The sequence below is a fragment of the Rhizobium hidalgonense genome (assembly GCF_005862185.2).
Taxonomy (GTDB): domain Bacteria; phylum Pseudomonadota; class Alphaproteobacteria; order Rhizobiales; family Rhizobiaceae; genus Rhizobium; species Rhizobium hidalgonense.
Genome location: NZ_CP054027.1, coordinates 3,034,622 through 3,143,880, shown reverse-complemented (window position 1 = coordinate 3,143,880; position 109,259 = coordinate 3,034,622). Strand labels below are relative to the sequence as shown.

Here is a 109,259-nt window from a genome sequence, read left to right as displayed (position 1 = left end):
AACGATGCCTCGCTCTGTCTCGATGCGGCGATCGCCGGCCAGGGCGTCATGCTTGCTTGGCAGACCCTTGCCGCCTTCGCGCTCGCCGAAGGCCGGCTAGCGGCGCCCTTCGGCATTCGCGCGCGCACCGGCTTCGGTCACTACTTCGTTACTGCCGAAGGCACGCGCGAACCGAAGAAGGTCAAGGATTTCAAGGCTTGGATCCGCGAGGAAATGGCCGGCACATTGACCCTTTTCCGGTAACTCACACCTCGATCGGTTCCCTGGCTCGGCTTGCCTGCATTGCCTTATAGCCGGCGCGTGACTGGCAGTGTTCGATCCAGCCCTTGACGTTCGGATGCGCATCGAACAGCGCCGCCTCGCTCTGGGCGTAGCGCAGCACCTCGGCAATGTTAAGATCGGCGACGGTGAAGCGATCGCCGACGATCCACTGCCGGCCGGCAAGGTGGCTTTCGAGAGCCGCAAACGGCCGGCGCAATGCGCGGCAGGCGACGGCAATCACCTGCTTGCCCTCATCGCTGTTTTCGAGGCCGTTATCATAGGTCAGGACGATTTTGACCGTCTCCGGTTCGACCTGCGCGGCGGCCCAGACGGTCCACATGGTCAGCAATCCGTCTTCTTCGACGGTTTGACCGGAAAGCGGCCCGCCTTGTTTGCGGGCGAGGTAGCGATTGATCGCCAGCGATTCGTGCATGGCGAACTCGCCGTCCTTGATGCTGGGGATCTGCGCCATCGGGTTGACGGCAGCGAAATCGGAGGATTGCGTATTGAGTGGCGCTTCTGCTGCCAGCGGGTCTGCGAGCCGCCTTGCCTGCAGCACCGGCACCGAGCGGAATTCGAGCCCGAGCTCCTCCGCCATCCAGTAGACGCGCGATGCCCGCGATCGATAGACCCCGTAGATTGTCAGCATTTCTTATCCCCTCGATGCAACTGCCGGGCAGGGTAGAGGCCGCAGCGGCTGCGGAAAAGTCCTTGCCGCTGATGGGACGATAAAAGCTTTTGATACCCGTCAGGAGATGCGGTTTCGCTCGACGGTCAGCTGTTTGTAAGGCGCGCCGCCGCCCGCCATCTCGTCCGACACTTTCTTTTCCCATTGGAAGCCGAGAACGGCGCCTTCGGCAGTTTCCTGGAAGACGTTGTCGGTAATGACGGCGGTGCCTGCGCCATCGGCGACCGAAACGGCGCATCCCACAGGCGCCTGGCGCACCACATTGCCGCTGACGACGACATTCCGGAGATAGGGACCCCAGCCGATCTGCATGCCCCAGCGCGGTGCGCCTTCGATCACATTGCCCGAGATCAGCGTATCGGCCTCTGCCGCAATACCGATGCCGAAGCCGACCTCGTGCTTGTAGGGGCCTTTCAGTGTCAGGTTTCGCACGACGTTGCCGATGACGGTCGCCAGCCTGCCGCCCTCGTCGAAATTGGCGATCGAGATGCCGTTCGCCGCCCCGTCGATCATGTTGGCGGAAACGACGGCGCCCTCGAAGGCGAATTCGACATAGATCGCCGTCTCGCCGGAGCGCCGGCACTGGTTGTTGCTGATCTGGATGTCCGAGGCCGAATTGGCGCGGATCGCCGTAAAGGCGCAGTCGGAAATGTGGTTGTTCACCACCATCACGCCGTCGGCGCGGAAAATGTTGATGCCATTGCCGTTCTGGCCGGTGCCGCCGTCATTGGCGCGGATGTTGGAGATGCGGTTGCCGGAAACCACCGTGCCGTCCTCTGCCTTGTTCCAGCGATGCACCAGGATGCCGCCATTGCCGCAATCGGTGATCGTATTTCCTGTGACCGACAGATTGGCGGAATCGACCGCATAAAGCCCGGCCTGGGCCGCACCCGAAATGCGGCTGCGTTCGATCCGCCCGCCGCAGCGCTCCAACTGCAATCCGTGTTTGCGGCTGCCGCCGATCTCGCAATTGTCGATCAGCACCTCGTCGACGCCGGTAAATTGGACGAGCCCGCCGGCATAATCGCCGAGCCAGCGGTTGCCGCCGTCGATGACGAGGTTGGAAAGCTCGATGCGGCGCAGGTTCTCCGCAGAGAAGAGGTGACCTTCGCCGGTGTAGACGATGCGCGAGGCGCCGGGCACGCCAGTGATGCGGGTATTGTCGGGCAGGGTGAGATTGGAAACCTTGTAGGTGCCAGGCGGCAGGTAGACCGGCACGTTTTCGCGCGCCGCCTGTTCGATCATCTGCTGCAGGTTGCGGGTCTTGCGGTCGCCACTTTCGGGAATGGCGCGATATTCCACCGCGCCGATTGCGCCGCGCAGATCCGGTTGCCCGGCAGCCGCCAGCGGCGCAGCAATCGCGCGCGGCGCTGAACCTCCCGCAACCGCCGCGGCTGCGAGAAAGAAAAGCATGTCGCGGCGTGACGGCATTCCGAATTCTCTGCTCATAGCGCCTCGGTAGCACAAAACGTGCCAGACGCGCCTGTCTCTTTCTGGCGCAGGCGGCCGGAATTGCGGTTGTAGCCCCCGCCAAGGGCAGGATATCGCCGCCGATCTTGTCGCCTTGTTCACCCTTTCATTTAAGCAAGCCGAAGGGAATGGGGACTACTTTGAAGGGAATATTATGCGGTGATTGTGCGGGGTGTGGGCCTTCGGCCCACCGGGGAGAATGGCAGCATGTACGAACCGAGTGCCAGGCGATGGGAATCGACCGATGCCCTGTCGGCCGAAACGCGGCGGATCGTCGCCGCGACGGAGGCGATGATGGCCTCGACCGCCCATCACCTCTCCGACGGCATCGAGAACCTGCGCCTCAAGGCAATCGTCCACGAACTTCCGGATTTCCTCTATGTCAAGGATCGTGACAGCCGCTTCGTCTTCGCCAACGCCGTCACCGCCAGCAGCCTCGGCCTGGAGAGCGCTGCGCTGATCACCGGAAAACGTGATTTCGATCTGTTCGATTTCGAGACGGCGCGCCACCATTTCGATATCGAGCAACAGATCATGGCGACGGGGCAAGCCTGCATCGATATGGAGGAAAGCTATGTCCTTCCCGGAGGAAAAAGGCCGATATGCCGGCTGACCTCGAAGATACCGCTGCGCAACGATCGCGGCGAGGTCGTCGGCCTGATCGGCGTTTCCCGTGATATCACCGAACGCAAGCGCCAGGAGGATCTCCATCGCGAGCAGGCGAACCTGCTCGAAATGATCGCCCGCAACGAGCCGCTGCCGATGATCCTCGAGGCGCTGGTGCTGATGATCGAGGCGCAACTGACAGGCATCGACGGATCGGTGCTGCTGCTGAACGGCGAGGGCACCAGGCTTTATCACGGCGCTGCCCCCAACCTGCCTGGCGGCTACAGCCGGCTGATCGACGGCGTTACCATCGGTCCCAAGGTCGGCTCCTGCGGCACCGCCGCCTGGCGTGGCCAGACGGTGATCGTCGAGGACGTGATGAGCGATCCGCTGTGGGAGGATTTTCGCGCGCTGGTCGCGCCCTTCGGCTTCCGTTCCTGCTGGTCGACCCCGATCGCCACCTCTGAGAATAATGTGCTCGGCACTTTCGCCCTCTATTCCAGGGAAGTCCGCCGCCCGACGGAGCATGAGATGAAGCTGGTGGCGCTCGCCACCCACATTGCCGGCATCGCCATCGAGCGCAAACGTGTCGACGATCGCATCCATTTCATGGCCCATCACGACGATCTTACCGGCCTGCCGAACCGCGCCTTCCTGAAGGAGCGGCTGGCCAATATCCTCGACCAGGCCCGGCGCCACACCCGCAAGGTCACCGTCGCCTATATCGACCTCGACAATTTCAAGGACATCAACGACGGCCGCGGCCATGCCGCCGGCGACGAGGTGCTGAAAGAGATCGCCGCCCGCATGGCCAACAGCGTCCGGGCCTCCGATATGGTGGTGCGTCTCGGCGGCGACGAATTCCTCGTGGTGCTCGTTCACCAGTCGAGCCACGATGCCGGCATCACGCGCCGCCTGCGCGAGCTGCAGAAGGCGATCAACCGGCCGATCCCCAGCGATGGCGGCGAAATCGCCGTTACCTCGAGCATCGGCGTTGCCGCCTTCCCCTTCGACGGCGCGACCTCGGAAGAGCTTCTCGCCAATGCCGACCGCGCCATGTATCGCGCCAAGGAGCTCGGCCGCAACACCTTGCAGCATTACGATGGCGGTGGCACGCCGGTGGGAATGCCGCTCGGCGAACAGGAAGAACTGCACCAGGCGATCACCGGCGACCAGCTGTTCCTGCAATATCAGCCGCAGGTCGATGTCGCCAGCGGCCGCATCACCGGCATCGAGGCTCTGGTGCGCTGGAACCATCCGGCCAAGGGCAGGGTGCCACCTATCAATTTCATCCCGCTCGCCGAAGAGACCGGCCTCATCGTTCCCCTCGGCCTCTGGGTGCTGAACGAGGCCTGCCGCCAGGCCCGCCACTGGCAGGATATGGGCCTGCCGCCGCTGACCGTCGCCGTCAATGTTTCGGCCAAGCAGTTCGCCGATCTGGATTTTGCGAGCCACGTCGCCGAGGCGCTGGAGCGCCATCGCCTGCAGTCGCGCTGGCTGGAGCTGGAGGTCACCGAAAGCGTGGTGATGCAGGATGCCGAACGGGCCCTTGCCATGATGGAACAGCTGCGGGCGCTCGGCGTTCGGCTGTCGATCGACGATTTCGGCTCCGGCTATTCGAGCCTCGCGGCGCTGAAGACCTTCCCCTTCGACCGGCTGAAGATGGACCGTTCGCTGGTCGAGGCGCTGCCGGGCGACAAAACCGCCGTCGCCATCGCCTCGGCGGTGATTTCGCTGGCGCAGACGCTGAAGCTTTCGGTTCTCGCCGAGGGTGTGGAAACCGACGCCCAGATGGATTTCCTGCGTCACGCGCGTTGCGAAGAGGCGCAAGGTTTCCGCTTCTCCAAGCCCGTCTCTCCGGAGGAGATCCCGGCATTGCTGCGGGCGCGCGGCCTACTGCCGCGATAGGGGCCGAGCACGAAGACCTCGGTTCCGGCATTCTGCATCCGGTTGAGAAAACGGTCTGGCCAGCCCCAGAGCCATGGCGCAATGTTGATCGGCACCAGCATCATCGCGTGTTTGCAGGCATCCGGCAGCACGCCGGTCCAGCCATAGCCGATATAGCCGGTGAGGCAGCCTTTCAGGCTCTTGCGCGAGGCGGTCTTGATCTCGGGCACCAGCCGACGGATGACATCGATCGGCTCGTCGCCGCCATAGACGATGATGTCGGCCCGCCGTGTGGCCGGAAGCCCGTTGAGCACGGCGGCGAGTTTTTCGCCCTCGGAAGGATCGCGGCTCTTGACGTTGATGAGGAAGCGCCGATCCGGAAAGGTCGAAAGCGCCTCGGCCAGCGTCGGCATCATGCCGACACCGCGGCCGCGAAAGGGAAAGGTCTTGCCGCCATCGGCGGTATAACCGTAGCCGATGTCGAGCTTGCGCATGTCAGCCATCGAATGCTCGCGGGTGACCCCGTGCCCGTCGGTGCGGCAGTCGAGCGTCCAGTCGTGAAAGACGGCGAATGCGCCGTCTGTCGTCGGATGCACGTCGATCTCGACAATATCGGCGCCGGCTGCAAAGCCTGCCTGCATCGAGCGGATGGTATTCTCGAGATAATCATGTTTCGGCGTCAGCATGCGGGCGGCCGTGCAGGTGTCGTTCTTCAGATCGGTCTCGTCGAACCGCTGGGCAATGCCGCGATGGGCAAGCAGCACAGGCTTTCCTGGACGATGCTCGGCGAGCAGGCTGGTGTTGTTGAGATAGATGCCGGCCGCGGCGAGCGCGATTGCCCCGGCGCAATAAAAAAGCTTCCTGCCCAATGTCGCCCCTCCTGGTTGCATAGATGGGCGCAACAGCTAGAAAGCGATTCTGGTTGTTCTTGGGCTGTTTTCAGGCTTTTCTACGCCGGAGTCTATTCCAAGGAGAAGATGCCGCTATGGAACCGCACGACGACGAGCTCATCCGTTTCGAAGAACACGGCGCGGCCGCCTTGCCGCCGGCTTCTGTTGAAGGCCATGTCGGACGCGACGGCGCCCGCATCTGGTATGCGAGCTACGGGGCCGGCCCTGCCGTCATCCTGCTGCATGGCGGCCTCGGCCATAGCGGCAATTGGGGCTACCAGCTCCAGGCGCTTATCGACAGCGGCCGCCGCGTCGTGCTGATCGACAGCCGCGGCCATGGCCGCAGCACCCGCGATATCAGTCCCTATAGCTATGAGCTGATGGCCGCCGACGTCCTTGCGGTTATGGACGAATTGCATCTGGAAAAGGCAGCCTTCATCGGCTGGAGCGACGGCGCCTGCATCGCGCTGATCCTCTCCGCGACGGCGCCGTCACGTGTCGAGGGCGTCTTCTTCTTCGCCTGCAACATGGATCCGAGCGGCACGCTGGAATTCGTTCCGACGCCGGTCATCGACCGCTGTTTCAGCCGCCACGCCAAGGACTATGCGGCACTGTCGGCCACGCCGGACGATTTCAATTCCTTCGTCGAGGCGGTCAGCCTGATGATGCGCACGGAGCCGAACTATCAGGCCGCCGACCTCGGCCGCATCCACGTGCCGGTGGCAATCGTGCTCGGCGAGCACGACGAATTCATCAAGCCGGAGCATGCCGAATATCTTGCCCGCAGCATTCCGGACGCCGAGATGATATATCTCAGAGGCGTCAGCCATTTCGCGCCGCTGCAGCGGCCGGCCGAATTCAACGCCGCCGCGCTGTCCTTCCTCGACAGGCTCCCTTGATGATCGCGCCCACTGGCCTCGCGTCCATTCCCCGCTATCTCTAGCCTTATGAGACCTGATGCGCTGCTCTATCCCGCCCCCGAAGGGCTCTATTGTCCCGAGGGCGGCTTTTATGTCGATCCGGTGCGGCCTGTCGAACGGGCGCTCGTCACCCACGGCCATTCCGATCACGCCCGGCCGGGCCATGTGAACGTGCTGGCCACCCGCCAGACGCTCGAGATCATGCGCCTTCGTTACGGCGAGGGCTTCTGCGTCAGCGAGCAGGCTGCCGCCTTCGGCGAGGAACTGCTGATCAACGGCGTCAAGGTGAGCTTTCATCCGGCCGGCCACGTGCTCGGCTCGGCGCAGATCGCCATCGAGAAGAACGGTACCCGCATCGTCGTCTCCGGCGACTACAAGCGCCGCCCCGACCCGACCTGCGCCGCCTATGTGCCGGTCGCCTGCGATGTCTTCATCACCGAGGCGACCTTCGGCCTACCGGTCTTCCATCATCCCGACCCGATGGACGAGATCGGCAAGCTGCTGGCCTCGCTCCGGCAATTTCCCGAGCGCACCCATCTCGTCGGCGCCTATGCGCTCGGCAAGGCCCAGCGCGTCATCAGGCTCTTGCGCGATGCCGGTTATGCCGAACCGATCTATATCCACGGCGCCATGGAAAGGCTCTGCGACTATTATGTCGGCGAGGGCATTGATCTCGGCGAGCTGCTGCCGGCAACGATCGAAAGCCGTGACAAATCCGCCTTCAGGGGCGCGGTCGTCATCGGCCCGTCCTCGGCCTTCGCCGACCGCTGGGCCCGCCGCTTCAACGAGCCGTTACCGGCCTTCGCCTCCGGCTGGATGATGGTGCGCCAGCGCGCCAAACAGCTGGGCGTCGAACTGCCGCTCGTCATCTCAGATCATTGCGACTGGCCTGAACTGACCGAAACCATCCGCGAGCTGCACCCGGCCGAGGTCTGGGTGACTCATGGCCGCGAGGAGGCCTTGGTGCGCTGGTGCCAGCTGCAGGGCATAAAGGCGAAACCGTTGCATCTGGTGGGGTATGAGGATGAGGCGGATTGAGATGAGCTGCTTGCTGCGTGAAAACCCCTCTCTAGCCGACCTTGCCGCCACTTTGGAGATGGCAGCGACGCCCACCTCTCGGTCCCTCATTCCTGTCCTCGGACTTGATCCGAGGGATGTCACAGGAATCCAGCCACCGCGCGTCGGCGCGGTGAATGACTCATGCAACGTCAAAGAGTTTCCCGCGCCCAAGGACTTGGGCGCACTGGATTCCTGTGACGAGCGCCGGAATGAGGGAGCACGCATTGGGCCTCCCCAAGCCTGGTGGCCAACATGAAAGCCTTCGCCGACCTCCTCGACCGCCTGGTGCTGACCCCCAGCCGCAACGGCAAGCTGAAGCTGCTGACCGATTATTTCCGCGATACGCCCGACCCCGACCGCGGCTACGGCCTTGCCGCCATCGCTGGCACGCTGGAGGTGCGCAACGTCAAGCCCGCCATGCTGCGCGAACTGGTGCTGGAGCGCATGGACGAGGTGTTGTTCCGCTATTCCTACGATTATGTCGGCGATCTCGCCGAAACCATCTCGCTCGTCTGGGACAATGAGCGGGATATCGACCGCTCGGCCCTTTCCCAGCCGCGTCTCGGCGAGGTCGTCGCCGGCATGAATGCGCTCGGCCGCACCGAGGTGCGCAGCTACGTCCGCGACCTGCTCGACCGGCTGGATGCATCGGGCCGGTTCGCTTTCATCAAGCTGGCGACCGGCGCCATGCGCATCGGCGTTTCCGCCCGTCTTGCCAAACAGGCGCTGGCCGATCTCGGCGACAAGGACGTCACCGAGATCGAAACGCTCTGGCACGGCCTGCAGCCGCCCTACGAGACATTGTTCGAATGGCTGGCGGGCGGCGGCGAAAAGCCGGTGCTGGCCACACCGGCGATCTTCCATTCGGTCATGCTCGCCAATGCGGTGGAGGAGGGGGACCTTAACGCTCTCAATCCCGCCAATTATGCCGCCGAATGGAAATGGGACGGCATCCGCGTCCAGCTGTCCCGCTCCGGTGACAGGCGCAAGATCTATTCCCGCTCCGGCGACGATATTTCGGGCGCCTTTCCGGATGTCCTCGACGCGATCAATTTTTCCGGTGTCGTCGACGGCGAGCTGCTGGTCGGCGGCACTGCCCGCTCCAACAGCCCGACCCGCACCTTCTCCGACCTGCAGCAGCGCCTGAACCGCAAGACGGTGACGGCAAAGATGCTGGCCGACTACCCCGCCTTCATCCGCACCTATGACCTGCTCTTCGATGATGAGGAGGATGTTCGCGGCCGCAGCTATGTCGATCGCCGCGACCGGCTGGCCGAGATTATCGACCGCGCGCCCCACGACCGATTCGACCTCTCGCCGCTCGTGCCTTTTTCATCCTGGGACGAACTCGACCGTCTCCGCGCCGCGCCGCCCGCTCCGGTCATCGAAGGCGTGATGATCAAGCGGCGCGACAGCATCTATCAGGCCGGCCGGATGAAAGGCCCGTGGTTCAAATGGAAGCGCAATCCCTATAATGTCGATGCGGTGCTGATGTATGCCCAGCGCGGCCACGGCAAGCGCTCGAGCTACTATTCCGATTTCACCTTTGGCGTCTGGGCCGATGACGAGGACGGCGAACAGCTGGTGCCTGTGGGCAAGGCCTATTTCGGTTTCACCGATGCCGAGCTCGAGGTGCTCGACAAGTTCGTGCGCAACAATACCACCGAGCGTTTCGGGCCGGTGAGGGCGGTGCGCGCCGACAAGGATTTCGGCTTCGTCGTCGAAGTGGCCTTTGAAGGCATCAACCGCTCGAGTCGGCACAAATCCGGGGTCGCCATGCGCTTTCCCCGCATCGCCCGCCTTCGCCCCGACAAACCCACCTACGAGGCCGATCGGTTGCGCACGCTGATCGCCATGATCGACGCCAAGCCGGAGTAATCTCCGATCCCCCTGCGCAACAATGACGCAGTGCCAAAATTTCAATAGGATGTGTATTGGCGATGACGATCTTCCGGTGCAAATCTTGTGTGCCGGGAAAATGATTTGGGTGATGCGTTATGAGCTCGCATGAACAAAATTCCTTTTTCCGCCAACGCCGTGCCGTGCTGGCGGGTCTTGCCGGCGCACTGGTCCTGCCGCGGATGGCCGCCGCCTTCGATGTTCCGGATGAGCCGCGCCTTGCCAAGCACGACTACGCCAAGGCCCGCAGCCATTTCCGCACGAAGCTGTTGCAGAAGGGCCCGGCGCCCGACAAATACGAGCCGCTGACGGCACCTGCCGACGCCGACAAGATCTTCTATCGCTCCGGCTACGGCGAGCTCGAACTGGCCGCTTGGGTCTCGAAATACAAGCGCGAGCGCGCGGCCAAGCCGGCCGTGCTCTTTCTGCACGGCGGCAACGCCATAGGCACCGGCCATTGGCAATTGATGAAGCCCTATATGGATGCCGGTTACGTCGTGATGATGCCGTCGCTGCGCGGCGAAAACGGCCAGATGGGCAATTTCTCCGGCTTCTACGATGAGGTCGACGACGTACTTGCCGCCACCGAGCGCTTGGCACATCTGCCGGGCGTCGATCCCGGGCGCCTGTTCATCGCCGGTCATAGCATCGGCGGCACGCTGACCATGCTGACGGCGATGAGCACCCATAAATTCCGCGCCGCCGCGCCGATTTCCGGCAATCCCAACGCTTTCCGTTTCTTCAGCCGCTATCCCCAGGATATCCGCTTCGACGACAGCAACGCGCATGAATTCGAGGTGCGGTCAGCGCTGTGTTACGCCCACAGCTTCAAATGCCCGGTCCGTGTCGTCCACGGTACGGAAGAGGCGCATTTCAACGACCGCGCCGATCTGCTCGCCCGCCGCGCCCGCGCCGCCGGCATTCACATCGAGACCGACACCGTCGCCGGCAATCACACCTCGGCGCTGCCTGCCGAGATCGAACAGAGCATCCGCTTCTTCCACGGGGTGGCGGCCTGAGTTCCGCGTCCTCTAAACATCATTGTCGGATTGATGAATTTAGCGGAAGTTGTAGTTTCTGATCATGATTGGCAAAATACTTATCGTTGCCGCCGGCGTGACCTTTGCAGTTATGTTTTGGCTGATGCTTCAGCTCATTGCGGGCCGGCCCGACTTGCTGAAGATGACTCCGGCCGAGCATGGCTGGTATGCAAAGCGGATTTTACCGCTGATGCTCCTGTCTGCCGCGTTCACCACCGCAGGAGCTTTGGCTAAGCGGTGGGGATGGCCCTGAGGTGTGGCCGCTTTGGCTTCGGGCAACTTGATTAGCTCCCGGCTTTTCCTCCCCAACGCCAGCCTCGCGCCAGCCGCGCATGCCATCGTCGCGGCAGATATCGCTGTCTCGCCGATCGTTGATAAGGGTGGTTCCATGAATTTTCTGCGCCGGGTCTTCCCGATTGCCGGGCTCGTCATTGCAGCGGCGTCGCTGAGCGGCTGCAACATCCTCATTCCCGATGTCGCCGCCGATTCGCCCGCCCGTTTCGTCCAGGAAACCTCGCCGGTCTTCTATCAGCCGCCCGGCGTCGATCCGCGCCGGGTGCGGCCGATCCCCGATCAGCCGGTGCCGCAGACGCGTGAACTCTACAAGACCCAGTTCCATCAAACCTACGGCCTGCCGGTCAGCAATCCCGTGCACATGGCGATGTATGGCGCGGTGCGGGACGAGGATTTCACCCTGCCGGCGATCCCGGTCAGCCGAGTGCAGCCGCAGTTCCTGCGCCAGGAAGTCGATTACCAGACGACCGAGCGCCCCGGCACGGTGATCGTCGATACCAAGGCGCATTTCCTCTATTTCGTCGAAGGTAACGGCAAGGCGATGCGTTACGGCGTCGGCCTCGGCCGCGATGGTTACGCCTGGTCGGGCCGCGGCGTCATTCAGTGGAAGCAGAAATGGCCGCGCTGGACGCCGCCGATCGAGATGGTCTCGCGCCAGCCCGAGGTTCGTGCCTTTTCGGCTGAAAACGGCGGCATGAACCCGGGGCTGCAGAACCCGCTCGGCGCCCGCGCCATGTATATATTCCACGACGGCCAGGATACGCTCTATCGCATCCACGGCACGCCCGACTGGCAGTCGATCGGCAAGGCCACCTCGTCAGGTTGCGTGCGCATGCTGAACCAGGATGTCGTCGATCTCTATGACCGTCTTCCTGCCAAGGCGGAGATCGTTGTGATGTAGCGCTGCAACAGCGCTGCTGATATCGTTCGCTCAAGGCCGGACACGTCTGCGTGAAGCTATGGTTTATTTGGCGCAAGCCGATAGATCTTCTGATGTTGTTCTCGGCATCGGACGAATCGCCGCTCACGCGCGGTCTCGTCCGGCTCCCGCATCAGAGGAAATCAGTCCCGCGTCATGAGCTTCGATAGACATCTTTCCCGCCGCAGCTTTCTTTCCTTTTCGGCATTGACCGCAGCCTCCGCGCTCACCGGCTGCGCCTCGTCGGCCAATACGGTCACATCGGGCGATACCACGATCATCTACCGTTCGCCGATGCGCCTGTTCCAGTCGCCGGGGGCGTCGAGCGTGCCGAGTGGCGCAGAGCTTGCCGTCATGTACGGCCCTGTCGAGGATGGCGGCTTTCTCATCCCCGCCGTTCCCTATGAGCAGATCGATCCGCGCTATTATCGCCAGCGCGTCCTCGATCCCACCGGTCAGCCGCCCGGCACCATTATCGTCGATACACCGTCGCGCTTCCTCTATCTCGTCCAGGGTGACGGCATGGCGATGCGCTACGGCGTCGGCATCGGCCGCGAGGGTTTCGCCTGGCAGGGATCGGGTGTCATCCAGTGGCGTCAGAAATGGCCGCGCTGGAAGCCGCCGAACGAGATGGTCGCCCGCCAGCCGGAACTGGTCAAATATTCGATCGACAACGGCGGCATGGAGCCGGGCCTGAAGAACCCGCTCGGCGCCCGCGCTCTCTATATCTTCTCGAATGGCGAGGATACGCTCTACCGCCTGCACGGCAATCCCGACTGGCGCTCGATCGGTAAGGCCGTTTCATCGGGCTGCGTCAGGCTGATGAACCAGGACATCATCGATCTCTACGACCGCGTTCCGACAAAGGCGCCGATCGTCGTCTGGCAGTAAATGTCACCGAGGCAGCCGTCACCCGGCTGCCTCGGATCGATCCCTTTTCCCCCGGATAGCGGCCCATTTTGCGCTCGCGAGGGATTTATTTTTCAGAAAACCATTGCTTAATTCGCTAAATATCCTACATGGTGCGTATCGAATTGCTTGCGACCTTTGTCCACGCGCTGAAGCGCTCCGTCAGATATCCTCTCAACATCGATACGGCTTGTCGGACATTCTTCCGCAGGCGAACATAAACGGTTGAAAAGGAGATCGTTATGAATTCAGGCGTCGTCAAGTGGTTCAATGGCACCAAGGGTTTTGGCTTCATTCAGCCCGATGATGGTTCTACGGACGTTTTTGTCCACATCTCAGCGGTCGAACGCGCCGGCATGCGCGAGCTCGTTGAAGGTCAGAAGATCCGCTATGATCTCGTCCGCGACAAGAAGTCGGGCAAGAATTCGGCCGACAATCTTCAGGCCGCATGATTTGTCATTCGCCTGTGCTGACCAGATGCTGGCGGCGCGCTGACCACGGATGTACTGGCAGCGAGCTGACCTACTGGCAGAGAAATGGCTGAGTGACTGGAAGAGGTCGGGTGCCAACCCGGCCTTTTTGCTTTGATCGCCGGCCGTTGTGAAGGACCGGTTGAGCAGCCGAAGAAGTGAAGGAACGCTGAAATGGGCAGACCAAACTACCAGATCGGCGACATGATCGTGCTGAAATCGGGGCTCACCCGCACGGCGAAAGCCGATAAGCGGTGCCGGATTGCCAGCATCTTGCCCAATGACCACGGGCATGTGCAATATCGCGTCCAGTTCGATGCGGAGAATTTCGAGCGCCGCATCACCGAGGCCGACATAGATACCGGGGAATCGCCCTCCAGGGCGTCTCCCGAGGCGGTGGCCAAGTCCGGCGGCGCCGAGCCTTGGCTGAAGTTTTCGAGCATCCGGAAGGGCAAGTAGTCCCGCCGTTTTACTATCACAGCGCGGCTTCGCCGCCGAGAGGAAGGATATCGTTTTGCAGGTTCTCGTCAGGGATAACAACGTCGATCAAGCGCTCCGCGTGCTCAAGAAGAAGATGCAGCGCGAAGGCCTGTTCCGGGAAATGAAGGCACGCAGCGCCTTTGAAAAGCCGTCCGAGAAGCGCGCTCGCGAAAAGGCCGAGGCCATTCGCCGCCAGCGCAAGCTCGCCCGCAAGAAGCTGCAGCGCGAAGGCCTGCTGCCGGCGCCGAAGAAGGTTCTTCGCGCCCGCTGATATTGCAGCGCCGCGCGTCTTTTGAGACGCGCAAAGGCGTGGGCAGCCGCTCGCGCCACCATCACCTGAGAAAGGGGCACATGACCGCCACCAAGGGAGAATTCTTCAATCCCGCAAAGCTTTCCTCTCGCGACAAGGCTGAGGCGACCGATCACACGGCGCGCGCCATCATCGCGGCCGAGGCGTCGGCCCGTGACAAAAAGACGGAAAAGCTGAAGGCGTTGCGTCTGCAGCAGGAGGCCGAGGCAGCACCTGAAGCGGCGCCTGTAAAGAAACGCCGGTCACCGGCCAAGGCGGCTGTGAAACGGCCCTAAGCCTCGGGCGTACACCCTTTTAGGCGAACCAGGCCGATGCGGTCAGTCGCCGCCCGTGCCGGCCCGACCGAGATTGCCCCGCAGCCGATGCAGCATGTCGCGCATCGAAGCCATTTCCTCGAGCGTACAGCCTGCGGCTTGGCCGATCGCCGTCATGATCGTATCGATTTCTCCTTTCATCACGTCACCTCTCGGGGTCAGCGACACGATTACCTGGCGTTCGTCGCGCAAGTCGCGCAGGCGCTTGATCAGCCCGCTCTGCTCCAGCCGTTTCAACAGCGGCGACAGCGTGCCGGAATCGAGATCGAGCTGCTCGCCGATCGTTTTCACCGGCAGTTCGCCGCGCTCCCACAGCACCAGCATCACCAGATATTGCGGATATGTCAGGCCGACCTTGTCGAGGATCGGCTTGTAGGCGCGGGTGAAAGCATGCGCTGTCGCATAGACCGCGAAGCATAACTGCTTTTCCAGCCGCTTCTCCTCCTGCGGTATCTCCATCGTCTTTGTCTGCGCTTTCATATTCATCATCCCTGCGGCTGCGATTGTCTTCTTTTCGAATTCGAAATGCAATTTGCAAAATTCACTTGCGTACAAATTAATTGTGCAATATTAAAAGTCCAACCCGATCGAAGGGCCAACAAAGGAGATCGTCATGCCTATTCTCTATACGACCAAGGCCTCTGCCACCGGCGGCCGCGCCGGCCGCGCCGTTTCCGAAAACGGCGTTCTGGACGTAACGCTGACCGTTCCGAAGGAACTTGGCGGCGACGGCGCAACCGGCACCAATCCCGAGCAGCTTTTCGCTGCCGGCTACTCCGCCTGCTTCCTCGGTGCTTTGAAATTTGTCGCGGGCCAGCAGAAGGTCAAGATTCCGGAAGAAACGACGGTCTCCGCAAAAGTCGGCATCGGCCCGCGTGAAGATGGCACCGGCTTCGGCATCGAAGTCGCCTTGACGGTCAACATCCCCGGTCTCGACCGCGAAACCGCCGAAAAGCTCGCAGCTGCAGCCCATATCGTCTGCCCCTACAGCCACGCCATGCGCACCTCGACCGAAGTTCCGGTCACGGTCGCCTGATCACAGCAAATACGGGCGAAGCTGTCGTCGGTCAGCCCCTCATCCGGTTGCCGCCACCTTCTCCCCGCAGGCGGGGAGAAGGGGATATGCCGCAACCTGTCCGTTCCTCGCTGGCCTTTCGCAGGGCACGTCCCCTCTCCCCGTTTTACGGGGAGAGGGTTAGGGTGAGGGCCGCCATCGGCGCCAACCGGAAGCCGTGGCTTGCAGGACCATCCAGGCACACACTGCCGTGTATGGCGGAAACGGCGGCAGATTTCTCGAATATCCCAGAGCGACGTTCAACTCGCCCTATTCGCCCATTTCCCGTGCACCCTGACGCGGCCGGCTTGACGTCCCAGCAGATTTCGGCGGTTCACTCCCTGACAACGCCTGCAGATCCTGCCGCAGCCGCGCCGCACCGCCATCGGGTAGCCTGTCGTCGAGGGCCGCGTGTGTCTCTATCCAGATCGGCAGCGCCCGCGCCAGCACAGCCTTGCCTTCGGCGGTAAGGCTGAGCAGCCGGCCGCGCCTGTCCCTCGGGTTCTCCATCACCATCACCCAGCCCTTGCGCTGCAGCGGCTTCAGCGCCGCCGTCAGCGTCGTCTGGTCCATGGCGAGCAGGGCGGCAACCGGTCCCATCGGTGGCGGCTCCGGCCGGTTCAGCGACATCATCAGCGAAAACTGCCCGTTGGTCAGCCCGGCCGGCCGCAGCGCATCGTCGAACAGCCGGGCGAGCGCCCGCGCCGCCCGCTGCACATGCAGGCACAGGCAGGTGTCGCGCACCAGAAGCGTCGTGGAAAAGGGAATCTCGATCGAATTTGACATGCTCTATTTCTATTGATATCAATGTATTTAGTCAAGGAGAAGGAGATGAGCCGGCTTCACCGGCAGGCGCCGGAGGAGGGCGCATCCATGCAGAATGAAGTTGTTTCCCGTGAGCAATGGCTGGAAGCCCGCCGCGCCCTGCTGCTGAAGGAAAAAGAGGCAACGCGGCTGCGCGACAGTGTCAATGCCCAGCGCCTGGCGTTGCCCTGGGTCAAGGTCGACAAGGATTATGTTTTCGAAACGCCCGCGGGCAGCAAATCGCTTGCCGATCTCTTTGACGGCCGCAGCCAGCTGCTGATCTATCATTTCATGCTTGGCCCGCATTGGGATGCCGGCTGCCCCGGCTGCTCCTTCCTGTGTGATCACGTCGATGGCGCCCTGACGCATCTCAACCATCATGACGTCACCTGGGTCGCCGTCTCGCGCGCGCCGCTCGACAAGATCGCCGCCTACAAAAGCCGCATGGGCTGGCAATTTCCCTGGGTCTCTTCCTTCAGCAGCGATTTCAATTTCGATTATCACGTCTCTTTCAGCCCCGAGGATCTTGCCAAAGACAAGGTCTTTTACAATTTCACTCCCATGCCGCCTGATGACGCCAATGACGAGCTACCGGGCATCAGCGCTTTCTACCGCAACGACAAGGGCGAGGTCTTCCATACCTATTCGAGTTATGCCCGCGGCCCGGAGGAGCTGATCGGCACCCTGATGATCCTCGATCGCGCGCCGAAAGGCCGCAACGAGGACGGCACGATGAATTTCGTGCGCCGCCATGACGAATATGAGGAGGCTCCGAAGGCGCCATCCTGCTGTCATTGACATAGGCCACCGTCACTCACGGGAGAAGAGGATGATGAAGACTGCAGAAGTGCTGAAGGAGCATTCCTTCCTGGAAAGACTGGTCGGCGACTGGACCGTCACCGCACCCGAGATGTCCGGCGAGCCCTGGACGGAGACCGTCCGCTCGCTGCACGGCATCTGGTTCGTCGCCGAAGGCACCGGCCGCATGCCGGATGGCAAGCAGGCTACCAGCATCCTGACGCTCGGCTACAACGCCGCAAAGGCCAAGTACGTCGGCAGCTGGATCGGCAGCATGATGGACTTTATGTGGGTCTACGAGGGTGAGCTCGACGCTTCGGGCAATGTGCTGGACCTCTATACGACAGGGCCCGACTTCAACGGCGAAGGTCTTGCCGATTACCGCGAGCAGATCGCCTTTTCCGACGCCGATCACCGCACCTTCATCTCCAGCGCCAGGCAGCCGGATGGCACCTGGAAGCAATTCATGGAAGCGCACTACACCCGCAGGACCTGACAATCACGGCCCCGACCTGGAAAAAGGGCGCCGATAAGGGAGAGTACGATGTCTGAGACGCATGGAAAGTTCATCTGGTGCGAGTTGATGACCCCCGACACGTCGGCTGCCGCGAAATTCTACAGCTCGGTTGTCGGCTGGACCACCTCCGAGATGAAAGTGGAGGGCATGCCGACCTATACGATCTTCGAGGCGAACGGCATCGGCGTCGGCGGCCTGATGGAATTTCCGGCCGAACTCGAGGGAACCGGCATTCCGCCGAACTGGACGGCTTATGTCTGTGTCGACGACGTCGACCAGTCGGCGAGGGACTACGTCGCCAATGGCGGTTCGGTCCGCCGCCCGCCGGAAGACATCCCGACCATCGGCCGGTTCGCCGTCGTCGCCGATCCGCAGGGTGCCGTGCTCTGCATCATGACGCCGGCGCCGATGGACAAAACCTGGCCGGAACTGGCCCCCGATGCCCCCGGCAATATCGGCTGGCACGAACTCTATGCCGGCAACGGCAAAGACGCCGTCTCCTTCTATTCCAAGCTGTTCGGCTGGACGAAGGACAGCGAAATGGACATGGGTCCGATGGGCGTCTACTACCTCTTCGCCCATAATGGCAAGCAGATCGGCGGCATGATGACCAAGCCGGAAAATATGCCAATGCCGTTCTGGTGCTATTATTTCATCGTGCCGACCCTCGATGCCGCGATCGAACGCGTCACCTCAGGCGGCGGCAAGGTCGTCAACGGCCCGATGGAAGTCCCCGGCGGCAGCTGGATCATCCAGGCCACGGACCCCCAGGGCGCCTTCTTCTGTCTTGTGGCGCCGAAGCGGTAGGTTTTATCGCGTCGAGTGGGCCAGCCCCTCATCCGCCTGCCGGCATCTTCTCCCCGCACGCGGGGCGAAGGGGGATAGCCGCGACCTCTTCCTCCATCTCGACGTTGCGTTTGGCACGTCCCCTCTCCCCGTCAATACGGGGAGAGGGTTAGGGTGAGGGGCAGCCCCCTTGGTCCGAACCTCACCCCCATCACCCCGCAACCGAAGCGAAGAATCCCTCCGGGCTCTCCACCTCCACCAGCCTCTTCTTCTCGATCAGCCAGAACCGGTTTCCCACCGCCCGCACGAAACTGCGGTCGTGCGAAACCAGCAGGCAGCTCGCCTCCTGCGCCATCAGTTCACCCTCCAGCGCTTCCTGTCCCTCGATGTCGAGATGGTTGGTCGGCTCGTCGAGCAGGTAAAAGTTCGGCTCGGTCAGCCTGAGCACCAGCATGCCGAGCCGCGCCTTCTGGCCGCCGGAAAGCTGGCGGATCGGTTTTGCCTGCATGTCGATGGTCATGCCGGCACCCGCCAGCAAAGCGCGTGCCCGCTGATCGCCGACGTCGAAGCGGCGGACGATCGTGCCGATCGGCGTGTCCTGGTCGGCAAGATCGGCAAGCGCCTGGTCGCCATAGCCGAGAACGACCGACGGCGTCGCCTTGATGCCGCCCTGTCCCGCCTCTGGTCTTTCGATCGCCTGTTTCAGCATCGACACCAGTCGTGACTTGCCGGCGCCGTTGGGGCCGATGAGCACGATGCGGTCGCCCTGGCAGAGGAACTGCCGGCCGGTCTTGAACAGCAACGTTCCGTCCGGCGTCGTCACCGCCGCGTCTTCCAAGGTCACCAGCACCTTGGCATGCGTGCCGCGATTGGTGAGCCGGATGGCGCCGGCCGAGCGTTCGAGATGCGCCGGCTTTGCCGCATCCTCCAGTTTATCCGCCCGCTGCTTCTGCTTGGTTTTGACGACGAGCAGATCGCTGCCGGAATTGATGCCGATATTGTTGAGCTTTGCCGCCTGTTTGCGCAGTTGCTCCGCCGTCTTCATGTCGCGCTCGTAGCGCCTGGCTTCGGAGGCGTCGACCTCGTCGAGGGCGGCGCGCGCCCCTGTGTAGGGCAGGGCAAAGATCGGCGATTGCTCCGGCCGCAGGAACAGCGTGCGGTTGGTCGTCGCATCGAGGAAGGCGCGGTCATGGCTGGAGAGGATGACCGGCACGTCGCGCGGCAGGCCATTCAGCCAGCCCTCCAGCTGCGCGATCTTTTCGAGGTCGAGATGGTTGGTCGGCTCGTCGAGCAGCAGCACATCAGGCTCGGTGACCCAGGTGCGGGCAAGCATGGCGAGCCGCTGCCATCCGCCGCTCAAATGCTTGAGCGGCCGCCTGCGCATGACCTCCGGCACTTCAAGCGATTCCAGCGCCACGTCGACGCGCCAGCTCTCGCTCTCGGCCTGATCGGCCGGTAGCGCCTGCAGCACCGCATCGTAGAACGGCGTGTCGAACAGGGCGACCGGCACATTCTGGGCGACATGGCCGATGGTCAGCCCGCGCGCCTTGGTGATCTCGCCCGCGCTCGGCTCCAACGCGCCGGCGATACAGGCAAAGAGCGTCGATTTCCCCCGGCCGTTGGCGGCAACAAGGCCGATGCGGTCGCCTGAATTGACGACGAGGTTCAGCTTCGAAAACAGCGGATTGCCCAGCGTCACGCCGAGATTACGGATATTGATGAGGGTCATGATCGTTCTCTGGTCTTGACCGGGGGACGCGATCCCAAGCGTTCAGCGATCACGGGATTGCGCCTATCGAGCCCGGGAAGTTACAGGAATGGGCGCGAACCTTGGGAAACGGCGCCGCATTGGCCACGAAGGGCAGACCAGGAAGAGATGTCGAAAACGGTCTCTGGTCAGCCCTGCAAACGCGTTTGCAGGGCGTTGACGGGACCACGCTGGCGATTAAACCGGAAATAATGCTGCATGGCGTGATCCTCCTTTCTCGAAAGGGTTGCGGGATTCAATTACCATTGCCGGTGGTAAGAGGCAAGGGAGCCCCAGTAAGCTCAACAGAGCCTCTCCTGAGGTGCCCGCAGCGGCCTCGAAAGGACGCGGTGGGTGCGGCTGATGGCTGATGGACGCAAGAGGCAGTGTCGAGCGCGTCGCTGCGACCCATCCCGAAATTATCCCGCCGGATCACCACCCGACAATTCTAGCCGCCGCCCTATCCCGATGCTCTCGAGAAACGTCTCGTCGTGGCTGACGACCAGCAGCGCCCCGTCATAAGCACGCAGCCCGGCTTCGACCGCTGCGATCGAGTCGATGTCGAGATGATTGGTCGGCTCGTCGAGGATCAGCAGCGGCGGCGGTGCCGAGCCGAGAACGCAGGCAAGGCCGGCGCGCAGCAATTGTCCGCCGCTGAGCGTCGAGACAGCCTGCAGCGCCGCGTCGGCCCTGAACATGAAGCGGGCAAGGGCAGCCCGGCAGGTGTTTTCATCGGCCTGACGGTTGATCCGGCGAAAATTATCGCGGATCGAGGCCGACGGATCGAGAAGGCTGACCTTCTGATCGAGCATGGCGAAACCGGTCATGACGCCGATCATGCCGGCCCATGGCTCGAGTTCGCCGGTAATAAGCGAAAGCAGCGTCGTCTTGCCCGAGCCGTTGCCGCCGGTGACGGCAATGCGCTCCGGTCCCGTCACGTCGAAGGAGAGATCGCGGATGACGGGTTCACCCGGCCGATAACCCGCTGTCACGCCATCCAATTTCAGCACGATTTTGCTCGCGGGTAGCCCGGTCGGCGGCAAAGTGACCGACAAGGGCTGCAGGATCTCGATTTTCTCGCGCGCTGCCTTTGCCTCGTCCAGAGCCTGGGCCCGCCGGCGTTCGGCGAGACGGGCATTGTCGCCGCCGGTCGTTTCGCTCCGCTCCTTCATGCCGCCGAGCATGATGCGCGGGATACCGCCCTTGGCGGCCATCTTCCGCCCAGTGCTATCCCTGTGCGCCTGACGCTCCACCGTCGCCTGCGCCTTGCTCGCGACCTCGGCCATGCGTTTTTCGGCATCGGCGAGATCGTGCTCTGCCGCCGCAAGCTCCAGCGCCTTGCGCTGGCGATAATGGCTCCAGCTGCCGCCATAACGGGTGGCGCCGAGCGACGTCAGTTCGACGATCGCATCCATGCTTTCGAGCAGTTCCCGGTCATGGCTGACGATGATCGCGCCGGCCCGCCAGCCCGATATCAGCGCGATCACCGCCTCGCGGCCGTCGCGGTCGAGGTTGTTTGTCGGTTCGTCGAGCAGCAGAAAATCCGGCTCGGTGAAAACAAGCGCGGCAAGCCCGGCTCGGGTGCGCTGCCCGCCGGATAGCGCGGCAAGCGGCGTCTGCGGCTCTGCGTCGAGCCCGGTGCGATGAAGCGCTGCGGCCATGCGCGCCTCCAGCGTCCAGTCGGCCGATGAAAGCTCGTCGGCCGTCGCCTCGCCGTCTTCGGCCCGACGAAGGACAGCAAGCGCATCGGCCACGCCGAAGAGATCGGCGACGGTCTCATCCGGTGCGACCTGAACGCTCTGACGGAGAATGCCGAGGCTGCCGTTGACGGAGATCGCCCCCGATTGCGGCTTGATGTCACCGCAGACGAGCTTCAACAGCGTCGTCTTGCCGACGCCGTTGCGGCCGACGAGACCGCTGCGGTCCGTCCCGAAGCTCAGATCGAGATCGGAAAAAAGCGGCCGCCCGTCAGGCGTGGCCCATGAAATTTTCGAGAGAGTGATGGATGCAGGCATGGATACGGATTTCCCCATTGGCAAGGCGAACTGGCATTGCGATCGGGTTGAAATCCATTGCGGCACACATCCTGTTGAAATGGTCGATGGCAGGGAATTTAGGGAATGAATGCGTGCAGTTCAAGGCGGGGAACGATTACGCAGATGGATCGCTGCCCCTCACCCTAACCCTCTCCCCGTAAACGGGGCGAGGGGACGTGCCATGCGAGAGGTTGCCGAGGGACGAGAGGCTGCGGCATATCCCCTTCGCCCCGTTTACGGGGAGACGGTGCCGGCAGGCGGATGAGGGGCTTCCGACGCGCCGCCGGCGAAATAGCTACCGCTTCAAGCTCCCCAATATCCCGCGCACCAGCGCCCGGCCGACCTGGGTCGCCACTGTGCGCGCCACGCTCTTCATCGCCGCTTCCACCACCGTTTCGCGCTGGTAGCCGGAAGACCTGCCGCGCGATTGGCCGCGGCCCTGCTGATTGTTGTCGTTGCTGCCGCCGAAGCCCGGCAGGTTCCAGCCGGAGGTCGTGCTTTCGGGCTGATGTTGTGCCGCTTCTTCCTGCGCCCGCTTGGCGGCCTCGGCATCGGCCGCCTTCTTGGCGCGCGCCGCCAACAACTCGAAGGCGGATTCGCGGTCGACATCCTCGTCATAGACGCCGAGAACCGGGCTCCTGTCCATGATCTGCTGGCGCTCGCCATCCGTCAGCGGGCCGACGCGGCCGGAGGGCGGGCGGATCAGCGTGCGCTCGACGATCGACGGCGCGCCTTTGGCCTCCAGCGTCGAAACCAGCGCCTCGCCGGTGCCGAGATTGGTGATGACGGTGGCGCAGTCGAAGGCTGGGTTCGGGCGGAAGGTATCGGCCGCAGTCCTCACGGCCTTCTGCTCGCGCGGCGAATAGGCGCGCAGCGCATGCTGGGCGCGGTTGCCGAGCTGGGCGAGAACGGTCTCCGGCACGTCGAGCGGGTTTTGCGTGACGAAATAGACGCCGACGCCCTTGGAGCGGATCAGCCGCACCACCTGCTCGACCCGTTCGGTCAGCACTTTCGGCGCATCGTTGAAGAGCAGATGCGCTTCGTCGAAGAAGAAGACCAGCTTCGGCTTGTCGGGATCGCCCACCTCCGGCAGTTCCTCGAACAGTTCCGACAGCAGCCAGAGCAGGAAAGTGGCGTAAAGCCGCGGGTTCATCATCAGCTTGTCGGCGGCAAGCACCGAGATCTGGCCGTAACCATTATTGCTGGTGCGCATGATGTCGGAAATCTTCAGCGCCGGCTCGCCGAAAAAGTGTTCCGCACCCTGCTGCTCGAGAACCAGCAGCGCCCGCTGGATCGAACCCACCGAGGCCTTCGAGATCAGTCCGTACTGGTTGGAAAGCTCGGTGGCGTTATCACCCATATAATTGAGCAGCGAGGTGAAATCCTTGAGGTCGAGCAACGGCAGCCCGGCCTGGTCGGCGAGCTTGAAGGCGATGTTGATGACGCCTTCCTGCGGTTCGGAGGCATCCATCAGCCGGGCAAGCAGCAGTGGCCCCATCTCGGCGACGGTGGTGCGCACCCGGTGACCCTTCTCACCGAACAGATCCCAGAAAATCACCGGGAACTGGTCGAATTCATAATCGGTAAATCCGATCTGCTCGGCCCGTTTGGTGAGGAAATCCTTGGCTTCGCCCCTGGCGGCGATACCGGAAAGGTCGCCCTTGATATCGGCGGCAAAAACCGGGACGCCGGCCCGCGAGAAGCCTTCGGCCAGCACCTGCAGCGTCACTGTCTTGCCGGTGCCGGTGGCGCCGGTGACCAGGCCGTGGCGGTTGCCGAATTTCAGGTCGAGATATTCCGGCTTGTTGATGCTGTCGTCGGGGTTGCGGCTCGCGCCGATGAAAATCTTGCCATCCTCGATCATCCGCAATTCTCCCTACGGCTCTGCCGTTCTTCAGTCCGAAGACGGGCTATCGCCGCCTTCATCGAACCATCGTTTCTCTGTTATAAGCAGGCAGGCGGATGCCGACAACTGTTTGCATCGAAAGCAAAACCGGACATTGAGTTGCGCTCGAATCTCGATTAACGCTGACGTTAACGTCAAAAAAAATAGGAGGCTGACGATGAATGAAATTGTGACCCAGATCGCCGATCGTGTGGGCATTGCGCCTGATGTGGCTGAAAAGGCGCTCGGCATGATGCTCGGCTTCCTGCAGCGCGAGGCGGCCGACGGTCCTGTTGCCCGGATGATCGAGGCGATCCCCGGCGGCGCCGATCTCGTTGCCCAGTTCAACGGCGCAGGTGCCGGCGGCGGCGGCTTGCTCGGCGGGCTGATGAACTCGCTCGGCGGCGGCGGCATCATGGGCCTCGGCCAGCAGCTGATGGGCGAGGGCCTCGGCATGGGCGAGATCACCTCGCTCGCCAAGGAGACCATCGCGATCGCCAAGCAGTATGCCGGCGAAGAGGTCGTCGACGAAGTCGTCGCTTCGGTGCCGGGGCTCAGCCAGTTCGTCTGAAAAACGACGGCAGCACCGCAAGAGCCTCGCAGCGTCGCTGCGGGGCTCTTGCGCTCGCTAAACTTTGATCGCCCTTATTCCCCCATGGGGAACAAGGGCGTAGAATTGCTGTTTCTATCAGCATCGCTGAAATCAGAAGGAACAGCATCATGCGCAGGTATATTGCAGCAGCCTCGATTGCTCTCCTCAGCCTCTCCACCCCGGTCCTTGCCCAGTCCAACATGGGCATGGATGCCAGCGGCCGGTTCGACGGCACGCCGCCGCTCGGCACCGCGCCGGGCGCCGAGACGCAAAGCGGGCTGGTTATCCCGCTCGATTCGATCGAAACCGGCAGCGTCGACAATGGCGCCCCGATCGGCCCTGTCGATTGGGCAAAATGCCCACCGCGCAAGGCCCGTGGAGCGCTTGCCACCGAAGGCGGCAATAGCGGCGCCTCCACAAACCCCGCATGCCGTGACAACGCAAACCAATAGCGTCAGGCAAAGGCGCTGTTTCTAGAGCATGTCGCGCAAAAGTGTGCCGCGGTTTTGCGAGAACGACATGCGTAAGAACAAAGATCTAAAGCGCGAAGAGCGAATCTGAAAGATCGCGACGCGCTTTAGTCCTTCTTGTCGTGGTGCAGGATGACGCCGAGTTCATGCCACCTCCGCCCGTCGCGCTCGATGAGTGCGTCGGCTGAGGCCGGCCCCATGCTGCCGGGCGCGTAAGCGTCGGGCACGCTCTGATCCTTGCCCCAGATATCGAGGAAGGGCTGCACTGCCGCCCAGCCGGCCTCGATGCCGTCGGCACGCTGGAACAGCGTCTGGTCGCCGATGAAGAGATCGTAAAGCAGCGATTCATAGCCTGTTGTTTTGCCGATATCGAATTTGTCGGCATAGCGGAAGTCGAGCGAAACCGGCGTGGTATCGACCGAAAGCCCGGGCGACTTGATCGAGATCTCCATGCTCATGCCCTCGTCCGGCTGCACCTGGATCACCAGCCGGTTCGGCGGCAGGCGGCGGTTGACCTCGGTCTCGCGGAACTGCGCGAAGGGCACCGGCTGAAAGGTGATGACGATCTCGGTGTCGCGCGCCGTCATGGCCTTGCCGGTTCTCAGATAGAAGGGCACGCCGGCCCAGCGCCAGGTGTCGGCATAAAGTTTCAGCGCCACATAAGTTTCGGTCCGGCTGTCGGGCGAGACGTCCTTGCTGTCGCGATAGGCGGGAAGTTCTGCACCGTTCAGCGGGCCGGCCGCATAGGCGCCGCGCACCCCATGCGTCTTCGCCTCCTCGGGCGTATAGATGCGCAGGGCCTTCAGCACCTTGCTCTTCTCGTTGCGGATCGCCTCGGCATCGAAGCTGTTCGGCGGTTCCATGGCGATCATCGCCAGCAGCTGGAAGAGATGGTTCGGCACCATGTCGCGCAGTGCGCCTGTCGCATCGTAGAACTTGCCGCGGCTGCCGACATCGACGATCTCGGCGGCAGTGATCTGTACGTGATCGATATAGCGGCTGTTCCACAAGGACTCGATGATCATGTTGGCGAAACGTGCCGTCATCAGGTTCTGTACCGTCTCCTTGCCGAGGAAATGGTCGAGCCGGTAGACTTGGCTTTCGTCGATTTGGGCAAGAATCTGCGCATTGAGCGCCCGCGCTGAGGCGAGATCGGTGCCGAAAGGCTTCTCGATGGCGACGCGGCGGAAGGTGCCGTCCTTTTCATCGGTCAGGCCATGGGCGGCCAGCTTCTCGACGATCGAGCCGAAGAAGGATGGCGGCACCGCGAGATAGAAGGCGGCATTGGCATTTGGCCCCAGCCGCTTGCCGATCTCGAGGAAAATATTGTCCTTGGTAAAATCTCCCGAGGTATAGGAAATCCGCCGGCGCAGGCTTTCCCAGGCTTCGTCCTTCACCGGCTGCTCTTCGCCGCTCAGATGGCTGAGGAATTCGTCGAGCCGCCCGCGCAGGAACTCGTCGTCACCCGGCTCGATGCCGATGCCGAGAATATGGAGATCCTCGCCGACGAGGCGCTCGCGTGTCAGGTTGATAATCGCCGGCACCAGCAGCCGGCGCGTCAGATCGCCGGTGGCGCCGAAGATGACGAGTGTGACCGGCGGGGTAGGGGCAGCGTCCATATGTGTCATCTCCTGAGATTTTCCGGCCGACTATAATCTGCGCCGGATTTGTCGCAACATATGCGAGTGGGGGTAACAGGCATTTGACAGCATGCGGGGCTTGCCCCTCATCCGCCTGCCGGCACCGACCGGGGTCGAGCCACGGGTCTCGACCCGTCCTTCGGACCCCCGCCTGCGGGGCGAAGGGGATATGCCGCGACCTCTCCCGTCCCTCGCAAACCTCTCGCAAGGCACGTCCCCTCTCCCCGTCAAAACGGGGAGAGGGCTAGGGTGAGGGGCAGGACAGCCGCAGCCGGCTACCCCTTTACCGCCACAATGAAAATCCGCGGAAATCTAAGCAGCACCCGCCCATCCGACAGCTTCGGATAGGCATTTTCCACCCGCTGCAGATAATCCGCCAGAAACGCCTCGCGATATCTCTCGCCGGCATGGGTGAGATAGGGCATCAGCCCGGTTCCCTTCACCCATTCGACGATCGCGGCGGCATCCGCCATCGGGTGATTGTAGATCGTGTGCCAGATATCGACGCGCGATGCCTTGGCGATCAGCCGGGAATAATAGGCGGATGGCGCAGGCAGCCCCTTGCGGCGCACGCTCTTCGCCTCGAAGGCTGTCTTCCAGGGCCCCGCATGGGCGGTCTCCTCCATCGCCAGATGCGAGGGTTCGCCGAGATTGTCGGGCATCTGCACCGCGAGCACGCCGCCTTCGGAAATCCCGTCCATCAGCCGATCGAATATGTCCAGATGGTCGGGCAGCCATTGGAAGACGGCATTGGCAAAGAGCAGATCGGCGGGTTCGGCCGGCTGCCAGCTGCTAAGATCGGCCTCGACAAAGGCGGTGCCCGGAAGCCGTTTGCGCGCCGCCTCGAGCATGTTCATGTCGCTGTCGAGACCCGAGACGCCGTCCGCCCCATAACGGTCGATGATGAGCTCGGTCGAGTTGCCCGGTCCGCAGCCGAGATCGACGGCGCGGCGGAGACTTTGCAGCGGCACTTGCGCCAGAAGGTCTCGTGCCGGCCGTGTGCGTTCATCCTCGAATTTCACATATTGGCTGGCGGACCATGCCATGGCGCTCACTCCTGCTTCCACATTCCTGTGGTGGATGCGGATCTTGTCGATGTTGCGGCCGAGAAACGAAGGCACCCGCTGACCGTCACTCCGCAGACACGAGTATCTTGTCGACGCGTCTCCCGTCGAGATCGATGACTTCGAAGCGCCACCCATCTCTGGTGAAGCTTTCGCCCAATTCCGGCAGATGTTTCAACTCTTCCAGCACTAGGCCTGCCACGGTCTGATATTCCAGATCGTCATCGAGCTTGAGATTCAGGAATTCGGCGAATTCGTCGATCGGCGTCCAGCCGGACACCAGGTAGGAACCGTCGTCGCGGCGAGCGATGGCCTGCTCGTCGACCGGTCCCTCCTGCAGCGCTCCCATGATCGCTTCCAGAATGTCGCCCGACGAAACAATCCCTTCGAAATGGCCGTATTCGTCGAAAACCAGCACCATGTGGACGGGCGATTTCCGGATGGCTTCGATCACATTGATAGCGGTTGAAAGGTCTGAAACCACCGGAACGTCCTGCGTCAGAGCCTTGATATCGGCGCTGCCGTGTTCGGACATTGAGTCGTAAAAGTCCTTGACCGGAAGGATGCCGATCACCTCGTCCGAACTGCCTTTGCGAACCGGCAACCGCGACCGCTTCGTCCGGTGCAACTGCGCTCGAATTTCATCAAGGCTGTCATCGACATCGATAATTTCGACGTCGCGCCGGGGCGTCATCAGCGCCCGGGCGGTGCGGTCGGCCAGCCGCATGACGCCTGAGATCATCGCCGACTCTTCGCTTTCGATCACGCCGGCCGACTGCGCCTCGGCCAGAACGGTCTTGATCTCTTCGTCGGAGACATTGTCGCCACCTTTGCCCGCCTGGCCGAGAAGCTTGAGCACAAGATTTCCGGAGGCGTTCAGAAGCCACACGAGCGGCAGCGCGATTTTTGAAAGCACCGTCATAGCGGGCGCCATCTTCGCCGCAACGGCTTCGGGCTCCCGCAATGCGATCTGCTTTGGAACAAGTTCGCCGACGATCAAGGAGAGATAGGTGATCGCCACGACGACGGAACCGACGCCGAGGGCATCAGCGGCCGTCGATGACATCCCCTGGGCTTCCAGCCATCCGGTCAGACGGCTCCCGAGCGTGGCCCCCGAAAAGGCGCCGGAGAGAACACCGACCAGCGTGATGCCGATCTGCACGGTCGAGAGAAAACGCCCGGGGTTTTCGGCAAGTTTGATCGCTTGCGCTGCACCCTTGCTCCCATTGTCGGAGAGAACCTTCAGGCGGGCCGTTCGAGAAGATACAACAGCCAACTCCGACATGGCGAGCACACCATTCAGGATGGTGAGAAGCACCACAATTCCAATTTCCAGAAACACAGGGACCCTATTCGTTGAGGTTACGATGCCGCATTTATCAGGCGACGTGGCGAGGCGCGGCCGTCGTCATCAAGGACCGCTCCTTTGAAGTGGAAGTCATGTGCCGTCGGCAAGAGAGGGCCGGCCATGCCGGGCCTGTCGGCGGCAACGCTTGGGAAAACGGCCCTCTCAGCACGCGCGGTGATAGACCCAGGGCGCGGCCGGTATTGTCACGCCGTCTACAGTCGCCGCCCGCGTCTTCGGCCGGGAGGTCCCGGTTGGAACGGGCGGAGCTTATACTGGATGGGTCGCTGTCAGGCATGGCGCAATTTTGGCGGTGAAACCGATCCGACGCAAGAGGCGCCGGGCGAAAATCCTTTTACCGCACTGTTGCGACAGTTTCGAAACGGCGCGGGGGCCACGTTCTGTTGAGGATTTTAGGGGAGTGTTTCGCATATCTGGGTGATGCCGAAACCCTTCGAAAGGTTTCGGCATCATTCTCTCGCACCGTCAAGCCGCGAGGATGGTAATCCCGTAAGCATTGGCCGCCGCCGTCATCCGGGCGATCGTCTCCACCGACGGACTGGTCTTCGGTGGCTCCGTCGCGCCTTCCGCTTCGATGAATTCCGCCATGTCGCGATCGACGACCGCCGAAAAGACTGCCGGGACGGTTCCGCGGTTGGCATAGCCGTGCACCATGAACGGCGGAATGGTGACGATGTCGCCGGCGTCGGCCTCGATCTCTTCGGGGCCGCTGTCGGTCAGGCGCCAGATCGTCAGGCTTCCCTCAAGGATGCGAAACACCTCGGGGCTCGCATGCGCATGTCTCGGCGTCCGGCTGCCGGGTGGTACGGTGACGTCGAAGAGATTGAGCCATCTTCCGCGGATCCGGAGCCGTCGCTCGATCCGCTCGCCGAGGACGAAGAAGCGCTTCGCCTCATCCCCCGTCTCTTCACCGGAATGCACGTTCACAAATGAGTTGGACATCATGTCTCTTTCTTCTTGCAGGCTTTTTCTTGTTGGCTTTTCTTGCGGGCGCAGCCGATAGACCTTTGCGCCGCCTTTGGCAACCACCGCGATATAGAGGTCAGGAAGCCGATCGCCCCCGATATCGGTGCGGCGGGTCGTTTTCGCAAGACCTGCTGGGCTGCGGCAAATGTGCCGGATTGGCCCCGGTCTTCGAATGCTCCCGGCCTGTAATACCGCCGACTCGAAAACATCGAGGACAAGGATCCGCATATCCGCGTGGCGCTCGCCGACAGTTTCCATTCGCCCGCCGTCGCCGTCTCGATCGATACCGGCCACGCCCATTATGCCCATGGCTACACCGGCGCGCCGCCTGTCGATTATTCCGTCAAGGCCGTCGGCAGCCGCCTGCAGCACGTGCATCTGCAGGATGCCGACGGCTATGCCGACCGTCACACACTGGAGCCTCGGCGAAGGCTCGATCCACTGGCGCGCCGTCTTTGCGGCCCTTGCCAAGCTCGAAAGCAATCCGCGCCTGATCATCGAAATCATGGAGAAATCGAAGATCCTCGCTTCCGCTGCCTATCTCGCCTCGATCGGGGTGGCCGAATAAGGTCCGTTGCCCGGAATTACTACGACACTTCCCTCACGAAAACCGCGTAATCACACTGATCCCCGTCGCCTCCGCCTTGTCGAGTGCCATCAGCGCCGGCACGGCCTCCTCGAGGCTGACGCGGCGTCCGATCAGTTTTTGCGGGGCGATCTTGCCGGCGGCAAGCATCGACAGCATGGCGTCGTAGCGCCAGGCCTGCATGCCGTGGCTGCCGTAGATCTCAAGTTCGTGGCCGATCACCTGGCCCATCGGGATTTGCGGCGTGGCATGTTCCCCGAGCATCAGCCCGACTTGCACATGCCGGCCGCGCCGGCGCAAATTCTTGATCGAGTTGAAACAAGTGACGGGGTGGCCGAGCGCGTCGATCGAGACATGCGCGCCGCCCTTGGTGATCTCGCGCACTGCTTCCGCCACGTCGGCGACGCCTGACGCATTGACCGTCGCCACCGCCCCGCATTCCCGGGCGAAGGCGAGTTTTTCCTCGGATATGTCGATGCCGATTGCATTGGCGCCGAGGGCGGTGGCGATCATGATCGCCGACAGGCCGACGCCGCCGCAGCCATGCACGGCGATCCATTCGCCGGGTCCGGTGCGCGCCTGGTCGGCGACGGCGCGGAACGAGGTGGCGAAGCGGCAGCCGAGGCTTGCCGCCGTTGCATCGTCGATCGTATCCGGCAGGTGCACCAGGTTGGTTTCGGCATAGTCGATCGCCACATATTCGGCGAAGGATCCCCAATGGGTAAAGCCCGGCTGGAACTGGTTCGGGCAGACCTGCTGGTTGCCGGAATGGCATTCCGCGCAATGGCCGCAGCCGGAAACGAACGGCACCGTCACCCGGTCGCCCACCTTGAAGCGCATCACGCCGCGGCCGGTGGCGACGATCTTTCCGGCAAGCTCGTGTCCCGGCACATGCGGCAGGCGGATATCGGGATCGTGGCCCATCCAGCCGTGCCAGTCGCTGCGGCAGAGCCCGCTGGCGCCGACAGAGATGACGACACCGTCCTCGGAGGGCGTCGGATCGGGCAGGGTGCGGATCTCCGGCGCCTGTTCGAAGGCTTCGTAGAACATGGCTTTCACAGGCGTTCTCCCTTATTCGCGTTTGCGTCCATGATCGCATGCGGCGGGCCGCCATTCCAACATGTCATTGCATCATTTTTGCTGATGCACCCATCGCCGGGACCCCTGGTGCCGCGCACGAATATTGCGGCGCGGCGCCATCCCCCGGCATTTTCTTGCTTCCGCATTTCCCGCCCGGATTTGTCCTTGACCCCGCCTGCCGCGGCGGTTTTTGCTTTCTCAACTTCAAAGGGAGGGCAGCATGGCCGTCGATACATCACCGCGTTCAACCACCTGGACTCATGTCGACGGGGAGTGGCTCCCCGGCAATCCGCCGCTGATCGGGCCGACCTCGCATGCCATGTGGCTCGGCTCCACGGTCTTTGACGGCGCCCGCTGGTTCGACGGCATCGCGCCCGATCTCGACCTGCATTGCCAGCGCGTCAACCGCTCCGCCCTCGCCATGGGTCTGAAGCCGGTGAAATCAGCCGAGGAAATCGCCGCACTCGCCTGGGAAGGCATTACCAAATTCAACGGCGCCACGCCGATCTACATCAAGCCGATGTATTGGGGCGAACATGGTTCGCCCGGCAGCGTCGTTTCGGTCGATGCGGAATCGACCCGCTTCGCGCTCTGCCTGTTCGAGGCGCCGATGGGCGGTCATGGCGGCACCAGCCTGACGGTCTCGCCCTATCGACGCCCGTCGCCGGAAACCGCGATGACCGAAGCCAAGACCGGCTCGCTCTATCCCAACAGCGGCCGCATGATCGCCGAGGCGCGCAGCCGCGGCTTCGACAATGCGCTGGTGCGCGATCTCAACGGCAATGTCGTCGAAACCGCCTCGTCCAACGTCTTCCTGGTGCGCGATGGCGTGGTGATGACGCCGGCCGCCAACCGCACCTTCCTTGCCGGCATCACCCGCGCCCGCGTCATGGACCTCTTGCGCAAGGCCGGTTTCGACGTCGTCGAAGCAACACTCTCCGTCGAGGATTTCCTTGCCGCCGACGAAATCTTCACCACCGGCAACTACTCCAAAGTCGTCGGCGTCATTCGCCTCGACGAACGCAACCTCCAGGAAGGCCCGGTCACCCGCAAGGCGCTGGATCTCTACATGGACTGGGCCCATGGCAGGAGCGCCAGTGAAGAGTGAGACATGGTCCCGGAGCCGAAGCATCGATCTGGTGGATCGATGCGGTGACGAACGCCCGAAGCGCGAGCGTAGGGCCGGAGAGGTCCCGCGCAGTCGAGCCCGGCCCGCCCCTCATCTGCCTGCCGGCACCGACCGGGGTCGAGCCACGGGTCTCGACCCGTCCTTCGGACCCCGTAAATGGGGCGAAGGGGGATAGCCGCAACCTCTCCGTCCCTCGCTAGCGTTTCGCAGGGCACGTCCCTCTCCCCGCGAGCGGGGAAAGGGCTAGGGTGAGGGGCAATTTTCTTGCTGTGAGGGCAGTCTATACTCCCGATCGCCGCCCCTCACGTCATCCACTTCCGATGCTCCGCAAATCTCTCCGCAAGCAAGTCGATGAACAGCCGCACCTTGGTCGCCAGATGGCTGCGGTTGGGATAGACGGCGTTGATGTTGAATTCGATTGGACGGTAGTCCGGCATGATTTTCACCAGCCGTCCTTCGGCGATGTCGTCGAACACCACGAAACTCGGGGCCAGGAAGATGCCCTGGCCATTCAGCGTCAGGAAGCGCAGCATCTCGGCGCTGTTGGAGATGACGTTGCCGCCGATCTTGACGTTTTCCTGCCGGCCTTCGCTGTCCTCGAAGCGCCATTCCTCGCCATAGGGGTAATAGGCATATTGCAGGCAATTGTGATCGGCGACCTCGGCCGGTCTTTGCGGCATCGGATGACTTTCGAAATAGGCAGGCGAGCAGACGAGCACATGGCGCCAGGGTGTCAGCTTGCGGGCGACGAGCGACGAATCCGGCGGCGGCACGGTGCGGATCACCAGATCGTAGCCGTCCTCGATCATGTCGACCATCCGTTCGCCGATGCTGAAATCGAGCGAGATCGACGGGTAGAGTTCCATATATTCGCTGACGACCGGCAGCAGGAAACGCACGATGGCGCTGCTGGTATAGACCTTCAGCGTGCCGCGCGGCGTGGTGCTCAGCGCGCCGGCCGTCCGGTCCGCCTCATCGAGTTCGGCAAGGATCTGCGAGGAGCGTTCGTAATAATATTTGCCGGTTTCCGTCAGGCTCACCTTGCGCGTCGTGCGGTTGAGGAGGCGCACGCCGAGCCGATCCTCCAGCGATTGCACGTGATTGCCCACCATGGTCACGGACATGTTGAGCCGTCGCGCGGCGGCGGAAAAACCGCCGCATTCCACCACCTTGCCAAAGACGGCAAGGCTTGTCAGTCGATCCATATTGCCCTCGGATTATCCGCTGAGAGTTGATGATCCTTCCCGATATAAGCAGATTATCAGAATGAACGGCAGGGTGCATTTTCCCTTCAACTGAACAGGGCCTCTGAAACGGGCCGGCATTGAAGGAGAAGCACGATGGTTGAGTTGCCCCGCAAGGACGTTTTCGACACTGCCCGGCAGGCCGATGCCGCCCCTGCGGCCGAAGCGCCGAGCGCCGCGGTGGCAGAAGCGCCCGTCGTCGAGGCTCCGGCTACGGAAATTCCGGCGGGGACCGGCCGTAGAATGTTCAAGCGCGCCGTCATTGCCGCCGCACTGCTTGCCGGCGTCGCCTTCTCTGCCGATTTCGGCTACCGCTACTGGACGGTGGGTCGCTTCATCGAATCCACCGACGATGCCTATGTGAAGGCGGATTACACCACGGTCGCCCCGAAGGTCGCCGGCTACATCAGGCAGGTGCTGGTCAACGACAATGACACGGTCAAATCGGGCCAGGTTCTCGCCCGCATCGACGACCGCGATTTCCAGGCAGCCCTTGCGCAGGCGAAGGCCGATCTCAAGGCAGCGGAAGCCGCCATCACCAATATCGATGCCCAGATCGCCCTGCAGCAGTCGGTGATCGAGCAGGCGAGGGCGACGATCGATGCCTCGCAGGCCTCGCTGGATTTTGCCGTTTCCGATGCTGCCCGCTCGGCCCGGCTCATCACCAGCGGTGCCGGCACGCAATCCCGTGCCGAACAGACCCAGTCGGCTCGCGACCAGGCCGCCGCCGCCGTCGAGCGTGACCGGGCAGCCCTCGTGGCAGCCGAGAATAAGGTCCCGGTTCTTCAAAGCCAGCGCGAACAGACGATTGCCCAGCGTGATCGCGCAGCCGCTGCCGCCCGCCAGGCCGAACTCAACCTTTCCTATACTTACATCGTCGCTGCCGTCGACGGCACTGTTGGCGCCCGTTCGATCCGCGTCGGCCAATACGTCACATCAGGCACGCAGCTGATGGCCGTCGTGCCGCTGCATGCCGTCTATGTCGTCGCCAATTTCAAGGAAACCCAGCTAACCCATGTCCGCCCCGGTCAGCCGGTCGAAATCAAGGTCGACAGCTTTCCCGACACCGCGATCAGAGGCCACGTCGACAGTGTTTCGCCGGCCAGCGGCCTCGAATTCTCGCTGCTGCCGCCTGATAATGCCACCGGCAACTTCACCAAGATCGTCCAGCGCATCCCGGTCAAGATCGTCATCGATGACGAGGCTCTGAGCGGCCTGTTGCGCTCCGGCATGTCGGTCGAGCCGGAAATCGATACCAAGGCTGCCCGGACCGAGGCGGCAACAGCCGAGGGATCATCCCGCCACGCCGGATAGCGTTCTTCCGCCCTTTTCCGAACGACCATCGATCATTCCTGAATGATCGCCCGAACCCCGTCATGAGAAGGTTTCCGCATAGGCGGAAAGAGATCAGCCATGGCCACTCTTCAGAACGCCGCAAACAACAATTCGCTGGCGCGCCCCGTCACTGCGGCGCCCGTGACGGCCGCTGCCATTAGCCCGGTCCGCATGTGGATGGCCGTCGTCGGCTCGACCCTTGGTGCCTTCATGGCGGTCCTCAACATCCAGATCGTCAACGCCTCGCTTGCCGATATTCAGGGCGCCATCGGCGCCGGCAGCGATGATGGCGGTTGGATTTCGACTTCCTATCTGATCGCCGAGATCGTCGTCATTCCGCTCAGCGCCTGGCTGGCGCGGGTCTTCTCGCTCCGCAATTATCTGCTCGTCAATGCCATCCTCTTTCTGATCTTCTCCGTCGCCTGCGCCTTCGCCGCCAATCTGCAGCAGATGATCATCCTGCGCGCCATTCAGGGTTTTTCCGGCGGCGTGCTGATCCCGATGGCCTTCACCATCATCATCACGCTGCTGCCCAAGCCCAAGCAGCCGATCGGCCTTGCCCTTTTTGCCCTGTCGGCCACCTTCGCACCGGCGATCGGCCCGACGATCGGCGGTTACCTCACCGAGAACTGGGGATGGGAATATATCTTCTACGTCAACCTGGTGCCGGGCGCGCTGATGGTCGGCCTGCTCTTTGCTTCGCTCGACCGGGCGCCGATGAACCTGAAGCTGCTTGCCAAGGGCGATTGGCCTGGTATCGTCACCATGGCGATCGGCCTGGCAGCGCTGCAGACGGTGCTGGAAGAGGGCAACAAGGAAGACTGGTTCGGCTCCGATTTCATCCTTCGCCTGTCTGTTATCGCTGCCGTCTCGCTGACGCTGTTCATCGTCATCGAGCTGAAGGCCGCCAATCCGCTGTTGAACCTGCGCCTGCTGTTGCGGCGTAACTTCGGTTTCGGCATCGTCGCCAACTTCCTGCTCGGCATTGCGCTCTACGGCTCTGTCTTCGTGCTGCCGATCTATCTCACTCGTATCCAGGGCTATAATTCCGAGCAGATCGGCATGGTCCTGGCATGGACCGGCATTCCGCAGCTGCTGCTGATCCCGCTGGTGCCGCGGCTGATGAAACGTTTCGACGTCCGGCTGCTGATCGTTGTCGGCTTTGCGCTTTTTGCCGCCTCGAATTTCATGAATGTCCATATGACCGGCGATTATGCCAGCGATCAGCTGTTCTGGCCGAACATCGTCCGCGCCATCGGCCAGGCGCTGGTCTTCACCCCGCTTTCGGCGATCGCCACCGCAGGCATCGAGCAGGAGAATGCCGGTTCGGCCTCCGCGCTCTTCAACATGATGCGCAATCTCGGCGGCGCGGTCGGCATCGCTTCGCTGCAGACCTTTCTCTCGAAGCGCGAACAGTTCCATTCCAACATCCTGACCCATTCGGTCTCGGTTTTCGAGGAAGCCACCCGCGATCGCATTGCCAGACTGACCGGCTATTTCATGAGCCACGGCGTCAGCGATCAGGCGCTCGCCGGCCACAAGGCCGTCGTCGCCATCGCGTTCAAAATCCGCAAACAGGCCAATATCATGGCCTTCAGCGACACCTTCTTCCTGCTCGGCGTCGCTCTTGTCGTTGCCCTGCTGGCAAGCCTGCTTCTCAAAAAGCCCGGTCAGCTCTCCGGTGGCGGCGCCCATTAGTTCGTCTGAAGGAGGAGATAGCCATGACGACTGCGATCCATGTTCCAGATGCCGATCGGTTTCAGCCAAAGGCCGCCGGCAATGCCGTCAGCCCCGGCGCGTTGCTCTCCGTGATCGAATGGCTCTCCGGTGACGAATGCCACGCGCTCGACGAGGCAGGCCTCGTCTCCGGCCTCGGCCGCAGACTTCAGGCGTTCGGCCTGCCGGTCGACCGGTTGACGCTGCATCTGACGACGCTGCATCCCGAGCTCATCGGCCGCACCATCGCCTGGGCGCCGGGCGAGCCGGTGGAGATCCACGACCGTGAACATGGCGCCCGCGTCGCCATATCAAACACGCCGCTGCGCAAGGTGATGGAAACCCGCGAGCCGCTGGTCGTCGGCATCGGTGAAAGCGCCCATGGCCGCTGGCAGCATATCGATGTCTTTGCCGACCGCGGCCTGATGCAGCTCGTCATCGCGCCGCTCTGCAATGCCGACGGTCCGGTCAGCGCCGCGGTCTTCGCCACCAGGCGGCCGGGCGGCTTCACCGCAGCCGAGCAGCAGCTGATCGAGCGCATCCTGCCGGCGCTGCGCAACACCAGCGAGCTGCGCATTCTGCGCCAGGTCGAGCTCAGCCTGCTCGATACCTATATCGGCCCGCTGACGGCAAGCCGGATTCTGGCCGGCCGCATCCGCCGCGACGAAATCGAATCGATGCAGGCGGCGCTGCTGCTCTGCGATCTCAGAGGCTTCACCGAATTGTCGAACCGGCTGCCCGGCAGCACCGTGCTTGGCCTGCTCAACGCCTATTTCGACAGGATCGTCCCGGCGATCACCCGCGAGGGCGGCGAACTCTTGAAGTTCATGGGCGATGCGGTGCTTGCCTTCTTCCCGGGTTACGACGCCGCCCACTCCTGCGGCGCCGCGCTGGCGTCGGCCCGCGCCATCCTCGATGAGATCGATCATTTCCACTATGAGGGAATCGGCGTGAAGGCCGGCATCGCGCTCCATTATGGCGATGTCAGCTACGGCAATATCGGCTCCGGCCGCCGCCTCGACTTCACCCTGATCGGCCGCGACGTCAACCTCGTCAGCCGCATCCAGACCGCTTGCAGCGAGTTGGGCGAGCCCTTGCTGATGTCGGCGCCGTTTTGCGAAGAGGCCGGGGCAGGGGACGCCGTCTCCGCCGGGGTGCATCGGTTGAAGGGATTCGCGGAGCCGGTGGAGTTGTTTACGATCGCAAGGTAGAGGGGTGACACACGCTTTACCCTTCCCCTATCTTTCCGCCATAGTGCGCCCAACTCCACCACACCGAGGAAACCACCTATGACTGTGCTGTCCGACGAACAAGGCGAGATCATCCGCGATCTGGGCGTTGCCGCCGAGATCGATCCCGAGCATGAGATCGAGCGGCGGACCGAATTCCTCAAGGACTATCTCGTGGCGTCGGGCATGCGTGGCTATGTGCTCGGCATCAGCGGCGGTGTCGATTCGCTGACGGCGGCGCTGATTGCCCAGAAGGCGGTGCGCGAGCTGCGGCACAGCGGTCATGCGGCGGAATTCATTGCCGTGCGGCTTCCCTATGGCGTCCAGGCTGATGAGGCCGATGCGGCGAGGGCGCTTGAAACGATCGGTGCCGATCGCACAATAGTGGTCAACATCAAGGCGGCGGCGGATGGGATGCTGGCGGCGGCTCAAACCGGCGGCCTCGCCTTTGCCGATGCCGGCCGGCAGGATTTCATCCTCGGCAACATCAAGGCCCGCCAGCGCATGATCGCCCAGTTTGCGCTCGCTGGCGCGCTCGGCGGCCTGGTGATCGGCACCGATCATGCAGCCGAGGCGGTGATGGGCTTCTTCACCAAATTCGGCGATGGCGCCGCCGATATCCTGCCGCTCGCCGGTCTCAACAAACGCCGCGTCCGCCTGCTGGCAAAGCGGCTCGGTGCGCCGGATGAGCTGGTGTTCAAGGTGCCGACTGCCGATCTCGAGGACCAGCGGCCGCTGCGTCCCGACGAGGAAGCCTATGGCGTCACCTATGACGAGATCGACGATTTCCTCGAAGGCAAGCCGGTCGGCGAAATCGCCCGCCGCCGGATCCTTGCCGCCTATCGCGCAACCGCCCACAAGCGCGCTCTGCCGGTCGCCGTCAACGCTCTCTGAGAGCGCCGACTCTACGGCCGGACCGGCTCGCCTGTCCGCCCGGCCGAGGCGAGATAGGCCTGTGGCGCGAAATAGACGCCGTCGGCATCGAAGGCCTCGAGGTCTTCAGCTTGCAGTGCTTCACGCACCTTCGGGCGTGCCGCCACCCGCGCCATGAAACCGTGCAGATCAGGCCATTGCTTGAGGTCGATGTCGGTCCAGGGCGACCAGTTCAGGCAGACGAAAAGATAGGCGTCCGCCACCGTAAAGGCCTCGCCGGTGAGATAAGCTCCGGCGAGACGGCCGTTCAGCCAGGTAAGCCGTTTGGAGATCAGCGCGCGGATCTCCCCATGCACGCCGGAATAGGCCGGGTTGAACAGCAGCACCATTGGCTTGTGCAGCTCGGCGGTGATGAAATTGAGATAGGATTGTACCTCACTGCGGCTGAGATCGCCGAGTTCGGGAAGCAGCGCCGAGCCCTCGGCGAGGAATTGCACGATCGCCGGTCCCTCGGTCAGCACCTTGCCGTCGTCGAGCATCAGGGCCGGCACATAACCGTTGCCGTTGATGCTGAGATAGTCCTTGCCGTCGCTCGTCTTGTGGGTCTGCCGGTCGACCTGAACGAGCTCGATATCCACTCCCAGCTCCCGGCAGATGATGTGCGGCGAAAGCGAGCAGGCTGCGGCGTGCATATAGAGTTTCATTGCGGTTCCTCTCCTCACGGGGCGATGGCGCCCTGCCAACGACCATTGAATATCTGTACTGTTTCGCATAAAATAATCTCCGTCAAGAATTTAATGCGAAACGGTATAAAATATGAAAGACGAGAAGAAGCGCGGCCGCCCGAGGGGTTTTGACGCCAAGGCAGCACTCGGCAAGGCGCGGGATGTCTTCTGGGACAAGGGATTCTCTGCCGCGTCGCTCGATAATCTGAGTGCGGCGACCAACCTCAACCGGCCGAGCCTTTACGGCGCTTTCGGCGACAAGGAGGCTCTCTATCTCGATGCACTGGAAGGCTATCGGCAGGATGGCATGGGCGTGCTGACGGAGGCGCTCGACCCGTCGCTGCCGCTTCGCGACAATATCGCCCGCGTCTATGCCGGGGCGCTGGCAATCTATCTGCACGGCGAAACCGCCGCCCGCGGCTGTTTCCTGATCGGCACGGCCACCGCCGAGGCGATCCAGCATGAGCGCGTCCGCGAAGTGCTCGGCCGCAGCCTCACCGATTTCGATGGCGAGATCGAAAAGCGCATGCGCCTTGCCGTCGAACGCGGCGAGCTTCCTGACAGCGCCGACCCGCAGATGCTGGCAAGGCTCGCCTCCGCCGTCATGCATTCGCTTGCCGTGCGCGCCCGTGCCGGCGACAGCCGCGAGACGCTCGAGGCGATCGCCCGATCAGGCGTCGAGCTGATCTGTGGACGGTCCTAAGGCCAGCTCAGACGTCTGCTGATCCCGCGGTCGCACCATCCAGGCATAGACGGCACCCACGACAAGCAGCACCGAGGTGCCGAGGAAAACCGCCCGCATGCCGATATGTCCGCCGACGAAACCGCCGAGGATCGGGCCGGCCACCTGGCCGACATATTGCGAGGAGATAGAAAGCCCGAGAATGCTGCCGGCCGCACTGTCCGGAACGCTGTGGCGGATGACCGCGGCGATGCAGGGCAGCAGCCCGCCGAGGGCTGCCCCCATCAGGAAACGCAGGACGATCAGTTGCCAGGAACTGGTGACGAAGGCCTGCGGAATCAAAAGCAACCCAGCGACGGCGAGCGCGCCTGCGATCACCGGCCAGTGGCCGATCCGGTCGGCGAGTTTGCCGAGCCACGACGCCGAAAGAATGCTGCCGAGGGCGGCCGCCGACATGACGATGCCCGAGATCATCGTCACTTGTGTTTCGACGGCGACGATCTGCGCGACATAAACGGTAATGATCGGCTCGATCGACATGTTGGCGAACATCAAGAGCATGCCGGTCGCCAGCATGGCGATCACAGGCCGCTTGTCGGCGATGGATTTCCAGCCGCCGCTTGCCTTAGCCGCCTGTTTGCGGGCCGGCGATTTCTCCTCCTTGATCAGAAAGGCGGTGGCGAGAAAGGCGAGGAAGATCAGGGCCCCGGCGGCGAGAAAGGTGCCGCGGATGCCGATGATCGGCGGCAGCGCCCCACCGATGAGCGGCCCGACGAGATTGCCGGCCATGATGCCGGAGGAGAGCACACCGAGCGCCCAGGCCGAGCGATCTTTCGGCGTCTGCGTCGCCACCAGCACCATCGAGCCGGAGGAATAACCGCCGGCAAGCCCGACGAAGAGGCGCAGCGCCACCAGCTGCCAGACATTGCCGGCCATGCCCATCAGCGAGATCGCCACCGTCATGCCGAGGCTGGCGCGCACCAGCATCAGCTTGCGGCCATAGATATCGCCGAGCCGCCCCCAGAGCGGCGCGACGAGGGCGGCGGCCAGGAAAGTGGCGCCATAGGCAATACCAGACCATTGCACGATCGCCGCATGGTCGGCCACGCCGAGTTCCTCGACATAAAGCGGCAGGAAGGGCAGCAGCAGCGTCATTGCCACGATCGTCGTGAAGGAGCCGATCAGCGAGATGGCGAGGTTGCGCTTCCAGTAGATCGAGCCTGCGCTAACGCTCGCAGCGTTGAATTGCGTATCGGTCATTCCTTGCCTCGGCGTCGATCAGGAAGGCGCAATTGCGCCGAAACTGGATCATTTCAGGTAAAAGTGCTAGACATACTGATTGCGTGATGCAATCGGTTAATCGGAGGATATTGCCATGAACGATATGCGCACGAGGCAGCAGACCGTCCGCGATCTCTACGCCGCCTATCTCGACGACCGCAAGGATAAAGTCGTTACCATGCTGACCGAGGATTTCACGTTCTCCAGTCCGCGCGACGACCATATCGACCGGGCAACTTATTTCGAGCGCTGCTGGCCGGAGCAGCCGCTCTTCCGCGCCATCCACATCGAATTCCTGGCGGTCGACGGCGACGAGGCGGCTGTCCGCTACCGCGCTGAAAAACTGGACGGCGAAAGCTTCGCCAATATGGAGAGCCTGCGCTTCCGCGGCGATAGGATCGCCTCCGTCGAGGTCTATTTCGGCCGGACGCTGTAACTCGGCTGGCGGCGATCGGCCGCTTTTACAGGAGCCGCATTGCCGACGTGGCGATGATGACCATCGACACCGCCACCATCAGCGGCCGCACCGGCAGCCGTTTGACGAGGATCGCGCCGAACGGGGCGGCGATGACGCCGCCGATGATCAGGCCGATCGCCGAATTGAGCTCCGACCAGCCGAGCGTCAGGATGAAAGTCAGCGAAATCGTCAGCGTCACGGCGAATTCGGTGAAGTTGGTCGAGCCGATTACCCGTTTTAGGTCGTGGCCGCGGCCGACGAGCGTGCTGGTGACGACCGGCCCCCATCCGCCGCCGCCGATCGCATCGAGCATACCGCCGCAAAAGCCGACGGGCGGCACGGCCCAGTCGCGCACCTCGCGCTTGGCCGGCGGCCGAAAGGCTTTGTAGAGGATCAGCAGGCCAATGGCGATCAGATATGCCGACACGAAGGGTGCAATCACCTTGCCGTCGGTATTGGCCAGCAGATAGGCGCCGATCGCCCCACCGATCATGCCGGCCGGTGCCAGCCGCGCCACCAGCCGCCAATCGACATTGCGATGATAGGCATGCGAGATCCCCGATGCGGCGGTCGTAAACATTTCCGTCACATGGGTCATGGCGCTGGCATTGGCCGCCGGCACGCCGAAGGCGAGAAGGCTCGTGGTCGACAGCACGCCGAAGGCCATGCCGAGCGCACCGTCGACGATCTGCGCGCAAAAGCCAACGACGATGAATAAGAAGAAATCCGATGTCATGCGGGTCCCCTCAGACGAACGGTAGCATCAGAACAGTCGACGCGGGAAAAAATCTTATGTCAGGCGGCCAGTCCTCTCAGCCGACAAATCCGCGCTGCTTCAGCCGGACGATCTTGAAAAAGCCGTTCGGAAAGACAGGCAGGATCTCGGCAGCGTCAAAATCGCCGCGACGCTCGGCCCAGGCGAGGATGCGGTGGATGCGAAAGGCGGAGGACCAGCCGATGTGACGCACCAGCGGCGCCACCGCCGTCTCGATCGCGCCCTGCAGACCGGCGCCGTCGCCGAGTTTGCTGGCGAGGATGATCTCGCCGCCCGGCCTGAGCACCCGGGCGCATTCGTCCAGCGCCCGCTCGGGTTCGGGGATCAACGTGATGACGAAGGGCAGGCTGACCGCATCGAAAGACCGGTCGGCAAAGGCGAGGGCATGCGCATCCATCACCTCTAGCGCGCTGATATGCTGCAACTTTTCGCGCCGCACCTTGTCGCGCGCCCGGGCGATCATGTGTTCGGAAATGTCGATGCCGGTCACCCGGCAGTGTCGCGGGTAATGCCCGAGCGTCAGGCCGGTGCCGACACCGATTTCGAGAATATCAGGCCCGGCCGCGGCGGCGAGTGCGGCAAGCTTGCGGTGGCCATCGCGCAGGATGCCGCGATAGACGCGGTCATAGACCGGCGCCCAACGCTGATAGATTTTCTGCTGATCTTCCGCCCTGCTGCGAAGCTCTGACATGCCGGCACCTCCCCAGAGCAATGCCGGGAAAATTAAAAAACGGTTTTCCAGGAATTGCACAAAACAACAGATGTGAGCGGTTCTGCGCCCTAATAAACGGAACCTCTTTAAGGCCCAGCCTTTCAACTCCTAAGGGTAGGCTCCGGTTCCCCGCGAAATGTGACGCAAGGCACATATTTCACTCGCGACCCTTGGGAGGGCAATGCTGCGGCAGCCTATTTCGCCGGCATGAGCCCGAGGTTTTTGGCGTCGAGCTCGCTGCCGATTTCGACGGATTTCTTCTGCTTGTCGTAGACGCAGATCTGGGCGACGAGCCCCTTTGCGCCCTTCGGCCTGCCCGTCACCAGGGCGAGCGCGTAATGGGCGGAGCCGAAGGGATCGACTGTGGCGGCAGGCGCCTCGATTGCCACCGCCGCCTTCTTGCACTTGGCCTCGACATCGGCTGCCAGCTCCTTCCAGGCTTCATCGGAGGAGGCATAGGCCGCAGTTGAAAAGAAGGGAAGCGCGGCGATGGCCAGAAGCGGGATTATATTCCTGTTCATATCGGGTCTCCGTTGAGCTCTATCACAGGCGAAGCGGTTTTCGCGGCCGCATCCCAGGGATTTGACCAGGCGATTTCCACGCGCAACTTCAGCCCGGCAACTGAGGCAAATTTTCCTCCGGCCGGTCGTTTTTTGATATTTCGCCGGTTGCCTCTCCCCCTTTCCCCTCCTATGTTCCGCCTCACCTGCCGAGACGCAATCTATTGCCAAGAGGAGATCTGACATGGCTTTCGAATTGCCTGAACTTCCCTATGATTACGAAGCGCTTGCTCCCTTCATGTCGAAGGAAACGCTGGAGTTTCACCACGACAAGCACCATAAGGCCTATGTTGACAACGGCAACAAGCTCGCCGCTGAAGCCGGTCTCTCGGACCTCTCGCTCGAAGACGTCGTGAAGAAGTCGTTCGGCACCAATGCCGGCCTCTTCAACAACGCTGCCCAGCACTACAACCATATCCATTTCTGGAAGTGGATGAAGAAGGGCGGCGGCGGCAACAAGCTGCCGGGCAAGCTCGAAGCGGCCTTCGCCTCCGATCTCGGCGGCTACGACAAGTTCAAAGCCGACTTCGCCAATGCCGGCGCCACCCAGTTCGGCTCCGGCTGGGCCTGGGTTTCCGTCAAAAACGGCAAGCTCGAAATCTCCAAGACCCCGAACGGCGAAAACCCGCTCGTCCACGGCGCCACCCCGATCCTCGGCGTCGACGTCTGGGAGCATTCCTATTACATCGACTATCGCAACGCCCGCCCGAAGTATCTCGAGGCCTTCGTCGATAGCCTGATCAACTGGGACTATGTCCTGGAGCGCTACGAAGAAGCCACGAAGTAAGCTATACTGGCTGCTTGCAGATCCGCACCCGGCGCCCCAAACGCCGGGTGTTTCGTTTTGACGGGAAGCCGTCACATTGCTGTCACCGGCCACTCCTAATCACCCACCATGTCCCCTTCCGCTCTTCCCCTGTTCCGCTTCGGCATCATCGCCGACCCGCAATATGCGGCAATCCCCCCGCATGCGGCGATGGACCGCTATTATGCTAACAGCCTCGCCAAACTCGCCGAGGCGATCGCGGTCTTCAACGGCTGGGAGCTAAGCTTCGTCATGACGCTCGGCGATGTCATCGACCGGAGTTTCGCAAGCTTCGACGATATCCTGCCGGTCTACGAAAAGCTCAGGCACGAAGCGCTTTTCCTGCTCGGCAATCACGATTTCTCAGTCTCGTCAGGCCATCTCTCCGAAGTCGCCACCCGTCTTGGCATGCCGTCGCCCTATTACAGCTTCTCCCGCCACGGCTGGCGCTTCATCGTGCTCGACGGCAACGAGGTCAGCACCTTCGCGCCGCCCGAAGGCCATCCGCATCGCGACCTTGCCGCTGAGATGCTGGCGGCGCTGCAGGCCAAAGGTGCGGCGAATGCCCATCGCTGGAACGCCGCATTGAGCGACGCGCAGTTCGCCTGGCTCGGCGATGAAATCGCCAACGCTGCCGCGGCCGGCGAAAAGGTCATCGTCATGAACCATTATCCGGTGCATCCGCCCGGCCAGCACGGCATGTGGGACAGCGAGCGCATTGTCGCCCTGCTCGCCGAGCAGCCCAACGTCGTCGCCTATCTCAATGGCCACGACCACGTCGGCAATTACGGCCGGGCCGGCACTTGCCACTTCGTCAATTTCAAGGGCGTGGTCGACACCGAGAAAGAAAACGCCTTCGCCATTGTCGAAGTATATACCGACCGCCTCGAAATCCGCGGCTTCGGCCGCGAAGAGAGCCGCACGCTGGGTTTTTAGGTTCAGACTGCGCATATTTTATTCCGGCTGTGCGCCAAGGGTTGGCAGCAAGATGTCCCTCACCCTAACCCTCTCCCCGTAAAAACGGGGAGAGGGGACATGCCCTGCGAGAGGTTGGTGGGGCATGGAGAGGTCGCGGGATCCCTTCGCCCCGCAAGCGGGAGAAGGTGCCGGCAGGCGGATGGGGGGTTGCGACGCGCTTCAGCCTGGCGCCGGTGCTTCCGTCCACCCGCTGGTCCACAATTCCCGCAACCGATCGCCGTCGCCCTTGAAGAAATCCTCGGCCTCCTCGCAGCGCTCCACCCGGTCGCTGCGGAAATTGCGGATGGCCTGGCGCAGTTCGCACCAGGCGACGATATTTGCCGTCTGCGAATAATAGATCAGCGCGATCGGCCGGATCGTCCGCTCGCTGGCGCGGCCGAGCTCGTCGCGGTAGGCGAGCATCAGCTTGCATTCGTCGCGGATCGCCCGGCGCACGATCGCAAGGTCGAAACCGGCCGGCTGCGCGATCGAGCCCCAGGCATAAAGCGCCTTGGTGTCCATCGCCTGGCGCAAAGGCGCCGGCACGGCGCCTGATATCTTCCGGTTGACCCGGCGGGCGGCCTGCTTGAGTTCTTCGTCCGCCGTGCGTTCGAGCAGCGCCAGCGACAGCACGATCGCCTCCATCTCCTCGATCGAAAACATCAGCGGAGGCAGGTCGAAGCCGGGCCGCATGATGTAGCCGATGCCGCGCCCGCCCTCGATCGGCACCCGCATCGCCTGGAGGGCGACGATATCGCGATAGATCGAGCGCACCGTCACCTCGAGCGTCTCGGCCATGACAGCCGCCGTTATCGGCTTTCTGGCGAGCCTGAGGATCTGAATGATCTCGAAAAGCCGCGACGCCTTGCGCATTTTACCTTCCCATCCCTTACGCTCCTGACAATACACTGTCAGTTGGGTCTGCGTATAGAGCCGCCTATCGGATTGAAATCAATCAGGGTCTTTCAAAACGACCCGCAGAACTCAAGGCGGTAACTGACATGGACTACCATCAAAACCTCTGGCTTTTTTTCACCCTTCTCTTCGGCATCATCATCGTGCCCGGCATGGATATGCTCTTCGTGCTCGCCAATTCGCTGACCGGCGGCGTCAAGCGCGGGCTTGCGGCGACAAGCGGCATCATGGCCGGCGGCGCGGTGCATTCGGCCTATGGTGCGGCCGGCGTCGGCGTGCTCGTCACCATGCTGCCGCAGCTTTTCAACGTGCTGCTCGTTGCCGGCGTCGCCTACATGATCTGGATCGGCATTTCGCTGATCCGCAGCTCGATCACCGTCGAGGCGGTCGGGCCAGGAACGGCGCGCTCCGGCTGGCGCGCCTTCCGCCAGGGCGCCGTCACCTGTCTCGCCAATCCGAAGGCCTATATATTCATGTTCGCCGTCTACCCCCAGTTCCTCAAGCCGGAATACGGCCCGGTCTGGATGCAGGGTCTGATCATGGGCGCCATGACGGTTGTCACCCAATTCGCCATCTACGGCACGCTGGCGATGACGGCCGGCCGCAGCCGCGACCTGCTGGTCGCAAACCCCAACGCCACCGCCTTTGTCGGCCGTTTTGCCGGATTGCTGCTGGTTGCTGTCTCTGCCTTCAGCCTCTGGCAGGGGTGGAAAAGCGCCTGAGCGCGACTGCATGTCGCCTGGAAGTGCGCGCGCTTCCGGGTAATGACCTGCGGAACGACTGCTTATCACATTGTTTTTATGACGATCCGGCAAAAAGTGACTGTCTGCCGCCGTGGATTTTGTCATGCTCCCGGTGCAGATTGGCCAGCGACCATCTTGGCCGCGGGAAAATGCAGGGAAATTGAGAAAACGGAGAGGAAATATGAATTGGAAAGCAGTAGCTGCCGCCGTTGCGATGGCTGGCATGGCCTTCGGTTCGGTGACCGCCGCCGATGGCACCCATGATTCGCGCATTGCGCTGATGAAGAAGATCGGCGGTTCGGCGGGCGCCATGGCCGCCATCGCCAAGGGCGAGAAGCCCTATGACGCCGAGGCAGTAAAGACGGCGCTGACGACGATCGCCGCAACGGCCAAGGTCTTCCCCGACCAGTTCAAGCCGGGCACCGAGACCGGCGACAAAGAGGCAAGCCCGAAGATCTGGGAAAACATGGACGACTTCAAGGCGCGCGCCGCCAAGCTTTCCACTGACGCCGAAACCGCGCTGGCCCAGCTTCCGGCCGATCCTGCCGCCGTCGGCGCGACGATGAACACGCTTGGCGCCAATTGCGCGGGCTGTCACAAGGCCTATCGTATCAAGGAGTGATAGGCCGTTTGATCTGGAACTTGATAGGCGATCCGCGCCGGCCTTGCCGCCGGCGCGGATCGCCTTATTCTCCGCCCGTGCGAGCTGGCCGCAGGCTCGTTCCGCACAGAAATTTCGCCAAAAGGGGAGGGGCATGATCCGCAGGTTCATCCGGTTACTGCTCTGTCTGATCGGCGTCGCCGTGCTCGGCGGGGGCGCCTTCTATCTCATCACTTCGCCCGATCCGCTGCCGGAGAGCCATTGGGCAGCTCTCGGTGCGCCGGATCCGGCCAACGGCCAGATGATGTTCTGGGCGGGCGGCTGTGTCAGCTGTCATTCAGCCCCCGGTTCCGAAGGCGATGCGAAGCTGACGCTGACAGGCGGTCTGGCGCTGAAGAGCCCTTTCGGCACCTTCCACGTGCCGAACATCTCGCCGGATGAAAAAGCCGGCATCGGCGCCTGGACGCTGGCCGAGTTCGGCAATGCGATGAAGCGCGGCGTCGGCCCTGGCGGCGAGCATCTCTATCCGTCCTTTCCCTATGGCTCCTATGCCCGCATGAGCGACAAGGACGTCAACGATCTCTTCGCTTTCCTAAAAACCCTGCCGAAGAGCCCAAACGTCGCGCCACCGCATGAGTTGCCGTTCCCCCTCAACATCCGGCTGGCGCTCGGCGGCTGGAAATTCCTTTATTTCAACGATCAGCCGCGCGTGGCGCTCGCCAACAGCGACGACAAGATCAAGCGCGGGCAATATCTCGTCGAAGGTCCCGGTCATTGCGGCGAATGCCATACGCCGCGCGATGCGCTCGGCGGCTTCCAGGCAGATCAGTGGCTCGCCGGCGCGCCCAATCCGGAAGGCAAGGGCCGCATACCCGATATCACACCTTCCTCTAAGAGCATTGGCGGCTGGAGCGAGGCCGATATTGCCAGCTACCTCGAAACCGGCTTCACCCCCGATTTCGATTCCGTCGGCGGCTCGATGGTCGATGTGCAGCAGAACATTGCCCATCTGCCGGCCACCGACCGCGAGGCGATCGCCGCCTATCTGAAGGCCGTGCCGGGGCGGTAGATTTAGACAATCCATGAAGACCAAGCCGACCCTTGAACAGCTCGCTCTCGTCACCGACCGCATGCACGCCCGTCTTGCCGCGCGCAACGTGGTGCGTGCGAGCTGGTTCGACGAGACGATGACGCTGATGGAGGCGCGTTTCGCCGAGAGGTTGGAAGACCCCCACGATCTGGCGTCGCCGCGCGCCGCTGCTCTTGCCTTCATCAAGGCCGCGCTCCACCAATGGGCGACGCGGCCGGCGCATGAAGCAGGCGGAAATCACCCGCCGGCTTAGGCGATCGACTGCATGTAGCGCATGCCGGTGACCGGACGCGGGGTGAAATCCAGCTGTTCGTAGAACCGGTGCGCCAGCACGTTGCCGGTGGCGGCGCTGACGGAGAGGTAGCCGCAGCCGGCATTGCGCGCGGTCTCGCGGGCCCGGTCGACGAGCAACTGGCCGGTGCCGTGGCCGCGATGGCCGTCGCGCACGAAGAGATGATGCAGGTCCATGCCGCGCTTGCCTTCCTGCGCCCTGTAGAGCGGCACGAGAATGGCGTAGCCGATCAGCCCTTCGCCGGTCTCGGCAACGAGCGCCTGGATCCAGGGCAGCGGGCCGAAGAGATCGCGCTCCAGCTGCTCCGGCGTTGTGCCGGAAGGATCGCCATGATGGGCGGCGAGCAGGGCGATCATCGCGTTGAGCTCGGGCAGGTCGCGCGGCTTGGCGGCGCGGATTGTCACCACCGATGGGCGCATTAGTGAAATTTCGCTGTCTTCGATTTCGGTCATGTCTTCGCGTCCTTTGATAGTCTGCCGTCAGGACGCTGCCGATACAACAAAGCCGCCTGACGGCGGCTTGTTGACAATATGATCTGTCCGGCCGCCCTTTACAGGTACAGCCAAAAATACGAGCGGCTCTGGTGCGCGTTTTTGATCACGGATCATCAATCGTCGGAAATGCGGTGTTTGTCAATGGCCGATCGCCGCGCATCGGCAGCGACCCCGCTTTCCCTCTTGATACTATACCCCCCTATGCTACATAAGGACTCATGTCTCACACCACCCTGCAGAAAAAGAAACTCATCGCCCGCGTCAGCCGTTTGAAGGGGCAGATGGAGGCCGTCGAGCGGGCGCTCGAGGCGGAGCGCCCCTGCGGCGAGATCCTGCAATTGCTTGCCTCCATTCGCGGCGCCCTGACCGGCCTGACCGGCGAGGTGCTGGACGATCACCTGCGCGAACATGTGCTGAATGCCGATGACGACGCGGCAAGGGCCCAGGCGGTCGAAGAAATATCTGAAGTACTGAGAACCTATATCCGCTGAATGCTGTGATGAAGGAGCCTGGGAATGAGTGCCGGGATCGACAAGGCTGGAATGAACGCGCTGGAACATGATCATATCTTCCTCGGCGCCGATCATGCCGTGAACGAACGGCGCATCTGGCTGGTGATCGTGCTGACGGCGGTGATGATGGTGGCGGAAATCGCCGCCGGCACGGTCTACGGCTCGATGGCGCTGGTCGCCGACGGCTGGCACATGTCGACCCATGCCAGCGCACTTTTGATTTCCGCACTCGCCTATCTCTTCGCCCGCAGGCAGGCGCGCAACCCGCGTTTCACCTTCGGCACCGGCAAGCTCGGTGATCTCGCTGGTTTTGCCAGCGCCATCATCCTCGCGCTGATCGCCCTGCTGATGGCCTGGGAAAGCTGGCTGCGTCTTTCAAATCCGGTGCCGATCGGTTTTGCCCAGGCGATTGCCGTCGCGGTGATCGGCCTTGCCGTCAATCTGATCAGCGCCTGGCTGCTGGCCGGCGGCGGTCACGCGCATGGCCATCACGCGCATGGCCACGGGCACCACCATCATGGTGGTCACACCCACGATCATCACGCCCGCGATCATCACGCAAAGCCCGGCGACAACAATATCCGCGCCGCCTATCTGCATGTCGTCGCCGATGCTATGACCTCCGTGCTCGCCATCGCGGCGCTGACGCTCGGCAGCCTCTATGGCTGGCTCTGGCTCGATCCCGTCATGGGCATCGTCGGCGGGCTGGTCATCGCCAACTGGTCCTGGAGCCTGCTGAAATCCTCCGGCGGCGTCCTTCTCGACGTCGTCCCGCACGGCGAGACGCTGCCGGCTGAAATCCGCGAGGCGATCGAGACGGAGGAGGACCGGATCACCGATCTGCATGTCTGGCAGGTCGGCCCCGGCCATCACGCCGCCATCGTTGCCGTCGTCACCGCGACAGCGCGGGAGCCGGCCTTCTACAAGGGCAGGCTTTCGGCGCTGACGGAATTGTCGCATGTGACGGTCGAGGTCACGCGCGCGGCATAATCGCTCGGCGGACAACAAGTTGCTTGGCGGACGACTTCGTCGCCGCGAGGACGAGATGCCGCCGCAATCGCGTCTTAGCTCTGGTCTCCGATTCGCCGGAGGATGTCATGGATCTCAGTCTTACCCGCCGCCTGCTGATGGGCTCGGCGCTTTGCCTGCCTGCTTTGGGACTGCCTGTGCTGGCGCTTCCCGCCAATGCTCAAGAGGGGGCGGAGCAGAAGGCCGGGGAGGACGACGACAACGTCGAGAAGCGCCTTGCCGCGCTGGAAAAACGCACCGGCGGCCGCCTCGGCGTCTCGGTGCTCGACACTGAGACCAGCATTTCCTTCAACTATCGCGGCAGCGAGGCCTTTCCGATGTGCAGCACCTTCAAGGCGCTGGCCGCAGGCTTCGTGCTGGCTCGTGTCGACAAGGGCGAGGAAAAGCTCGACCGGCGGGTGACCTATGGCAAGGACAAGCTCGTCGACTATTCGCCGCTCAGCGAGAAACACGCAGGAGCCGATGGCATGACCATCGCCGAACTCTGCGAGGCGGCGGTGACGGTCAGCGACAATACGGCCGGCAACCTGCTGCTCGAAAGCTTCGGCGGGCCGGCGGGGTTGACCGACTGGCTGCGCTCGATTGGCGACGGCACGACCCGTCTCGACCGCACCGAACCGACACTGAACGAGGGCAAAAAGGACGATCCGCGCGACACGACTAGCCCGGATGCAATGCTCGACACGCTCGGCAACCTGACCCTCGGCTCAATCCTCACCGAGGCCTCTTGCGACAGGCTGATCGCCTGGCTGGTGGCAAGCACAACCGGCGGCGAGCGGCTGAGAGCCGGCCTGCCGGCCGATTGGAAGGTCGGCGACAAGACCGGCACCGGCCCGAACGGCTCCCTCGGCGACATCGCCGTCATCTGGCCCCCCGACCGCGGCCCAATCGTCGCCGCCGTCTATATCGCCGAAGCGACCGTGCCGGTGAAGGACCTCAACCCGGTCTTTGCCGAAGTCGGCAAGATGATTGTCGAGATGGTTTGAAGCGGGACAAGTGCGAAGCGCTTTCCTTGGGTGTTGTTTGATAACAAAGCGATAGAGGCTTCCGGCGCCCCGCCTCTTGCCGACAGCGTTCCTCAACCTCCGTCATGCTGGGGCTTGACCCGAGCATCCATGGGCCTGACTCGAGCAAGCGGTAACCTTCAAAATTTCGCAGAGGTTTCCGAGTGGTTTTCGTGCCGATTTGGAGCGTCAGGTATGCGTGCCGCGTCTCATGTCATCGGTTCAACCCCTCGACGTCATGCGCGGTTGTCTCGCCCGCCGATGGCGGTGTAGCGGGTCAGCACTTGTGCCGGCAGATCGAGCGCATGGCGGCGTGATTTTAAGAACGGCGTATCATCAATCTAATATCTGCGGTGCGAGATAGGTCGGCATGCCGAACATGATCTGCCGCTCCGGATCGACCGCCACCGAACCCCAGTTGAAGGTGCCGAAATTGCCGGGATAGACGATCGTGCCTTTGAGCGACGGCGGCGTGTAGCGGCCCTCGTAGCGGTAACGGTGGAAGTCGATGCGGCAGGCGAGCTGGTCGAACAGCGACACGCCCCACATGTCCTTTTCCCTCAGCGGTTCGGGCGAGAAGGTGAGATCGGAGATCGGCTGGGTCGGCGACGTATGATCGCCGGTGATCGCGCCTCCGGGTGCGGGAATTTCCTTGACGGGGATGATCGGCTCGCCGTTGCGCCGGTCGAGCACATAGAGATCGCCCTGCTTGGTCGGGCCGACGAGGGCGGGAACCACGCTGCCGTCGGGCTTCGTCAGGTCGATCAGCGCCGGCTGAGCCGGCACGTCCATGTCCCAAAGATCGTGATGCACGGTCTGGCGCACCCAGCGCAGCTGGCCGGTGGCGATGTCGAGGGCGACGATCGAGGACGAGAATTTCTCGACATTGTCGCTGCGGCCGATGCCGAGCTGGTCGGGCACCTGGTTGCCGAGCGGGATGTAGACCATGCCGAGCGCCTCGTCGACACTGAAGACCGACCAGCTATTCGGTGAATTTGTGGTGTAGGTCTGGCCGGCGACGAGCGGCGTCGTCACCTCGGGATTGCCGGAATCCCAGTTCCAGATCAGCGCGCCGGTCTTGATGTCGAAGGCGCGGATGACGCCGGATTGTTCCTCGGTGGAATAATTGTCGTTCACCGCCCCGCCGACGATGATCTTGCCGGCCACCGCGACCGGCGGCGAGGTGGAATAATAATAACCGGCCGGGTTGAAGCGCATGCCGGTCTCCAGATGCAGCACGCCCTTATCGGCAAAATCGGTGCAGATCTTACCGTCCGCCGCATCGAGCGCGATCAGCCGGGCGTCCGAGGTCGGCAGGTAGACGCGTTCGGCGCAGGGCTGGCCGGCGGCGACGTCAGGATCGGCATAATAGGTGACGCCGCGGCAGGTCTGATGCTGCCGGTCGGGGTTCATGCCCGAATTGGCGTCGTATTTCCATTTCTCCTTGCCTGTTTTAGCGTCGAGCGCGATCGCCCAATTGTGCGGCGTGCAGAGATAGAGCGTGTCCTTCACCTTGAGCGGCGTCACCTGATAGGTCGTCTCGCCGACATCGTCCGGCCGCTTGACGTCGCCGGTCTGGTATCGCCATGCTTCCTTGAGAGTGGAGACGTTCTCCGCGTTGATCTGATCTAGCGGCGAATAGCGCTGGCCGAAAGGTGTGCGGCCATACTGGTGCCATTCTCCATCCGGCACGCTGCCGCCGAAGGCCGGATTGGCGGCGACCTTGTCGGCCGGCAGTTCGCCGGCGAGATCGTGCGGATCCGTCGTCATCGAATAGAGGGCGACCAGGATGGCGAGAATCACCGGCACGGCGAGCGGCCACGGGTTGGCGCCGTAGGTGATGCCGGTCGGGCTGCGGAAGCCGAGCGGCCGGCGGATCCAGGGCGTCAGCAGCCAGAGCCCGAGCAGAATGATCATGCCGCCGCGCGGGCCGAGCTGCCACCAGTCGAAACCCACCTCCCATGTCGCCCAGGCCAGCGCTGCGACGACGAGCACCGCATAGACCCAGAGCGCCACCGCCTTGCGCATCAGAAGCAGCCCGGCGGTGATCAGAAACATCAGCCCGGCGAACAGATAGAAGACGCTGCCGCCGAGCGTGACGAGGTAGAGCCCGCCGCCGCCGAGGGTTAGCCCGATGATGATGAAGAGGATGGAGGTGACGACGATCGCCATAAGGCTGTCTCCCGCTTGATTTAGCCGGGTGGAGGATCGGCGGAAAAGTCCCGCCGATCAGCCAGATAGCGCGAAGGAGATGCCTTTCAACGGCCGCATTTGCCGCAGGCCGGCATCACGGTACGGTTGTATTGAACCCCGCTCACGTCCCGCAGAAGGTCGCGAGCACCCGTTCGCTCGGCTTCGGCGGCTCCATGTAGGCGGCAAAGCCCGGCTGGTCCTCATAGGGTTTCGCCAGCACGGTCAGCAGCGCCTCGAACAGCGAGAAATCGCCGTTTTCCACCGCCGCCTCGATCGCTTGTTCGATCCGATGATTGCGCGGGATGAAGGCCGGATTGACACTGCGCATGGCCATACTGCGCTCAGCGGCCGTCTGCGGATCGCGCGACAGCCTCCCGTGCCATTGCGCAAGCCAGGGCGCGCAGGCCTCCGGTTCGCGAAAACTCGCCGCAAAGCTTGGCTCTGCGGTCTCGTCGCCGGCAAGATCCGACAGCCGCCGGAAGGTGAGGGTAAAATCCGCACCCTGCGCCTGCATCAGCGACAGCAAAGCCTGCACCAGTTCGAGATCCCCGTCCTCTTCGCCGGCAAGGCCGATTTTTCCCAGCATGCCAGCCAGCCAATGCGTCTGGAAGCGTTCGCCATAGGATCGGATCACGCCATTCGCCTTATCAACAGCGCCATCGGGCTCTTCGTCGATCAGCGGCAGCAGCGTTTCGCCGAGCCTTGCCAGGTTCCACTGGCCGATGCCGGGCTGGTTGGCATAGGCATAGCGGCCATGCTGGTCGATCGACGAGAAGACGGTTGCCGGATCATATGCATCCACAAAGGCACAGGGGCCGAAATCGATGGTCTCGCCGGAGACGGTCATATTGTCGGTGTTCATCACCCCATGGATGAAGCCGACATGCAGCCAGCGGGCAATCAGCGACGCCTGGAGCTCGGAGACGGCTGAAAACAGGGCGAGATAGGGATTGTCGGCTTCTTTCAGGGCTGGATAGTGCCGGTCGATGACATAATCGGCGAGCGCCCGCACGCCGTCGGTATCGCCTCTGGCCGCGAAGAACTGGAAGGTGCCGACCCGGATATGGCTGGCAGCCACCCGGGTGAAGACGGCGCCCGGCAGCACCTCTTCACGATAGACCGGTTCGCCGGTCGTCACCGCCGCCAGCGCCCGCGTTGCCGGAATGCCGAGCGCAAACATCGCCTCGCTGACGATATATTCCCGCAGTACCGGCCCGATTGCCGCCCGCCCGTCGCCGCGTCGCGAAAAAGGCGTCGGTCCGGCGCCCTTCAGCTGGATATCGAAGCGTCTGCCGCTGCGGCCGACCACCTCGCCGAGCAGGATCGCCCGCCCGTCGCCGAGCTGCGGCGAGAAGCCGCCGAACTGATGTCCGGCATAGGCCATCGCCAGTGGTTCGGCCCCTTCGGGAACAAGATTGCCGGAGAAGATCGCAGCACCGTCGCGGCGCAAGGCGGCGACGTCGAGCCCGAGTTCGGCGGCCAGCGGCTCGTTCAGCTTGATCAGCCAGGGCTCCGCCACCGGCGTCGGCACTTGCGGCGCAAAGAAGCGCCGCGGCAAACCGACATAGCTGTTGTCGAACGGAAAGGCCGCACCGGGCCGGTTTGTCTGAAGGGCGGAGGTCATGGCTCATAGGTAGGGCCGGGACGGCTGCGGCGCAAGCCGGGTTACCGGGGATAAGGCCCTTCACGGAGAACAGGACGATGCAAGGAATCGTGATCCGCCTTTACCTCTCGGCAAGGCAGCATTGCCATAAAGGACATAGCACTGCCATGTTCGCAGGCGTATAGCAGATCGTCTCCCCTTGGCATTTGCCATGTCATCCCCCGCGGCCTTGCTGCCTCCTGCTCCGCCGCGCCACCGTGAGTGATCCCGGACGATGTCGGATCAGATTTACCAGGCGCCGATGGTTCGGCGCGCCGCGCCCAATTTCCGGGTGATCGCGATGATCGTCGCGAGTGCGATGCTGATGGAAAATATCGATGCGACCGTGCTGGCGACCGCGCTGCCCACCATGGCGCGCGATTTCGCCGTCAGCGCCCCGGCCATGTCGATCGCACTGACCTCCTACCTCCTCAGCCTGGCGATCTTCATTCCGGCCAGCGGCCGGATGGCTGATAGTTTCGGTTCCCGCACCGTCTTCCGCGCCGCAATCGCCGTCTTCGTGATCGGCTCCATCCTCTGCGCGCTGGCGCCGACGCTGCCCTTCCTGGTGCTGGCGCGGCTGCTGCAGGGCGTCGGCGGCGCGATGATGATGCCGGTAGGGCGCCTGGTGCTGATGCGCAGCGTCGACCGTAAGGATATGGTCAGCGCCATGTCCTGGCTGCTGGTGCCGGCGCTGATCGGCCCGATCGTCGGCCCGCCGCTCGGCGGCTTCTTCGTCACCTATCTCGACTGGCGCTGGATCTTCTACATCAACGTGCCGGTCGGCATCATCGGCATGATCTTCGTCTCGATTTACATCGACGAGGTGAAGGGTAAGGCAAGCGGTCCCTTCGATACGATCGGCTTCATCCTCTCCGGGCTCTCGCTCGGCTCGCTGCTCTTCGGCTTCGAAATGTCGAGCCACGAAGGCGAGGGTGCCTTCTCGATCTTCCTGATATCAGTCGGCCTGCTCTTCGGCATAGCCTATCTCAGGCATGCCCGAAGGCATCCGTCGCCGATCATGGATTTTTCGTTGATGAAGGTGCCGAGCTTCGGGACGTCTGTCATCGCCGGTTCGCTGACGCGCATCACGCAAGGGGCGCAACCCTTCCTGCTGCCGCTGCTTTTCCAGATCGGCTTCGGCCTGTCGGCGGCGGCGGCCGGCCAGATCGTCATCGCGACTGCGCTCGGCTCGCTCGCCATGAAGCCGATGGCGAAATTCGTCTTCAGTCGGCTCGGCTTCCGCCGCAGCCTCATCCTCAACGGCATCCTCGGCACGGTCGGCTATGCGCTCTGCGCCGCCTTCCGGCCGGATTGGCCGATGCCGCTCATCTTCGTCGTGCTGGTGCTCAGCGCCTTCTTCCTGTCGTTCCAGTTCACCGCCTATAACACCATTGCCTATGACGAGATCGACAAGGAGCGGATGAGTTCGGCGACGAGTTTCTACACGACCTTCCAGCAGCTGATGCTGTCGCTCGGCATCTGCATCGGGGCCTTGGTGCTGCACGGTTCGATGGCCTTCAACAATGTCGAAACGCCTGATCTCGGCGATTTCTCCACCGCCTTCATCGTCGTCACCCTCATCTCGATCACCGCTACCGTCTGGAACCTGCGTTTCTCGCCAACCGCTGGCGAGGAGATCAGCGGCTATAAGGCGAAGCGGACGAAGGTGGCTGGAGAAACAAAGGCTTGACGCGCGTCATTTGAATCAAATTCTGCGCTTCACACTCAGTCCTTATCCTCCATATCAGCCGCCATTTCCGCGAGCTTGCGCACAGTGTTGAGATTGCGCGAGGTGCCGGCTTTCAGCGCCGGCAGCTTCAGTTTCGAGCGGCCGGATCCATTCGGATAATGCACATAGATCTCCCGGCCGGCGAGCTTCGCCTCCTCGCCATCGGGCGCCACTATTTTATCGAGCGCATCGTCGGCTGCCTTTTCGGGCAGGAAGTAGACCAGCAGGAAATTCGGCTTGGCATCGGGGAAGGGAGCTTTGGCGGCAATCGCCTCAAGCTCCTTGCGGGTGCGCACCATCACAGCCGGCCGCTTACCCATCTTCTGGCCGAGCGCCGCGTCGAGCTTTTCCTCGACTGCCGTTTCTTTCTCATCCGAGCGGAACAGCACATTGCCGCTCTAGATGTAGGTCTTCACATCCCTGAAGCCGAGATCCTCGCAGATCGCCTTGAGTTCAGCCATCGGTAGCGAGGCGGTGCCACCGACGTTTACGGCGCGGAGCAGGGCGATATAGATGGGCATTTCTTTCTCCGCGGATGGTGTGCCGTGTCGCACCCCCCAAAACCCCCAAACCCCTCACATCTTCCCCGCCACCTTGATCGCAAACGCATACTCGAACGCGATCTCCTCAAGCCGCTGGAACCGTCCCGACGCCCCGCCGTGGCCGGCGTCCATATTCGTCTTGAGCAGGATCGGCGCCGCGCCGGTCGTCTTCTCGCGCAGCTTCGCAACCCATTTGGCCGGCTCCCAATAGGTGACGCGCGGGTCGGTCAGGCCGCCGAGTGCCAGGATCGGCGGGTAGGCTTTGGCGCCGACATTGTCATAGGGCGAATAGGCAGCGATCTGTTCGTATTCTTCTTTGCTGTCGATCGGGTTGCCCCATTCCGGCCATTCCGGCGGCGTCAGCGGCAGCGTATCGTCCAGCATGGTGTTGAGCACGTCGACGAAGGGAACGGCGGCGATGAGGCCGGCGAATTTCTCCGGCGCCATATTGGCAATTGCACCCATCAGCATGCCGCCGGCCGAGCCGCCTTCGGCGATAATCTTCGCGTAAGAGGTGAACTTCTGTTGATTCAGATAGTCGGCGGCTGCTACGAAGTCCTTGAAGGTATTCGTCTTCTTGTCCATCTTGCCGTCTTCGTACCAGGCGAAACCCTTGTCCTTGCCGCCGCGGATATGGGCGATGGCATAGACGAAGCCGCGGTCGGCAAGCGACAGGCAATTGGTGTTGAAACCGGCCGGAATGGTGATGCCGTAGGCGCCGTAGCCGTAGAGCAGGCAGGGCGCGCTGCCGTCGAGGGCAGTGTCCTTGCGATAGAGCAGGGTGACCGGCACCTTCTCGCCGTCCCACGCCGGAGCGAAGACGCGGCGGGTGACATAGTCGTCGGGATTGTGGCCCGACGGCACTTCCTGCGTCTTCAACAGCGTGCGCTCGCGCGTCACCATGTTGTAGTCGTAGAGCTGCGATGGCGTCGTCATCGAGGAATAGGAGAAGCGGATGATATCCGTGTCATATTCCGCCGCACCCGAAAGCCCCAGCGAATAGGCTTCCTCGGCAAAGGCGATCGCATGTTCCTCGCCGGTCGCCCGGTCGCGGATCATGATCTGCGGCAGCCCGTCTTTGCGCTCCAGCCACAGAAGATGGCGGGCATAGGCCATGTGGCTGATGATCAAAGTGCCGGGCTTGTGGGCAACCACTTCGCGCCAGTTCTCCTTGCCCGGATTGTCCACCGGCGCTTCCATGATCTTGAAATCCTTGGCGCCGCCGTCATTGGTCAGGATGTAGAAGACGTCGCCGCCCTCGGTCAGCGAATATTCGATGCCTTCCTCGCGCGCCGCCACCAGTTTCGGCTCGGCCGTCAGGTCCGTGGTCGACAGCAGCCGGTATTCGCTGGTTTCATGGTCATGAATGTCGATATAGATGACATCGTCCAGCAGCGAGCCGCCGACGCCCATGAAGAAGCCGGCATCGGCTTCCTCATAGACCAGCCGGTCTTCCGACTGCGGCCGGCCGACAATATGGTGGAACACCTTCGAAGGCCGGTGGTTCTCATCGAGCGCCGAATAGAAGAAGCTCTTGCCGTCCGGCGCCCAGACGCCGCCGCCGCCGGTATTCTCGATCCGGTCCGCAAGGTCTTCGCCCGTGGAGAGGTCGCGGACCTTCAATGTGAAGAACTCCGAGCCCTTGTCGTCATAGCCCCAGATGCCGCGGCTGTGGTCGCTCGTATGGTCGAGACCGGCGAGGCGGAAATAGGCCTTGCCGGCCGCTTCCTTGTCGCCGTCGAGCAACACGGTGCGGATCGTCTCGTCGGCAACGTTGCCATCACGGGCAATGCGGAAATAACGCGGCTGTTCGCCGCCGGTGACATAGAATGTGCCGTAGGCATAGGCGCCGTCCTTCATCGGCACCGAGCTGTCGTCTTCCTTGATACGGCCGCGCATTTCGGCAAACAGCGCCTTTTGCAGCGGCTTGGTGTCCTCCATCGCCGCGTTCATATAGGCGTTTTCGGCTTCGAGATATCGGCGGATCTCAGGGTCGAGGATCGACGGATCCTTGAACATCGCCTGCCAATTGTCGGCGCGCAGCCAGGCATAGTCGTCCGTGCGGGTAATGCCGTGGCGCGTATCGGAGATGGGCTTCTTCGGTGCGGCAGGCGGTGTCGGCAGGCTCTTAAAAACGGACAAGGAATGGCTCCGGATCGGGATATCGGGTTGGCAAGAGATAGAGGCGCACTGGTTCGGGATCAAGCGGCAAGGCTGCGCCAAGGCCATGGATAACCTTCCACAGGCTGGGAGGCCGCCCCGCCGGCTCTGCCTTGATGTCACCACAATATTTAAGAATGTCCGCTATCGCTGAGCGAAATTTGCACGTGCCAAGCCCCCGGCAAGCTGCCCGGGGCAAGGTGAAGAATGGACAACAGTAAGGGATTTTCTCCGCAATGCCGAAACGTCTGCTCCTGTTCGTATCCCTCCTTGGCCTTGCTGCCCCCGCCTTCGCCGTCGATCCGGCCATCAAGAAGCAGCTGGAAAAACTCGATCCCTCGACCCGGCTGGAGCAGAGCTGCGACACCGAGGCGATGAGCCGCATCAACAGCGACAGCACCGGCTTCAAGCCCGACAAGGTGATCGCCTATACGTTCAAGGATCCGGTCGCCGGCGACAATTCGCTGCAGGCGCCCGGCGCCGTCTTCCGCAGCAAAGGCGATTGGTACCATCTCTCCTACAATTGCATCACCGGTCCGCAGCATATCAACGTGCGCGAGCTCGACTACCAGATCGGCGAGAAGGTGCCGCGCGAGAAATGGGACAAATATTATCTTTACGATTGATGCCGCATTTATTCCGGCTGCGGTGACATTGGGCCACATGGCGCCACGCAACTGCACCCGCTAAAATCGACGGACCTAAATCGTAGAAGCCCTGACATGAACCGCATCCTGCTCGCTTCGGCCTTCCTCCTGGCCGCGATATCAGCTGCATCGGCGGACGAACTACCGTCAGCGGCGCAGACCTCGGCGGCAACCACTCCCGCCACAGGCGCCACGGCGCCGAAGATAAAGCTGGTCGAGCCGCATCTGCATATCGCCCGTTCGAATATTGCCGGCCATGCCCGCATTGCGCTCACCTTCGATGCCTGCATGGGCCAGGCGGACGAGCGCATCCTTTCGACCCTGGTGCGGGAACGCATCCCGGCAACCATCTTCGTCACCGCCCGCTGGCTGAAGCATAATCCCGCCGCCCTTGCCGTCTTCCTTGAGAATCCCGATCTCTTCGAACTGGAAAACCATGGCCAGAACCATATTCCGGCTGTCGACACGCCGACGCTGATCTATGGCATCGCCTCGGCCGGCTCACCGCAGGCGGTGAAGCAGGAAGTCGAGGGCGGCGCCGCGGCCATGGTCGCATCGGGCATTCCGGCGCCGCACTGGTTCCGCGGATCGACAGCCAAATATGATCTTTCCGCCATCGGCGAAATCCGCGCCATGGGCTATCGCATCGCCGGTTATTCGGTCAACGGCGACGGCGGCTCGCTGCTCGGCGCCGCCATCACCGAAAAACGCATCGCTTCGGCCAAAGACGGCGACGTTGTCATCTCCCACATCAACCAGCCGACCCATGCGGCGGGCGAGGGGGTGGCCAAGGCGCTGGTCGATCTGAAAGCCAAGGGCACTGAATTCGTCCGGCTCGACGATGTCGACGATATGGGTGACGACAAGACGACGGAGTAGGCTGCGGCTGAAGGTGTGCCGTGTGACACCCCTCCGCCCGGCAGGGCAGAGGGGTGTCACACACGGCACAATAGCCAAAGCGAAGCCTTTATCGCAGTTCACTCCCAGCCCTCACCCAATCCTCCCCAAACCGCCGCAGCCCCGGCCCATCCCTGTCGAGCGCGAAATCCTCGAACCAGTCGCGATGCATGCCGGCCAGCATCGCGCCGATCATCTGGGCTGCGAGGTAGGAAAAGGTGATGCCGTTGCCGCCGTAGCCGTAGGCTGCGAACACATGCGGCATCTCGGGCACCGGGCCGATCAGCGGCAGGCCGTCGGCCGTCTCGCCGAAGGTTCCGCACCAGGCGTGGGCGACGCGCGTATCGGCTTTCGGCCATAGCCGCTGCACCTTCTCGCGAATTGCCGCGATCTTGGCCGGCAGCTTGTGGTCGCGCATTTCGGGATCGATTGTGCCATCATCCTCACCGCCGGCGACGATGCGGTTGTCGGCTGTCGTGCGTACGTACTGATAGGGGTGGTTGTCCTCCCAGATCAGCGCCCTGTCGCGCCAGAAATTTGCCGGATCCTGCGGTACGGTGGCGAATGCCCAGCTCGAACTGACGCGGTGCAGCTTCGGCATGTCGAAGCCTGGCATCGAATAGCCGGTGGCAAGGACGGCATGGCGCGCCTCGATGGCGTGGCCTCCCTCCGTCTCAACTGTGACATGATCGCCTTCGCTGTGAAGCGCGGTGACGGACGCATTCACCAGCCGCGCGCCGCGCCGGACGGCCAACTCGATCAGTGCCCAGGTCAGAAGCAGTGGATCGGCCTCCGCCGAACCCGGCGAATAGATCGCCCCATCCCGATCGAGCTCGAACTGGGTGAAGAGATCGGGATGTTCGAGATAGACGCCGGGCAGGCCGGCCCGCCGGCGCAGTTGGCGCTCCTCCCGAAGATCGCGGGCGCCTTCTTGGTTGGCGGCGAGATAGAGCGTGTTGCGCGGCCGGAAGCCGCAGGCAATTCCGTTTGCAGCAATCAGCTTGGAAAGGCCGGCGACTGCGGCACCACTGCGGCGGTAGATGCCGGCGGCGCGCTCGAAGCCGTAATAATCCTCAAGCTCGGTCAGCGTGCTGTCGATTTCCCATTGCAGCATCGCTGTGCTCGCCGCGGTGCTGCCGAAACCGGGTTCCTCCCGGTCGATGATAACAACGGAAAAACCGCGCGCCGTCAGATGTTCGCCAACCAGTGCGCCGGTGATGCCGCCGCCGATCACGGCGATGTCGGCGGAAAAGCTCTGCTCGATCGGCCGCCAATCCGGCCGAATGCCGCTTTTGCCCCAGAGAGATCGACCGCTGACCATCTGGTCGTGATCGGATTCATTGAGATCGAGATCAGACGCCACCAATATCTCCCCGGTTGTTCATTTCGGCAATTGCGGCTGCGGCTTTTCCTCGATCAGCAGTTCGTCGATGACAGTCATGACGATCAGCGACAGCGGCAGCGCCAGCATGGCGCCGACGGCACCCCACATCCATGTCCAGAACAGAATGGCGAGGAAGACGATGAAGGGATTGATTTCCAACCGCCGTCCCATCACCGCCGGGAAGATCAGGTTCTCCATGAGAAGATGCACGGTGAAGAAGGCTGCGGCCGGCATCAGCCCGGTGAGCAGGCTATCATAGGTGAGGATGCCGGCGATCGCGACGGCAAGCGTCATCAGCGTGATGCCGAGATAGGGGATGAAGCTCGACAGGAAGGCGAAGAAACCCCAGATCACCGGCGCCGCCAGCCCACCGGCATAGGCGATGACCGTCATGACAACGCCGAGCCCGATATAGATCAGCGAGGCTGTGGCGAAATAGAAGCCGAGGACCTGCTCGACGCCATTGATGACGCGGATCGCCGCCAGGCGTTGCGTGCGAGTGCGGAAGGCCATGATGATCCCTTTGCGCAGGTTGACGCGGCTGGCGAGGAAGAGCAGCAGCGCCGCAAAGAAGATCATCCCCTGCACCAGTGCCGGCGTCAGGCTGGTGGTCACCACATGCAGCACATTGCCGGTATTTTCGATCAGCGCCCCGATCGACATCGGGCCGCTTTCGAATGTCGCCGGGGTGATATGCAGCCATTCGATGCGCTCGAGATAGGGCATGACGCGGTTGATAGTCCGCTCGGCGAAATCAGGCGCTTCATTGGCGAACGCCATAAGCGGGCCGGCAAGCGAGTTGATCAGCAGGAAGATCACCAGAGCGACGCAGCTTGACAGCAGGAAGGCATTGGCAAGCCGTGGCACACCCATCCTACTGAGTTTTTCCGCAGCCATGCCGAGGATCATGCCGACCACAACGGCAAGGGTGATCGGGATGAGGATCAGCGACATCATGTAGACGGCGGCAAGGCCGAGTATGCCGAAGATGCCGATGATCGCCCAGGCCATACTAATATCCAGCCCGTCCTTCTCAAGACGGTGCAGCGGCGCCGGCGGCAGCTCTTCGGCTGCCTCCTTTAGCGTTTGCGCCCAGGCGCTGGTGCGGCGTTCGCCGATCGCAATCTTGTTGGCCTGTTTGCGGATGCCATTGGCGATGCCCATGCGGTGAGGTCCCCGAAGCCCCATTGCTTCGTCACGGAAACGCGCTGCCGCGGTTCCGGTTCCCTGGAGGGGAAGGGCCATGCAGAAAGCCGCCCGCGGCACGGTTTTTGACGCGTTATTTTGCTCGCAGCGCGTGAATATTTCAGCCGTTGGCGCTGCTCCGCACTTGGGTAATTACGCCGAAAGCGTCAGCCCGATCCCCCACGGATCCATTAGGAATGTGCCGCCGTCGCGCTTCTCGCTCTTGATTTCCAGTTCGTCGAGTTTGGAGATCGCCGCATCCAGTGTCGCCTTGTCGTTGAATCGGACCTTGTAGTCCGAAAGTCCGGTCATGTTGGCGGCGCGTGCCGTTGCGCCGCGGCTGTTCCAGATATTGGCGGCGATATGGTGGTGATAGCCGCCGGTCGCAAAGAAGCTCGCGCCCGGACGGCTCGCCATCAGCTTGAGGCCAAGCACGTCACGGTAAAAGGCGTCGGCCTGCGGGATGTCGCCGACCTGCAGATGCAGGTGGCCGATTGCCGTTCCCTCCGCCATACCGCCCCAGCGCTCGTCCGGCGCGCTGTCATAGAGCGCCTGCAGGTCGAGGCGCAGCGTCGCCATCTCCACCATGCCGTCCTGTTGGAATTTCCATTGTCCGTGCGGCCGGTCGGCATAGATTTCGATGCCGTTGCCTTCCGGATCGGACAGATAGATCGCCTCGCTGACGAGGTGGTCCGAGGCGCCGTCGAGCGCGACATTGTTGTGTGCCGCATGCCGCAGCCAGCGCGCCAGTTCGGCCCGATCCGGCATCAGGAAGGCGGTGTGGAAAAGGCCGGCGGCATTGCGCGGCGCGATCGCCGCATCTTTGGTCGTCGTCAGCGTCAGCAGCGGCAGATCACCGACGCCCAGCACTTGCCCGCTTGCGGTCTTCTCGATGAGCGTCAGGCCGAGCATCGATTGATAGAAGCCGGACACGAGGGCAAGGTCGCTCACGATGAGATGCGACTGGTCGATATAGGCGGGCCGCGTCAGCGCATAGGAAGTTTCGGGCGTCATGGATTGTTCTCCTGCCTCTGATCTGGCCTGTAGAATGGAAGGCGTTCCGGCGGTGGCGGCAAATGTGCCGCCCGCAGCAAGGCCGAGGAAGTTTCGCCGGTTCATTCGCCTCTATCTCCTCGGCTGCCGTACTTGATGCCTATATGGCGGATTGCGATTGTTCACAGAAGTCCCGTTTTTGACGATAAACTGTTGAGCAGGTGTTGACGATGACTTGCGCCCACTTGATCGCGGTCAAAGCGCTCATATCTTCTTTAGAGGATACTTATGCATCTCAGTCATGGAGGGAGCCATGTACAGGAAAATCATCGTCGCGATCGCGCTCGGCGGCATCGAAAAGGGAGAACAGATCCTCCGCAAGGCCGCGTCCTTGCTCGACGACGGCGGCGAGATCGTCGCGCTCAATGTCATCGAGGATGTGCCGACCTATGTCGCGATCGAACTGCCGGCCAACATGGTCGAGGATGCCATGCAGGACAGCCGCGATAAGCTCAACGCGCTGATCGCCACGACCGGCATTGCGGCAACCGTCGAGGTCCGCAACGGCCCGCCCGCCAAAGCGATTATCTCGACTGCCGAAAGCCACAGAGCCGATCTCATCATCGTCGCTTCGCATGTTCCCGATTTTTCCAATTACTTCATCGGCGCCACCGCCGACCGGGTCGTGCGCCACGCCAAATGCTCGGTGCTCGTCGACCGGCAAAAGATTTGATCGGGCAGCCGCCTCGCTGCCGAACAGCCTGTCACGAAGATTTACCGCCGGTGCGCTTTGCCGCAGTTGCGTGCCCGTCGGTTCGATGCAACGATTGCAATCGGGGTCCAAAACGGATTGGCGTGCATGGCCGAGTTCAACGGTGTTCGCTGGGCTTACGACAAATATGAACTGATCGCCGACGGCATCGTCCATGGCGTCGGTCTCGTGCTGGCGCTGATCGGCGCCACCGTGCTGATCTTCTATGCCACGCTCTGGAGCTCCTACGGCGCGCTCGCCGCCGCCTGGATCTATGGCGTCGGGCTGGTGCTGACGCTCGCCATTTCCTTTTCCTACAATGCCTGGCCGGTCTCGCGCACCAAATGGTACCTGCGCCGCTTCGACCATTCGGCAATCTTCCTTCTGATCGCCGCCACCTACACGCCCTTTCTCGAACGCGGCGCCGACGATCCGCTGCTCCTCTTCATGCTGGTGGCGATCTGGCTGTTCGCCGCCGCCGGCGTCGTGCTGAAATGCGTCTTTCCCGGCCGTTACGACCGTGTTGCCATTCTGCTTTACCTCGCCATGGGCTGGAGCGGTGTGCTGGTGGCCGGCCCCGTCGCCGCGCGGATTCCGTCCGCCTCGATGCTGCTGATCGTCATCGGCGGGGTCATCTATTCGCTCGGCGTCATCTTCCATGTCTGGGAGAGACTGCGTTTCCAGAACGCCATCTGGCACGGTTTCGTCGTCACCGCCGCGGCCGTGCATTATTCGGCCGTGTTCACCTGTTTCAGCCTGCCGGCGCCCGGCGTCTGATCAGGGCTGTTTCCGAAGCCGTTTACATCTTCGGAGGCGGGGCGTATGCCATTTCGGCAGTCAATTCGAGCCGGGCAATCATGACAGACGCCGTTCTTCTCCGCGACGCGACCGAGGCCGATCTTCCCGCCATCCGTGATATCTACAATCACGCCGTCGAGCACACGACGGCGATCTGGAACGACACGCTGGTCGATCTCGAAAACCGTCGGGAATGGATGAAGGCGCGCAAGGCCCGCGGCTTTCCCGTCATCGTCGCGGAAATCGTGGGCAAGGTCGCCGGCTACGCCTCCTATGGTGATTGGCGCGCTTTCGACGGTTACCGCCACACCGTCGAGCATTCCGTCTATGTCGACAAGGATTGCCGTGGCGCCGGCATCGGCGAGCGGCTGATGCGCGAGCTGATCGTCCGTGCAACGGCCGGCAAGATCCATGTGATGATCGCCGGCATCGAGGCCGAGAACACCGCCTCGATCCGGCTGCATGAAAAACTCGGTTTCCGCGTCGCCGGCAGATTTTCCGAGGTCGGCACCAAATTCGGCCGCTGGCTTGATCTCACCTGTATGGAGCTTCGCCTGCCTGCGGCCGATCCGGCAAGCTCCGGCAACCCTTTGTGAAGGGCGCTCGCCATCTTTTTATTGTAGTCTGAGCTGTGTAAGAAAATGGAGGCAGCCTGCTTCGCGGGAGGCCTCAGAATGGTATGGAGGTGAACAGTTCAATGGCAATGCACGGATCGTCGCTCGGTCTCCTCGCCCTCGTCCTTCTGGCATTTCCGCCGGTCGCTGCCCGGGCCGCCGATTGCGGCAGCCTGGCCTCACCGAAGCTCGACTGGCAGGAATGCACCAAGAAGAACTTGATGCTGCAGGGCAGTGATCTCGAAGGCGCCAACCTCGTCGGCACCGATTTCTCGCTGACCGATCTTGCCGGCGCCAACGTCAAATCCGCCAATCTCGAGAAGGCAACGCTGGTGCGCGCCTCGCTCGAGGGCGCCCACGCCGAAGGCGCCAGCTTCGCCAAGATCGAAGCCTATCGAGCCAGCTTCGCCAATATCATCGCCGAAGGCGCTTCCTTCGCCGGCGCCGAGCTGCAGCGAGCCAATTTCGCCGGCGCCAGGCTTGCCGGAGCGAGCTTCGAAAAAGCCGAACTCGGCCGTGCCGATTTCGACAAGGCGGTGCTGACGGGCACGAAATTCTCTTTCGCCAATCTCTCCCGTGCCGATCTCTCCGGCGCGAGCTTCGAAGGCCCGGCGATGTTCGAGCGCGCCTTCATGTTCCTGACCCGCATCGAAGGCCTCGACCTCTCGGCCGCATCCGGCCTCGAACAGGCCCAGATCGACCTCGCCTGCGGCGACGCCTCGACCAAACTCCCGGCCGGCCTGTCGGCGCCGACGAGCTGGCCGTGCCCTGTCGAGCATGAATGATCTGGCAGACACGGGTTGCCCCGCTCCCCATTAAAACGAGAGAGGGGACGGATGCTTATGCTTTCTCCGAGATGTAGAGGTGGAATTCCACCTTGCATCCATCTGAGCCCACGGCCTTGAAGAATGTTTCCCGCCGTCGATGCACCCGCTCCGCGACCCGTTGCGAGCGCATATTATCCGGCCTTACGATGGAGACGATGCGCGCCAGACCGAGCGTACCGAGCGCGTGGTCCCGGCAGGCGGCGGCCGCTTCGGCCGCGTAGCCCTTGCCCCAATGGTCGCGCCACAGGTGGTAGCCGATCTCGGGTCCCAGCCCTGCGGAGGTTTCCTGCAACGTGATGCCGCAATCACCGAGCAAGGCGCCGCTCTGTCGGTCGGTCACGGCCCAGAGACCAAAACCGTGACTGCCATAACTGTCGAAGGCGAGCCGCTGAAACCAGCGCGCGGTCTCGTCGAAGCTCTTTATCCCCGGATAATAACGCATGCATTCGGCATCGCTGAAAATGCGGTGGAGAAACGGGAGATCGGCAGGCGTGATCTCCCGTAGTGTCAGCCGGTTGGTATGGAGGATGATATCGCGCGCCATTGACCTCTCTCCTGCGAGATCGGCCACTTGCCGACTCCAGCGCCGTGCGCCTATTCCCCTGCCTCAAACACCATGGAATGGCCGTTGATGCAGTAGCGCAGGCCGGTCGGCGGCGGGCCGTCGGGGAAGACGTGACCAAGATGGGCTTCGCAACTGCCGCAGCGGATTTCGGTGCGCACCATGCCGAAGGCAGTGTCGCGATGTTCGGTCACCGCATCGGGCGAGACGGCTTCGAAATAGCTCGGCCAGCCGCAGCCGGCATCGAATTTGGTGTCGGAGCGGAAAAGCGGGGCATTGCAGCCGACACAGCGGTAAAGCCCGGTCTCGAAGGAATCCCAGAAGGGGCCGGTGAAGGCGCGCTCGGTGCCGTGCTGGCGGGTGATGCGGTATTGCTCGGGGGTGAGCTGCTCTTTCCATTCCGCGTCGGTCTTGTGGATCTTGGCGGTGGTTGCAGTGTCGGACATGCCATGCTCCTTTCGCCGAGGGGCGGTTCCGTTTCGCGAGAAAATGTGGTGCGCCGTCTCCGATTCATCAAGTCTTGAGCACCATCCTGCCCAATTCGCCGTGTACCGCTTTTTGGGGAGGACGCTTGCTCTTACATCCGTCAGGGGTTTTCTGTTAGGGTTAATGTTACGTGCATTGGGGAATCACTGGTGTTTGAAGCAGCAATCGTCCTGCTCTACTGCCTCGTCGCTTTGGCGGCCATGGCGGTCACGCTGTTGGAAGGCTGGGCCAACCATGACGGCTTGACGCTTCATCGTCTCGCCGGACTATTTGCCTGCCTGCTCTGGCCGCTGACACTTCTGATCTTCGTCCTGCACGGCTGCATCGCCCGGCTGCTGACGCGTCTTTCCCGGACGACAGCCTGATGCCGGCCCGGACGACAGCCTGATGCCGGCCCGGACGACAGCCTGATGCCGGCCCGGTCGACAGCCTGATTGGCTTCGTCCCATTGGCGAAATTGCTTGAGGCGCTCTACCATTTCGCCTAAGTCAGAGGGCAGCCGGTTTTCTCCGGCTTTCGTCTGTTGCCGGTAGAGGAGGAGACATGGCCGATGTCACGGCTCTGACATTTCTGGCCTTGTGTCTGCCGCTTGCCGGCGCTCTTGCCGCTCCCTTTGTCATCCGCATCTTCGGCGCCAACGGCGCCTGGCTGCTGGCGATCGCTCCCTTGCTCGCCTTTCTGCACTTCCTGCGTTTCGTGCCTGCGATCGCGCGTGGCGAGGTCGTCGCCGGCGGTTATGCCTGGGTGCCAAGCTACAATCTTTCCTTCTCCTGGTTCCTCGACGGCCTGTCGCTGGCTTTCGTACTGCTGATCACCGGCATTGGCACGCTGATCGTGCTCTATGCCGGCGGCTATCTCAAGGGACACAAGGATCAGGGCCGCTTTTTCTCCTTCATCTTCCTGTTCATGGGGGCGATGCTCGGCGTCGTCGTTTCCGACAGTTTCCTGATGCTCTTCATCTTCTGGGAGCTGACGTCGATCACCTCCTTCCTGCTGATCGGCTTCGATCACGAGCGTGCGGCGGCGCGCCGCGCCGCCCTGCAGGCGCTTGTCGTGACCGGCGGGGGAGGGCTCTGCCTGCTGGCCGGACTGCTGCTGCTCTGGAACATATCAGGCGTGACTGAGATGTCGCAGCTTATGCGATTTGGCGATGCCGTGCGCCAAAGCCCGTTCTATCTAACGGCCCTGATCCTGGTCCTTGCCGGCGCCTTCACCAAATCGGCGCAGTTCCCCTTTCATTTCTGGCTGCCGAACGCCATGGAGGCGCCGACGCCGGTGTCGGCCTACCTGCATTCGGCCACCATGGTGAAGGCTGGGGTCTATCTGCTGATGCGGCTCAATCCTGTCATGGGAGCGACGCCTGCCTGGGAAATCCTTCTGCCCTTCTTCGGCGGCCTGACGCTGGTGGTCGGCACCACGCTCGCCATCCGACAGACCGACCTGAAGCTCAAGCTCGCCTATACCACCGTCTCGTCGCTCGGTCTGCTGGTCATGCTGATCGGCTTCGGTTCCGAACATGCGGTGGAGGCGGCAGCCCTCTATCTGGTGGCGCATAGTCTTTTCAAGGGCGCGCTGTTCATGGTCGCCGGCATCATCGATCATGAGACCGGCACACGCGATATCACCAGGCTTGCCGGCCTGGGGCGGGCGATGCCGCTGACATGGGTCATCGCACTGGCGGCGGCTCTCTCCATGGCCGGCTTGCCGCCCTTCTTCGGCTTCCTCGCCAAGGAAGAGATCTATACGGCACTGATCGGCGGCGATGTCCGCGCGCTTACCTTCACCGCCGTTACCGTCTTCGGCAATGCGCTGATGTTTGCCGTCGCCTTCGCCGTGGCGCTGAAACCGTTTCTCGGCCGGCCGGTGGAGACCCCGATACATCCGCATGAAGCGCCCGTCCTGCTCTGGCTCGGCCCGGCCGTTCTCGCCGCCCTCGGCCTGCTGGCCGCGATCTTTTCGAGCTTCACGCACGCTCTCCTGTCGTCACCGATATCAGCCGCCATCCGCCAGACTCCTGCTGACATCGACGTTTCGCTGGCGCTGCATCCAGGCGTGCCCTTGGCGCTCTCGGTTCTGACGGTGCTGCTCGGCATCGGCATCTATTGGCAGCTCGCCCGAGTCCGCGCGGCGATGGCCATCTTTCTCATCGCGGCCGGGCGCGGGCCGGATCATGGCTTCGACCTTGCCATATCGGGCCTTGTTCGCTTCGCCGGCCGCCTCATGCGTATTCTCCAGCCGGGGCGGCTGCAGATCTATATTGCCTGCACCTTCCTCTCGGTCGCCGCCATCCTCATCATTCCCCCCGTCGTCTATGGTGAACTGCCGCACCTTCCCGCCTGGCCCGCCGATGTCAGGCTCTATGAATGGGCGGTTTTGTTGATCGCCGCCGTCGGCCTTGCCGCCGTGCTCGTCGCCCGCGACCGGCTGACGGCGATCGTCTCGCTCGGAATTCAGGGTTTTGCGGTCGCCATCATCTTCCTGCTGTTCGGCGCACCGGATCTGGCCTTCACCCAGTTCATGGTCGAAACCCTGTCGGTGGTCATTCTCGCCCTTGTTATCACCAGGCTCCGGCTCTCGCCGGACGATCAGCGCCCGCTCGGACGAAGCCTGTTCGACGCGGCGCTGGCGCTTGCCTGCGGCCTCGGCCTCACGCTTCTGCTGCTGCGGGCGACGCAGGCGCCGTTCAACGATGCGCTGACGGTGTTCTTCAACGCCTATTCGAAATCGATCGCCCACGGCGCCAATGTCGTCAACGTCATCATCGTCGATTTCCGCGGCACCGACACGCTCGGCGAAATCGCCGTCGTCGCGGTCACCGGCCTTGCCATCCTGGCGCTGATCCGTATCCGCGCCGGCACCGAGCGCAAGCTTGCCGCCAATGATCCCGCGCTGGAGACAGAGGGCTGATGAACACCCTGATCTTCCGCACCGTCGCTCCGTTCCTCACAGCGCTGATGCTGCTTTTTTCCGCTTTCGTGCTGTTGCGCGGCCACAACGAGCCGGGTGGCGGCTTCATCGGCGGGCTGATCGCCGCCTCCGGATTGGCGATCTACGGTATCGCCCGCGGCGTCGCCGCCGTTCGCCGCGCGCTGCTTTTCCATCCGCTGTCGATCGCCGGCTTCGGCCTGCTGCTATCGACGCTGGCGGGGCTTCTCTCCATCCTTTTTGCCGTTCCCTTCATGACCGGCCTCTGGGTCTACCCGAACCTCTTCGGTCTCGAAGTGCCACTGTCGAGCGTTTTGCTCTTCGACGTCGGCGTCTATCTCGTCGTGCTCGGCGCCATCACCTCGATCGCACTGACATTGGAAGAAAAGGAGGTGGAATGATGGAGCCACTTCTGGCGATCCTCGTCGGCCTGTTCTTCGCTGCCGCCATCTATCTCTTGCTGTCGAAATTCACGATCCGCATCATGCTCGGCATCGCCATCCTCGGCAATTCGGTCAACCTGCTGCTCTTTACATCAGGCCGGCTGACGCGCGAGGTGCCGCCGATCATCCCCGCCAATCTGGAGAGCTTGCCCGCCGGCACCGCGAACCCGCTGCCGCAGGCGCTCATCCTGACCGCAATCGTCATCTCCTTCTCCTTCCTCGCCTTCCTGCTGGTGCTGACCTACCGCGCCTACCAGGACCTCGGCACCGACGACACCAGCGAAATGCACGCCGCCGAACCCGACGACCGGCCGCTGCCGCCATTGGGGTATTGATGCGGATGTTGGTGCTGCGCGTCCCCAGCGTTTCCAAAGGCCACCGCTGATGGCCGCCCCGACCACCGTCGATCTCTCCGCCGCCCTGATCACCGCCCCAGTGCCGATCGGCCATTGGCTTGCCATCCTGCCGGTCGCCCATTGCATCACGCTGGGCGCCGTCCTGCTGATGCTGCGCGCTTACCCCCGCCTGCAGGCCTGGCTGGCCATATCTGGCCTTGCGGTTCTGGCGCTGATCGATGCGGCGCTGCTTGCCAAAGTCGTGGCCGAAGGGCCGCTCACCATGGTCATGGGCCGCTGGCTGCCGCCCTTCGGCATCGCCTTCACCGTCGACCTTTTCGGGGCGCTGATGGCTTTCACATCAGCCCTTGTGGCGCTCGCCGCCGGCATCTATGCGCTCGCCGATATCGGCGAAAGCGGCCGGCGATACGGGTTCTTCCCGCTGCTCATGCTGCTGATGGCCGGCGTCAGCGGCGCCTTTCTCACCGGCGATGTCTTCAATCTCTATGTCTGGTTCGAGGTGCTGCTGATTTCCTCCTTCGGGCTGATCATCCTCGGCTCCGAACGTCAGCAGATCGACGGCGCGCTGAAATATGCGGTGCTGAACCTCATCGCCACGACGCTGTTCCTGATCGGCGTCGGCATCCTCTATGCCGTCTTCGGCACCCTCAACATGGCCGATATCGCGTCGAAGGCGAGGGATTTGCGCGCCACGGCGCCGCTGATGACGCTGGCAAGCCTCTTCCTGCTCGCCTTCGCCATGAAGGCGGCAGCCTTCCCGGTGAATTTCTGGCTGCCCGCCGCCTATCATACGCCGCGCATCGTGGTCTCGGCGCTGTTTGCCGGTCTGCTCACCAAGGTCGGCATTTACGCGCTGATCCGGGTGCTGGTCATGCTGCTGCCGATCGAACGCGCCGAACTCAGCCCGCTGATTGCGCTTGCCGCCGCCGCGACCATCCTCGTTGGCGCACTCGGCGCGCTTGCCGAAAACGATATCCGCAGGCTGTTCGGCTATGTCGTCATATCGGGCATCGGCAATATGCTGGCCGGTGTCGCACTTGGCGGCACCGGCGGCGGCATCAGCGGCGCGGTCTTCTACGCGCTCCATTCGATGGTGCTGATGACGGCGCTCTATCTCACAGCCGGCGAGATCGCCCGGCGCGGCGGCGGCTTCTTATTGTCGGCGCTCGGCGGCCTCTATCGCCAAAGCGGCGGCTTCACCGCGCTCTCGCTCGTGCTCTTCCTGGCCGCCTGCGGCCTGCCGCCCTTTTCCGGCTTCTGGCCGAAAGTCATTCTCGTCAAGGCCTCGCTCGATCTCGACGCCTGGTGGCTGGCGGCCGTCATCCTCGGCGGCGGTTTTCTGACGACGATCGCCTTCGGACGCCTCTTTCTGCTCGTCTATTGGCGCCCGGCGCCGGCAGCAGGCGTGCCATCGCCAGCCGTCTGGCGCACCGGCCTGCCGCTTGCCGCGCTGACGGCGCTGGTCGTCGGCTTCGGCATCCTGCCGGAACAGCTGCTGGCTCTGTCGCAATCGGCCGCCGCCGGTCTTGCCGATCCGCGGGCCTATCTTCATTCGGTTTTCCCCGGAGGCGCGCGGTGATCGCCTTTCTCTTCAACCTGCTGCTTGCCATTGCCTGGGTCACTGTTACCGGCAGCGCCTCGCTGCACAATCTCGTCTTCGGCTTCCTGCTTGGCGCCCTGGCGTTGTTCATCATCCGCGAACCCTTCGGCGGCAATGGATATCTGCGCCGCGCCGGCCTGGTGCTCTCGCTCGCCGCGCTGTTCCTGAAGGAATTGACGCTGTCAGCCTGGAGGGTGACGCTGACCGTCCTCTCGCCCGATATGAAGCTGAAGCCCGGCATCTTCGCCTTCCCGCTGACGGTGACGAGTGATTTCGAGATCACGTTGCTCGCAAACCTCATTACCCTGACACCCGGCACACTTTCGGTCGATGTCGCCACAGATCGCCGCACGCTCTATGTCCACGCGCTCGATTGTTCCGATCCCGAGGCAAGCAAGCGTGACATCGCCAATGGTTTCGAACGCAAGATCATGGAGGCTTTCCGGTGATCACACCTGCCGCCATCGTCGCGGCCGCATCCTCGGCCGCACTCGTCATCCTCGGCCTGGCGCTGATTCTGACGGTCTGGCGCGTCGTTGCCGGCCCGACATTGCCGGACCGCATCCTCGCCCTCGATATGCTGACCGGCATATCAATCGGTCTCATCGCCGTCATCGCGGTCAAAACCGGCTTTTCGCTCTATATCGATATCGCCATCTCGCTCGGCCTCGTCGGCTTCCTGGCGACGGTCGCCTTCGCCCGATTCGTGCTGTCGCGGGGCAACTTCAAATCGCCGGCCCCTCCGGCAAAGGCCGGCGCAAAAAGGCGCCATGCGGGAGGGAAGAAATGATGATCGATTATATCCTGGCTGCCATCGTCGCTGTGCTGCTGATCGCCGGTGCGCTCTTCGCTCTTTCGGCGGCGATCGGCCTGGTCAGGCTGCCCGATCTCTATACGCGCATGCACGCTGCCTCGAAGGTGGGCACGGTCGGTTCCGGTCTGCTGCTTCTTGCCGCCGGCCTCTATTCGCAGGAACTGGCGGTTCTCGCCCGCGCCATTGCCGGCTTCGTCTTCTTGTTGCTGACGGCGCCGGTCTCCGCGCATCTGCTGGCCAGGGCCGCCCACCTTTGCGGATATGCGCTCGGTGCCGTCTCGGTCCGCGACGATATGCGCAAGCGCTGAGCCTGTGCTGTTTCGCTGCTTTACCAGATTTATGCAAAACTTATGCACAGGAAGCTGTGAGTAAAGCTTGCCCGCAGGCGCCTTAATTCTTCATCTGTCATTTTTTCTCAAGAAAAACGACAAATAATAATTGGCCTTTCGACCAAACGATGGTATTTGAAAATGCAAGTAGAGTTCTGATTGTGAATTACAATCGTACTGCTTCCAAGTCCCTCAGTTTCGATTTTTCATGTCTAAACTGGGGCCATGGCCTGGAGCATGACGTAGTGGTTTGCAGCCAGGCAGTATTAGGACAGGTCTCGCTCTTCGGAATCTAGGGGTGGATTCGCGTTTTTCGAAACAGAAGGTCGCTTCCGGTGCTTTTGCTGTTCGCTTCTACGAGGCGGGTCTTTGACGTAACAGTCAAAGGCCGTTTGAGCATGCTAACAGGAGAAAAAATATGACGGAAATGGCGACCGGCAATGCGCCGGAGCTGCTTGTGGAACTGACAGCCGACATTGTCGCGGCTTATGTCAGCAACCATGTTGTCCCGGTCAGCGACCTGGCAAATCTGATTTCCGACGTGCATTCGGCACTGAGCAACACGTCCGTACCGCAGCCTGCTGCGGCCATCGTCGAAAAACAGAAGCCTGCAGTCTCTGTCCGCAAGTCCGTACAGGACGAGCAGATCACGTGTCTGGAATGCGGCGGCAACTTCAAGTCCCTCAAGCGTCACCTGATGACGCATCACAGCCTCTCGCCGGAAGAATACCGCGAGAAGTGGGATCTGCCGACCGACTACCCGATGGTAGCGCCCGCCTATGCCGAAGCGCGTTCGCGCCTGGCAAAAGAGATGGGCCTGGGTCAGCGCCGCAAGCGCGGCCGCGGCTGAGCTTTTTCGAAAGCCACCAACGACAAAAGCCGGGTCTTGTGCCCGGCTTTTCTGTCTCTGGTTGCGGCGGCGCCTCGGCTCTATGCTTTACAAGCAGCCGTAGAATGTATTCCTATACTATGAGTAAGTGTGAATATACTAATTCGCTAACAAATCGCTTTTCGAATCGCTCGGCACGGCATCGCTCGAAGCCCTAATCGCAAGCGCGTTCAGGCCGCGGCGCGGAGCTTTGCTTCTTCGCGGATCCGGTTGACCATCGATCGCAGTCCGTTCGAACGCTGCGACGACAGGTTCTCCACCAGGCCGATCTTCGAGAAGATTTCGAAGGCATCGAGCCCGGCGATCTCCGACGCCATCTTGCCGGAATAGGTGGCCAGCACGATGGCGACGAGGCCGCGCACGATATGGGCGTCGGAATCACCCTCGAAACTCATGACCGGGTTGTCGGGATCGCCTGTCGTATGCGTCACCAGCCAGACCTGGCTGGCACAGCCCATCACCTTGTTTTCGGTGGTACGCTTCTCCTCGGCCAGGTCGGGCAGCGCCTTGCCGAGTTCGATGACATAGCGATAGCGGTCTTCCCAATCGTCCAAGAAGGCGAAGTCGTCGATGATCTGGTCGAGGGATGCCATGGGAAAGCCTTTCAATCTTACCAGTGCATATAGGTGAAAGACCGGCGGATTTGAACAGCTAAAGCAATTCCAGGAGAAGTGTGATGCGGTTTTCCCAGGTCAGGCGCGAAGCGGTTTGATCGGGAATTGCGTTACAAAAAGAAACGCCGTGAGGGATGGGCATCCTCACGGCGCAGCAACATGCTGAATTAAACAGGGCAGGCACGTCAGGCATGGGGCATTTCCGCGTCATCCGGACCACCGATGCAAGTTCAAGCAATTCCCAGCAAAAGTGCGCAGCGGTTTTGCGTCCGGGATTGCGTAAAACAAATCAGCAATTCCCAGCAAAAGTGCGCAGCGGTTTTGCGTCCGGGATTGCGTAAAACAAATCAGCAATTCCCAGCAAAAGTGCGCAGCGGTTTTGCGTCCGGGATTGCGAAAAGAAAAGAATGCTCTGCGGACGAGTGCCCGCGAAAATTTCGTCAAATTGCCGGCTTCGGCGTCGGCAGCGGGATCGCGCCGGTGACAACTGTCTCAGCGGAAGCGTCACCCTCGACCGGCGGGCGGTAGGGCATCGGCTGGTTCAGCGCGGCCTTTGCCTCGCGGAGCTTTTCCTGGATGGCGGGTGCCGCCAGCGAAGGCGCGGCGCCAGCCACCGGCATCTCAGCTTCGGCGTGCCTTGCGGTCGCCGGCGCCTCGTCCTTGAACTGGCTGTCGAGCAGTTCGTAGGCGACGCGGGCGCCTTCACGCGCCCGGTAGCCGAGTGCGGTAACAGTTTCCGCTCCCTTGGCGCAGACTTCGGGCTTCTCCGAGCACATGCCGGTGAGATAGTCATAGGCGCCGCTCGCCGCCGTAAAGGCGTCGGAAAGCTGCAATTGCGGGCCGCTGGCAAGCTTATCGGAGCCCTCCGTGCTGAAGACGGAAAGAAGCACGAGCACAAGGCCAAACCAGAAGGATCCTTTGATCAGAAACCACATTGTCGTTGCCCATCCTGTTTTCCCGTCCGGTTCTTGTCGCCGAATCAGGCCGGTTGTCCGGTGTGTTTTCACCCTACCGCCAAGTTGCGAATGCCGCTTTTCGAAACTCACGCGCATTTGCGGCAAATTTAATTCAAATTTTAGCGAACGGCATTTGACGGACATTTTAGTCGAATGCGAGCAATCGCCGTTAAGCATCAGGGCAGCACCTGCTTGCAATTGCAGGGCTTTTGCCGGCTCGCCTTGCCACAAGAGTTAATGCAATGCTGAAATATGAGGAAAATCCGTCGCTTACCTGCCATTAACCACAAAAGGCAAAGAGCCTTCCGGATGCTTCAAAACGGGATTTTCGGCCCTTTCCGGCTGTGAACGGCGCTTTTGCCTTATCCTTTCTTTAAGCCGCCGGGGCCTATTGTCCGGATCGACAGACAGCCTTTTTGGGCGGGTATTGCGTGCAAGTATTGAGTAACATTGGCGGCTGGGTGACGGCGCTCGTAGACCGGGCGGCGACAAGCTGGCTCTCCCGGACGGGCGGCGGTGAAGCCGTGCGCCAGCGCGAGCTCGCGATCCTGCGCCGCCTCGTGCTGTTCTCGTCGGCCGCTCTCATTGCCGCGCCTATCGGTCTTTCGGCGGTCACCAGTCCGGCCGTCGCCTTGCCGGCAGGGGTTGCCATGGTCTGCGCCGCTTTTCTGTTTTCCGCCGTCGGCAGCATCGCGCTTGCCCGCCAGGGCTCGTCCGCCGGTATCGCCACACAGTCGGCCGAGGACTTCTTGCTTGCTGCCACCCCCGGCCTCGTCTTCTTCCTCGACCCGCATGGCAGTGTGGCGACCGTCGGCGGCCGCGACCGGCGCGATTTCCTCGCCTGGATGCGCGATCCCAAGGGCAGAGGTTTCCTCGAGCAGGTGCATGTTTCCGACCGCATCCTTTTCCTGCAGGCGCTCGATAACCTGCGCCGGGGCGAGGATGCCGAGTGCGTCGATCTGCGCATCGACCGCCCCTCGGTCGCGCGCGATCAACGCCAGTTCGCCTATCTCCGAATGGACATGACAGCCCGGCGCGACGCGGACGGCGAACTTGCGGCTATCATTGCCCAGCTGCGCGATGTCTCCGTCGAGCAGCAGCTGCGGGCCGAAGCCCAGAACCGCGTCGCCGATGCCGAATCGGCAAACGACGCCAAGTCGCGCTTCCTCGCCGCCGTCAGCCACGAGCTGCGCACGCCGCTGAACGCCATTCTCGGTTTTTCCGATATCCTGATCGGCGAATATTTCGGCAAGTTCGAAAACGACCGCCAGCGCGAGTATGTCGGCCTCGTGCGCGAATCCGGCGCGCATCTCTTGTCTGTCGTCAACACCATGCTCGACATGAGCAAGATTGAAGCCGGCCGTTACGAGCTGATCCTTGAAGCCTTCGATATAGCGAGCTCGGTCAAATCCTGCGAATCGATGCTGGCATTGCAGGCCAAGACCAAGGGCCTGACGCTGACGAGCCGGATCCAGCGCGGCCTCGGCGAGATCGTCGCCGATCAGCGCGCCATTCAGCAGATCCTCATCAATCTCGTCGGCAATGCCATAAAGTTCACCGAGGCCGGCGGCGTCGTCTCGGTCGATGCGGCGGCCCGCGACGGCATCCTCAAGCTGACGGTCAGCGACACCGGCATCGGCATTGCGGCCGACAAACTGGCCTTGCTCGGCCAGCCCTTCGTCCAGATCCAGAACGACTATACCCGCCGCTTCGAAGGCACAGGACTTGGTCTCTCCCTGGTCAAGGGGCTGGTGGCGCTGCACGGCGGGCATTTCGCCATCGCCAGCCAGCCCGGGGAAGGCACGATCATCACCATCGAGATCGCGGTGGACGGCTCGGGCGCCGTGATCGCCGAAGACGCCGGCCATGGCGCGACTGTCGAGTTTCCGCCGCGGCTGAAGGGCGCGGTCAATGCAGGTGCAGAATTGGGGGAGGGGCGTTTCGATGGCCGCGCGCAAGCGAAAATCGCCTAAGGGAAAAAGGGGACGGCAGCAGCCGGGCCTGCTGATGTCGGGCGCAGCCGCCCTGGGCGGCCTCAGCCTGCAGGGTGCTTCGGTGCTCGGCGGCGTTATCGGCCGCAATCCGTCGGTTGCCGGCGGCACGATCACCTTCGTCGTCATCTTCTCCTTCGTCGCCGCCAATGCGCTCTGGTATCAGCCGGGTCTGCATCCCCATCCGATTTTCCGCACTCGCGATCCGCAGTCTCCCAACGTGGTTGGCGCCCGCCGCCCGGCCGAGGAGCAACAGGGCGACGTCACCACCTTCCGGATCGAACGGCCGGAGGATGCCGCGACCACCACCAACGCAACGCCGGCGCCCCCCGCGCCCGGCCAGCAGCCGAGCCAGCTTGTTATGGACATCCAGCAGCAGCTCGTGCGCCGCGGCCTCTATAACGGCATACCCGACGGCATCATCGGCCCGCGCACCAGTGCGGCCATCCTCTTCTTCGAAGAAACCGTCGGCATGGCCCAGACCGGCGATCCGACGCCGGAGGTGCTGGCGGCACTGAAGACCGATGCATCAGGTCCTTCCACCATTCCCACGGAAAAGCCGCCCGAGGATGTAAGCTCGAAGGCGGCGGCGGAAGACCCGGTCGCAGCAGCGATCCGCAGCGCCGAAAAGACGGTCAAAACCGCTCCTTCCGCCGCAAAGCAGGTCCCCTCAAGCGAAATTACCAATGTCGACCTGGTGCTGAAGATCCAGAAGGGCCTTTCCAACATGGCCTATGCCAATGTCGGCGTCGACGGCGTCGCCGGCGAGCAGACCCGTGCGGCCATCCGCCATTTCCAGAAGCACTATAACCTGCCCGAGAACGGCGAGCCGAATCAGGCGGTGCTGAAGAAACTCAAGGAAATCGGCGCGATATAACGCGTGTCCCCGGACGAAGACGTCCACAGAGCAACGCGCTTTGGCAGTACGACCGGTTTTGCCTTACAACCTAAGTCTAAGGTGCGGCTGCTGTTTGCAACTTGTTAACCATGTTGTCTGAAGCTTTTCCGATTGGGACGGGGGAGCGTCGATCATGCATGCGTTGAAGGCGACAGACGATCTGGCTGGAGAACCGGCAGAGGCGGGAGGCCCTGATCAGGAGGCGTTACGCCACATCCTGCTGCGCCTTGCAGAAGAGGCTTCCACCCTTGGCATCGATCTCGTCGATATCGCCGGCGCCATCCAGGACATGGCGGCGATGTCGGCCCGGCATGCTTCCGCCTTCGATGATGTCACCCGCACGGCCCTGTCGATTGCCGAGACCAACCGCTCGGTCGCAGTGTCGCTGCGTGAGACCGACCGCACGGCGGCCGAGGCTCGCCAGATGCTGAAGGAATCAGCGGACCGGCTGACCGGCTCCGTTACCGAGATCGGCCACATGGTTCGGTCCTCCGAAGAAATCGGCACGGAGATCGCCGGTTTTTCCAAGTCGCTTGCCGATGTCGACGGTATCGCCGAGGAGATCAGCACCATTGCCCGCCAGACCAACCTGCTGGCGCTGAATGCCGCGATCGAGGCGGCACGCGCCGGCGATGCGGGCAAGGGTTTCGCGGTCGTCGCCGCCGAGGTGCGGGCGCTGTCGCTGCAGACGTCGAAGGCGACGGGCTCGATCCAGCAGACGCTGGACGAACTGCGGGTGAAGATCGACCGGCTGTCGGTCGCAGGCGGCGATGCGCGCGATAGTGCAGCAGGCGTGCGCGACAAGTCGGAGGCGATGCGCGGGGCCTTCGAAAACATGGAACATGTCATCACCCGCATCCTCGACAGTTCGACCGTTATGGCCAACACCACCGAGGCGGTCGACCAGCAATGCGCCGGCTTCGTCGGGACGCTCGGCGAGATGTCGGCCGAGGTCGCCGGCTCGAATGTGAGGCTGCAGCAGGCGGCCAAACGCGTCGACAGCGTCGTCGGCCTGTCCGAAACCCTGATCCAGCTGACGGCGAGCGCCGGCGTCGAGACCGCCGACAGCCGCTGGATCGAGGAAGCGCAATCGGTGGCGAGGCAGATTTCCGGCGCCTTCGAACGCGCCGTCGCGGCGGGCGAGATCGGTCTCGATGCCTTGTTCGACCGGCGCTATCGGCCGATACCGGGCTCCGATCCGGCCCAGATGATGGCGGCCTTTACCGAACTCACCGACCGCTTGCTGCCGCCGATTCAGGAACCCGCGGCAGCCTCGGACGAGCGCATCGCCTTCTGTGCGGCTATCGACGAAAACGGCTACCTCCCCACCCATAACCGAAAATTCTCGCAGCCGCAGCGGCCCGGCGACACTGTCTGGAACACTGCCAATTGCCGCAATCGCCGCGTCTTCGCCGATCGCGTCGGCCTTGCCGCCGGCCGCAGCACAGCGCCATTCCTCGTCCAGACTTATCGGCGCGACATGGGCGGCGGCAATTTTGTGATGATGAAGGATATTTCCGCTCCGATCACCGTCCGCGGACGGCATTGGGGAGGATTGCGGCTGGCCGTCAAGGTCTGACCACCGGGGCAATCTTTGCCGCCGCATTGCCGCCAACGGCAGCCCGGTCTATACCGCGCCGATGAGATTACGCGCCGACATCTTCGTTTCCGCTCTCCTACGCCGCGTCTTTGCCAGCGGCGATTTCGCCGCCGTCGAGAAGAAGGGTGCGGAGGAGGCGGGCGCGATCTTCATCCGCCAGCATTTTCGCGACGGCCTGGAAACGCTCTATGCGCCGGCGCCGCAGACCGCCTTCGGCGAAGGTGAGGCGGGCGACCGCCTGTTCGAAGTCCGTCTGTCACGGGCTGAGCCGGAAATGGTGCGCGTCATGCTGGAGCGTGAACGCCGGTTCGACCCCGATCTCTGGATCGTCGAGCTGGAGGCGGAAGAATTGGCAGACATCATCCCGCTGGCGCGGGATGGCTGAGGGCGGGCGGCGCTGCTGATTTCAGCGGGACCGCCGCCCCAGGACACGCAGGTCGCGTGGCGCCGGCGGCTGATGGATGAAGCGGTGGTTCGGCTTTTCCTGAGGTGCGGGCGCATTGGCCGCCTCGGGCTTATAGGTGTAGCGATCGGCGCGGCGCCAGGCGTCCACCCGTTCATGGCATTCTTCCGGATCGAGCCCATCGAGCACCATCCAGCCCCGCGTGACATTGTGCTGCTGTTCGGCAAGGTGCGGATAGAACCTTTCCAGCACGAAGACGGCGTCGAGAAAGCCCATGCCGAGGCTCGTCAGCGTCGTGGCGAGCTGCTGGCCGGAAAGATCGAGCATGATGCGCTCGGCAAGCCAGCGGCTGGCCGACAGCGCATCGGCGAGCGCGGTTGCGAAATGCGTCGCCTCGCGCGAGCGGGCGAAGCGCACCAGCAGCGCTTCCTGAATGTCGGTGAGTGTTCTGAGGCCGAGCCTGTCGTCCTCCTGATGACCGAGATGACCGGCAAGGCCGAGAATACGCTCGCGCAACGCCTCTTCATTGGCAACCCGCTGTTCCTGTAGCGCATCCGCCTCGTTGGTCTCGGCCGGCGCCGGCGAAAGCGGCACCGTCTGTGATGCCGTGACAGGCGCCGATGCGGCCGGCGGCCGCGGCTGGCTCTGGCGCAGCGCCACCAGCGCATCGATCACCTTCGGCGAGAGCGAATCGCGGCTGACGATCGTCTTGACATGCGCTGCACCCTGCGTGCGCGCGATGGTAATCAGCGTATCGTCGGCGATTGCCTTGGAGGCGGCCAGAAAAGGGGCGGCGATCTCGATCGGCTGGTTTCCGATGAACAACGCCACGGCCGCCGGCATGTTTTCGCATTGGGAGAGTGCTGCGACCGCCTGACGTTTGGCCTCGTCGGAAGAGGCCTGAAAGAGCGGCATGAATAGCTCGGCAAATTGGCGCAGTTCGGACCGTGTCGGATGAGACAGGTTCTCGAAACTGCTGACGGTCGCCATCAATACCACGTCCTTTTTCCTGACGGCCAATGGGCCCTCTAGGTCTCGAAACCGGTCACGCACAAGAACACCCCGAAAACGCCGAACCAAGGGGAATCACGGGCCTATATGCGCTGGCGGAACGCATGCCGGGCCACATGGGTTATGAACAAATCCTACACCGACAGGGTTAATGCATGCTGAAGATTTTATTCAAATGCAACAGAAGGATACACGCGGAGCGTGTCGCTTTAAGATTAGGTGGCAACAGAAAGAGTCCGGTTTGAACAGGCCTCTATAACGATTGTCATCGCGGGCGTGGTGGGGGAAAAGTTCAGGCGGCCTTGCGATCGCGGAGCGCGTCCAGCAGCTTTTCGCGGCTGTCGTGACCGGCCTGATACAGGTCGAGTGCTGCGGATGCCGCATACTGCGCCTCGACGCTCTTGATGTCGACGCGCCGTTCCGCGCACCAGGCATCGAGCGCGCCGCGCAGCACGTCGAGATCGTCAGGCGAGAAATATGAATTCACCAGCAAAGACACCGCTAGCCTCCGCATTCCGGCAAGAGCGTGAATATCCGCGGCCGATCGGGCCCGGAAACGCGTGATCGACTGGAGCAACCATACGCGCATGCGAGGCGGCCGCAATTAAATATTTTCATGAAGCATTTTTGCAACAGCGTGCCTTTCCCATTGGGTAGGTCTGCAGCGTCCTGTCAACTACATGAATTGTTTCTAACTTTATACTCCATGCCCGGCCGGGACCTTGAGCGGGCGGTATGAAACCAAATCAACTCTTCGCGCGTTTCAGGGGAAGTAACGTGAACTATGTTTGGCATCCGCCGAATATTAGTAAACTGTTAACTGTCATCTGTCTCAATTCGGATGGGAACGACGCGATTTGAGTGTGTGGATCGTAGAAACTCCTGATCACGGTATTTCAACCAGGTGCCGTGGGAAAGGCGCGAATGCCCTCGGTCCGGTCACTCCGCCACCGCAGGACGCGCCGGCTCGCACATTGGCGGGCAGGGTGAAATCCATCGCAAGTTCATCCGTCTCGGGCAGTGCATGGAGACGAGAATGGCAATAGTAGTCGCATTGGCGGATCGGCTGCCGCGGGCGCCGCGCCGCCCGGACAAAGAGCTCCGCGAAGCCAAGATCCTGTGGTTCACCGGCGTCCGCTACGAGCGGTTGATCGAGAACCCGAAACCGCGTCCGGCGTCCGCGCCGCGCGTCAACAAGAAGTAGCGTCCGTTCAACCCCAGGGCGTAGTCCCCGAAAAGCGGTTTTCGGATGACATCACGCTCTCGTTCTAGCGGGCGGTGAATTGCTCGCAGCCGGCTTCCGTCAGGAAGTTCCGCGCCGCCTCATCGAAACTCGCCTGCGGCGCCAGCGTCCGCAGCACGGCATAGCCGTCCGGCCGTGCCATCTCCACCAGGATCGCCTGCTGCAATTCCGGCGGCAGGTTCTTGCGCAAATCGGTCAACTGGATCGGCCCGCCGGCCAGCACGTCGAGCGCGCCGCCGACCGAGGTCCTGTCGTTCATGCTGAAGACCTCGTTGGAGGCGCTGTCGTAAATCGCGATCGACCAGAAGGGCACATTGCCCTTGGCGGTGAAATGCACGGGGGCATCCTCGACGTCGAAGGAGCAGACGGCGGTGCGGACGAAGGGGTCGCCATTGGCAAGGCCCGCTTCGTCATACTGGCCGCCGAGCAGGGTGAAATTGTTGAGGTCGCCCTCCGCCTCCACACGGGTCGCCGCATCCTTGCCGGTGAAATGCGGCAGCGACAGGATGATGATGAGGTGCAGCAGCGCTGCACCGAAAAGACCGGTCAGGATGGCAAAGAAGATCCTAAGCATTGCCGCATCCGGTCTTGGTGAGCTTCGGCATGGCGAGGTCGATCACCCCGGAGCTGCCGGCGGTCGGCGTGTCGAACAGCGTCAGCACCAGCCGAAAGGTACCGGCCTCCGGCAAAGCCAGCCAGTTGCCCGGCTGCGCCGCGGCGGAGATTTCGATCGAGAAGCTGCTATCGGGCTGGCGCAGCACCGTCCAGGAATTGAGCGCCGAGGGATGCCCGGTCTTCACTGCCGCCGGATTGCCGCCATTGTCGGCGGTAAACAGGGTCCAAAGCCGGGCAGGCGGTGTTTGCCCGCTGATGCGGTAGCGGCAGCCGGCATTCAGCCGCGCGCCGTCGTCGTCGACGCTCGCCGTGAAGGTCAGGCCTTCGGCGCTGCCGTAAAGCAGCTTGCCGGCGCGCGCCCGGTGCGACTTGGCATAAGGATCGGCATCGACCGTCTGCAACGCCGGAAAGGCCTCCCAGGCACCGAGCTTGATCGCCCCGAAACCCTGTGTCGCATCCAGCGCATACAGCGAAATCATGATCCCGCCGCCGAAGGCGACGATCAGCGTGACCAGGATGAACAGGGGAAATCGAAACACATTATGACCTTGGAAACCATATCAGATGAAAGGGTTACCACTGATTCTGGCAGGGTGGAATGCCGCGCCGTGACATAGGCGATTATTGATCCACGGTTATGGTGTGTCCGGCAAAGCAGCCATGCCTCTTGCAGCATGGCTGTGTGGTTCGTGCGAACGGTTGCCCCTCACCCGTAAACGGGGCGAAGGTGGTGGCAGCCGGATGACGGGCGGGTATCGGCAATCTCTCAAGGTCGACGATTTTCGGAATCTGCGCGAGACGCCGGCAGCTATTCCGCGCTCGCCACCTTCGCCGGCGCCAGCGGGGCCGCATTCTTCAGCTTCTCGCCGAGCCTCCTGAGGATCTCGGTCGATTGCACCGAGAGCATGCGCGGCCGGATGAGCTGCGGCAATCCGTCCTGCGGTTTGGCGGCGGCGGTCTTGGCGAGATCCTTTTCCGACGGCAGGGGGTTTTCGATGCCGGGGATGGCGCGCAGCGTCACACCCTGATGGGCATAGTCCATGGCGCGCTTGAAGGTCATCGCCGGCAGCGAGCCGCCGGTCATCTCGTTGGTCGAGGTGTAGTCGTCATTGCCGAACCAGACGGCGCAGGTGTAGTTGCCGGTGAAGCCGACGAACCACGCGTCGCGATAGGCCTGGGTCGTGCCGGTCTTGCCGGCGGTGACGATGCCATTATCAAGCGCCGCTTTTCGCGCCGTGCCGACATAGGGGACGCGCGACAGCATCTGGTTCATATAGGCATCGGCCTGTTCGGAGAGCACACGTTTGGCGGCCGGCTCGTCGCGGTCGAAATCGTAGAGCACGTCGCCGGCGTAATCGAGGATCTGGGTGATGCCGTGGCGGCGCGACTGGTAGCCGCCGGCCGGGAAGGTGGCATAAGCGGTCGCCTGGTCGAGCACCGTCACCTCCGAGGTGCCGATTGGAATAGTGACGTCATCGCGGATCGGCGTTTCGACACCGAGGTTCTTGGCCATCGCCCGGATCGGCTGGATGCCGAGCTTCTCCTTGGCAAGCCGCACCGGCACGGTGTTGATCGACTGGGCGATCGCCGTCTCCAGCGTGATGCGTCCGACATAGCGGTTCGCGTAATTGTGCGGGCTCCAGTTGCCCCAGTAGATCGGCGCGTCGACGATCGTCGTCTGCGGGGTCATCCCGCTCTCCATCGCCAATGCATAGGTATAGACCTTGAAGGAGGAGCCCGGCTGGCGCAGCGCCCGGGTGGCGCGGTTGAACTGGCTCTCGCCATAATCGCGGCCGCCGACCATGGCGCGCACCGCGCCGCCGTTCTCGATCATCACCATGGCGCCCTGCTTGGCGTGATAGGCCTCGCCATATTCACGCAGCGACGTTTCGACCGAATCCTCGGCCGCCTGCTGGATGCCCATGTCGATCGTCGTGCGCACGATCAGCGAATGCTGGTGGAAACGCGGCGAAAGGCGCTGCACCTCGTCGAAGGCCCAGTCAAGGAAGAAGTCGGGCGATTCCACCTCGTTGCGGTCGACGACAGTCGCAGGGTTGCGCCTTGCGGCGATCACCTGGCCCTCGGTCATCAGCCCGCTCTGGACGAGATTGGTCAGCACCTCGTTGGCGCGCGCACGCGCCGCCGGCAAGTTGACATGCGGCGCATATTTCGCCGGCGCCTTGAACAGGCCGGCGAGCATGGCGGATTCGGCAAGGTTCACATCGGTGATGTTCTTGCCGAAATAGAACTGCGCCGCCGCGGCCGCGCCAAAAGTGCCGCCGCCCATATAGGCGCGGTCGAGATAGGTGGAGAGGATTTCCTTCTTGGAGAGGTTCGCCTCGAGCCACAGTGCCAGGAATGCCTCGGTGACCTTGCGGTCGATCGAGCGCTCGTTGGACAGGAACAGGTTCTTGGCGAGCTGCTGGGTCAGCGTCGAGCCGCCCTGCACGACTTCGCCGGCCTGGGCGTTGGTGACCATGGCGCGGAAGAGGCCGATCACGTCGATGCCGAAATGATCGAAGAAGCGCCGGTCTTCGGTGGCAAGCACGGATTTGATCAAGGAATCCGGCAGCTCGTCGATCGGCACTGAATTCTGGTGGATGACGCCGCGATGGCCGATGACGTTGCCGTAGCGGTCGGTAAAGGTGACGGCGAAATCGCCGCGGTTGCGCCAGTCCTCCTTGGTCGCCTCGAAAGCCGGCTGGGCAAGCAGCAGCATCAGCACCGAGCCGGCCGCCCCGAGCGTCAGCCCTTCACCGGCAAGTTCGAAGAACATGCGCTTCCAGCCGCGCACACGGAAGCGGCGGAAGAAGATGGTGATGTCTTCCCAGATCTCGGCGGCGCGGAAGCCGGCGTTCCAGACGGTCGAATCGATCCAGGAATCGATCCGCAGCAGAATGTGACGGCTCTTCGTCGGCCGTTTGCCCGCCGTGTCATTCGCCGTTTTTTCTGGCCCGTTTTCAGATCCCTTTTCAGGGTTGTCCGGATCCTGCACGTCCTGTATTCCCGCCTGATCGCGCTTCACTCATGTCCGGCCGTGGGAAAGCGACGAAGCGCGAGGTCGCCATCTGGCCGCAAAGCTCTCCGATATCGGGAGAGCATGCTCCGGTACCAGGAGCATGCTGAAGAATTGATTGATTTTGCCGCCGATAACAAGAGAGATGCTTGACGGTCACGCGAATTTGCGGGCCGCTGTTGCAAGAAACGAACGATGATCGATCTGCCCTTCTGGAAGCGCAAGACGCTTGCCGAAATGACCGTCGCCGAGTGGGAGAGCCTCTGCGACGGCTGCGGTCTCTGTTGTCTCAACAAGATCGAGGAATGGGATAGCGGCGATATCTATTTTACCTCGGTCCGTTGCAAGCTGCTCGATGGCGAAAGCTGTCGCTGCTCCAGCTATGAGAACCGCTGGGATTTCGTGCCGGACTGCGTGCAACTGACGAAGGAGAACGTGCCCGATATCGCCTGGCTGCCGCCCACCTGCGGTTATCGGTTGGTCGATGAAGGCCGCGATCTCTATTGGTGGCACCCGCTCGTCTCCGGCGATCCGGAAACCGTTCATGCCGCCGGCATTTCCGCGCGTGGCCGCAGCATTAGCGAAACCGAGATCGATATCGACGATCTCGAGGATTACGTCGTCGACTGGCCGCTGACCGTGGGTGAGGAGAAGGACGAAGAGGAAGCCTGATCCGGCCCCGGCTTTCTCTCGCGGGGCGAATGATGCATTCGCAATGCGCATGCCTCAGCGCGACAGATGAAATTGGCACTGGTGGCCGCTTGATTATTGAAAAGTGCGACCCTACCTGCGGTTCGACCCGCTGGTCCGGGCCCCTCTGGCGAGAGCTTCGGCACTCTTGCGATGTCGGACCTCTTTTCCGACAACCAGTGCCGACAGGGGACTATCCTTGAATCTCTCTTTTTTGTTCACCGAGTGGCTGGGAACGCCGCTCTGGATGTGGTCGAGCTTTTTCGTCCTCGTCATCGCCATTCTATCCTTCGACCTCGGTATTCTTCATAAGCAGAACAAGGAAATCGGCGTTCGCGAAAGCATCAAGCTTTCTGCCCTCTATATCGCCCTCGGCCTGACCTTCGGCGGTTGGGTGTGGTGGTACCTCGGTTCTGAGGCCGGCCTTGCCTATATGACAGGCTTCGTCGTCGAAAAGACGCTGGCGCTCGACAACGTCTTCGTCATCGCCTTGATCTTCTCCTTCCTCGCCGTGCCGCGCCTCTACCAGCATCGTGTGCTCTTCTGGGGCATCCTCGGCGTCATCGTGCTGCGCGCCATCATGATCGGTGTAGGCGCGACGCTGGTCGCCGAATTCGCCTGGCTGCTTTATATTTTCGCCGCCTTCCTGATCGTCACCGGCATCAAGATGCTGGTCGTGAAAGAGGCTGAGCCCGATGTCTCGAAGAACGTGCTTGTACGCTTCATGCGCAGCCGCTTCAACGTCACCGAGGAACATCACGGCGAGCGGTTCTTCGTCAAGAAGGAAAACCCGAAGACGGGCAGGATGACCTGGTTTATAACGCCGCTGTTCATGGCGCTCGTGATGGTCGAAGTGGCCGACGTCATCTTCGCCGTCGATTCTGTTCCCGCGATCTTCGCCATCACCACGGACCCATTTATCGTTTACACCTCGAATATCTTCGCGATCCTCGGCCTGCGCGCCCTGTATTTCGCGCTCGCGGCGATGATCCATCGCTTCCGCTACCTGAAGCCGGCGCTCGCCATCGTGCTGATCTTCATCGGCTCGAAGATCTTCCTCGCCGATCTCCTGGGTCTTGAAAAATTCCCGGCTGCGCTCTCGCTTGGCATCACCTTCGCGATCATCGCTGCCGGCGTGGTCTGGAGCCTCCTCAAGACGCGGGGTCCGCAGCAGCCCGCCTGAGCGGGCGCTGCATCCGGACACGTTAACAAAGGAAGGAAACAGATATGATCTCGAATTTCATCGCTTGGATTTTTGCCCTGCTCGTCGTCGATCCGCTGCAGGCTGAGATACAGCAACAGGTTGAGCGCGCCCGGTTTCCCGTGGAGATCGTCAGCCAGTCCCAGGCGTGCCTGGCATCCCAGGGGCCGCAGCTCATCAAACGTGCCGCCGGCGACTACGGCTGGGCGGCGGCCACGGTCGTCAGTATCGCGATCGGCCACAGCTCGCCGGTCGAGCTTCTCGATGGCAGGGACCCGCAATGCGCAGCCATCAACGGCGTCTTGAATGGGGCCGGCGCAGCTGCGTGACGGCAGCGGCCCGGATGGACCGTATGATGTCTGATCAGAACTTATATAGAGGCGCAGCGCGGGGTGTGGCCACCGCGAGGCTTCGGGAGATGCTGGAACTCGCCCGGGCGAAGGGCGGCCTCTCGATCGGCGAGGCGCTGGAGGCGATGGGCCCAACCAGCATCGCCTTCACCATCCTGTTCCTGGCAATCCCGGCGCTGACCCCGATTCCCGGCCCGTTCGGGATGGTGTTCGGCACCGCGCTGGCGCTCGTCTCCCTCCAGATCGTCGCGGGCGGCCGGAAGGTGTGGCTGCCGGCCGTCGTCCGCGATCGCCAGGTTTCGTTTGCCGCACTCGATCTCGTCCTGGGTCATGCGGTTCCGGTGATCGCCCGGGTGGAGAAGGTCGTGCGCGCTGGCCGGCTGGAATTGTTCACAGGCCCGAAGGTGCAGGCGCTGCTGGGCATTCCTGTCTTCCTGCTCGCGGTCGTGGTCGCGCTGCCAATCCCGTTCGGCAATATTCTGCCGGTGTTCTCGTTGGTGGTCCTGGCCGTCGCCCTGATGGAGCGGGACGGCCTCGTCACCCTGATCGGACTGCTGCTTACATCGGCAACGATCGGCGTGACCGTCGCTTTGCTTTATTTTATCAAGGCGATGTTGGTCGCTGCCTATTAATTTAGGCGAAATGTCCGGGCAGGATCAGGATGTCATAGCGGCGAGAAAGCGCCGCAGTTCCGCCTCGATGTAGGCATCCACCCGCCCTTCTGCGCCGAACCCCCACCAGGTGAGTGAGCCCTGCCATTGCGACAGCATCAGCCGGGCGATGGTCTCCGGCGCATTCGCCGATGCGAAACACCTGGCGATCGCCGCCGTCAGCGCCGTTCCCCAGGCAGCCCCGCGAGCCCGCAGCACCGGATCGCGGAAATCCTCGCGAAGCACCAGCAATCCCTCGCCATAGGCGGCGGCATTGTCGCCGTAATCCTGCGACAGGCCGACGAGCAGCGCGACGGCGCCTTCGGGGGTTTTCGGTACGCTCTCGGCAAGCCGGGTCGTTTCCGCATCCAGCCGGTCCCAGGCATGGAGCAGGGCTGCGCGCAGCATCGCCGTCTTTGTCGCGAAACGCTGCACCAGCGTCGAGCCGGAGAGGCCGCTGGCTTTGGCCACCGCCGCAAAGGTCGCCGCATCCGGCCCTTCGGCATGGATCAGCGCCAGCACCATGGCGAGAAGCTGCTCATCAGACAGTGTGCGGCGACGCGGCATGAATTTCCTCTTGCATCTGCCTTATTTATGAACGAGCATTCGTTTATATACAAGGGGCTCTTCAGTTCTAACGTGGAGGATAGAGAAGTGACAGCCGACTTGCGGGAGAAAGTGGCTTTGGTGGCGGGCGCAACACGCGGCGCCGGCCGCGGTATCGCGGTGGAACTCGGCGCCGCCGGCGCCGCCGTCTATGTCACCGGGCGCACGACGCGCGCCAGGCAATCCGAATATATGCGGTCGGAAACGATCGAGGAGACGGCCGAACTGGTGACGGCTGCAGGCGGCAGGGGTATCGCCGTGCCGGTCGATCATCTCGTCGCGCCGGAGGTCGAGGCGCTGGTTGCCCGCATTCGCCGCGAGGCCGGCCGGCTCGATATCCTCGTCAACGACATCTGGGGCTGCGAAAAGCTGTTCGAATGGGACAAGCCCGTCTGGGAACATTCGCTGGATAAGGGCTTGCGCATGCTGAAGCTCGGCATCGAAACCCATTTGATCACCGCCCATTACGCCCTGGCGCTGATGATCGAGCGGCCGGGCGGCCTGCTCGTCGAGGTGACCGACGGAACGGCCGACTACAATGCCACGCACTACCGGCTGTCGCCCTTCTACGATCTCGTCAAGACAGGCGTCACCCGCATGGCCTGGGCGCATGCGCAGGATCTGGCAAAACACGGCGCCACCGCCGTTTCGATCACCCCCGGCTGGCTGCGCTCCGAAATGATGTTGGATGCTTATGGCGTCCGCGAGGAGAATTGGCGCGAGGCGACCAAGGTGCAGCCGCATTTCGCCATTTCCGAAACCCCGCGCTTCGTCGGCCGCGCCGTCGCTGCGATATCAGCCGATCCCGACCGCGCCCGCTGGAACGGTCAGTCACTGTCGAGCGGCGGTGTGGCCAAGATCTATGGCTTCGACGATATCGATGGTTCGCGGCCGGATTGCTGGCGCTATATGGCCGAAGTGCAGGAGCCGGGCAAACCTGCGGATGTGACCGGCTACCGCTAAGGCCGCTTGCTATCGTACGGCTGCGAGCCGTGCGGCGTCGCGAAACGAGACCAGCCGCTTCGTCTGTTCGTCCCACAGCACCAGCTTGACGCAGCGCAGGCTTTCCATGAGCGTGATGCGGCCGAGGTCGGCAAGTTCCGGATGGTCCCGCAGCACTTCGGGCAGCCGGTAGTAGGGGACCCGGCTGGACAGATGATGCACATGGTGGATGCCGATATTGCCGGTGATCCAGCGCAGCACCGGCGGCAGGTCGTAATGCGAGGCGCCGTGCAGGGCCGCATGCTGGAACTGCCAGTCCGGCTTTTTCGACCAATGCGTTTCCTCGAACTGGTGCTGGACATAGAACAGCCAGACGCCGGCGGCGCCGGCCAGCAGCACGATCGGCAGATGCACCAGCAGGAAGGGGACGATCCCGACCGCCCAGATCAGCAATGCGGCGGCGAGCGCGATGGCCAGGTTGGTCGCCATCGTCGAGACCCAGGGCAGGGCGCCGGAGCGCATCATGCCGAAAGGCAGGCGCTGCTTGATGATGAACAGCCATGCCGGCCCGATCCCGAACATCACCGCCGGGTGCCGGTAGAGCCGGTAGCCGAGCCGGCCCCAGCGCGACAGCGCATTATATTCGGCGATCGTCAGCGTCTCGATATCGCCGACGCCGCGTTCGTCCAGGTTTCCGGCCGAGGCATGGTGTTCCGCATGCGCCCGGCGCCAATAGTCGTAAGGCGTCAGCGTTAGGATGCCGATGATCCGCCCAATCCAATCGTCGAGGCGGCGACGGGCGAAAAACGAGCCGTGGCCGCAATCATGCTGGATCATGAACAGCCGGAGCAGGAAGGCGGCGGCGGGAATGACGAGGATCAGGCCTGGCCAGAAACTGTAATGAACCGCGGCCCATGCGGCAGCCCAGAACAGCGCGAAAGGGACGACCGTGACGGCAAGCTCGAAAGCGCTGCGTCCGGCCCGTGGCTGGCGATATCCGGCAAGGATTTTCAGCCAGCGCTTTTCAACGAAAGCGCCTGGGTGAGCATCGGATCGCGCCGAGTTTTCATCGGGCCGGTCCAAAACGGCAATCTGCATTTCCTCGCTCTCGTTGCGGCGCGCGGGTTCGATCACAGAATGACACCGTGAAAAGCAGCGATGCTTGAAAGACCGAGGGCTGAGCGAACGAGGAAGGGCGGGTAATCCAACTGATACATTCTTTGAAGAGAGGTCATGGTCGCAGCACTTCCCGTTTTTCTGAAAGCATGTCAATGGGTGATCGTGCCGCGCCGGAGCGCCGCACGTCCGGCGATATGCGCCAAGACGCTCCATCGCTTCGAGGCTGCCCATGATCGATTCCGGAAAATCGATTCCGCTTTGAGGAATTGCGTGGTCCCTGCCGGCCGGCGGGGCGCAAGCCGTCCCGCCGGGCAGATGGAGGCGCTACTTCTTCGGGGCGCTGCCATGCGGCGCACTATTGGCGGCCGTCTTCATCTGGTTGGAGAATGTGCTGTCCGTCTTCGCCGCCTGCTTGTCCTTCTTCGGCTTGCGGACTTCGCGATTGCTTCTCATTTGCCCTTTTGCCATGGATGAAATCTCCTCTCTCATTGCAATTAAAAGCTGCGGGCTGCGCCTCAATCGCCCTCGCTTGTCGTTCGCGACCGAAGTTCGCGGGATCGTCACGCAGGCAACCCGGCAGCGGCGGACCGCAGGAATGGAATGAAATCGTTGGCTGAAGCCGATGCCGGGGCTTTCTCCCGGAAAACGGCCGTGGCGGAAACCCGCCACCGCATATTTCGGTCAATCGTCAATGGGCATCGTGTAACATGAAAATGAGACGCCATTAAGGCGCTGCCGCAAGAAAGCCATATTTCAGCAGCCCGTCTGTCCTTTCAGACTGGCTGGAAAATTCGCTCTCCGGAACATACCTAATATCAGCCGGCGGCGCGTCTTTCGCGCGGCAATCCCTGTATCGCATATCGATTACAGATGGGAGTTACCGGTTTCGGCGGCGCCTTCGGCTTGCCGAAATGATATTCGAGAGCCTTTGAGAGCATGGCCGGCGAGGTGACGCCCTCCTGGAACAGCTTGATCAGCAGCACCGCCGCCACGTTGAAGACGCATTCGTCGTCGGTCGGGATTCTAGCGTCGTAGCCGGCCTCGTCGAGCACGCCCTGAAGCATGTCGAGATCGGACGAGGTCAGATGCGGCTTTGCGGAAGGGGAAGACATCGGTCCTCCTTTCGTCGGGGCGAGGGGCCAAAACCCCCAGTCGGCAGCGCCCGTACCATGGCTGCCGACGGCGAGACCATGCACCTTTCGCCGAGGCAAGGCAATAAGTTTCTTGTTGCTAATATGCGCTTTTTCTTATGAAGAGCCCGCACCCCTCAAGGTGCGGGCGCGGCGGTCATTCCGCCGCCTGATAGGCCGACGGCCGGGCGGCCGATGTCCGCGGACCGGCGGCGGCAAGCAGGGTGATCGCGACCGCAAGCAGTGCCACGAAGGCGATGCCGGCGACATAAGGATCCCAGCCGAAATGCGGTGCGGCGCCGAACACGGCCGAGGCGGCTGCAAGCACGATGCCGCCGCCGATCTGGAAGGAGGCGAAGAGCAGTCCGGAGGCGAGCCCCGACTTGTCATCCTCGACGTCGGACAGGGCCGCGACCTGCACCGAGGGGTAGGTCAGGGCGTAACCGAGGCCGAGCGGGATCTGCGAGCACAGCACGAGCAGGATCGGGTCGACATGTCCGAGGGCGGTCACCCAGAAGATGTAGGTGAAGGCTTGCAGACCGACACCTATCGCCATCAGTCCGGTGGCGCCGCGATTTTGCGCGAGGCTCGCAAAACGGGGCGCCAGGAACATGACGAAGACGCCGCCAAGCGCAAAGCAGAAGCCTGTGGTGAAGGCCGACCAGCCGATGACGTTCTGATAATAGAGTGTCGCCAGGAACTGAAAGCCGACATAGGCGCCTTGGAAGAGGGCGGCAATCGCATTGGCGTGCCGGAGTTTCGCCCGGCGGAACATGCCAAGCGGCACCATCGGATCGGCGTGGCGCGCTTCGACCGCGAGGAAGAGCAGGATCAGCGCCAGCGAAGCGATCAGCGAGCCCCAGGTGGCAAAAGCCTGCCAGCCGGCGGCCGCAGCATTGGTGATGCCGAAGACGAAGAGCAGCAGCCCGGGCGTGATCGTCAGCGCGCCGGCCCAGTCGAAAGCGGGCCGCGGTCCCGTCCTTTTCGGGTCGGCCGGCAGCGCCAGCGGCGCAAGAAAGAGCGTCATGATGGCAACCGGCGCGCCCATGACCAGCGTCGCCCGCCAGCTGAAGATCGTCGCCGCGCCGCCGAGCACCATGCCGAGCACGAATCCGGTGGCGCCAGTGGAGGCAAAGACGCCGAGCGCTTTTGCGCGCGCCGTTCCTTCGCCGAAGACGGAGAGCAGCAGCGCAAGGGCCGCAGGCGCGGTGAAGGCGGCGGCAATGCCCTTGATCAACCGGGCGGCGATCAGCGTCGGGCCGCTGTCGACGAAGCCGCCGGCGATACTGGCGGCGGCAAAAATTGCCAGCGACCAGAGGAAGACGCGGCGATGGCCGAAGACGTCGGCGACCCGGCCGCCGAGCAGGAGAAAGCCGCCATAGCCGAGCACATAGGCGCTGACGGCCCATTGCAGCGATGTCGCCTCCATGCCGAGCTCGGCCTGGATGGCGGGCAGCGCGACGCCGATCGTGGAGACGTCCATAGCGTCGAGAAAGTTGGCGGTGCAGAGCAGCAGCAATGCCAGCCCCGCTCCGCTTTTCGATTTGGAAAATGTCATCGAAATCGTTCCTTCTTTGCTGCCGCTTCATCGGGGGAGATTGCCGGGCGGCAGGGAACGAGAAAATGTACAGCTTCCATTCCTATTGCAAATTGATAGTAGCTATGCCAGGTATTACTCACAATGATGAATGATGCCACGCTTCGCAAAATCGACCTGAACCTGCTGCTGGCTTTTTCGGTGCTGATGCAGGAGCGCAATGTCAGCCGCGCCGCCGAGCGGCTGCTGCTTGGCCAGCCCGGCCTCTCGGCTGCTTTGCGGCGGCTGCGCGAGGCGCTGGACGACGAATTGTTCGTGCGCGTCGGCCGCGGCCTGCAGCCGACGCCGCGCGCGCTTTCCATTGCGCCGGCGATCGAGGATGCGCTGTCGGGTATCGAGCGCGCCATCCGCCCGCAGGCCGAATTCGATCCGGCAAGCTGGCAGGGCGAGTTTCGCATCGGCATGTGCGACAATCTCGAATCGGCCTTCTTCGGCCCGCTTGCCGCACGCCTGCTGCAGCTCTCACCTGGCGCCCGGCTGATCGGCATCGCTTCGGAAAAGCGCGATGCCGCTCGCCGGCTGGACGAGGGCGTCTTCGATTTCAGCGTTTCCATGCATGACGAGCCGGCCTCCTGGCACATCCGCGCGCCGCTGTTCAACCAAGCTTCGATGTGCATTTACGACGAGGTTCAGCTCAAACTGAAAGCGCCATTGAGTCTTGAGGATTTCGCCAATGTCGCGCACGTCACAGTCTCGTTCGAGGGCAATGCCTCGACCAGCATCGACACCGCACTGAGCCGCACCGGCCATGTCAGGCGGGTGGTGGCGACGGTGCCGCGCTTTTCCGCCCTGCCGACGGCGCTGCGGGCGATGCCCGCCATCGCCACCGTGCCGGAATCGATCGGCCGCTGCATGGCGCAATTGCATGGGCTGACCATCTCAGCGCCGCCGATTTCGCTGCCGGCCGATCCGGTGACCATGCTCTATCGCCGGGTCGACCAGGCCGATGGCCGGGCGCGCTGGTTCCGCCGCCTGTTCCTCGACGTCGCCGGCGAGGCGCTCGAAGCCTCCGGCTGCCGCGTCGCAATATCGAGAGCGGCGGCGTGATACATGTCGCCGCGTTCCGTCCGGAATTGCTTAAAGATAGAGCCGGTTAGAGCTCACCCTTGTGGAAATAGGCTTCGAGGCGGTAGCCGTCCGGGTCGATGATGAAGGCGGCGTAATAGAACTGCCCGTAATCCGGCCGGATGCCCGGTTCGCCATTATCCGTGCCGCCGGATGCAACGGCGGCTGCATGAAAGGCATCGACCGCGGCTTCGTTGGGGGCGACGAAGCAGAAATGCAGTCCGGATCTGAGATCGGCAACAACCGGATGCTCGACTTGCATGATCCACAACCCGACCCTTTCCGGGCCGTAACCGATCATCGTGTCGGCATTGGCCAGGCGCTCATATCCGAGCGGCGCCAGCGCTGCATCGTAGAAGCGCCGGGCTCTTTCGAGGTCTTTGACGCCGAGGGAGATATGATCGAACATGGACCGCAAACTCCTATAACACGCCGATCCGGATTCGGGGTGATGCGGCATCACCATCTTTCAACCGCTCTCCGAAGTCAACGAACCCGCTGTCGGGAGCGGTCGGCGTGACCATTGCCAGCAAACCCTTCCGGCCCAGCAGCCCGAATGACTGGCCCCGCGCGCGCGCGGCCAGTCCTCACATCAGGCTTTCACGGCAGCCCATTTCGGAGCAATGCCGGTACCGCGGCCCAGGCCGTAACCGAGGCGGATGTTGAGCATGCCCAAGGGCTCGAGCAGGCGAGCGGCGTCCAGCGATCCGGTCTTCTCGACAGCGAAGCCGGCGTCCTTGACCAACGCCGCGGCGGTTTCGACGGCGTCTTCGTCGCCGGCCAGGAAGACCGGAAGAGTGACGGTCTGATCGGGAGAGGCAGCAAAAAGCTCGGCAAAGATCGTGTTGAAGGCCTTCACGACCTTGGCGCCTGCGGCCTGGCGCTGGATCTCTTCGGCGGCCGACGTATCATGGCCAAACAGCAGGCCGGAGAAATCCGGTTTGAGCGGGTTGGTAATGTCGATGACAATCTTGCCTTCCAGCGCCGCAGCGCCGGCAAACTCGAGTGCCGAAGCATAAGGCAGCGCCAGCACCACAATGGCGGCTTGCGCCACGGCGCTCGCGATCGGCGCGCTCGAAGCACCGATCTCCGCTGCCAGCGACTTTGCCGCGGCCTCGTTGCGCGATGCGAGGATGAGATCGCGCTTGCCGGCCAGCCGACGGGCCAGGCCGGCACCCATGTTTCCAGTTCCGATGATGGCGGTTTTCATGTGGTCGTCTCCTTGGTGAGATTGAATGTCTCGGATATAGCCGACCGCGATCCCATCTTTAATGGCATTGAATGCGATTATATAATTGCATAAAAGTATCGAATGAACGATCTCACCAACCTGCAGACCTTTGTCGCCGCTGCGACATCAGGTAGCTTCGCGAAGGCTGCCGCCAGGCTCAACCTGTCGCCCGCCATGGTGGGCCGCCGTATTCAGGCTTTGGAGACGGACTATGGCGTCAAGCTGATCGAGCGCACCACCCGAACCCAGAGGCTCACCGAGATCGGTGTCAGGTTTCTAGAGAGAGCAAGCCGGGTCATCGATGAGCTAGAGCAGTTGAACGATCTCGCCGGGCCGCAGAACGACGAGATATCCGGCCACCTCCGCATCAGCGGCCCGACCACTCTGGGGGTAAAGCGGCTGGCATCGTCCATCGCTCGCTTCGCCAATCGACATCCCGCTGTCAGCCTGGAGCTCAATCTTACCGACCGTAACGTCGATATGATTTCGGAAGGTTATGACCTTGCCATTCGGGTGGCGCAGTTGCGCCCGTCTTCCTTGATCGCAAGAAGGATCGGCACTTATCGCTTCGTCTGCTGCGCCTCTCCCGCTTATCTCGACAAGAACGGCGTGCCGGCTCATCCCGAGCAGTTGGAACGGCATCGCTGCATCCTCAGCCTCAACCTCGTCCCGCGGGATCAATGGCATTTCGAAGATCGGGATGGACGGGTGGTGGCGGCAAAGATCAACAGCAATATCGGTATCGACAATGGCGAAGCCATGCGGGTTGCCGCGGTGGAAGGTGCCGGCATCGTCTATGCGCCTGAGGTTCTGGTGGAGGAAGACATTGCCGCGGGACGGCTGACCGAGGTGCTCGGCGATTGGGAAAAGTACAGCCTGCCCATCCATGCCGTTCACCCGTCTCGGCAGTTCGTGCCGCGACGGGTGAAGGCGGTGATCGGCTGGGTCGCCGGGGATCTCCGCCGATAGAATTGCCTGCAGACAGAGGTCGCGAAGGGCGGCGCGGCCTTACTGCAATTGCGGTTTTTTCAAAAAGCTGTTGCGGTCGGCGGATTTGATGCGCAGCCAGGCTTCACGGCCATTCCTGAGGATCCGCATCGGAATCTCGGCGCCGGCCGGGCCACTGTTCCAGACCTTGCGGTAGAAATCGGCCAGGCCGTCGACCTCTTCGTCGCGGATCTCCGAGATGATATCGCCCTGCCGCAGGCCCGCCTGGGCTGCCGGCCCGCCTTCGGCCACGCTCATTACCACCACGCCGCCATTGCTCTCGGCGGAGAATGCACCGAGCCAGGGCCGCGGCGGCTTGTTGACCTGGCCGCGATTCAACAGATCGTCGAGGATTGGCGTGAGCAGATCGATCGGCACGACCATGTTGATATCGGCGACTTCGTCGCCCTGGCTCATTTGCAGGCGAAGCGAACCGATGCCGAGAAGCTTCCCGTCCGAACCGATCAGCGCCGCACCGCCCCATGAGGGGTGAGCCGGCGCCGTGAAAATCGCCTCATCGAGCAGATATTCCCAGTAGCCGGCGAATTCCTGCCGGGCGACGATGTTTGCCTCGACGAATTCTCCGATGCCATCGGCAAGCACGACGGGGTCGCCGGCCTTGGCGCTTGCCGCGTCGCCGAGATCCACCGCCGGCGCATCAAGCACCCCAAGCGCCTGCACCAGGCCGAAGCCGCTTTCCTGATCATAGGCGAGGGCATGGGCGGGAACGACACGCCCGTCATGGGTGGTCAGCCACACCTCTTCGGCCTCGGTGATGAGATAGCCGATGGTCAGCACCAGCCCATTGTCGCGAATGACCACGCCGCTGCCTTCCCGGACGGTTCCCAGCGTTTCCGCCGTAAAGGCATCTTCCGGAATGGAGGAACGGACGGCCACGACTGACCGCAAAATCGGATCGATATTCATGCTTTCATCCCGCTGGGCCGCCGGTACGAAGGACTGAAATCCGGCGCATTCCACCTTGAATAAGTAAGAAGATGGTTGGGCGGCGGCAAGACTGCAGGGGAGGGAATTTGCGAAACCAACTCCATGGCGCAGTGGACAGCGGCGCCACGCAACAATATACAGTCAATCCCATCAGCAATCAGACTGACGCGGATTACGACATGAAGAACTGGCATCCCGATCTCAGCCGCAGCAGCAGCCCCCGTTATATGGCGATCGCCGATGTGATCGAAATGGATCTGCGCAGCGGCGCTCTGGTGCTCGGGGACCGGCTGCCGCCGCAGCGCGAACTCGCCAAGCGGCTGAATGTCGATTTCACCACGGTGGCGCGAGGTTATGTCGAGGCGCAGAAGCGCGGGCTTGTCGATTCGCATGTCGGCCGCGGCACCTTCGTCACCGGCGGTGTGGACAAGCAGCGCCAGGGTTTCGCGCCGGGCGCTGCGCCCGATCCGCGCCGCGTCGCCGTCGTCGATTTTTCGATGAACATGCCGCCGGAACCGGATGACCCGGAACTGATCGCCCGCATGCGCGAGGGCATGGCGGCGGTGGCGGCCAACCTCATTCCGCTTCTGCGCTATCAGGGTTTCGGCGGCTCCGGCATGGACAAGGAGGCTGCCGCCGCCTGGCTCGACCGTCGCGGGCTAAGACCCTCGCAGGAGCGGATCTTCGTAACGCCGGGCGCCCATCCGGCTCTGCTGGCGATCTTCGGTCTGCTGGCAAAGCCGGGTGAGGCGGTGCTTTCGGAAAGCATCACCTATCCCGGCATACGCTCGATTGCCGCCCAGTTGCGGCTCAATCTGACCGGTCTGCCGATGGACGAGTACGGTATACTGCCGGACGCTTTTGCTACAGCCTGCGAGAGATTGAAGCCGAAAGCGCTCTATCTCAATCCGACGCTGCAGAACCCGACGACGCTGACCATCCCGGCCAAACGCCGCGAGGAAATCGCAGTCGTTGCCCGCAAATATCACCTGCCGATCGTCGAGGACGATGCCTACGGCTTCATTCCCCTGGAAGGCCCGCCGCCGCTTGCGGCAACGGCGCCCGATCTCACCTGGCATATCGGCGGGCTGGCGAAATGCATCGGCGCGGGGCTGCGTCTTGCCTATGTCGTGGCGCCGGATACCAAGGCCGTCTGGCCCTTCGTCAGCGCCATGCGCGCCAACAATGTCATGGCCTCGCCGCTGATGGTGGCGCTCGCCACCCGCTGGATCGAGGACGGCACCGCCGATGCGATCTTGCGCTTCATCCGCACCGAAGCCGCAGCCCGTCAGCAGATGGTCGCCGCCATCCTGCCGGCAGGCAGCTACCGTGCGGATCCGATCAGTTTCAATATCTGGCTGCCGCTCGCCAATGGCTGGACCCGTTCCACCTTCGGCGGCCACATGCGCTCCTCCGGCATCGGCGTCGTCGCAAGCGACGCCTTCACGGTCGAGGGCGCTGCACCCGAGGCCGTGCGGGTCTGTCTCGGTGGACCGATCACCCGGGAGAAGCTGCAGGGCGCGCTGGAATTCATGGCCCATGCGCTGGAAGGCCCGCCTGAGATGGCCGCCTCGTTCTTCTGAGCCGGCAACGCCGCAACTGAGCCCTTCAGGCAAGTTATCGCTCCGTGCGACCCCTTCACATCTGCGCCCGGGCGGCGGAAATCTGCGGCATTCTGTCGAGTTGACTGGTAATCTCTCACCAATGTATTTAAATTGAATGCATGCATTGTTGGGCATTGATTGGTTGATGCCTGGCGCAGAATAAGGTGTGATCATCATGGAAACCGAATTTCCGCCGCTTCCTCCGCTGCAGACCGGTATCAGGGGGCGCTGCCCGCGTTGCGGCCAAGGCCATATGTTCAAGGGCTTCCTGACGTTGCAGCCGGCATGCGAGGCTTGCAGCCTTGATTATTCCTTCGCCGATCCGGCTGACGGCCCGGCTTTTTTCGTCATCTGCTTTGCGTGTATCCCGAGCGTGCTGCTCGGCGTCTGGCTGGAGGTGGCGTTTACGGCGCCGATCTGGGTGCATCTTCTGGTCACCGGCCCCTTCATGCTCGCCACCTGCATTCCACCACTGCGGCCGCTGAAGGGCTGGCTGGTCGCCAGCCAGTATTTCTACAAGGCGGAAGAGGGCAGGCTGGCTTGAGACTTGTTGAGCGTCGCGCGCAGGCGCGGCGTGGCGAAATCGAGCAGGGCCCGCAATTTCAGCGGCACCAATCCCTGTGTGGGGTAGACGAGATGCACCGGCGCCGGCGGCGCTTCGAAATCGGCAAGCAGCGGCACCAGCAGGCCTGCCGCCTCGGCGCGTGCGGCCTGGTAGGAGAGCACCCGGGTGATGCCGAGGCCGGCGACCGCCGCATCGACCGCGGCCTCGGCGGTGTTGACGGCAAGACGTGAACGGATCGACACGGGGAGATCGCGTTTGCCCTCGGCGAAAGTCCAGCTCACTTTCGAGGCCATGCCCTCGAAGGTGACGCAGTCATGGGTGGAGAGATCGCCCGGATGCCGCGGTGTCGCGTGCCGCGTCAGGTAATCCGGACTGGCATAGACCGTCCGGCGGATCGAGCCCAGCCTGATGGCGATCAGGTTGCTGTCCGGCAGGTTGCCGATCCGGAGCGCCACATCGATATGATCCTCGACGAGGTTCGACAGCCGGTCGCCAAGCATCAGGCGCAGATTGATATCGGGATAGGCCTTCAAGAAGTCCACCACCACAGGCAAGACATGCAACCGCCCGAAGACGATCGGTGCGGTCATCGTCAACTCGCCCTTCGGCGCGCTGTATTCGCCGGCCGCCGCCCGTTCCGCCTCTTCCACCCGATCGAGAATTTCCCGCGCCGCCTCGACATAGGAGCGGCCGGCCTCCGTCAGCGCCACTTTCCGGTTGGTCCTTTGCAGCAGTCTGGCTCCGAGATGGGCCTCCAGTTCCGAAACCTTGCGGCTGACGGTTGCGAGTGGCGAGCGCAGATGCCGTGCGGCGGCCGACAGGCTGCCCTGTTCGACAACGGCCAAAAGCACGGCCATGGCGTCCAGGCGATCCATCCTATCCTTCCATAAATTGATAATATGCCTTCCAGTTTAGCATTCTACTGCATTGAAGTGGAAGGCAATAAATTGCCCCGCAGATGGTTCGAAGCGGCCATCGTCAATCCCCGCCAATCGGGAATAACGAAGGAAACCATCATGAAACTCTATCATCACCCGCTTTCCGGCCATTCGCACCGGGCTCACTTGTTCCTGTCGCTGCTTGGCGTGCCCTATGATTTGGTCGAGGTCGACTTGGCGGCAGGCGCCCACAAGGCGCCGGAATTTCTGAAGCTCAATCCCTTCGGTCAAGTGCCTGTTCTCGACGATGACGGCACGGTCATTGCCGATTCATCCGCCATCCTCGTCTATCTCGCGCGCAAATATGGCCGCACCAACTGGCTGCCGGAAGAGGCATTGGCTGCGGCGCGTATACAGAAATGGCTCTCGGTTGCAGCCGGCGAAATCGCCTACGGACCATGTGCTGCCCGCCTGGTCACCGTCTTCGGCGCCGATTTCCGCACAGACGAGGTGATCGCCCGGGCGCATCGCATTCTCACGCTGATCGAGGCGGAGCTCTCCGGCCGCAATTTCCTGCTCGGTGACAGACCGGTGATCGCCGACATCGCGCTCTACAGCTACATCGCCAACGCCCCGGAGGGCAATGTCGATATCTCGGCCTATCCAGGTGTGCGTGCCTGGCTTGCGCGCATCGAGGCGCTGCCGGGTTTCGTCGGCTTTCGCAAGACGAAGATCGGCCTCGCCGCATAAAACCCGTCGGGGCAGGATCGCCGTCCCGGTTTCTCAAAGTTGCCCGTAAGGAGGTTCGTGATGCTTGAGCAGACGAGACAGGATGTGAGTTCGCCTTGGCATGAGGGTGAACTCGCCATGCAGCGCAGCGTCGGCGTCGTCGAGCGCATGGACGGGCCGGGACGGAATTTCGTCCGCAAGGCCATGCCGGAGCAGCATCGGGCTTTCTTTCCGATGCTGCCGTTCCTAGTGCTCGGCGCCGTCGATGCCAAAGGCGATGTCTGGGCGACGGTGCGGGCCGGGCGGCCGGGTTTCATGTCCTCACCGGAGCCGGAGGTTCTTGACGTCCGTCTGCCGCGCGACCCGGCCGATCCTGCGGATTCAGGCATGGAAGATGGCGACGCGATCGCAATGCTCGGCATCCAACTCGAGACCCGGCGGCGCAACCGGCTGAACGGCGTGATCGGCAGGACGTATACCGGCGCTTTCCGTGTGCGCGTCGGCCAGAGTTTCGGCAATTGCCCCCAATATATCCAGCCCCGCTCTTCAGAATTTGTCCGCGACCCCGATGTGCCGACAGCGATGACGCCGCTGCATTCCGGTCACCTCGATGATCGCACGCGGCGAATGATCGAGAGCGCCGATACCTTCTTCGTCGCCTCCTATGTCGATCGCGAGGATGGCGAGCGGCAGGTGGACGTCTCCCATCGCGGCGGTTATGCCGGTTTCGTGCGGGTCAGCGCCGAGGGCGGGCTGACCATTCCCGATTTTTCCGGCAACCGGTTCTTCAACACGCTGGGCAATTTCCTCGTCAACCCGAAGGCCGGGCTGGTCTTCGTCGATTTCGAAACCGGCGATATGCTGCAGATGACGGGGAGGACCGAGGTGCTGCTGGATTCGCCCGAAATTACAGGCTTTCAAGGGGCGGAACGGCTGTGGCGTTTCACGCCCGAACAGATCGTGCTTCGCCCGGATGCTCTGCCACTGCGATGGAGGCAGGAGAGCGCTGAGCTGCAGCGCCGTTCCCGCGGGTGAGGCAGCCGTCTGGCTGAACGACCGCTAGAGCGAAACGCTGCGCCCGCATCTTGCCAATCGTTGTACCAATCGGTACAAACAAAACCGTTCAGTACAGGAGCGCCCATGTCCAGCCTCGTCCCACCCTTCACCCTTGAGACCGCGATCCGCAAAGTCCGCCTTGCCGAGGACGGCTGGAACAGCCGTGATCCCGAGCGCGTGTCGCTCGTCTATACGCCGGACAGCCGCTGGCGGAACCGCGCCGAATTCGTCAACGGCCGCGCCGAGATCGTCGCCTTTCTCACCCGCAAATGGGCGAAGGAGCTGGACTATCGGCTGATCAAGGAGATCTGGGCCTTCACCGATGATCGCATCGCCGTGCGCTTCGCCTATGAATGGCACGATGACAGCGGCAACTGGTTCCGTTCCTATGGCAACGAGAACTGGGAATTCGACGCCGCCGGCCTGATGCAGCGCCGCTTCGCCTGCATCAACGACCTGCCGATCCGGGAATCGGAGCGTAAGTATCACTGGCCGCTCGGCCGGCGGCCGGACGACCATCCCGGCCTGAGCGAACTCGGCCTCTGAACACTGCAAGGAAGGCCCGCCGGTGAAAACCGTCTACGAACGCGCCGACATCGTGCCGCTGCTGGCGGAAATCTTCCGCGAACTCGGCTATCAGGGTACGTCGCTCAGCCGCATCACCGAACGCACCGGCATCGGCAAGGGCAGCCTCTATCACTTCTTTCCCGGCGGCAAGGAGGAGATGGCGGGCGCCGTGCTCGCCGATGTCGATGCCTGGTTCGAGCAAGCGATCTACCGGCCGCTGAGACACGGCGACGCCCGCGAGGCGATCGCGGTAATGTGGACTGAAGTGAACGACTATTTCCGCTCCGGCCGCCGCATCTGCCTCGTCGGCGCCTTCGCCCTTGATGAGACCCGCGGACGGTTTTCGGTGGCAATCGCCGACTATTTCATCCGCTGGGTCAACGCCTTGCATTCGGCGTTGATGCGGGCCGGTTGTCCGGAGGAAGACGCGCAGGCGCTTGCCGAGGAGGGCGTTGCCGGCATTCAAGGCGCGTTGGTGCTGTCGCGGGCGCTTGACGACACGGCGGTCTTCACTCGATCGCTGGAAGCCGTGGCGAAACGACTCGATGCCGTGATGCAATGAGGGGGTGGTGAAGCCGACGGGATGTTTATCGCAGCTATGAAGAATTCACCCGGCCACATCGATTGGCCGGGGGTGTTGATCGGGCGCTGGGCGGCGCTCGATCTTACATCGCTACCGCTTTGCGTATCTCAGCGTTGTTGTTGAGGCTGCTGGGCCGGGCGCGGATTTTCCCGTTCAGGGCGAATCTGGCGCCATTCGTTTTCCATCTGGTCGACGACATGCTGGGGAATGGTGGGCTGCGTAGTGGCGGGCGCCTGCATCGGAAGTCTCCTCTTTTCGGGGTCAAGGCTTCAGGGCAGGAAGATGAATTACACAAGACAAAAGGCGTGTAAATCAGTAGCTTAAACGCTTTAAACGATTAAATAGATTTTAATCGATTAAGACGGTTTTAACCTTGATGTTTTTGGGAAGCGAGGGAATGGTTGTCCACATGGACCGAAGTTTCTTTTTCGATGCGGTGCGGCAAGAACTCTTCAAGGGAGAGATGACGCATCCTCAGGTAGTGGGCATCACGGCGATCCTCGACGCTTGGGAAAAGCGCTTTGCCCATGCCGACCGGCGATGGCTCGCCTACATCCTCGCAACCGCCTACCACGAAACGCCTATACGATGCAGCCGGTTCGCGAGACGCTGGCGGAAAGCGATACCCGCGCGGTCGAGATCCTCGAGACAGCCTTTGCCGCCGGCCGGCTTTCCTGG

Annotated in this window: 113 protein-coding genes and 5 pseudogenes (2 of these 118 running past the window's edge); 71 read left to right on the top strand and 47 right to left on the bottom strand. The window is 62.6% G+C overall.

The window, feature by feature from the left end:
• Positions 1-243 carry the end of a LysR substrate-binding domain-containing protein gene (locus FFM81_RS15215; protein WP_025415632.1) on the top strand. 654 nt of this gene lie to the left of the window's left edge, so only the last 243 of its 897 coding nucleotides appear in the window; the start codon falls outside the window, past its left edge; it ends in the stop codon at positions 241-243.
• A 1-nt stretch (position 244) separates the two neighbouring features.
• Here the strand turns inward: FFM81_RS15215 and FFM81_RS15210 are convergent, their stop codons facing one another.
• Positions 245-910: a glutathione S-transferase family protein gene (locus FFM81_RS15210; RefSeq protein WP_138384740.1), complete on the bottom strand. Its 666-nt coding sequence runs from the start codon at positions 908-910 to the stop codon at positions 245-247.
• A gap of 99 nt (positions 911-1,009) precedes the next feature.
• Positions 1,010-2,380: a TIGR03808 family TAT-translocated repetitive protein gene (locus FFM81_RS15205; RefSeq protein ID WP_025415634.1), complete on the bottom strand. Its 1,371-nt coding sequence runs from the start codon at positions 2,378-2,380 to the stop codon at positions 1,010-1,012.
• 246 nt (positions 2,381-2,626) lie between these two features.
• Between FFM81_RS15205 and FFM81_RS15200 the strand changes: the two genes are divergently transcribed.
• Positions 2,627-4,933 (top strand): sensor domain-containing protein, encoded by a 2,307-nt coding sequence (locus FFM81_RS15200; RefSeq protein WP_138384741.1) that lies wholly within the window; start codon positions 2,627-2,629, stop codon positions 4,931-4,933.
• Here the strand turns inward: FFM81_RS15200 and FFM81_RS15195 are convergent.
• Complete coding sequence (locus FFM81_RS15195) at positions 4,831-5,781, bottom strand: glycerophosphodiester phosphodiesterase family protein (protein WP_246401104.1); 951 nt, start codon at positions 5,779-5,781, stop codon at positions 4,831-4,833. The genes FFM81_RS15200 and FFM81_RS15195 overlap by 103 nt on opposite strands.
• Positions 5,782-5,897: 116 nt before the next feature.
• On the opposite strand from FFM81_RS15195, the gene FFM81_RS15190 reads away from it, so the two are divergent.
• The 11 genes from FFM81_RS15190 (at position 5,898) to FFM81_RS15140 (ending at position 14,377) form a co-directional block, all read left to right on the top strand.
• On the top strand, positions 5,898-6,701 hold the full coding sequence (locus FFM81_RS15190; protein ID WP_138384742.1) for an alpha/beta fold hydrolase: 804 nt from the start codon (positions 5,898-5,900) through the stop codon (positions 6,699-6,701).
• Between the two features lie 48 nt (positions 6,702-6,749).
• Positions 6,750-7,760, top strand: coding sequence for a ligase-associated DNA damage response exonuclease (locus tag FFM81_RS15185; RefSeq protein ID WP_003569544.1), 1,011 nt, complete (start codon positions 6,750-6,752; stop codon positions 7,758-7,760).
• Between the two features lie 273 nt (positions 7,761-8,033).
• Positions 8,034-9,659, top strand: coding sequence for a cisplatin damage response ATP-dependent DNA ligase (locus tag FFM81_RS15180; RefSeq protein WP_138384743.1), 1,626 nt, complete (start codon positions 8,034-8,036; stop codon positions 9,657-9,659).
• 119 nt (positions 9,660-9,778) lie between these two features.
• Positions 9,779-10,699, top strand: a complete 921-nt coding sequence (locus FFM81_RS15175) for an alpha/beta hydrolase family protein (protein WP_003569540.1) — start codon at positions 9,779-9,781, stop codon at positions 10,697-10,699.
• A gap of 64 nt (positions 10,700-10,763) precedes the next feature.
• Positions 10,764-10,973, top strand: a complete 210-nt coding sequence (locus FFM81_RS15170) for a hypothetical protein (RefSeq protein WP_025415639.1) — start codon at positions 10,764-10,766, stop codon at positions 10,971-10,973.
• A gap of 135 nt (positions 10,974-11,108) precedes the next feature.
• Positions 11,109-11,915, top strand: a complete 807-nt coding sequence (locus FFM81_RS15165; RefSeq protein ID WP_037092441.1) for a L,D-transpeptidase — start codon at positions 11,109-11,111, stop codon at positions 11,913-11,915.
• Positions 11,916-12,089: 174 nt separating this feature from the next.
• Positions 12,090-12,824 (top strand): L,D-transpeptidase family protein, encoded by a 735-nt coding sequence (locus FFM81_RS15160; RefSeq protein ID WP_138384744.1) that lies wholly within the window; start codon positions 12,090-12,092, stop codon positions 12,822-12,824.
• Between the two features lie 260 nt (positions 12,825-13,084).
• Positions 13,085-13,294, top strand: coding sequence for a cold-shock protein (locus FFM81_RS15155; RefSeq protein ID WP_003546468.1), 210 nt, complete (start codon positions 13,085-13,087; stop codon positions 13,292-13,294).
• Positions 13,295-13,486: 192 nt separating this feature from the next.
• The gene (locus tag FFM81_RS15150; protein ID WP_003569535.1) at positions 13,487-13,771 is read left to right on the top strand and encodes a hypothetical protein; all 285 of its coding nucleotides are present in this window, start codon (positions 13,487-13,489) and stop codon (positions 13,769-13,771) included.
• 55 nt (positions 13,772-13,826) lie between these two features.
• Positions 13,827-14,063, top strand: a complete 237-nt coding sequence (gene rpsU, locus FFM81_RS15145) for a 30S ribosomal protein S21 (RefSeq protein WP_003569533.1) — start codon at positions 13,827-13,829, stop codon at positions 14,061-14,063.
• An 80-nt stretch (positions 14,064-14,143) separates the two neighbouring features.
• The gene (locus FFM81_RS15140) at positions 14,144-14,377 is read left to right on the top strand and encodes a hypothetical protein (RefSeq protein WP_003569530.1); all 234 of its coding nucleotides are present in this window, start codon (positions 14,144-14,146) and stop codon (positions 14,375-14,377) included.
• A 42-nt stretch (positions 14,378-14,419) separates the two neighbouring features.
• Here the strand turns inward: FFM81_RS15140 and FFM81_RS15135 are convergent, their stop codons facing one another.
• Positions 14,420-14,905, bottom strand: a complete 486-nt coding sequence (locus FFM81_RS15135) for a MarR family winged helix-turn-helix transcriptional regulator (protein WP_037092439.1) — start codon at positions 14,903-14,905, stop codon at positions 14,420-14,422.
• A 124-nt stretch (positions 14,906-15,029) separates the two neighbouring features.
• On the opposite strand from FFM81_RS15135, the gene FFM81_RS15130 reads away from it, so the two are divergent.
• Complete coding sequence (locus FFM81_RS15130) at positions 15,030-15,452, top strand: organic hydroperoxide resistance protein (RefSeq protein WP_003569525.1); 423 nt, start codon at positions 15,030-15,032, stop codon at positions 15,450-15,452.
• A 288-nt stretch (positions 15,453-15,740) separates the two neighbouring features.
• Here FFM81_RS15130 and FFM81_RS15125 read toward each other — a convergent pair whose 3' ends face one another.
• Positions 15,741-16,256: a MarR family winged helix-turn-helix transcriptional regulator gene (locus FFM81_RS15125; RefSeq protein WP_003569523.1), complete on the bottom strand. Its 516-nt coding sequence runs from the start codon at positions 16,254-16,256 to the stop codon at positions 15,741-15,743.
• An 87-nt stretch (positions 16,257-16,343) separates the two neighbouring features.
• Between FFM81_RS15125 and FFM81_RS15120 the strand changes: the two genes are divergently transcribed.
• Genes FFM81_RS15120 through FFM81_RS15110 form a run of 3 tightly spaced genes read left to right on the top strand, consistent with a single transcriptional unit; the run spans position 16,344 to position 18,396 of the window.
• Positions 16,344-17,072 (top strand): DUF899 domain-containing protein, encoded by a 729-nt coding sequence (locus FFM81_RS15120; RefSeq protein ID WP_003569521.1) that lies wholly within the window; start codon positions 16,344-16,346, stop codon positions 17,070-17,072.
• A gap of 31 nt (positions 17,073-17,103) precedes the next feature.
• Positions 17,104-17,568 carry a DUF1579 domain-containing protein gene (locus tag FFM81_RS15115; RefSeq protein WP_128398650.1) on the top strand — a complete coding sequence of 155 codons (465 nt, stop codon included), beginning with the start codon at positions 17,104-17,106 and terminating at the stop codon, positions 17,566-17,568.
• Positions 17,569-17,616: 48 nt separating this feature from the next.
• Positions 17,617-18,396 (top strand): VOC family protein, encoded by a 780-nt coding sequence (locus FFM81_RS15110; RefSeq protein WP_097537310.1) that lies wholly within the window; start codon positions 17,617-17,619, stop codon positions 18,394-18,396.
• A 190-nt stretch (positions 18,397-18,586) separates the two neighbouring features.
• On the opposite strand, the gene FFM81_RS15105 is transcribed toward FFM81_RS15110, so the two are convergent.
• The 3 genes from FFM81_RS15105 to FFM81_RS15095 form a co-directional block, all read right to left on the bottom strand.
• Entirely contained in the window at positions 18,587-20,104 is a 1,518-nt protein-coding gene (locus FFM81_RS15105) for an ABC-F family ATP-binding cassette domain-containing protein (protein WP_138384745.1), read from the bottom strand.
• A gap of 437 nt (positions 20,105-20,541) precedes the next feature.
• Positions 20,542-22,137 carry an ABC-F family ATP-binding cassette domain-containing protein gene (locus tag FFM81_RS15100; protein ID WP_128398647.1) on the bottom strand — a complete coding sequence of 532 codons (1,596 nt, stop codon included), beginning with the start codon at positions 22,135-22,137 and terminating at the stop codon, positions 20,542-20,544.
• A gap of 316 nt (positions 22,138-22,453) precedes the next feature.
• Positions 22,454-24,022 carry a helicase HerA-like C-terminal domain-containing protein gene (locus FFM81_RS15095; protein ID WP_128399976.1) on the bottom strand — a complete coding sequence of 523 codons (1,569 nt, stop codon included), beginning with the start codon at positions 24,020-24,022 and terminating at the stop codon, positions 22,454-22,456.
• 199 nt (positions 24,023-24,221) lie between these two features.
• Between FFM81_RS15095 and FFM81_RS15090 the strand changes: the two genes are divergently transcribed.
• Together FFM81_RS15090 and FFM81_RS15085 are read left to right on the top strand one after the other, a co-directional pair.
• The gene (locus tag FFM81_RS15090; protein ID WP_003569508.1) at positions 24,222-24,614 is read left to right on the top strand and encodes a hypothetical protein; all 393 of its coding nucleotides are present in this window, start codon (positions 24,222-24,224) and stop codon (positions 24,612-24,614) included.
• A gap of 149 nt (positions 24,615-24,763) precedes the next feature.
• On the top strand, positions 24,764-25,087 hold the full coding sequence (locus tag FFM81_RS15085; RefSeq protein WP_025415649.1) for a hypothetical protein: 324 nt from the start codon (positions 24,764-24,766) through the stop codon (positions 25,085-25,087).
• Between the two features lie 125 nt (positions 25,088-25,212).
• Here the strand turns inward: FFM81_RS15085 and zwf are convergent, their stop codons facing one another.
• From zwf to FFM81_RS15065, 4 genes are all read right to left on the bottom strand, one after another.
• The gene (zwf, locus tag FFM81_RS15080; RefSeq protein WP_025415650.1) at positions 25,213-26,724 is read right to left on the bottom strand and encodes a glucose-6-phosphate dehydrogenase; all 1,512 of its coding nucleotides are present in this window, start codon (positions 26,722-26,724) and stop codon (positions 25,213-25,215) included.
• A 296-nt stretch (positions 26,725-27,020) separates the two neighbouring features.
• Entirely contained in the window at positions 27,021-27,791 is a 771-nt protein-coding gene (tam, locus tag FFM81_RS15075; protein ID WP_097537333.1) for a trans-aconitate 2-methyltransferase, read from the bottom strand.
• Positions 27,792-27,876: 85 nt separating this feature from the next.
• Positions 27,877-29,151 carry a hemolysin family protein gene (locus tag FFM81_RS15070; RefSeq protein WP_138384746.1) on the bottom strand — a complete coding sequence of 425 codons (1,275 nt, stop codon included), beginning with the start codon at positions 29,149-29,151 and terminating at the stop codon, positions 27,877-27,879.
• A 489-nt stretch (positions 29,152-29,640) separates the two neighbouring features.
• Positions 29,641-30,120, bottom strand: coding sequence for a cupin domain-containing protein (locus FFM81_RS15065; RefSeq protein WP_037092438.1), 480 nt, complete (start codon positions 30,118-30,120; stop codon positions 29,641-29,643).
• Between the two features lie 219 nt (positions 30,121-30,339).
• Here FFM81_RS15065 and FFM81_RS15060 point away from each other — a divergent pair.
• Positions 30,340-30,709, top strand: a pseudogene (locus tag FFM81_RS15060) (sugar phosphate isomerase/epimerase family protein); the annotation flags it as partial.
• A gap of 33 nt (positions 30,710-30,742) precedes the next feature.
• Here FFM81_RS15060 and FFM81_RS15055 read toward each other — a convergent pair.
• A complete protein-coding gene (locus FFM81_RS15055) occupies positions 30,743-31,786 on the bottom strand; it encodes a zinc-dependent alcohol dehydrogenase family protein (RefSeq protein ID WP_003569495.1) in 1,044 nt (347 codons plus the stop codon).
• 241 nt (positions 31,787-32,027) lie between these two features.
• Here FFM81_RS15055 and FFM81_RS15050 point away from each other — a divergent pair, with 241 nt between their 5' ends.
• On the top strand, positions 32,028-32,915 hold the full coding sequence (locus tag FFM81_RS15050; RefSeq protein ID WP_003569493.1) for a branched-chain amino acid aminotransferase: 888 nt from the start codon (positions 32,028-32,030) through the stop codon (positions 32,913-32,915).
• Positions 32,916-33,238: 323 nt separating this feature from the next.
• Here FFM81_RS15050 and FFM81_RS15045 read toward each other — a convergent pair whose 3' ends face one another.
• The gene (locus FFM81_RS15045) at positions 33,239-34,141 is read right to left on the bottom strand and encodes a LysR family transcriptional regulator (RefSeq protein WP_003569492.1); all 903 of its coding nucleotides are present in this window, start codon (positions 34,139-34,141) and stop codon (positions 33,239-33,241) included.
• A gap of 135 nt (positions 34,142-34,276) precedes the next feature.
• On the opposite strand from FFM81_RS15045, the gene FFM81_RS15040 reads away from it, so the two are divergent.
• The 4 genes from FFM81_RS15040 (at position 34,277) to nadE (ending at position 39,354) form a co-directional block, all read left to right on the top strand.
• Complete coding sequence (locus FFM81_RS15040; protein ID WP_138384747.1) at positions 34,277-35,494, top strand: HlyD family secretion protein; 1,218 nt, start codon at positions 34,277-34,279, stop codon at positions 35,492-35,494.
• A 99-nt stretch (positions 35,495-35,593) separates the two neighbouring features.
• The gene (locus tag FFM81_RS15035) at positions 35,594-37,213 is read left to right on the top strand and encodes an MDR family MFS transporter (RefSeq protein WP_003569490.1); all 1,620 of its coding nucleotides are present in this window, start codon (positions 35,594-35,596) and stop codon (positions 37,211-37,213) included.
• A 23-nt stretch (positions 37,214-37,236) separates the two neighbouring features.
• Positions 37,237-38,442, top strand: coding sequence for an adenylate/guanylate cyclase domain-containing protein (locus tag FFM81_RS15030; RefSeq protein ID WP_138384748.1), 1,206 nt, complete (start codon positions 37,237-37,239; stop codon positions 38,440-38,442).
• A gap of 78 nt (positions 38,443-38,520) precedes the next feature.
• Entirely contained in the window at positions 38,521-39,354 is an 834-nt protein-coding gene (nadE, locus tag FFM81_RS15025; RefSeq protein ID WP_138384749.1) for an ammonia-dependent NAD(+) synthetase, read from the top strand.
• 11 nt (positions 39,355-39,365) lie between these two features.
• On the opposite strand, the gene FFM81_RS15020 is transcribed toward nadE, so the two are convergent.
• A complete protein-coding gene (locus FFM81_RS15020; protein ID WP_138384750.1) occupies positions 39,366-40,037 on the bottom strand; it encodes a glutathione S-transferase N-terminal domain-containing protein in 672 nt (223 codons plus the stop codon).
• 112 nt (positions 40,038-40,149) lie between these two features.
• Between FFM81_RS15020 and FFM81_RS15015 the strand changes: the two genes are divergently transcribed.
• Positions 40,150-40,761 carry a TetR/AcrR family transcriptional regulator gene (locus FFM81_RS15015; protein WP_025415664.1) on the top strand — a complete coding sequence of 204 codons (612 nt, stop codon included), beginning with the start codon at positions 40,150-40,152 and terminating at the stop codon, positions 40,759-40,761.
• Here the strand turns inward: FFM81_RS15015 and FFM81_RS15010 are convergent.
• The gene (locus FFM81_RS15010; RefSeq protein ID WP_097537321.1) at positions 40,729-42,000 is read right to left on the bottom strand and encodes a multidrug efflux MFS transporter; all 1,272 of its coding nucleotides are present in this window, start codon (positions 41,998-42,000) and stop codon (positions 40,729-40,731) included. The two genes, FFM81_RS15015 and FFM81_RS15010, sit on opposite strands and share 33 nt — an antisense overlap.
• Positions 42,001-42,115: 115 nt before the next feature.
• Here FFM81_RS15010 and FFM81_RS15005 point away from each other — a divergent pair, with 115 nt between their 5' ends.
• The gene (locus FFM81_RS15005) at positions 42,116-42,457 is read left to right on the top strand and encodes a nuclear transport factor 2 family protein (RefSeq protein WP_003569484.1); all 342 of its coding nucleotides are present in this window, start codon (positions 42,116-42,118) and stop codon (positions 42,455-42,457) included.
• A 25-nt stretch (positions 42,458-42,482) separates the two neighbouring features.
• Here the strand turns inward: FFM81_RS15005 and FFM81_RS15000 are convergent, their stop codons facing one another.
• The 3 genes from FFM81_RS15000 to FFM81_RS14990 all read right to left on the bottom strand — a co-directional run bounded on the left by FFM81_RS15000 (position 42,483) and on the right by FFM81_RS14990 (position 44,486).
• On the bottom strand, positions 42,483-43,214 hold the full coding sequence (locus FFM81_RS15000) for a sulfite exporter TauE/SafE family protein (RefSeq protein ID WP_097537322.1): 732 nt from the start codon (positions 43,212-43,214) through the stop codon (positions 42,483-42,485).
• A gap of 76 nt (positions 43,215-43,290) precedes the next feature.
• Entirely contained in the window at positions 43,291-43,944 is a 654-nt protein-coding gene (locus tag FFM81_RS14995) for a class I SAM-dependent methyltransferase (protein WP_003569481.1), read from the bottom strand.
• A 215-nt stretch (positions 43,945-44,159) separates the two neighbouring features.
• Positions 44,160-44,486 (bottom strand): hypothetical protein, encoded by a 327-nt coding sequence (locus FFM81_RS14990; RefSeq protein ID WP_003569479.1) that lies wholly within the window; start codon positions 44,484-44,486, stop codon positions 44,160-44,162.
• Positions 44,487-44,709: 223 nt separating this feature from the next.
• Between FFM81_RS14990 and FFM81_RS14985 the strand changes: the two genes are divergently transcribed.
• Complete coding sequence (locus FFM81_RS14985; RefSeq protein WP_003569477.1) at positions 44,710-45,312, top strand: superoxide dismutase; 603 nt, start codon at positions 44,710-44,712, stop codon at positions 45,310-45,312.
• Positions 45,313-45,420: 108 nt separating this feature from the next.
• Positions 45,421-46,266: a metallophosphoesterase gene (locus tag FFM81_RS14980; RefSeq protein WP_003569475.1), complete on the top strand. Its 846-nt coding sequence runs from the start codon at positions 45,421-45,423 to the stop codon at positions 46,264-46,266.
• Between the two features lie 201 nt (positions 46,267-46,467).
• Here the strand turns inward: FFM81_RS14980 and FFM81_RS14975 are convergent, their stop codons facing one another.
• Positions 46,468-47,160 carry a helix-turn-helix transcriptional regulator gene (locus FFM81_RS14975; protein WP_138384751.1) on the bottom strand — a complete coding sequence of 231 codons (693 nt, stop codon included), beginning with the start codon at positions 47,158-47,160 and terminating at the stop codon, positions 46,468-46,470.
• A gap of 128 nt (positions 47,161-47,288) precedes the next feature.
• Between FFM81_RS14975 and FFM81_RS14970 the strand changes: the two genes are divergently transcribed.
• The 4 genes from FFM81_RS14970 (at position 47,289) to FFM81_RS14955 (ending at position 49,889) form a co-directional block, all read left to right on the top strand.
• On the top strand, positions 47,289-47,924 hold the full coding sequence (locus FFM81_RS14970; RefSeq protein WP_025415672.1) for a LysE family translocator: 636 nt from the start codon (positions 47,289-47,291) through the stop codon (positions 47,922-47,924).
• Positions 47,925-48,126: 202 nt separating this feature from the next.
• Positions 48,127-48,567 (top strand): c-type cytochrome, encoded by a 441-nt coding sequence (locus FFM81_RS14965; RefSeq protein ID WP_003569471.1) that lies wholly within the window; start codon positions 48,127-48,129, stop codon positions 48,565-48,567.
• Between the two features lie 133 nt (positions 48,568-48,700).
• Positions 48,701-49,615, top strand: a complete 915-nt coding sequence (locus FFM81_RS14960) for a c-type cytochrome (RefSeq protein WP_003569469.1) — start codon at positions 48,701-48,703, stop codon at positions 49,613-49,615.
• A gap of 13 nt (positions 49,616-49,628) precedes the next feature.
• Positions 49,629-49,889, top strand: a complete 261-nt coding sequence (locus FFM81_RS14955; RefSeq protein WP_003569467.1) for a hypothetical protein — start codon at positions 49,629-49,631, stop codon at positions 49,887-49,889.
• Here FFM81_RS14955 and FFM81_RS14950 read toward each other — a convergent pair.
• A complete protein-coding gene (locus tag FFM81_RS14950; RefSeq protein ID WP_003569465.1) occupies positions 49,886-50,380 on the bottom strand; it encodes a GNAT family N-acetyltransferase in 495 nt (164 codons plus the stop codon). The genes FFM81_RS14955 and FFM81_RS14950 overlap by 4 nt on opposite strands.
• 260 nt (positions 50,381-50,640) lie before the next feature.
• Here FFM81_RS14950 and dmeR point away from each other — a divergent pair, with 260 nt between their 5' ends.
• The 3 genes from dmeR (at position 50,641) to bla (ending at position 52,949) form a co-directional block, all read left to right on the top strand.
• The gene (dmeR, locus tag FFM81_RS14945; protein ID WP_003569463.1) at positions 50,641-50,913 is read left to right on the top strand and encodes a Ni(II)/Co(II)-sensing transcriptional repressor DmeR; all 273 of its coding nucleotides are present in this window, start codon (positions 50,641-50,643) and stop codon (positions 50,911-50,913) included.
• Between the two features lie 24 nt (positions 50,914-50,937).
• Positions 50,938-51,924, top strand: coding sequence for a CDF family Co(II)/Ni(II) efflux transporter DmeF (dmeF, locus tag FFM81_RS14940; protein ID WP_003569461.1), 987 nt, complete (start codon positions 50,938-50,940; stop codon positions 51,922-51,924).
• Between the two features lie 107 nt (positions 51,925-52,031).
• A complete protein-coding gene (gene bla / locus FFM81_RS14935; protein ID WP_138384752.1) occupies positions 52,032-52,949 on the top strand; it encodes a class A beta-lactamase in 918 nt (305 codons plus the stop codon).
• A 372-nt stretch (positions 52,950-53,321) separates the two neighbouring features.
• On the opposite strand, the pseudogene FFM81_RS14930 reads toward bla, so the two are convergent.
• Both FFM81_RS14930 and FFM81_RS14925 read right to left on the bottom strand, forming a co-directional pair.
• Positions 53,322-55,139 (bottom strand): annotated as a pseudogene (locus tag FFM81_RS14930) (membrane-bound PQQ-dependent dehydrogenase, glucose/quinate/shikimate family); the annotation flags it as partial.
• A 142-nt stretch (positions 55,140-55,281) separates the two neighbouring features.
• The gene (locus tag FFM81_RS14925) at positions 55,282-56,784 is read right to left on the bottom strand and encodes a protein adenylyltransferase SelO (RefSeq protein WP_138384754.1); all 1,503 of its coding nucleotides are present in this window, start codon (positions 56,782-56,784) and stop codon (positions 55,282-55,284) included.
• A 253-nt stretch (positions 56,785-57,037) separates the two neighbouring features.
• Here FFM81_RS14925 and FFM81_RS14920 point away from each other — a divergent pair, with 253 nt between their 5' ends.
• On the top strand, positions 57,038-58,495 hold the full coding sequence (locus FFM81_RS14920) for an MFS transporter (protein ID WP_128399836.1): 1,458 nt from the start codon (positions 57,038-57,040) through the stop codon (positions 58,493-58,495).
• A gap of 35 nt (positions 58,496-58,530) precedes the next feature.
• Here the strand turns inward: FFM81_RS14920 and FFM81_RS14915 are convergent.
• Positions 58,531-59,055 (bottom strand): annotated as a pseudogene (locus FFM81_RS14915) (DUF1697 domain-containing protein).
• A gap of 54 nt (positions 59,056-59,109) precedes the next feature.
• On the bottom strand, positions 59,110-61,218 hold the full coding sequence (locus FFM81_RS14910) for a S9 family peptidase (RefSeq protein ID WP_025415680.1): 2,109 nt from the start codon (positions 61,216-61,218) through the stop codon (positions 59,110-59,112).
• A gap of 254 nt (positions 61,219-61,472) precedes the next feature.
• On the opposite strand from FFM81_RS14910, the gene FFM81_RS14905 reads away from it, so the two are divergent.
• Both FFM81_RS14905 and FFM81_RS14900 read left to right on the top strand, forming a co-directional pair.
• The gene (locus tag FFM81_RS14905) at positions 61,473-61,862 is read left to right on the top strand and encodes a DUF930 domain-containing protein (RefSeq protein WP_003569446.1); all 390 of its coding nucleotides are present in this window, start codon (positions 61,473-61,475) and stop codon (positions 61,860-61,862) included.
• A gap of 96 nt (positions 61,863-61,958) precedes the next feature.
• Entirely contained in the window at positions 61,959-62,762 is an 804-nt protein-coding gene (locus FFM81_RS14900; protein WP_138384755.1) for a polysaccharide deacetylase family protein, read from the top strand.
• Between the two features lie 88 nt (positions 62,763-62,850).
• Here FFM81_RS14900 and FFM81_RS14895 read toward each other — a convergent pair whose 3' ends face one another.
• The 3 genes from FFM81_RS14895 to FFM81_RS14885 all read right to left on the bottom strand — a co-directional run bounded on the left by FFM81_RS14895 (position 62,851) and on the right by FFM81_RS14885 (position 66,468).
• Entirely contained in the window at positions 62,851-64,143 is a 1,293-nt protein-coding gene (locus FFM81_RS14895) for an NAD(P)/FAD-dependent oxidoreductase (RefSeq protein WP_138384756.1), read from the bottom strand.
• An 18-nt stretch (positions 64,144-64,161) separates the two neighbouring features.
• Complete coding sequence (locus tag FFM81_RS14890) at positions 64,162-65,328, bottom strand: AI-2E family transporter (protein WP_138384878.1); 1,167 nt, start codon at positions 65,326-65,328, stop codon at positions 64,162-64,164.
• 174 nt (positions 65,329-65,502) lie between these two features.
• Positions 65,503-66,468, bottom strand: a complete 966-nt coding sequence (locus FFM81_RS14885; RefSeq protein ID WP_173883788.1) for a VOC family protein — start codon at positions 66,466-66,468, stop codon at positions 65,503-65,505.
• Positions 66,469-66,655: 187 nt separating this feature from the next.
• On the opposite strand from FFM81_RS14885, the gene FFM81_RS14880 reads away from it, so the two are divergent.
• The 4 genes from FFM81_RS14880 (at position 66,656) to FFM81_RS14865 (ending at position 69,290) form a co-directional block, all read left to right on the top strand.
• Positions 66,656-67,075, top strand: coding sequence for a universal stress protein (locus FFM81_RS14880; protein ID WP_003569434.1), 420 nt, complete (start codon positions 66,656-66,658; stop codon positions 67,073-67,075).
• A gap of 126 nt (positions 67,076-67,201) precedes the next feature.
• Positions 67,202-67,870, top strand: a complete 669-nt coding sequence (gene trhA, locus FFM81_RS14875) for a PAQR family membrane homeostasis protein TrhA (RefSeq protein WP_128399840.1) — start codon at positions 67,202-67,204, stop codon at positions 67,868-67,870.
• 80 nt (positions 67,871-67,950) lie between these two features.
• Positions 67,951-68,487 (top strand): GNAT family N-acetyltransferase, encoded by a 537-nt coding sequence (locus tag FFM81_RS14870; protein ID WP_138384757.1) that lies wholly within the window; start codon positions 67,951-67,953, stop codon positions 68,485-68,487.
• Positions 68,488-68,588: 101 nt separating this feature from the next.
• Positions 68,589-69,290 carry a pentapeptide repeat-containing protein gene (locus tag FFM81_RS14865; protein ID WP_138384758.1) on the top strand — a complete coding sequence of 234 codons (702 nt, stop codon included), beginning with the start codon at positions 68,589-68,591 and terminating at the stop codon, positions 69,288-69,290.
• A gap of 55 nt (positions 69,291-69,345) precedes the next feature.
• On the opposite strand, the gene FFM81_RS14860 is transcribed toward FFM81_RS14865, so the two are convergent.
• Together FFM81_RS14860 and msrB are read right to left on the bottom strand one after the other, a co-directional pair.
• Positions 69,346-69,876, bottom strand: coding sequence for a GNAT family N-acetyltransferase (locus tag FFM81_RS14860; protein WP_138384759.1), 531 nt, complete (start codon positions 69,874-69,876; stop codon positions 69,346-69,348).
• A gap of 50 nt (positions 69,877-69,926) precedes the next feature.
• Positions 69,927-70,340, bottom strand: a complete 414-nt coding sequence (gene msrB, locus FFM81_RS14855; protein WP_138384760.1) for a peptide-methionine (R)-S-oxide reductase MsrB — start codon at positions 70,338-70,340, stop codon at positions 69,927-69,929.
• Between the two features lie 189 nt (positions 70,341-70,529).
• Here msrB and FFM81_RS14850 point away from each other — a divergent pair, with 189 nt between their 5' ends.
• The 9 genes from FFM81_RS14850 to FFM81_RS14810 all read left to right on the top strand — a co-directional run bounded on the left by FFM81_RS14850 (position 70,530) and on the right by FFM81_RS14810 (position 77,697).
• Positions 70,530-70,745 (top strand): hypothetical protein, encoded by a 216-nt coding sequence (locus FFM81_RS14850; RefSeq protein ID WP_025415688.1) that lies wholly within the window; start codon positions 70,530-70,532, stop codon positions 70,743-70,745.
• Between the two features lie 178 nt (positions 70,746-70,923).
• Positions 70,924-73,287 (top strand): putative monovalent cation/H+ antiporter subunit A, encoded by a 2,364-nt coding sequence (locus FFM81_RS14845; RefSeq protein WP_138384761.1) that lies wholly within the window; start codon positions 70,924-70,926, stop codon positions 73,285-73,287.
• Entirely contained in the window at positions 73,287-73,706 is a 420-nt protein-coding gene (locus FFM81_RS14840; RefSeq protein WP_138384762.1) for a Na(+)/H(+) antiporter subunit B, read from the top strand. The genes FFM81_RS14845 and FFM81_RS14840 overlap by 1 nt, the downstream gene beginning before the upstream one ends.
• Entirely contained in the window at positions 73,703-74,083 is a 381-nt protein-coding gene (locus FFM81_RS14835) for a Na+/H+ antiporter subunit C (protein ID WP_246401099.1), read from the top strand. The genes FFM81_RS14840 and FFM81_RS14835 overlap by 4 nt, the downstream gene beginning before the upstream one ends.
• Before the next feature lie 49 nt (positions 74,084-74,132).
• Positions 74,133-75,683: a Na+/H+ antiporter subunit D gene (locus FFM81_RS14830; protein WP_138384763.1), complete on the top strand. Its 1,551-nt coding sequence runs from the start codon at positions 74,133-74,135 to the stop codon at positions 75,681-75,683.
• Positions 75,680-76,153 (top strand): Na+/H+ antiporter subunit E, encoded by a 474-nt coding sequence (locus FFM81_RS14825; protein ID WP_003569419.1) that lies wholly within the window; start codon positions 75,680-75,682, stop codon positions 76,151-76,153. The genes FFM81_RS14830 and FFM81_RS14825 overlap by 4 nt, the downstream gene beginning before the upstream one ends.
• Positions 76,150-76,494 (top strand): cation:proton antiporter, encoded by a 345-nt coding sequence (locus FFM81_RS14820; RefSeq protein ID WP_025415693.1) that lies wholly within the window; start codon positions 76,150-76,152, stop codon positions 76,492-76,494. The genes FFM81_RS14825 and FFM81_RS14820 overlap by 4 nt, the downstream gene beginning before the upstream one ends.
• Entirely contained in the window at positions 76,494-76,826 is a 333-nt protein-coding gene (gene mnhG, locus FFM81_RS14815) for a monovalent cation/H(+) antiporter subunit G (RefSeq protein ID WP_025415694.1), read from the top strand. The genes FFM81_RS14820 and mnhG overlap by 1 nt, the downstream gene beginning before the upstream one ends.
• A gap of 439 nt (positions 76,827-77,265) precedes the next feature.
• The gene (locus FFM81_RS14810) at positions 77,266-77,697 is read left to right on the top strand and encodes a Ros/MucR family transcriptional regulator (RefSeq protein WP_003569414.1); all 432 of its coding nucleotides are present in this window, start codon (positions 77,266-77,268) and stop codon (positions 77,695-77,697) included.
• A 209-nt stretch (positions 77,698-77,906) separates the two neighbouring features.
• Here the strand turns inward: FFM81_RS14810 and FFM81_RS14805 are convergent, their stop codons facing one another.
• Both FFM81_RS14805 and FFM81_RS14795 read right to left on the bottom strand, forming a co-directional pair.
• On the bottom strand, positions 77,907-78,329 hold the full coding sequence (locus tag FFM81_RS14805; RefSeq protein WP_138384764.1) for a SufE family protein: 423 nt from the start codon (positions 78,327-78,329) through the stop codon (positions 77,907-77,909).
• Between the two features lie 461 nt (positions 78,330-78,790).
• Positions 78,791-79,285, bottom strand: coding sequence for a DUF5330 domain-containing protein (locus FFM81_RS14795; RefSeq protein WP_138384765.1), 495 nt, complete (start codon positions 79,283-79,285; stop codon positions 78,791-78,793).
• Between the two features lie 452 nt (positions 79,286-79,737).
• Between FFM81_RS14795 and FFM81_RS14790 the strand changes: the two genes are divergently transcribed.
• The 4 genes from FFM81_RS14790 to FFM81_RS14775 all read left to right on the top strand — a co-directional run bounded on the left by FFM81_RS14790 (position 79,738) and on the right by FFM81_RS14775 (position 84,180).
• Positions 79,738-81,279: a sensor histidine kinase gene (locus FFM81_RS14790; protein WP_138384766.1), complete on the top strand. Its 1,542-nt coding sequence runs from the start codon at positions 79,738-79,740 to the stop codon at positions 81,277-81,279.
• Positions 81,251-82,174 carry a peptidoglycan-binding domain-containing protein gene (locus FFM81_RS14785; RefSeq protein WP_138384767.1) on the top strand — a complete coding sequence of 308 codons (924 nt, stop codon included), beginning with the start codon at positions 81,251-81,253 and terminating at the stop codon, positions 82,172-82,174. Before FFM81_RS14790 ends, FFM81_RS14785 begins: the two co-directional genes overlap by 29 nt.
• Before the next feature lie 154 nt (positions 82,175-82,328).
• Positions 82,329-83,774, top strand: coding sequence for a methyl-accepting chemotaxis protein (locus FFM81_RS14780; RefSeq protein WP_025415696.1), 1,446 nt, complete (start codon positions 82,329-82,331; stop codon positions 83,772-83,774).
• Positions 83,775-83,835: 61 nt separating this feature from the next.
• Positions 83,836-84,180, top strand: a complete 345-nt coding sequence (locus FFM81_RS14775; RefSeq protein WP_025415697.1) for a DUF1491 family protein — start codon at positions 83,836-83,838, stop codon at positions 84,178-84,180.
• Positions 84,181-84,201: 21 nt separating this feature from the next.
• Here the strand turns inward: FFM81_RS14775 and FFM81_RS14770 are convergent, their stop codons facing one another.
• Both FFM81_RS14770 and FFM81_RS14765 read right to left on the bottom strand, forming a co-directional pair.
• Complete coding sequence (locus FFM81_RS14770) at positions 84,202-85,251, bottom strand: DUF2336 domain-containing protein (protein ID WP_025415698.1); 1,050 nt, start codon at positions 85,249-85,251, stop codon at positions 84,202-84,204.
• A 250-nt stretch (positions 85,252-85,501) separates the two neighbouring features.
• Positions 85,502-85,708 carry a hypothetical protein gene (locus tag FFM81_RS14765; protein WP_003569406.1) on the bottom strand — a complete coding sequence of 69 codons (207 nt, stop codon included), beginning with the start codon at positions 85,706-85,708 and terminating at the stop codon, positions 85,502-85,504.
• Positions 85,709-86,245: 537 nt separating this feature from the next.
• On the opposite strand from FFM81_RS14765, the gene FFM81_RS14760 reads away from it, so the two are divergent.
• Complete coding sequence (locus FFM81_RS14760; RefSeq protein ID WP_003569405.1) at positions 86,246-86,413, top strand: hypothetical protein; 168 nt, start codon at positions 86,246-86,248, stop codon at positions 86,411-86,413.
• A 64-nt stretch (positions 86,414-86,477) separates the two neighbouring features.
• Here FFM81_RS14760 and FFM81_RS14755 read toward each other — a convergent pair whose 3' ends face one another.
• The 3 genes from FFM81_RS14755 to FFM81_RS14745 all read right to left on the bottom strand — a co-directional run bounded on the left by FFM81_RS14755 (position 86,478) and on the right by FFM81_RS14745 (position 90,062).
• A complete protein-coding gene (locus FFM81_RS14755) occupies positions 86,478-87,026 on the bottom strand; it encodes a DUF1254 domain-containing protein (protein ID WP_138384768.1) in 549 nt (182 codons plus the stop codon).
• On the bottom strand, positions 87,019-87,606 hold the full coding sequence (locus FFM81_RS14750) for a DUF1214 domain-containing protein (RefSeq protein ID WP_003569402.1): 588 nt from the start codon (positions 87,604-87,606) through the stop codon (positions 87,019-87,021). The genes FFM81_RS14755 and FFM81_RS14750 overlap by 8 nt, the downstream gene beginning before the upstream one ends.
• A gap of 269 nt (positions 87,607-87,875) precedes the next feature.
• On the bottom strand, positions 87,876-90,062 hold the full coding sequence (locus FFM81_RS14745) for a transglycosylase domain-containing protein (RefSeq protein ID WP_138384769.1): 2,187 nt from the start codon (positions 90,060-90,062) through the stop codon (positions 87,876-87,878).
• A 216-nt stretch (positions 90,063-90,278) separates the two neighbouring features.
• Here FFM81_RS14745 and FFM81_RS14740 point away from each other — a divergent pair, with 216 nt between their 5' ends.
• From FFM81_RS14740 to FFM81_RS14725, 4 genes are all read left to right on the top strand, one after another.
• A complete protein-coding gene (locus FFM81_RS14740) occupies positions 90,279-90,755 on the top strand; it encodes a YcgN family cysteine cluster protein (RefSeq protein WP_138384770.1) in 477 nt (158 codons plus the stop codon).
• Positions 90,756-90,972: 217 nt separating this feature from the next.
• Complete coding sequence (locus FFM81_RS14735) at positions 90,973-91,956, top strand: TerC family protein (protein WP_138384771.1); 984 nt, start codon at positions 90,973-90,975, stop codon at positions 91,954-91,956.
• A gap of 44 nt (positions 91,957-92,000) precedes the next feature.
• Complete coding sequence (locus FFM81_RS14730; protein ID WP_025415702.1) at positions 92,001-92,303, top strand: hypothetical protein; 303 nt, start codon at positions 92,001-92,003, stop codon at positions 92,301-92,303.
• A gap of 26 nt (positions 92,304-92,329) precedes the next feature.
• Positions 92,330-92,956 (top strand): exopolysaccharide biosynthesis protein, encoded by a 627-nt coding sequence (locus tag FFM81_RS14725; RefSeq protein ID WP_138384772.1) that lies wholly within the window; start codon positions 92,330-92,332, stop codon positions 92,954-92,956.
• Between the two features lie 24 nt (positions 92,957-92,980).
• On the opposite strand, the gene FFM81_RS14720 is transcribed toward FFM81_RS14725, so the two are convergent.
• Entirely contained in the window at positions 92,981-93,541 is a 561-nt protein-coding gene (locus FFM81_RS14720; RefSeq protein WP_138384773.1) for a TetR family transcriptional regulator, read from the bottom strand.
• Between the two features lie 87 nt (positions 93,542-93,628).
• On the opposite strand from FFM81_RS14720, the gene FFM81_RS14715 reads away from it, so the two are divergent.
• Positions 93,629-94,543: an SDR family oxidoreductase gene (locus FFM81_RS14715; RefSeq protein WP_138384774.1), complete on the top strand. Its 915-nt coding sequence runs from the start codon at positions 93,629-93,631 to the stop codon at positions 94,541-94,543.
• Between the two features lie 9 nt (positions 94,544-94,552).
• On the opposite strand, the gene FFM81_RS14710 is transcribed toward FFM81_RS14715, so the two are convergent.
• The 4 genes and pseudogenes from FFM81_RS14710 to FFM81_RS14695 form a co-directional block, all read right to left on the bottom strand.
• The gene (locus tag FFM81_RS14710) at positions 94,553-95,605 is read right to left on the bottom strand and encodes a fatty acid desaturase (RefSeq protein ID WP_425504974.1); all 1,053 of its coding nucleotides are present in this window, start codon (positions 95,603-95,605) and stop codon (positions 94,553-94,555) included.
• A gap of 360 nt (positions 95,606-95,965) precedes the next feature.
• On the bottom strand, positions 95,966-96,109 hold the full coding sequence (locus FFM81_RS14705; RefSeq protein ID WP_164896004.1) for a hypothetical protein: 144 nt from the start codon (positions 96,107-96,109) through the stop codon (positions 95,966-95,968).
• A 347-nt stretch (positions 96,110-96,456) separates the two neighbouring features.
• Positions 96,457-96,833 (bottom strand): annotated as a pseudogene (locus tag FFM81_RS14700) (hypothetical protein).
• Positions 96,834-96,928: 95 nt separating this feature from the next.
• A complete protein-coding gene (locus FFM81_RS14695) occupies positions 96,929-98,329 on the bottom strand; it encodes an MFS transporter (protein ID WP_138384775.1) in 1,401 nt (466 codons plus the stop codon).
• Positions 98,330-98,452: 123 nt separating this feature from the next.
• On the opposite strand from FFM81_RS14695, the gene FFM81_RS14690 reads away from it, so the two are divergent.
• On the top strand, positions 98,453-99,415 hold the full coding sequence (locus tag FFM81_RS14690) for a LysR family transcriptional regulator (RefSeq protein ID WP_003569384.1): 963 nt from the start codon (positions 98,453-98,455) through the stop codon (positions 99,413-99,415).
• A gap of 46 nt (positions 99,416-99,461) precedes the next feature.
• On the opposite strand, the gene FFM81_RS14685 is transcribed toward FFM81_RS14690, so the two are convergent.
• Both FFM81_RS14685 and FFM81_RS14680 read right to left on the bottom strand, forming a co-directional pair.
• Positions 99,462-99,842, bottom strand: coding sequence for a VOC family protein (locus FFM81_RS14685; protein WP_003569382.1), 381 nt, complete (start codon positions 99,840-99,842; stop codon positions 99,462-99,464).
• A 183-nt stretch (positions 99,843-100,025) separates the two neighbouring features.
• Positions 100,026-100,643, bottom strand: coding sequence for an NADPH-dependent F420 reductase (locus FFM81_RS14680; RefSeq protein ID WP_138384776.1), 618 nt, complete (start codon positions 100,641-100,643; stop codon positions 100,026-100,028).
• Positions 100,644-100,745: 102 nt separating this feature from the next.
• Between FFM81_RS14680 and FFM81_RS14675 the strand changes: the two genes are divergently transcribed.
• Complete coding sequence (locus FFM81_RS14675) at positions 100,746-101,633, top strand: LysR family transcriptional regulator (protein WP_003569380.1); 888 nt, start codon at positions 100,746-100,748, stop codon at positions 101,631-101,633.
• 39 nt (positions 101,634-101,672) lie between these two features.
• Here FFM81_RS14675 and FFM81_RS14670 read toward each other — a convergent pair whose 3' ends face one another.
• Positions 101,673-102,578 (bottom strand): S1C family serine protease, encoded by a 906-nt coding sequence (locus FFM81_RS14670; RefSeq protein ID WP_003569379.1) that lies wholly within the window; start codon positions 102,576-102,578, stop codon positions 101,673-101,675.
• Between the two features lie 200 nt (positions 102,579-102,778).
• Here FFM81_RS14670 and FFM81_RS14665 point away from each other — a divergent pair, with 200 nt between their 5' ends.
• Positions 102,779-104,182, top strand: a complete 1,404-nt coding sequence (locus tag FFM81_RS14665; RefSeq protein ID WP_138384777.1) for an aminotransferase-like domain-containing protein — start codon at positions 102,779-102,781, stop codon at positions 104,180-104,182.
• Positions 104,183-104,378: 196 nt separating this feature from the next.
• Positions 104,379-104,747, top strand: a complete 369-nt coding sequence (locus tag FFM81_RS14660; protein WP_138384778.1) for a DUF983 domain-containing protein — start codon at positions 104,379-104,381, stop codon at positions 104,745-104,747.
• Here FFM81_RS14660 and FFM81_RS14655 read toward each other — a convergent pair.
• Positions 104,717-105,643 carry a LysR family transcriptional regulator gene (locus FFM81_RS14655; protein ID WP_138384779.1) on the bottom strand — a complete coding sequence of 309 codons (927 nt, stop codon included), beginning with the start codon at positions 105,641-105,643 and terminating at the stop codon, positions 104,717-104,719. The two genes, FFM81_RS14660 and FFM81_RS14655, sit on opposite strands and share 31 nt — an antisense overlap.
• Before the next feature lie 141 nt (positions 105,644-105,784).
• Between FFM81_RS14655 and FFM81_RS14650 the strand changes: the two genes are divergently transcribed.
• The 4 genes from FFM81_RS14650 (at position 105,785) to FFM81_RS14635 (ending at position 108,560) form a co-directional block, all read left to right on the top strand.
• A complete protein-coding gene (locus FFM81_RS14650; protein ID WP_025415713.1) occupies positions 105,785-106,396 on the top strand; it encodes a glutathione S-transferase family protein in 612 nt (203 codons plus the stop codon).
• Positions 106,397-106,456: 60 nt separating this feature from the next.
• Positions 106,457-107,410: a pyridoxamine 5'-phosphate oxidase family protein gene (locus FFM81_RS14645; RefSeq protein ID WP_138384780.1), complete on the top strand. Its 954-nt coding sequence runs from the start codon at positions 106,457-106,459 to the stop codon at positions 107,408-107,410.
• A 105-nt stretch (positions 107,411-107,515) separates the two neighbouring features.
• Positions 107,516-107,977: a nuclear transport factor 2 family protein gene (locus FFM81_RS14640; RefSeq protein WP_025415715.1), complete on the top strand. Its 462-nt coding sequence runs from the start codon at positions 107,516-107,518 to the stop codon at positions 107,975-107,977.
• A gap of 22 nt (positions 107,978-107,999) precedes the next feature.
• On the top strand, positions 108,000-108,560 hold the full coding sequence (locus FFM81_RS14635) for a TetR/AcrR family transcriptional regulator (RefSeq protein ID WP_138384781.1): 561 nt from the start codon (positions 108,000-108,002) through the stop codon (positions 108,558-108,560).
• A gap of 128 nt (positions 108,561-108,688) precedes the next feature.
• Here the strand turns inward: FFM81_RS14635 and FFM81_RS33145 are convergent, their stop codons facing one another.
• On the bottom strand, positions 108,689-108,820 hold the full coding sequence (locus FFM81_RS33145) for a hypothetical protein (protein WP_003569364.1): 132 nt from the start codon (positions 108,818-108,820) through the stop codon (positions 108,689-108,691).
• Positions 108,821-108,978: 158 nt separating this feature from the next.
• On the opposite strand from FFM81_RS33145, the pseudogene FFM81_RS14630 reads away from it, so the two are divergent.
• Positions 108,979-109,259: pseudogene (locus FFM81_RS14630) on the top strand (hypothetical protein) (it continues 423 nt past the right edge of the window).

Excerpts from the sequence above, each read along its gene's own strand:
- FFM81_RS15210 (WP_138384740.1), bottom strand. The coding sequence starts at position 910 with ATGCTGACAATCTACGGGGTCTATCGATCGCGGGCATCGCGCGTCTAC.
- FFM81_RS15205 (WP_025415634.1), bottom strand. The coding sequence starts at position 2,380 with ATGCCGTCACGCCGCGACATGCTTTTCTTTCTCGCAGCCGCGGCGGTT.
- FFM81_RS15200 (WP_138384741.1), top strand. The coding sequence starts at position 2,627 with ATGTACGAACCGAGTGCCAGGCGATGGGAATCGACCGATGCCCTGTCG.
- FFM81_RS15190 (WP_138384742.1), top strand. The coding sequence starts at position 5,898 with ATGGAACCGCACGACGACGAGCTCATCCGTTTCGAAGAACACGGCGCG.
- FFM81_RS15185 (WP_003569544.1), top strand. The coding sequence starts at position 6,750 with ATGAGACCTGATGCGCTGCTCTATCCCGCCCCCGAAGGGCTCTATTGT.
- FFM81_RS15180 (WP_138384743.1), top strand. The coding sequence starts at position 8,034 with ATGAAAGCCTTCGCCGACCTCCTCGACCGCCTGGTGCTGACCCCCAGC.
- FFM81_RS15175 (WP_003569540.1), top strand. The coding sequence starts at position 9,779 with ATGAGCTCGCATGAACAAAATTCCTTTTTCCGCCAACGCCGTGCCGTG.
- FFM81_RS15170 (WP_025415639.1), top strand. The coding sequence starts at position 10,764 with ATGATTGGCAAAATACTTATCGTTGCCGCCGGCGTGACCTTTGCAGTT.
- FFM81_RS15165 (WP_037092441.1), top strand. The coding sequence starts at position 11,109 with ATGAATTTTCTGCGCCGGGTCTTCCCGATTGCCGGGCTCGTCATTGCA.
- FFM81_RS15160 (WP_138384744.1), top strand. The coding sequence starts at position 12,090 with ATGAGCTTCGATAGACATCTTTCCCGCCGCAGCTTTCTTTCCTTTTCG.
- FFM81_RS15155 (WP_003546468.1), top strand. The coding sequence starts at position 13,085 with ATGAATTCAGGCGTCGTCAAGTGGTTCAATGGCACCAAGGGTTTTGGC.
- FFM81_RS15150 (WP_003569535.1), top strand. The coding sequence starts at position 13,487 with ATGGGCAGACCAAACTACCAGATCGGCGACATGATCGTGCTGAAATCG.
- FFM81_RS15140 (WP_003569530.1), top strand. The coding sequence starts at position 14,144 with ATGACCGCCACCAAGGGAGAATTCTTCAATCCCGCAAAGCTTTCCTCT.
- FFM81_RS15135 (WP_037092439.1), bottom strand. The coding sequence starts at position 14,905 with ATGATGAATATGAAAGCGCAGACAAAGACGATGGAGATACCGCAGGAG.
- FFM81_RS15130 (WP_003569525.1), top strand. The coding sequence starts at position 15,030 with ATGCCTATTCTCTATACGACCAAGGCCTCTGCCACCGGCGGCCGCGCC.
- FFM81_RS15125 (WP_003569523.1), bottom strand. The coding sequence starts at position 16,256 with ATGTCAAATTCGATCGAGATTCCCTTTTCCACGACGCTTCTGGTGCGC.
- FFM81_RS15120 (WP_003569521.1), top strand. The coding sequence starts at position 16,344 with ATGCAGAATGAAGTTGTTTCCCGTGAGCAATGGCTGGAAGCCCGCCGC.
- FFM81_RS15115 (WP_128398650.1), top strand. The coding sequence starts at position 17,104 with ATGATGAAGACTGCAGAAGTGCTGAAGGAGCATTCCTTCCTGGAAAGA.
- FFM81_RS15110 (WP_097537310.1), top strand. The coding sequence starts at position 17,617 with ATGTCTGAGACGCATGGAAAGTTCATCTGGTGCGAGTTGATGACCCCC.
- FFM81_RS15105 (WP_138384745.1), bottom strand. The coding sequence starts at position 20,104 with ATGACCCTCATCAATATCCGTAATCTCGGCGTGACGCTGGGCAATCCG.
- FFM81_RS15100 (WP_128398647.1), bottom strand. The coding sequence starts at position 22,137 with ATGCCTGCATCCATCACTCTCTCGAAAATTTCATGGGCCACGCCTGAC.
- FFM81_RS15095 (WP_128399976.1), bottom strand. The coding sequence starts at position 24,022 with ATGATCGAGGATGGCAAGATTTTCATCGGCGCGAGCCGCAACCCCGAC.
- FFM81_RS15090 (WP_003569508.1), top strand. The coding sequence starts at position 24,222 with ATGAATGAAATTGTGACCCAGATCGCCGATCGTGTGGGCATTGCGCCT.
- FFM81_RS15085 (WP_025415649.1), top strand. The coding sequence starts at position 24,764 with ATGCGCAGGTATATTGCAGCAGCCTCGATTGCTCTCCTCAGCCTCTCC.
- zwf (WP_025415650.1), bottom strand. The coding sequence starts at position 26,724 with ATGGACGCTGCCCCTACCCCGCCGGTCACACTCGTCATCTTCGGCGCC.
- tam (WP_097537333.1), bottom strand. The coding sequence starts at position 27,791 with ATGGCATGGTCCGCCAGCCAATATGTGAAATTCGAGGATGAACGCACA.
- FFM81_RS15065 (WP_037092438.1), bottom strand. The coding sequence starts at position 30,120 with ATGATGTCCAACTCATTTGTGAACGTGCATTCCGGTGAAGAGACGGGG.
- FFM81_RS15050 (WP_003569493.1), top strand. The coding sequence starts at position 32,028 with ATGGCCGTCGATACATCACCGCGTTCAACCACCTGGACTCATGTCGAC.
- FFM81_RS15045 (WP_003569492.1), bottom strand. The coding sequence starts at position 34,141 with ATGGATCGACTGACAAGCCTTGCCGTCTTTGGCAAGGTGGTGGAATGC.
- FFM81_RS15040 (WP_138384747.1), top strand. The coding sequence starts at position 34,277 with ATGGTTGAGTTGCCCCGCAAGGACGTTTTCGACACTGCCCGGCAGGCC.
- FFM81_RS15035 (WP_003569490.1), top strand. The coding sequence starts at position 35,594 with ATGGCCACTCTTCAGAACGCCGCAAACAACAATTCGCTGGCGCGCCCC.
- FFM81_RS15030 (WP_138384748.1), top strand. The coding sequence starts at position 37,237 with ATGACGACTGCGATCCATGTTCCAGATGCCGATCGGTTTCAGCCAAAG.
- nadE (WP_138384749.1), top strand. The coding sequence starts at position 38,521 with ATGACTGTGCTGTCCGACGAACAAGGCGAGATCATCCGCGATCTGGGC.
- FFM81_RS15020 (WP_138384750.1), bottom strand. The coding sequence starts at position 40,037 with ATGAAACTCTATATGCACGCCGCAGCCTGCTCGCTTTCGCCGCACATC.
- FFM81_RS15015 (WP_025415664.1), top strand. The coding sequence starts at position 40,150 with ATGAAAGACGAGAAGAAGCGCGGCCGCCCGAGGGGTTTTGACGCCAAG.
- FFM81_RS15010 (WP_097537321.1), bottom strand. The coding sequence starts at position 42,000 with ATGACCGATACGCAATTCAACGCTGCGAGCGTTAGCGCAGGCTCGATC.
- FFM81_RS15005 (WP_003569484.1), top strand. The coding sequence starts at position 42,116 with ATGAACGATATGCGCACGAGGCAGCAGACCGTCCGCGATCTCTACGCC.
- FFM81_RS15000 (WP_097537322.1), bottom strand. The coding sequence starts at position 43,214 with ATGACATCGGATTTCTTCTTATTCATCGTCGTTGGCTTTTGCGCGCAG.
- FFM81_RS14995 (WP_003569481.1), bottom strand. The coding sequence starts at position 43,944 with ATGTCAGAGCTTCGCAGCAGGGCGGAAGATCAGCAGAAAATCTATCAG.
- FFM81_RS14990 (WP_003569479.1), bottom strand. The coding sequence starts at position 44,486 with ATGAACAGGAATATAATCCCGCTTCTGGCCATCGCCGCGCTTCCCTTC.
- FFM81_RS14985 (WP_003569477.1), top strand. The coding sequence starts at position 44,710 with ATGGCTTTCGAATTGCCTGAACTTCCCTATGATTACGAAGCGCTTGCT.
- FFM81_RS14980 (WP_003569475.1), top strand. The coding sequence starts at position 45,421 with ATGTCCCCTTCCGCTCTTCCCCTGTTCCGCTTCGGCATCATCGCCGAC.
- FFM81_RS14975 (WP_138384751.1), bottom strand. The coding sequence starts at position 47,160 with ATGCGCAAGGCGTCGCGGCTTTTCGAGATCATTCAGATCCTCAGGCTC.
- FFM81_RS14970 (WP_025415672.1), top strand. The coding sequence starts at position 47,289 with ATGGACTACCATCAAAACCTCTGGCTTTTTTTCACCCTTCTCTTCGGC.
- FFM81_RS14965 (WP_003569471.1), top strand. The coding sequence starts at position 48,127 with ATGAATTGGAAAGCAGTAGCTGCCGCCGTTGCGATGGCTGGCATGGCC.
- FFM81_RS14960 (WP_003569469.1), top strand. The coding sequence starts at position 48,701 with ATGATCCGCAGGTTCATCCGGTTACTGCTCTGTCTGATCGGCGTCGCC.
- FFM81_RS14955 (WP_003569467.1), top strand. The coding sequence starts at position 49,629 with ATGAAGACCAAGCCGACCCTTGAACAGCTCGCTCTCGTCACCGACCGC.
- FFM81_RS14950 (WP_003569465.1), bottom strand. The coding sequence starts at position 50,380 with ATGACCGAAATCGAAGACAGCGAAATTTCACTAATGCGCCCATCGGTG.
- dmeR (WP_003569463.1), top strand. The coding sequence starts at position 50,641 with ATGTCTCACACCACCCTGCAGAAAAAGAAACTCATCGCCCGCGTCAGC.
- dmeF (WP_003569461.1), top strand. The coding sequence starts at position 50,938 with ATGAGTGCCGGGATCGACAAGGCTGGAATGAACGCGCTGGAACATGAT.
- bla (WP_138384752.1), top strand. The coding sequence starts at position 52,032 with ATGGATCTCAGTCTTACCCGCCGCCTGCTGATGGGCTCGGCGCTTTGC.
- FFM81_RS14925 (WP_138384754.1), bottom strand. The coding sequence starts at position 56,784 with ATGACCTCCGCCCTTCAGACAAACCGGCCCGGTGCGGCCTTTCCGTTC.
- FFM81_RS14920 (WP_128399836.1), top strand. The coding sequence starts at position 57,038 with ATGTCGGATCAGATTTACCAGGCGCCGATGGTTCGGCGCGCCGCGCCC.
- FFM81_RS14905 (WP_003569446.1), top strand. The coding sequence starts at position 61,473 with ATGCCGAAACGTCTGCTCCTGTTCGTATCCCTCCTTGGCCTTGCTGCC.
- FFM81_RS14900 (WP_138384755.1), top strand. The coding sequence starts at position 61,959 with ATGAACCGCATCCTGCTCGCTTCGGCCTTCCTCCTGGCCGCGATATCA.
- FFM81_RS14890 (WP_138384878.1), bottom strand. The coding sequence starts at position 65,328 with ATGGGCATCGCCAATGGCATCCGCAAACAGGCCAACAAGATTGCGATC.
- FFM81_RS14885 (WP_173883788.1), bottom strand. The coding sequence starts at position 66,468 with ATGAACCGGCGAAACTTCCTCGGCCTTGCTGCGGGCGGCACATTTGCC.
- FFM81_RS14880 (WP_003569434.1), top strand. The coding sequence starts at position 66,656 with ATGTACAGGAAAATCATCGTCGCGATCGCGCTCGGCGGCATCGAAAAG.
- trhA (WP_128399840.1), top strand. The coding sequence starts at position 67,202 with ATGGCCGAGTTCAACGGTGTTCGCTGGGCTTACGACAAATATGAACTG.
- FFM81_RS14870 (WP_138384757.1), top strand. The coding sequence starts at position 67,951 with ATGACAGACGCCGTTCTTCTCCGCGACGCGACCGAGGCCGATCTTCCC.
- FFM81_RS14865 (WP_138384758.1), top strand. The coding sequence starts at position 68,589 with ATGGCAATGCACGGATCGTCGCTCGGTCTCCTCGCCCTCGTCCTTCTG.
- FFM81_RS14860 (WP_138384759.1), bottom strand. The coding sequence starts at position 69,876 with ATGGCGCGCGATATCATCCTCCATACCAACCGGCTGACACTACGGGAG.
- msrB (WP_138384760.1), bottom strand. The coding sequence starts at position 70,340 with ATGTCCGACACTGCAACCACCGCCAAGATCCACAAGACCGACGCGGAA.
- FFM81_RS14845 (WP_138384761.1), top strand. The coding sequence starts at position 70,924 with ATGGCCGATGTCACGGCTCTGACATTTCTGGCCTTGTGTCTGCCGCTT.
- FFM81_RS14840 (WP_138384762.1), top strand. The coding sequence starts at position 73,287 with ATGAACACCCTGATCTTCCGCACCGTCGCTCCGTTCCTCACAGCGCTG.
- FFM81_RS14835 (WP_246401099.1), top strand. The coding sequence starts at position 73,703 with ATGATGGAGCCACTTCTGGCGATCCTCGTCGGCCTGTTCTTCGCTGCC.
- FFM81_RS14830 (WP_138384763.1), top strand. The coding sequence starts at position 74,133 with ATGGCCGCCCCGACCACCGTCGATCTCTCCGCCGCCCTGATCACCGCC.
- mnhG (WP_025415694.1), top strand. The coding sequence starts at position 76,494 with ATGATCGATTATATCCTGGCTGCCATCGTCGCTGTGCTGCTGATCGCC.
- FFM81_RS14810 (WP_003569414.1), top strand. The coding sequence starts at position 77,266 with ATGACGGAAATGGCGACCGGCAATGCGCCGGAGCTGCTTGTGGAACTG.
- FFM81_RS14805 (WP_138384764.1), bottom strand. The coding sequence starts at position 78,329 with ATGGCATCCCTCGACCAGATCATCGACGACTTCGCCTTCTTGGACGAT.
- FFM81_RS14795 (WP_138384765.1), bottom strand. The coding sequence starts at position 79,285 with ATGTGGTTTCTGATCAAAGGATCCTTCTGGTTTGGCCTTGTGCTCGTG.
- FFM81_RS14785 (WP_138384767.1), top strand. The coding sequence starts at position 81,251 with ATGGCCGCGCGCAAGCGAAAATCGCCTAAGGGAAAAAGGGGACGGCAG.
- FFM81_RS14780 (WP_025415696.1), top strand. The coding sequence starts at position 82,329 with ATGCATGCGTTGAAGGCGACAGACGATCTGGCTGGAGAACCGGCAGAG.
- FFM81_RS14775 (WP_025415697.1), top strand. The coding sequence starts at position 83,836 with ATGAGATTACGCGCCGACATCTTCGTTTCCGCTCTCCTACGCCGCGTC.
- FFM81_RS14760 (WP_003569405.1), top strand. The coding sequence starts at position 86,246 with ATGGCAATAGTAGTCGCATTGGCGGATCGGCTGCCGCGGGCGCCGCGC.
- FFM81_RS14755 (WP_138384768.1), bottom strand. The coding sequence starts at position 87,026 with ATGCTTAGGATCTTCTTTGCCATCCTGACCGGTCTTTTCGGTGCAGCG.
- FFM81_RS14740 (WP_138384770.1), top strand. The coding sequence starts at position 90,279 with ATGATCGATCTGCCCTTCTGGAAGCGCAAGACGCTTGCCGAAATGACC.
- FFM81_RS14730 (WP_025415702.1), top strand. The coding sequence starts at position 92,001 with ATGATCTCGAATTTCATCGCTTGGATTTTTGCCCTGCTCGTCGTCGAT.
- FFM81_RS14725 (WP_138384772.1), top strand. The coding sequence starts at position 92,330 with ATGTCTGATCAGAACTTATATAGAGGCGCAGCGCGGGGTGTGGCCACC.
- FFM81_RS14720 (WP_138384773.1), bottom strand. The coding sequence starts at position 93,541 with ATGCCGCGTCGCCGCACACTGTCTGATGAGCAGCTTCTCGCCATGGTG.
- FFM81_RS14705 (WP_164896004.1), bottom strand. The coding sequence starts at position 96,109 with ATGGCAAAAGGGCAAATGAGAAGCAATCGCGAAGTCCGCAAGCCGAAG.
- FFM81_RS14695 (WP_138384775.1), bottom strand. The coding sequence starts at position 98,329 with ATGACATTTTCCAAATCGAAAAGCGGAGCGGGGCTGGCATTGCTGCTG.
- FFM81_RS14690 (WP_003569384.1), top strand. The coding sequence starts at position 98,453 with ATGATGAATGATGCCACGCTTCGCAAAATCGACCTGAACCTGCTGCTG.
- FFM81_RS14685 (WP_003569382.1), bottom strand. The coding sequence starts at position 99,842 with ATGTTCGATCATATCTCCCTCGGCGTCAAAGACCTCGAAAGAGCCCGG.
- FFM81_RS14680 (WP_138384776.1), bottom strand. The coding sequence starts at position 100,643 with ATGAAAACCGCCATCATCGGAACTGGAAACATGGGTGCCGGCCTGGCC.
- FFM81_RS14675 (WP_003569380.1), top strand. The coding sequence starts at position 100,746 with ATGAACGATCTCACCAACCTGCAGACCTTTGTCGCCGCTGCGACATCA.
- FFM81_RS14670 (WP_003569379.1), bottom strand. The coding sequence starts at position 102,578 with ATGAATATCGATCCGATTTTGCGGTCAGTCGTGGCCGTCCGTTCCTCC.
- FFM81_RS14665 (WP_138384777.1), top strand. The coding sequence starts at position 102,779 with ATGAAGAACTGGCATCCCGATCTCAGCCGCAGCAGCAGCCCCCGTTAT.
- FFM81_RS14660 (WP_138384778.1), top strand. The coding sequence starts at position 104,379 with ATGGAAACCGAATTTCCGCCGCTTCCTCCGCTGCAGACCGGTATCAGG.
- FFM81_RS14655 (WP_138384779.1), bottom strand. The coding sequence starts at position 105,643 with ATGGATCGCCTGGACGCCATGGCCGTGCTTTTGGCCGTTGTCGAACAG.
- FFM81_RS14650 (WP_025415713.1), top strand. The coding sequence starts at position 105,785 with ATGAAACTCTATCATCACCCGCTTTCCGGCCATTCGCACCGGGCTCAC.
- FFM81_RS14645 (WP_138384780.1), top strand. The coding sequence starts at position 106,457 with ATGCTTGAGCAGACGAGACAGGATGTGAGTTCGCCTTGGCATGAGGGT.
- FFM81_RS14640 (WP_025415715.1), top strand. The coding sequence starts at position 107,516 with ATGTCCAGCCTCGTCCCACCCTTCACCCTTGAGACCGCGATCCGCAAA.
- FFM81_RS33145 (WP_003569364.1), bottom strand. The coding sequence starts at position 108,820 with ATGCAGGCGCCCGCCACTACGCAGCCCACCATTCCCCAGCATGTCGTC.